Origin of the sequence: Goekera deserti, from assembly GCF_010685995.1 — a bacterium.
GTDB lineage: Bacteria > Actinomycetota > Actinomycetes > Mycobacteriales > Geodermatophilaceae > Goekera > Goekera deserti.
The window spans coordinates 1-115,343 of the sequence record NZ_JAAGWK010000019.1 but is presented as its reverse complement, the minus strand read 5'-3'; the positions used below and the strand labels follow the sequence as shown (position 1 = coordinate 115,343).

Genomic DNA, 115,343 nt, shown 5'->3' with positions numbered 1-115,343 from the left:
CGTCGGGACGCCGCAGAAGCGCGGCGAGTACGCCGCGGACCTCCGCTACGTCGAGGCGGCCACCGAGTCGCTGCTCGCCGTGCTCGAGCCGGGGCAGCTCGTCGTGGGCAAGTCCACCGTGCCGGTCGGCACCGCCGGCCGGCTCGCCGAGCTGGTGGGGGAGAAGGTGCCGGGGGCGATGCTGGCCTGGAACCCGGAGTTCCTGCGCGAGGGCTACGCCGTGCAGGACACGCTGCACCCCGACCGGCTGGTCTACGGGCTGCCCTCCGGCCCGGACGGCGACGTGGCCCGGGCCCGACTGGACGAGGTCTACGCCTCGATCGTCGCCACGGACACGCCGCTGGTGCTCACCGACTACGCCACCGCCGAGATGGTGAAGACCGCGGCCAACTCGTTCCTGGCCACCAAGATCTCCTTCATCAACGCGATGGCCGAGCTGTGCGAGGCCACCGGCGCCGACGTCAAGCAGCTGGCCGACGCGATCGGGCACGACGACCGGATCGGGCGCAAGTTCCTCAACGCCGGCCTCGGTTTCGGTGGCGGCTGCCTGCCCAAGGACATCCGGGCCTTCATGGCCCGCGCGGGCGAGCTCGGCGCCGACCAGGCGCTGACGTTCCTGCGCGAGGTCGACAACATCAACATGCGCCGCCGCATCCGGATGGTGGAACTGGCCCGCGAGGTCTGCGACGGGTCGCTGCTGGGCAAGCGGGTGGCCGTGCTGGGGGCGGCGTTCAAGCCGGACTCCGACGACATCCGCGACTCCCCGGCGCTCAACGTGGCGGCGATGCTGCAGCTGCAGGGCGCCACGGTGCAGGTCACCGACCCCGCCGCCGGGGAGAACATCCGCCGCAGCTGGCCGCAGCTGATGGTGGTCGACACCCCCGAGGAGGCCGCTGACCGCGCGGACGCGGTGCTGCTGCTCACCGAGTGGAGGCAGTACCTCGAGCTCGACCCGGTCGCCTTCGGCGCGCTGGTGAGCTCGCGGAAGGTGCTCGACGGCCGGAACGCCCTCGACCGGGAGCGGTGGGTCGCCGCCGGCTGGAGCTACCGGGCCCTGGGCCGCCGCAGCGACTGACCCCACCGGGACACGCCGGCGATCGACCCGGACGGGCGGTGTTGTCACCCACAGGAGTGGGCCGAATACCCGCGGGGCGCCGGCCCGGCGCATGATCGTCGTGTGCGCCGCCCACTCCACGAGCACCTCCAGCCCCGGGGACTCGTCTCCCGGCGGGCCTTCCTGCAGCTGGGTGGGGCCTCCGGCCTCGCCCTGCTGGGCGGGTGCGCCGTCGGCCGGACCTCCAGCGAGCCGTCCGCACCCGGCCGGGCCACCGCACCGGCGACCTGTACCTCCGCGGTGCTCGGCATCGTCGCGCCGGCGCCCGGCGCAGTGCTCTGCTCCGGTCCGCTGACCGTGCTCGGGACCAGCACATCCGGAGCCGGTGCGGTCAACTGGCGACTGACCGACGCGGGAGGCGCGGACCTCGCCGCCGGCGTCGCCGACCAGGTCGGCACCGCCACGGCCCCCGCCTTCGTGGTCCCGCTGGAGCTGCAGCCGGGGGAGTACTCACTGACCCTCGATGCGGGCGCCGGCTCGCCCGTCGACGCCTGCCGCTCGGTCACCCAGTCCCTGCTCGTCGTAGACGCCGCAGCGGGGCTGCACTGGCGCTCGGGCGCCTCCGGCCGCTCCTCGGCCGACGGCACGTTCGCCGCCTGGCGCGGCGACCCGGTGACCGTGAGCAGCACCTGGTCCGACGACGCCGGGGGCCAGCTGGCGCTGTGGCCGCTGACCGGGGACTACGCGGACTGGACCGGTGACCTGGACATCGCCATCGGTGCGATCGAGACGGGCGAGAACTGGGCAGCCGCGGCCCGCGGGGAGTACGACGACCGCTGGACGGCGTGCCTGCGCCGGCTCACCCGGCTCTGGGGCGACCGTGCCGGCGTGCCGTACATCCGCTTCGCGCACGAGTTCAACGGCTTCTGGTACCCGTGGACGGTGCACCCCGAGGAGGTCGGCGACTTCGTCACCGCCTGGCGACGCTTCCGGGCGCTCCAGCTGCAGCACGCCCCCGCGGCGCGGCTGGTGTTCGCGCCCAACAGCGAGAGCGCCGGCGACCGGCTGTTTGACTGGCGGACGGCCTTCCCCGGCGCCGAGTACGTCGACGTGCTCTCCACCAGCTACTTCAACGGCCGTCCGGTCATCACCAGCGCGCCGGAGTTCTGGCGGCAGGCGCTGCGCTCGGACCCGACCGGCGCCCCGTTCGGCATCCAGCGCCACCTGGAGTTCGCCGCGGGCGTCGGGCTGCCGTTCGCGTTGAGCGAGTGGGGCTGCGACGGCAGCATCACCGACTCCCCGGACTTCTTCCGGCAGGTGTTCGCCTTCTGCAACGTGCACGGCGGACCGGGGCCCGGCCAGCTGGCCTACGAGGTGCTGTTCAACGTCGCCGACGCGGGAGCCCCGTTCACCGTGGAACCGACCACCAGCATGCCGGCGTCCGCGTCGGCCTACCAGGCACTCTGGTGACCGGGTGCCCGGCGTCGCGCCGGGGCACCCACCGCTGACCCGTCCGCACGTCGAGAGGACCGGGGGCTCCCGCCCCGATCACATGCTCCGTCTGCTCGCCGACCACGTCGACTCGGCCCGCTCCGCGCTCCCGCCCGCCGTCTGGGACTACTACTCCGCCGGGTCCGGCGAGGAGACCACCCTGGCCGAGGCAGAGGCCGCCTGGCGCAGCTACCGGCTGCGGCCCCGGGTGCTGCACGACGTCTCGGACGTGGACACCGGGGTGACCCTGCTGGGCACCCGGGTGGCCTCGCCGTTCGTGGTGGCCCCGATGGCCTTCCACGCCCTGGCCCACCCGGACGGCGAGTGCGCCACGGTGGCCGGCGCCGGGGCGGCCGGCAGCCTCACCGTGGTCTCCACCCGCGCCTCCCGCACGCTGGAGGACATCGGCGCCGCCGCGACCGGCCCGTGGTGGTTCCAGGCCTACGTGATGCGGGACCGCGGGCTCACCGAGGCACTCGTCCAGCGTGCCGCCGCCGCCGGCGCCACCGCCGTGGTGCTGACCGTGGACACCCCGTACGTCGGCCGGAAGCACAAGGTGGCCGGCGTGCGCTTCGCCGTGCCCGACGACGAGTACCTGGTCAACCTGGCCCAGCACCTGCTGCCGGGCGCGGTCGGCCGCGAGGCCGCCGAGCAGGACCCGTCGATCACCCCGGACGTCATCGGCCGGCTCGCCGACGTCGGCGGGTTGCCGGTGCTGGTCAAGGGCGTGCTGCGCGGGGACGAAGCGGTGCGCTGCCTGGACGCCGGTGCCGCCGGGGTCGTGGTGTCCAACCACGGGGGCCGTCAGCTGGACCGGGGCGTGCCCAGCGCGCTGGCCCTGCCGGACGTCGTCCAGGCGGTGGCCGGGCACGCCCCGGTCCTGGTCGACGGCGGCATCCGTACCGGCCTGGACGCGCTGGTCGCGCTCGGGTTGGGCGCCGACGCCGTGCTGGTGGGCCGGCCGCTGCTGTGGGCGCTGGCCACCGGCGGGGCCGGCGCGGTGACCGCCGCCCTCGACGAGCTCACCGCCGACCTGCGGCACGTGCTCGCCGTGGCCGGTGCGGCCCGGACCGCGGACCTCGACCCCAGCATGGTCATCCGGCTCTGAGCCCGTCCGCGGCGCCGCGAGGGGGCGGCGCCGCGGGTCAGCGGGTCAGCGGGCGGGCTTGGCCCACTGCAGGACCCGGTCCCCGCGCAGGCAGCGCGCCATGCCGCCGAAGGCCACGGCCTGCAGGTAGAGCACCTGCGCGGCCAGTCGGGCCGGCAGCGGCAGCCGCACGTCCCGCTGCTGGGCCGCGAACGAGGCGGCACCCACGGCGTGCCCGGCCAGGAACAGGCGCGCCAGCAACGAGCCCGGTGCCGACCGCACGGCCATCAGCAGCAGGGCCAGGTGGCTCAGCGGGCCGATCGTGGAGCGCCAGAGCTTGTGCCCCCAGATCTGTGCGCTGACGAAACCCCGGCGAGGGTCGAGCAGCTGTCGCTTCCGCCACATCACCCAGAGCCCACCGCCGAGCACCCGGGTGCGCCGCTCCCAGGACAGGGCGGTGCCGCCGATCGAGTCCTCGCGCACCACCGCCTGCGGCTCGTAGGCCACCCGCAGCCCGCGCTCCATCAGGTCCAGCGCGACCCAGAGGTCGTCGTTGGAGATGTCGGTCGGGATCACCGGCCAGGTCGAGCGGCGGACGGCGCACAGGCCGCCGTCCAGACCGAGCGTCGTGCCCATGAGGTCCTCGTTGCGCTTGAGCCAGGCCTCGAAGCGCCAGTAGGCGAGCTCGCCGCCGGTGCCCTCGAGCTTCTCCCCGGCCACCGCGCCGACGCCGTCCTCGGACAGCCGCCGCACCAGGTGTGCGATCGCGCCCTGCTCGAGCTCGTTGTTGGCGTCGCTGATCACGACCATCTCGTGACTGGCGGCGGCGACGCCGTGGTTCAGCGCCTGCGACTTGCCGCGGCGCTCGGGCAGCAGCTCGACCCGGGCTCCGGCAGCCGCGGCCTTGGCCGCCGTCTCGGGGTCGCCGTCGGCGACGACAAGCACCTCCAGCGGGCCGGGGTAGCCGTTGGCGTGCACGTCGGCGACCTTGGCGCCGATCACGCCGGCCTCCAGGTAGGCAGGGACGAGGACGGTGACCGCGGGCCACGCCGCGGGGTCGACCCGGGGGGCCGGCTGCCGGCGGCGGGCCACGGCGGCCAGGGCGATGGGGTAGCCGACGTGCCCGATCGCCGCAGAGACGACCAGGCCGGCCACGAGAGGGGTGCTGCGCACCGATGTCTCCCAGGGGTCGAGGGCGGCTTCGGGTCCATCACGGAGGGTACTGCCCCCGCCGGGGCGTCCCGTTCATCACAACGAGTGACAGCGGGATCTCGGACACATCGAATTCCTACTCGTTGTGATCGACAAGTGACGTGAGATCACGACCCGCGCATCGTACGTCCGCGCTGGTCCCAGGCTGGGACCGATGCGTTTCGGAAAGTCGACACGTTCGTGGAGCGCTGCACGGATCCCGCTTCCCCATCACGCTGAGTGGCGCTACGTTCGCCCCTCAGGGTGAAGATGTACCCCGGACGACGAGCAGGAAGGTGACATGGTCACGCAGGGTGTGCAGGGAACGGCGGGTGCGCGGGCCCCGGAGGTCGGGACGGCGCCGTCGCCGGCAGCCTCGTGGACCGTCTCGTCGCCGTCCTGGCGGACGCGGTACGTCCGCCGGATCATGGTCGGCGACCTCGTCGCCGGCATCGTGGCCGCCACCGTCGGTTACGTCGCGCGGTTCGGGTCTGCCGCCGAGACGTCCTACGCCCCGGCCTACCGCGCCGCCGTGCTGATCGCCTGCCTCCTCCCGTTCGTGTGGGTCTCAGCCATGCTCGTCGCCCGCACCTACGAGCAGCGCTTCCTGTGGGTCGGTCCCGAGGAGTTCCGCCGGGTGTTCTCCGCCGCGGTGAGCATCCTCGCCGCGGTCGGCACCGTGAGCTGGGCGTTCAAGCTCGAGGTCGCCCGCGGGCTGGTCGTGGTGGCGCTGCCGCTGGCCACGCTGCTGACCCTCCTGCAGCGCTTCCTGCAGCGCCGCTGGCTGCACCGCCGGCGCGGCCAGGGTCTCTACCAGCAGACGCTGCTCATCGTCGGCCACCGCAACGGCGTCCAGGACCTGCACGCCCAGATCGACCGGGAGGCCTACCAGGGCTACCGGGTGGTCGGGTGCTGCCTGCCGTCGGGCCAGCGCGGGGCCGGTGGGGCGGAACTGTTCGACCGGCTGCCGGTGCTCGGTGACCTCGGGGACGTCGTCGACGTCGTCCGGGCCCACCACGTCGACACGGTCGCCGTCCTGCCCTCCCCGGAGCTCGACTCCGCGGCCCTGCGCCGGCTGGGCTGGGGCCTGGAGGCGACCGACGCCGAGCTGCTGCTCGCGCCGGCCGTCACCGACATCGCCGGCCCGCGGGTCAACATCCGGCCGATCTGCGGCCTGCCCCTGCTGCACATGGAGCGTCCCGAGCTGCGCGGTGTGCGCCGGGTGGCCAAGACCTCCACCGACGTCGTGATCAGCTCGGGCCTGCTGCTGGCCCTGCTGCCGGTGCTGTTGGTCATCGCCCTCGCGGTGAAGGCGAGCAGCCGCGGCCCGGTGTTCTTCAAGCAGGAGCGGATCGGCCGCGACGGCCGGCCCTTCCGGATGCTGAAGTTCCGGTCGATGGTCGTCGGCGCCGAGCAGATGACCGAGGACATCGTGGTGGACGACGGCAACGGCGTGCTGTTCAAGCTGCGCGAGGACCCCCGGGTCACCCGGGTCGGCAAGCTGCTGCGCCGCTACTCCCTCGACGAGCTGCCCCAGCTGTTCAACATCCTGGGCGGGAGCATGTCGCTGGTGGGCCCGCGGCCGCCGCTGGCCGCCGAGGTCGAGCGCTACGGCGACGACATGCACCGTCGCTTCCTGGTCAAGCCCGGCCTCACCGGCCTCTGGCAGGTCAGTGGCCGCTCGGACCTCTCCTGGGACGACTCGGTGCGGATCGACGTCCGGTACGTGGAGAACTGGTCGCTCGCCTTCGACTTCATGATCATGTGGAAGACGGTGGGCGCCGTCGTCCGTGGATCGGGCGCCTACTGAGCCGTGCTGACCACCCGGTCGGCACCCGGTCGTGGAGGCGGTTCACCCGTTGGGGGCCGGCTCCGCGGTACGGGTTGGTATCGGTCCAGGGCGCCCGTAGCGTGCCCGGTGACCTGCGTGGCGCAGCGAACGAGGAGGACCAGCAGATGACGTACCCCGATGTCCCCACCGCGGAGATCCCGGTGGTGATCCTGTGCGGCGGCATGGGCACCCGGCTGCGCGAGGCCAGTGAGCACCTGCCCAAGCCGCTCGTCGACATCGGCGGGCGCCCCGTGCTCTGGCACATCATGAAGACCTACAGCCACTACGGCTTCCGGCGCTTCGTGCTCTGCCTGGGCTACAAGGGCGACATGATCAAGGACTACTTCGTCGACCACCGGGCGCGGATGAACGACTTCACCCTCGAGCTGCGCGGCAGCCACGAGCTGGAGTTCCACACCGCGCACGAGGAGGAGGACTGGTCGATCACGTTCGCCGAGACGGGGCTGACCACGGCCACCGGCGCCCGGATCGCCCGCGTCGCGCAGTACCTCGACGCCCCCCGCTTCGCGGTGACCTACGGCGACGGCATCGGTGCCATCGACATCCCGGCCGTGCTGAAGTCGCACCTGGCCGGTGGCAAGCTCGGCACGCTCACCGGCGTGCACCCCAGCGGGCGCTACGGCGAGATGGTCCTGTCGGGCGACGACGTCACCCAGTTCAACGAGAAGCAGAACCAGACCGGGTACGTCAACGGTGGCTTCTTCTTCTTCGAGCGCGAGTTCGTCGACCGCTACCTGGACGCCTCGGCCACCGACGAGATGCTCGAGCACGCGCCGCTGCAGCGCCTGGCCCGCGACGGTCAGCTCGGCGTGCACCGCCACGAGGACTTCTGGATGGGCATGGACACCTTCCGGGACTGGAAGGAGCTCAACGGCATGTGGGACGACGGCCGCGCGGACTGGAAGGTCTGGGAGGACTGACCCTCCTCCGCCCCCACCTGGCTCTCCCGGGCTCAAGTCACCATCGAACTGAGGAATGACGTTGCGAATCCTTGTCACCGGCACCGAGGGCTACCTCGGCTGCCTCACCGCGCAGGAGCTGCTCCGCGCCGGCCACGACGTCGTCGGCGTCGACACCGGGTACTACAAGAACGGCTGGCTGTACCCCGGCCTGGACCGGGTGCCGCAGACCCTGGCGCTGGACATCCGCACCCTGGGCGCCGAGCACCTGGCCGGCGTCGACGCCATCGTGCACATGGCGGAGCTGTCCAACGACCCGATCGGTGACCTGATCGGTGACGTCACCTACGACATCAACCACCACGGGTCGGTGCACCTGGCCGAGACGGCGAAGGCCGCCGGCGTCGAGCGGTTCGTCTACATGTCCTCGTGCAGCGTGTACGGCGTGGCCGAGGGGATCGTCGACGAGAGCAGCCCGGTCGACCCGCAGACCGCCTACGCGACGTGCAAGGCCCTGGTCGAGCGGGACGTGTCGGCGATGGCGAGCGACAGCTTCTCCCCGACCTTCCTCCGCAACGCGACCGCCTTCGGCGCCAGCCCGCGGATGCGCTTCGACATCGTGCTGAACAACCTCTCCGGCCTCGCCTGGACGACGTCGAAGATCGCCATGACCAGCGACGGCTCCCCGTGGCGCCCGCTGGTGCACGCCCTGGACATCGCCAAGGCCATCGTGATGACCGTGCAGAGCCCCCGCGAGAAGGTGCACGGCGAGATCTTCAACGTGGGCAGCGAGTCCAACAACTACCGCGTCCGGGACATCGCCGAGATCGTCGCCGCCGAGTTCCCCGGCTGCGAGCTGACCTTCGGCGACCCGACGGCGGACAACCGCAGCTACCGGGTGGCCTTCGACCGCATCCGCCAGGTGCTGCCGGGCTACGACACCGACTGGGACGCCAAGGCCGGCGCCGCGCAGCTGCACAAGGTGTTCCAGGCCATCGACATGGACGAGGCCACGTTCACCGGCCGCGGCCACACCCGGCTCAAGCAGATCGAGCACCTGCTCCGCACCCAGCAGGTCGACCCGCAGCTGTTCTGGACGGCGCCGTGAAGTACACCCCCCAGGCGGTCGACGGCGTGGTGCTGGTGGAGATGGAGCTGTACCAAGACGAGCGCGGCTTCTTCGCCCGGTCCTTCGACACGGCCGAGTTCGCCCAGCACGGCATGCGCCCGGAGGTGGCGCAGTGCAACGTGTCGCAGAACCACCGGGCCGGCACGGTCCGCGGGCTGCACCTCTCGCTGCCCGGGCACCCGGAGTCGAAGTTCATCCGGTGCACCCGCGGGGCCATCGTCGACGTCGCCGTGGACATCCGGCCCGGCTCGCCGACGTACCTGCAGCAGGTGATGGTCGAGCTGACCGCGGACAACCACGACGCCCTCTACCTGCCCCCGCACCTGGCGCACGCGTACCAGACGCTGACCGACGACACCGAGGTGCTGTACATGGTCAGCGTCCCCTACGCCCCGGGCGCGGAGACGGGCTACCGGCACGACGACCCCGCCTTCGGGCTCCGGTGGCCGCTGCCGGTCTCCACGATCTCGGACAAGGACGCCTCCTGGCCGCTGTTCGACCACGAGACGAACGCGGCGGCCTTCGCCGCCGCGCAGGCCACCGTCGCCGCCGGGGCTGCCTCGTGATGGGCGTGGACACGCTGCTCGCGCAGCGGCAGACCGACGGCCGGCCGGTGGGCCTCGGTCTGGTCGGGGCCGGCTTCATGGCCAAGGGCCTGGTCAACCAGGTGGTCAACTCGACGCCGGGCATGCAGCTGGTCGCCGTCTGCAACCGGACGCCGAGCCGGGCGCACGACGCCGTCACCACGGCCGGGGCCCGCGCCACCGACGCCGGCACCGCCGCCGACGTCGACCGGATCGCCGGTGCCGGGGACGTCGCCGTCACCGACGACATCGCGGTGCTGGTCGGCAGCGACCGGGTGGACGTCGTCGTGGACGCCACCGGCGCCGTCGACTTCGGTGCCGAGCTGGCGCTGGCCTGCTTCGCCGCCGGCAAGCACCTGGTGCTGCTGAACGCCGAGGTGGACGCCACCCTCGGCCCGCTGCTGGCCACCAGGGCCGACGCTGCCGGGGTGGTCTACACCGGCGCCGACGGCGACCAGCCGGGCGTGCAGATGAACCTGATCCGCTTCGTGCGCCAGATCGGGCTGACCCCGATGGTGGCCGGCAACATCAAGGGCCTGCAGGACCCGTACCGCAACCCCACCACCCAGGAGGGCTTCGCCAAGCGCTGGGGCCAGGACCCGTGGATGGTCACCAGCTTCGCCGACGGCACCAAGGTGAGCGTCGAGCAGGCACTGGTGGCCAACGCGGCCGGCCTGAGCGTGCACCGGCGCGGCATGCTGGGGCAGGACCACCGCGGGCACGTCGACGAGCTGACCCAGGTGTACGACGTCGAGCAGCTGCGGGCCATCGGGGGAGCGGTGGACTACGTGGTCGGCGCCCAGCCCGGCCCCGGGGTCTACGTCATGGCCACGCACGACGACCCGAAGCAGCAGCACTACCTGGAGCTCTACAAGCTGGGCACCGGGCCGCTGTACAGCTTCTACACCCCGTACCACCTGTGCCACTTCGAGGTGCCGATCACGGTGGCCCGGGCCGCGCTGCTCGGCGACCCGGCCATCCGGCCGATGGGTGCACCGCAGGTCGACGTGGTCACGCTGGCCAAGACCGACCTCGCGGCCGGGACCGAGCTCGACCGGCCCGGCGGCTACCACTACTACGGCGAGGCAGAGCGGGCCGACGTCACGCACCGCGACGGGCTGCTCCCGGTGGGCCTGGCCGAGGGTGCGGTCCTGCTGCGCGACGTCGCCAGGGACGAGGTGATCGGCTACGCCGACGTGCGGCTGCCCGAGGGGCGGCTGGTCGACCGGCTGCGTGCCGAGCAGGACACGATGTTCTTCGGCAGCGCGGCGGCCACGGCCGTCGCGGCACTGGGGCTCGCCGGGCGGTGAGCCCGGCCCCGGCAGGGGCACCACGGACGGCCGGACCCGGACAGGGCTCCGGCCGTCCGTGCGTCGTGGGCCCGCCCTCCCGGTGAATGTGACCCGGATCACTTGTTGGCTGCCGCCTCGGCGAGATCCTGGTCGTTCGCGGTTCTGCGCCGGGTCGGATGACACACGTGTGATTCGTCTGTGACTCCTGTGGCCGCTGAGCACTCCATGACTGTCCGTGATTTCACGTGAGCGGAGCGCTGTGAAAGAGTCACAAAGTCGTTGATGAACTTCGTTCGTGCTCACCACAGCAGCGGACGGCCGAGGACGGATCCCACCCATGACGCTGCTTCCCCCTGACCTCATGAGGCCCCAGCTCGACCGCGTCGCGCCGGCGACCGCCGACTCCGCGCAGGGTGGTCGCTGACGATGGGCCGTCGCCATGGCGCCGACAACCAGCACGTGCACGCCTACGCACCTGCCACCTCCGACCGTGGCCGCCGCCGGGGCGGGGTGCTCACGGTCCTGATGGTCACGATGGTGGTGGCGCTGGTGATCCTCAGCGTCACCGTCGTGAGCACGCTCGGCCCGACCACCCCGACCGACGACCTGGCCTCCACCTCCGCCGACGGCCTGCTGCAGGGCGCCGACCCGACGACCGCCCCGCAGGAGGATCAGGTCCTCCCGGGTCAGGCCGGCCCCAACCACGGTCCGGTCCCGGTGCCGAACGCGCCGGTCCCGGGCAGCAGCGAGCCCCAGGCCCAGGGCGGCGGCGCCGTCGACCCGTCGACCGGGTCGCCGGTCCCGGCTCCCGGCCCCTTCGCCGTCGACCCCGGCCTCGAGGTGGAGGTGGAGGGCTCCGACGCCGCCGCCCGGGTCCCCGCGGGCGCGACCGTGACCCCGCCGACCACCGCGTCGGGCTCGAGCTCCTCGGCCGGGTCCGCCTCGGCGAGCAGCTCCTCCTCGGGCAGCTCCTCCTCGGAGAGCGTCACCGCCGCGGGCACCGGGTCGTCGTCCAGCGCGGCCTCCCCGGACGCGACGTCGTCGGCCGGCGCCGGCGGTGGGCAGGCGGCCACCGTCCCCACCGGGTCCGGCTCCGCCTCCTCCTCCGCGGGCGCCACCTCGTCCAGCCCGGCCACCAGCTCCAGCTCGTCGGCCCCGCGCACCACCACCCCGCCGGCCAGCAGCTCGTCGTCCAGCGCCCCGAAGGCCACCACCTCGTCGGCCCCGCGCACCAGCACCCCGCCGGCCGGCAGCTCGTCGTCCAGCGCCCCGAAGACGACCTCCTCGTCGGCGAGTGGCCCGTCGTCCAGCTCGTCCGCGAGCTCGTCGGCTCCCCGCACCTCCACCCCGCCGGCCACCAGCGCCACGCCCTCGACGTCCGCGCCGTCGTCGTCGGCCGGGGGTGGCACTCAGCTGGCCGGTGGCACGTGGCTGTCCGGCGCGTCCGGCGACGGGGTCGTGTCCGGCGCCTACGGCAACTGGCGAGGCCGCCCGGTGGAGATCGCCGGCACCTGGAACGACAACAACCAGGCCATGCTCGGCCTGTGGGCCCTGCGGCCCAGCGGTGACCTGGGCAACTGGGACAAGCCGCTGGACATCGCCGTCGGCGCGATCGGCACGGGCGAGACCTGGCAGGCCGCGGCCGGCGGTGCCTACGACGCCCGCTGGCGGGAGTCGCTCACGTCGCTGAAGAAGCTGTGGAGCGGCCGCAGCGGCACCTGGTACCTGCGCTTCGCCCACGAGATGAACGGCAACTGGTACGCCTGGTCGGTCAACAGCGGCAACGCGGCGGCCTTCACGAAGGCCTGGAACCGCTACCGCGCGCTGCAGCAGGAGATCTTCCCGGAGTCGAAGCTGGTCTTCAACGTCAACCGGGAGACCGTCGGCAACAACGCCGACTGGCGCAAGTACTGGCCCGGCAAGGAGAACGTCGACGTGTTCGGCGTCGACTACTACAACGCCTACCCCTACGTCGCGACCAAGCAGGACTGGGCCGCCTCGATGAAGCTGACCGATGGTGTCGGGGCGCCCAAGGGCCTGCAGGGCCACCTGGACTTCGCCCGGAGCCAGGGTCTGCCGATGTCCATCTCGGAGTGGTCGGGGACGGCCGCGAACGGTGACAACGTCGCGTTCATGCAGGGGATGTACGAGTTCCTCCAGGCCAACGGCGGCTCCGGTGCCGGCCAGGTGCTCTACGAGATCCTCTTCAACGTCAACGTGCACAACAACAGCTACCGGGTCTTCAACGGCACCGCCATGCCGAAGGCTGCCGAGGCGTACCGCTCCCTCTGGTGACCTGCACGCACGGGTGAGGGGTCCGGCTCGGGTCGAGCCGGACCCCTCACCCGTGCGTGGGACCCACCCCATCGGGGTACTCGTCGTCATCCCCCCGGGACCCACGCGCCGTGTAGGTTCTCGCGCGGCACCAGGACGTCGAAGAGGACCGGACACCACATGAGCCAGGTACAGGCAGACCCCGTCGGCCCGGTGTCCGGCAGCTCGCCACGCCACCAGGCGCCCGCGGTGTCCCGGTTCTGGCCCCTGGTCGCGGCAGTCACCGTGCTGGCCGCCGTGCTGGGCTGGTGGCAGCTGGGGCAGGACGGCCTCTGGCGCGACGAGATCTTCAGCGCCTTCATCGCCACCCGCTCGCTGGACCACGCCTGGTCGATCTTGTGGACCCGCGAGTTCAACATGGGCCTCTACTACCTGGCGCTGTGGGGCTGGACGTCGGTCTCGGACTCCGAGACCTGGATCCGCTCGCTGTCGGTGCTCGCCGCCGTCGTCACGGTGCCGCTCACCGCCCTGGTCGGCCGCCGGCTCCTCGGTGCGCGGGCCGGCCTGCTGGCCGCGCTGCTGCTCACGCTGGCTCCCGCGTTCCTCTTCTACGGCCGCTTCGCCCGCGCCTACGCGCTCGCCTCCCTGCTGGCCGTGCTGGCCTGCTGGCTGCTGCTGCGCGCCTACGACCGCCCGCGGAGCACCGCGCGCTGGGCCGGCTACGTCGCGGTCTGCGTGCTCATGGTCTGGACGACGCCGCTCACCCTGCTGGTGGCCGGGGCACACGCGCTCGCGTTGCTGATCGCCCCGCCGGAGGGCTGGCGCCTGCCGCGCACGGTGGCCGTCTACGCCCTGGTCGGGCTGTTCTCCGCCCCCGTGCTGCTGCGGCTGCTGCTCGCCCAGGGGGTGATGAGCGGCTGGATCGAGGACCTCAGCCCGGCCCGGGTCGCCGGCGCCGCCTCCGACCTGAGCGGCGCCCCGGTGCTGGTGCCGGTCTACGCGCTGGCGGTGCTGGCCTGGGGCGTCGCGCTGGTGCGCCGGCGCACCGTGGGCGAGCACCCGCTGGCCGCGCCGCTGCTCACCGCCTGGCTGGTGCTGCCGCCGGCGGTGATCATCGCCGTCAGCGTGGTGAAGCCGCTGCTGGTGGGCCGCTACCTGTCCTTCCTGCTGCCGGTGATGGCGCTGCTGCTGGCCTGGGCGGTGCTCCAGATCCGGCTCCGGCCGCTGATGCTGGCCGCGCTCGCCGTCGTGGTGGCCCTGCAGGCGGTGTCGCTGGTGCAGCGGGACTACCTGCGCGAGGTGCCGGAGGACGTCCGTGGCGCGGCCGCGGCGGTCACCGCGCAGGCCCGCCCCGGCGATGTCGTGCTCTACGCGCCGGCCCACCTGCGGATGGCCATCGAGTGGTACCTGGACCAGCCGGCCCCGGGGCAGGTCGTGCCCGAGGACGTCGCCGTCGCCCGCACGACCGAGCAGCTCGGTGACGAGTTCCCGCAGGAGTTCCCGCCCGACGAGCTGACCCCGATCGTCAGCGAACGGGACCGGATCTGGGTCGTCTCCCTGCCCGGGGACACCTGGCGGCCGACCCCGGAGTCGTCGTCCGTCGTGGTGGACGACGTGGTGCGGCCGGGGTACGAGGTCACCTCCCGGCAGGACTTCGGCACGATCCGCGTGGAGCTCTTCGAGGCGCGCTGAGCCCCGCCGGGTCAGCGGCGGGAGACCAGCCGGCCCTCCATGTACGCCCGGCGGGTGAGCAGGCCGCGGGCGTAGACCCGGCTCGCCCGCGCCTCGTCCCCGTCCCGGCGCAGCGTCTGCACGGCCGCCCGGGCCAGCGAACCGAGCGCCAGGACGACGACCGCCACCTCGTTGCCCACGCGGCGGCCGGGGTGGTACCTGTCCAGGTAGCGGGCCATCGACGCGCCACGCAGCCGCCACAGGTCCAGCGCCGGTCCGCCGGACCCGCCCACCGCGCTGGGCACGGCGACGTCGGTGCGCAGCCGCTGCCGCAGCCCGTGCTGCCGGCTGGCCCAGCCGAAGGCCATGTCCTCGTTGAACACGTGGAAGCCCTCGTCGAAGCAGCCGAGCTCGAGGAACGTCTCCCGGCGCACGGCCATCACCCCGCCGTTGACCCAGTCGACCTCCAGCGGGACGCCGATCGGGGGCCGTGCGTAGATCCCGGCGTGCGGCCACAGCTTGTGCAGGCCGACGGCGTGCACCAGGGCCCGGCGCGGGGAGGGCTCCCACCCGCCGACGCCGCGCTGGGAGCGGCCCTCCGGGTCGGTGAGCACCGCTGCGCTCGCCGAGCAGCCAGGGTCGGTGACGACGTCCTCGACCAGGGTGGCCAGGTCCGCCGTGGTGGGGCGGGCGGAGGGCTTGACGAACACGACCACCGACGCCGTCGACGTCCGGGCGCCGAGGTTGGCCGCCCGTGCGAAGCCCACGCCACCGCCGCTGAGGTACCGCCCGTGCGGCCGCGCGGTGACCAGCGCGCCGAGGCCGTCCGCACCGTCGGAGTTGTCCACGACGGCGACGGGGAGGTTCGCCGGCAGGCCGGCGAGCATCGCCTCCACCTGGGCGCGGCTGCGGTAGGCCACCACGACCAGCTCGACATCGTCCCACTGCGGCACTGCTGCTCCTGCCCCACGCATCACGGGTCGCCTGCCCGGCGACCACCGGTCACCGGCAAGGGTGCCATGGCGGGTCGGTCGCCCCCGGGAGGGCGGTGCGGCGGGCTGGGCCCGTCAGGGGGCGGTGGCGACGGAGGCCGGTGCGGTGGCCCGCTCCCGGCGCAGGATCTCGATGAACTCGTCGGCCCGGGCGAGCTGCACCTGCAGCTTCTGCCGCCGCTCGGTGGCGGCCACGATGAACGACTCGAGCGCCTCGGCCAGCCGGGCGTGCTCGTCGGGTGGGACGGCGGGAGAACGGCGCAGCCCCTCCACGACGACCAGCAGCTCGCTCATCTCCTCCACGGTGAAGCCCAGCGGCTTCATCCGGCGGATCACCATGAGCTTCTCGTAGTCGGCCTCGCTGTAGAGCCGGAAGTTGCCGGCGGTACGGGCCGAGGGGCTGAGCAGGCCGGTCTCGTCGTAGTGCCGGAGGGTGGGCAGGGACAACCCCGTGCGCTCAGCCAGCTCGCCGATGCGCATCAGACGCTCGGTCACGGTCACCCTCCTCCCTCGTCACCCGGTCGCGTCCGTCGGACGCCGGGAGCACCGTAGAGGGACGACGGTACCGGTTCGCGACCCGCTGATCGTGTGACGGGCGCGCCCCGCGTGTGCGACCGCCGTGCTCGTGTCCAGATCCTGGGCTACCGTCAAATCTAACCTCGCCTGAGGTTCGATTGGTGACGTGCCCACGCGGTCGCGTCGTGCACGAGAGGGAGCGCCGTCGTTGACCAGGACCACCCCAGCCCGTCCTGCGGTGCCCGGGCCGCGCCGGGCGCCCGGCGGTGCGCAGTCGCTGGAGTCGGCGTTCTCCCCGCGCAGCAACAGCCTGGCCGTCCTGCGCCTGGCCCTGGCCGCCGTGGTCGCGCTGACGCACGCGCTGGCCAACGGGTACGGCTGGCAGCCGCGGCTGGGTGGTGTCGAGGTCGGCGCGCTGGCCGTCGACGCGTTCTTCGTGCTCAGCGGCATGCTGGTGGCGGGCAGCCTGCTGCGGCTGGGCAGCACCGGCCGCTACCTCTGGCACCGCGCGCTGCGCATCCTGCCCGGGTTCTGGGTGTGCCTGGTGGTCACCGCCGCGGTGCTCGCCCCGCTGGCCGCGGCGCTCGGCGGCCGGGCCGAGGGGCTGGACAGTGGCCCGGGCTGGCGCTACGTGCTGGTCAACGCCTTCCTGCCGATCCTCCAGGGCGGCATCGGTGACGTGCACGCCGGTGACACCGGGGCGGTGCTCAACGGATCGCTGTGGACCCTGCAGTACGAGGCGGCCTGCTACGTGCTGCTGGCCCTGCTCGGGCTGTGCTCGGTGCTGCAGCGCCGCCGATGGGTGGTGCCGGCGCTGGCGCTCGTGCTGGCGGTGGGCACCGTGGCCGACGCCGCCGGGCTGTTCGACCGGGTCGACCTGCCGCTGTTCGCGGTGGAGCCGGCCCTGCGCTTCACGCTGGTCTTCCTGCTGGGTGTCACCGCGCACCTGTACGCCCGGTGGGTGCCGGTGCACTGGACCCTGGCCGCCCTCGGCATGGCGGTCGTGGCGGTCGCGAGCGTGCTGGCCCCCGAGCAGCGCTCGCTCGCGGCGCCCGCGCTGGCCTACGTCTGCGTGTACGCGGTGGTGCGCCTGCCGCTGCGCTGGACGCCGCGCTGGGACCTCTCCTACGGGCTGTACATCTACCACTGGCCGGTCCAGGTGGTCCTGGTCGCCGCCGGCCTGCCGGCGCTGGGGGCCTGGCTGTTCGTGCCCCTGGCGCTCGTGCCGGCCCTGGCGCTGGCGGCGCTGTCCTGGGTGCTGGTCGAGGGTCCGGCGCTGGGCTGGAAGGGCGCCGGCTGGGTGGACGGCCGGGTGCGCCGCGCCCCGGCCGGCTCAGCGGGTGGTCGGGCCGGCTGACAGCTGGGCCAGCAGCGGGCGCAGTGCGGCCGCCCAGGAGTGGTCGGCGGCCACCGCAGCCACCCCGGCCCGGCCGAGCTCCTCGCTGCGGGCGGGGTCGGCGAGCAGGCCGACGATCTCCGCCGCCATCCCGGCCGGGTCGTCGGCGATGAGCACGCCGCGACCGGTGAGGTCCTCCAGGCCCTCGGCGCCCACCGCGGTGGCGACCACGGGACGTCCGGCGGCGAGCGCCTCCAGGATCTTCAGCCGTGACCCGCCGCCGACCCGCAACGGGGCGACCGCCACCCGGGTGCGGGCGTACCAGGGGGCCAGGTCGGGCACCGTGCCGCTGACCTGGACGGTGTCCCCGGCGAGTGCCTGCACCTCCGGTGCCGGATTCCGGCCGACCAGTTGCAGCCGCGCCTCGGGCAGCTGGGCGACCACGAGCGGCCACACGGCCGAGCAGAACCAGGTGGCGGCGTCGACGTTGGGGCCCCAGGAGAGCAGGGCGACGAAGCTGACCACCGGGTCGGTGGCCGGTGGCTGCGGCTCCGGCTCGTCCCAGGCGTTGGGCACCACGACGACCCGGGGGTGCTCGACCACGTCGGTCAGGCTCACCCGGTCGACGTCGCTCACCACCGCCACGACGTCGACGTCGCGGACCCGGCGCTCCATGACCTCCAGGGCCCGGGTCTCCGCCGTCCAGGCCAGCCGGCGGATGCCGGACGCCGCGCCGGCCATGCGGCGGGCGAGTGCCGACTCGATGTTGTGCATGTCGACCACGCGCATCCGTGGGTGCAGGCCACGGGCGTAGGGGAGCAGCTGCACGTGCTCCACCACCAGCACGTCGGTGTCCTCGGTGACCGCCTCGGCGACCAGCCGGGCCAGCCGCCGGTCGTAGAAGCGGGCGGCGGTCAGCGACCGTCCCAGCGCCAGCCCGGCGGCCAGGTCGTCGGGACGGCGGCGCAGGGGCACGCTGCGCACCTCGATGCCCTCGGCCTCCAGGGGTGCTGCGTCCTCGTCCTCGCCGGCGAAGGCGCAGAGGGTGACCTCACCCTGGGCGCGCAGACCCCGGACGATGCCGAGGGTGCGCCGCTTGTCACCGGAGTTGGGTGGCCACGGGACGAACTTGGCCACGACGACGCTGCGCACGGGGACCACCTTCCTGACGTCGGGCGTCCACGCTAACCGGCGCGGCGGCGGACGCGCGCAGTCATCCGATCGGGGCGGCCCTGCGCCGAGGCCGCCACCGGGCGGGACGAGGGCCGCTCCAGCTGGGTCGGGCGTGCGCCCCCAGGCCGGTCAGGATCCAGGCGATGAACGCGGTCTGCGGCTGCAGCAGGGCGCCGGACAGGAAGAACAGCATGACCACCACCGTGCCCGGCACCACCCGCCAGGGCACCCCGTCGAGCAGGCAGAACAGCAGGAAGAGGGTGAACAGACCGCCGGCCAGCAGCCCGTACTCGAGCACCAGCTTGGGCACGATGGTGAAGTTGGCGCCGATCTGGCCCGGGGTGGCCGCGACCCCGTCGGACATGCCGGGCCCACCGCCGGCCAGGTAGAGCCCGGGCTCGCTCTCCAGCCGCTCCACCGCACTGGTGTAGGGCGTCACGAACCGGGTGTTGCCGCTGCTGTTGGTCTGCGACACCTCGCCCGTGCGGCCCAGCAGCAGGGGGGCCGTGGGCCCCAGCAGGGTGATCAGGACGACGACCGCGGCAGCCACCACGTGGCTGATCCGGATGCGCTGCGGTGCCCGCAGCAGGAGCAGCAGGACGCCGGCCAGCAGCAGGACGATGCCCGTGCCGGACACCGCGGACGCCAGCCCGCCGCACAGCACCAGGATCTTCCAGGCCCGCACGTGCGTCATCAGGCCGATGACGACGGCCAGCGCGCAGAACTGGGAGAGGAACGACGGCTCGATCATCACGAAGGCGTTGGCCTTGAACGACGACGAGCCGAACAGCAGGGGGATGTTCGTGTTGTAGATCGGGATGAACAGGTCCTCCGGCACCACGTCGGCCAGGTAGTCCCGGTAGGACCACACGCCGACCAGCTGGCTGCCCAGCTGCACGATCCCGACCGCGGCCAGGACCAGCATGGAGTGCAGGAAGACGTTGGCCGCGTGCACCAGGCCGGTCGTGTCGCCGTCGGTCGAGCGCAGCGTCCAGGGCACGTAGACCGCGATGAGCAGCAGCAGCGAGGTCATCGAGTAGCTGACCCCGTCCAGCGACACCCAGGCCACGGCCGCCAGGCACGCGGTGGCGGCCAGCACGAAGAGCTCGAGCCGCAGCCGGCTGACCGTCAGGCGGCGGCGCACCAGCAGGACGACGACGGCCACGTAGGTGATGGGCAGCGACAGCGAGACCGACCCCGCGGTCAGCGGCAGGCCGAGCCGCTGGGTCACCAGCATCGACACGATCCAGACGGTGATCACCCGCAGGTCGAACCGCGTCCACGCGGTGGTGGTCGCGGGCGGGGTGCGCAGCGTCCGGGGCAGGCGCCGGGGCGGTACGGGACCGGTCGTCGCCACCGGGGCAGCGGTCGGGCCGGCGGGGGCCGGGTCGGTCGGGGTGCCCGCGTCCGAGGCGATCAGCGTCACCGGTGACCACCTCGGGTGGTCGACGCGCGGCGGAGCTGCCAGGCTGGGTCGCGGAACACCATCGCACCTCTCCGCGGCGCGCACGCGCCGTCAGGACGAGACCGGGCTCCCGTCCCGACCGGCGGACGGGAGGAGCTGTCCCGGGAACGATACGTGCGGGGAGCCGCGTACCCCGTCCGTGCGCACCCGTGACCCCCGATGGAGGGACACCCGGAGGCGGCGGGCCGGTCAGGATGACGTCTCGTGCCAGACTCGTCGGAGCGGTCATTCGGCCCTGGCGCACGAGTCGGCCGCCGCGCCCCCCGCCCCACAGCCCGAGGAGACAGTTGTGCTGGAACCGACCGCGAGCGCTTCCGAGGCGGAGACCACGTCCGTGGTCGGCCGAGCGCTGTGGCGCGCCCGGTGGGCCATCCTGGCAGCCGCCCTGGTCGCCGCCGTCGGCGGGTACCTGCTCAGCAGCCTGCAGGCCGAGACGTACACGGCCACCGGTCGGGTGGTCCTGACCTCCTCGCAGGACTTCGACCCGCTGGGCAACCAGCCCTTCGGTGACCCGTCCCGCTTCGTCGCCAACCAGGTCGCCATCATCGGCACCCAGCCCGTGCTCGACATCGCCCTGGGCCAGCTGGACGACGACACGACGCTGACCGAGCTCTCCGACTCCCTCGAGGTCACCGGCTCGACCGAGGACGACCTGGTCACCGTCAACGTCTCCGCGGAGACGGGCCAGGAGGCAGCCGACCGGGTGAACGCGGTGATCGACGCCTACCGGCAGTACTCGTTGCAGCGGGTGGCCGACGAGGCCGCCCAGGCCATCGCCGCGACCACGACCCCCTCGGTCGCCGACCAGATCCAGACGCAGGCCGCCGTGTACGGCGACGGCGTCTACGAGGCCGTCCCCGCGCTGGTCCCGATGGAGCCCTCGGCCCCGAACCCGCTGCGGGACGGCGCCATCCTGGCCGCCGTGGCCGCCCTGGCCGTCTGCGGCATCGCCCTGGCCCGCCGCTCGCCGTCGCGGCGCCCGGAGTCCGGGACGGACGTCGGTGGACCCCGGGTGCTGGGCACGGTGCGGGCCGGCTCCGGCGGTGGGCGCGGTGCCGGCACGGCCGACACCGACCGCTCCACCGACGCCGCGATGGCCCTGGTCGCCCTCGACTACGCCCGCCGGGACACCCCCGGTCCGGTGCTGGTCACCGGCGCCACCAAGGACAGCGGACAGGCCGAGGTCGCCTACGGACTCGCTGTCAGCGCCGCCGGCCAGGGCCGCCGCGTCCTGCTCGTGGACGCCGACCCGGAGGCCCGCGCGCTGCTGGCCACCGCCGGTGTGGCCGCTCCGCCCCGGGTGCTCGACGAGCTCGGCAGCGCGGACGGCGGTGAGGTGGACGTGGTCGTCCCGCTGTCGCCGGCGGGGCTCCCGACCGGCGCCGTCCTCGGGCTGGCCACGCTCGGCTGGGCGGAGGGGCCGGTGCGGCTGGACGAGGAGGGCCTGTCCAAGGCGCTGAGCCGTCTCGCCGGGTCCTACGACCTGGTGCTGCTGCAGTCCGCCCCGATCACGGTCAGCCCGCTCGCCTACGCGCTGGTCGGCCAGGCCGGTGGCGTGGTCGCGGCGGTCGGCCCCCGTGAGTCCGACCAGCTCCCCGCCCTGCAGCACCGCGTCGAGTCCGCACAGCGCCCGCTGACCGGTGTCGTCCACACCTGACGGGGTCGCCGGCAGCCCGCGGGCGGCCGGTCGGGCAGTGCCCGGCGGTGCGGGCGGTGGTGGGCAGAAAGACCTCGGGGTCCAGTCGCTGCGCGGGCTCGCCGTCCTGCTCATGGTGGCCGGTCACGTGATCGGCGGCGACGACCAGGGCGGCCTCGCGGTGGCCGACGACTCCGCCTGGCGCTTCTCCTACCTGGCGCTCGAGGACCTGCGGATGCCGCTGTTCACGGTGCTGTCCGGGTACGTCTACGCGCTGCGCCCGGTCCGCACCCGGGCGGAGCTCGGAGGCCTGTTCCGCGGGAAGGTCCGGCGGCTGGTCGTGCCGCTGGTCACCGTCGGCACGCTGCTGTTCCTGGTGAAGCTGGCCGCCCCGGACGTCAACCGTCGTCCGGTGGCCGGTGACCTGCCGCGCGTGTTCGTGTTCAGCTACGAGCACCTGTGGTTCCTGCAGGCGATCTTCCTGATCTTCCTGCTGGTCGGTCTGCTCGACGCGCTCGGCGCGCTGGGTCGGCTGCCGGGGTGGGGCGCCGCCTTCGCCGTGGCGTGCCTGCTGTTCTTCGTCACCAGCGTGGACCTGCTCCCGGTCAGCCCGGACCTGTTCAGCCTGGGCGGCACGCTCCGGCTGCTGCCGTTCTTCCTGATCGGCGTGGCCGCCCACCGCTTCCCGCGGCAGCTCCTGCGTCGACCCCTGGTCGTGGCGGTCGGCGTGGCCTTCGTGCCGCTGCTGACCCTGCGGTTGTGGGGCCTTGCCGGCGGTGCGGCGTGGCCGCCGGTGCCCGACCGGGCGCTGTCCCTGGGCGTCGGGGTGTGCGGGGTGCTGCTCCTGCTGGCCGTGCGCGGGTACCTGCGCTCCCGGGCGCTGGGCTGGCTCGGGGGCTTCTCCTTCGGCATCTACCTGCTGCACGTGTTCGGCACGTCCGGGATGTCGGTGGTCACCGGCCGGCTCGGGGTGGACAGCACCGCGCTGGCCTTCGTGCTCTCCCTGGGTGCGGGGCTGGCGATGCCGGTCCTGTTCGAGCTCCTGCTGGGCCGCTACGCCGTGGTGAGCTGGGGCGTGCTCGGGCAGCGCCCGGTCCGTCGCCGGGGCAGCGCCGTGACCGAGGACCGGCCACCGACGGGCGACGCCGTCCGCTGACGGCCCGCCGCCGGGTGTCGGCACGGCGACCCGGACAGGACGGGACGGGGTGTCTGCCGCGATCGCTGCAGGTCCTGGTGGGCAGACGCGACGAGGCCGGGGACGCGGTGCGTCCCCGGCCTCGTCGATGGTGCAGGTCGTGCGTGCCGCTGCCGGCTGCTGTCCCGGTGGGTCAGCCGCCGTTGATCGACTCGACGAGCTCGTCCCAGCCCGGCTCGGGCTCCGAGGACGAGGGCGGGGCCTGGTCGTCGGAGGAGTCGTCCAGCCAGTCGGTCGCCTCGGCCACCGGCTCGGTCGCCTCGGCGCTGGGCTCCGGCTCCTCGACGGGCTCGGGCGCCGGGGTGGTGACCGGGGCCGGGGTGGTGACCGGCGCCGGGGTCGTGACCGGGGCGGTGTCCGCCGCGGGTGGGGTGGTCGGCGCCGGGGTGGTGACCGGGGGCGTGGTCGGGGCCGTGGTCGCGGCGCCGGGGGTGGTCGTGCTGCTCGACGTGGTCGCCGCCGGGGGCGCGGTGGTGGTGGCCGCCGCGCCCGGCTGGGGCAGCCGCGGCACGGTCGGCGACGTCGTGCTGCCGGCCGCGCCGGGCACGGTCGGCCCGCTGGACGGCCGGGAGGACGACGTGGTGCCGGTCGCGGGGTCGTCGCCGGGCACGACGGCCGGGAGCGGCGTGCTGCGGCCGGGCCGGCCGACCGGCGTGCTGCTGTCGGGCGTGGTGCCGGCGACGTCGGGCCCGGTGGTGCCGGCCGTGGTCCCCGGGGTCGCCCCGCCGTCGACGGTCGCCGGGTCCCCGGTCCGGTCGACCGGGCGCTCCTGGGCGGCGGAGGCGGTCTGCTGCGGGGGAGCTGCCTCGCCGAGGGTGATGGCGGAGGCGGCGCCCACGACGGCGAGCGCGCTGGCGGCGAGCAGGGCGTGTGCCGAGCTGGCCGGCGCCCGCCACGAGCGGGAGGCCAGCATGCTCCGGGCGCCGACGACCAGACCCCACAGGAAGACCAGGGTCGCGGCGGTGACCAGCGCGGCACTGATGCCCGCGCTGAAGGTGACCAGGACCGCGACGGCCACCAGGCAGCCGACGAGCACGTCGGGACTGACCGAGACCGACCAGCGGGGCGGTGCCGCGGGCCTTCGGATGCCAGGTTCGTCCACAGAGTCCTCCAGAGACCACGTCGTCGTGGGCCACTGCCCCACAACCTTCCGGATTGGACGCCGTCGAGCCACGTGGGGCAACGCCGGCAGGGAGCCTGCTGTGCGTCAGCGGAGCGGTCGCTGCGCAGGGTGATCGGACACGCACTGATGGGTGGGAGGATGCCGTCCGGCCTCGGTCGGCTGGTAGTGCCCCGGTCACCCACCGTGTCACTGGCCCGGGGCGTGCGCCGACCGGTGCCACCACGTCGATCCGGACGGGCATCATGGCGGTGACCAGCAGGTACAGTCGCTGTCGACCCACCCTCAGGTGAGGTGAGAGTCGCAGCCCGGACCGGTCCCGGGTCGGTGTGCTCGCCTGCGCCGCAGCTGCACGTACCCGTTCGCGACGAGGAGGACCCCATGTCGGTACCACCCGAGACCGACACGCCCGTCGGCGGGTCGACGGCGCTCGACGAGTCCGGGCCCCGGCACAGCGCCCCGGCCGCCGCGCGCCGCGGGCCGAGCGCCCGACTGTGGGCCCTGCTGGCCGCCCTGCTCGTCGTGGTGGTGGTCGTGGCACTCGTCGTCACCCAGGGGGAGGACGGCGACGGCCCGGCCACCGGCGAGGGCCCCGGCGGCGGGAACGCGACCTGGCTGTCCGGGGTCTCCGGGCCGGGGTCGATCACCGGCGAGATCGGGCAGTGGCGCGGGCGTCCGGTCGAGGTCTCCTCCACGTGGGTGGACAACAACGACGCCATGGTGCGGCTCACCCAGCTGCAGCCCGGGGGTGAGCTGGACGGCTACGACGCCCCGCTCGACGTCGCCGTGGGCGCGATCGGCGACGGCGAGACCTGGGCCGGCGCGGCCGCCGGCGACTACGACGACCGCTGGCGGGAGTCGCTGACCAACCTCAAGGGGATCTGGGGCGACCGCACCGCCACCATGTACATCCGCTTCGCCCACGAGATGAACGGCAACTGGTACGACTGGAAGGTCACCGAGGACGACGCGGAGGACTTCCGTGCGGCGTGGATCCGCTACCGGGCCCTGCAGCAGGAGGTCTTCCCGGAGTCGCAGCTGGTGTTCTCGGTGAACCGCGAGTCGGTCGACACCGGCATCGACTGGCGGGAGACCTTCCCGGGCGCCGAGTACGTCGACGTGCTCGGCGTGGACTACTACAACAACTTCCCCTACGTGGCCGACGCCGACGACTGGGCGTCCAGCCTGGACGACGTGGACGAGTTCGGCGGGCCCAAGGGCCTGGACCAGCACCTCGCGTTCGCGAAGAGCGTCGGCAAGCCGCTGGTCGTGTCGGAGTGGTCCGGCAACGCCGACGCCGGCGACTCGCCGGCCTTCATCCAGGGCATGTACGACTTCTTCAGCAAGCACGGTGGCACCGGGCCGGGGCAGCTGCTGTACGAGGTGCAGTACAACGTCGGCAACGACGACGGCCGGTGGCTGCTCTACGGGGACACCCGGATGCCGGAGTCGGCCGCGCTCTACCGCGAGCTCTTCTGAGCCGTTCCCCCGTCGGGGACGCCGCCCGTCGGGTTCAGCCGCCGGCCCGGGCCCCGGGCCGGACCGGCGGCTCCACGGCCGCCGGGTCGCCGACGGGTCGCGGGGCCGCCCAGCGGCGCACGTCCTCGGCCACGGCCGCCCAGTCGGTGCCGGCGGCCATCAGCCCCGTCTCCATGTGGGTGGCCAGGTTCGGCGAGGCGGCCAGGAACAACCGGCGCCGGGAGGCCCGGCGGTGTGCCCGCAGGTTCGTGGCCAGGTAGAACGGGGCGAGCACCGCCGAGCGGACCCGCTCCCGCCGGTCGCCCGGCGCCAGGCCCACCATCGCCTTCACCAGCGGCGCGTACGGGTAGGGCTCGTAGCCCTGCAGGAGCAGCCCCGTGTCGTGGTCCCGGAGCATGTTCTTGTGCGGCACCATGCAGAACCGGAAGACGCCCATGTCCTCGGTGAGCGCGCCGACCCGCCCGCCGAACGAGCTGGTGGTGTTGTCGATCTGCACCCACCGGTCGCCGTCGACCTCCCACGGCGGCAGCGTGCGCCACCCGGCGGGCACCCGGGCGTTCAGGGCGTTGTCCGTGGTGACCTCGGGGTTCGGCGGACCGCCGTACAGGGCCAGGTAGTCGACGTCCGGGAGGGCCTCGACGGCGCGGGTCAGCTTCACCAGCGCGTCGGGCCGGAACAGGTAGTCGTCCTCGCTGAACAGCACGAAGTCCTCGTCGGGCCAGCGGCCGGACGTCGCGTACCGCAGCGCGGCCAGGTACGAGCCCCGCATCCCGACGCCGGGCAGCTGCACCACGGTGCCCACCGACTCCATCAGCGGCCGGTCCGTGCTCGTCGCCGGGCCGTCGGTGAGGAAGGTGACGTCCACGTCGGCGGACTCCACCGCACGCAGGAACGACTGCAGGCACAGCGTCTTGCTGTAGCCGGCCGGTCGGTCCTTCATGTTCTCACCGGCGTAGTAGCGGTAGACGACGTGCACTCTCACGCGGCCTGCCCTTCTGTGTCGGTCCCGGAGGCCGTGGAACGGGTGCCAGCCCAACTCTCGGGTTGGTGGAGAGATCGTATCGGTCCCCGCCCGGGACGGCGCCGTGGGCGCAGCGGTGCGCACCCGATCAGGTGATGGCCGCCCCCGGGCCGGCGGTTACCGTGACGGGGTGGACCGGGAGGAGATCGCCGACGTCCCGGCCCAGGTGACCCCGCCGGCCGGCGAGCCCGCGGCACCGGTCGAGGAGCCCGCCGCCCGCGGCGGCCGCAGCACCGTGGTGCGACTGGCCCGCCGTGCGGGCTGGAACCTCGTGGACCAGGCGCTGTCCAGCTTCAGCAACCTGGCACTGTCGCTGCTGGTCGCCAAGGCGGTGGACAAGGAGGCGTTCGGGGCCTTCACGGTGTCCTTCACCGTCTACTCCGTCGCCGTCCTGGTGTCCCGGTCGCTGTGCAGCCAACCGATGATGATGCGGTTCACCGCGGTCGGCCCGGCCGAGTTCCGCACCGCCGCGGGCCAGTCGACCGGCACCGCCGCCGTGGTGGGGTTCGGACTCGGCGTCCTCGCCCTGGTGGCCGGGCTCGTCGCCGGTGGCGGCGTCGGCACGGCGCTGCTCGCCATGGCGCTGCTGCTGCCCGGCCTACTGGTGCAGGACGCCTGGCGGATGGCCTTCTTCGCCCAGGGCAAGCCGCACCTGGCGGCGATGCTCGACGGCGTGTGGACCGTGCTGCAGCTGGTCGCCGTCGGCGTGCTGCTCGCCGTGGGGCTGGACTCCGCGGTGCCCTTCGTAATCGCCTGGGGCCTCGCGGCGGCGGCCGCGGCCGTGCTCGGCGCCCAGCAGGGGGCGACCGCCCCCCGGGTGCGGGCCACCCGTACGTGGTTGCGCAACCACTGGGACCTCACCCGGTGGCTGCTCACCGAGGCGCTGCTGCTCCAGGGCGCCTACCAGGGGGCGCTGCTGCTGATCGGCGCGCTGGGCACGCTGTCCGACGTGGGGTCGCTGCGCGGGGCGCAGGTGCTGATCGGGCCGCTGTCGCTGCTCGCGGCCAGCGCCGGCGCCTTCGGTGTCCCGGAGATCTCCCGGCGCCCGCAGCTGCGCACCCGGCCCCGGCTGCTGGCCGCTGGTGGGCTGGGTGGGCTGCTCGCGGTCGGCGGGCTGGTGTGGGGCACCGGGATGCTGCTGCTCCCCGACACCTGGGGCGAGGTGCTGCTGGACGACACGTGGGCCGGTGCCCGCATGGTGCTGCTGGCCTCCGTCGTCGGCCAGGTGGGCAACCTGCTGTCGGTCGGCCCGGCGACCGTCGTGTACGGCATGGGCCGGGGGGACGCGATCTTCGCCGTGCACGCCGCGGTCTCCGGCATGCTCGTCGTCTTTGGCCTGGGCGGGCTGTACCTGGGTGGCGCCGAGGGCGCGGCGTGGGGCTTCGCGCTGGCCTACTGGGTCGCGGTGCCGTTCTGGTTCCGCCAGGTGCACGTGCTCGGCAAGGCCAACGACGCGGCCCGCGACGCCGAGGCGGCAGCGCCGCCGTCCTGAGCCGGGTCAGCCGCTGCGGGTCCAGGCCAGCAGGTCCTCGGCCGTGCGGGTGTTGACCACGTCGTCGGCGCCGAGCCCGCACTCGACGGCCCGGGCGCACCCGGCGTCCTGCCAGTCCAGCTGGCCGGGGGCGTGCGCGTCGGTGTCGATGGCGAACACGCAGCCGATCTCGGCGGCCAGGGCGAGCAGCCGCATCGGGGGGTCCAGCCGCTCGGGCCGGGAGTTCACCTCCACGGCGGTGCCGGTGTCCCGGCAGGCACCGAACACGGCCTCGGCGTCGAACTGGCTCTCCGGCCGTGGCCGCTGGGTGCCGTTGCGCTGCTGGCGACCGATCACCAGGCGGCCGGTGCAGTGCCCGAGCACGTCGCTGAGCGGGTTCTCGACCGCGGCCAGCATCCGGTCGGTCATCGCCGCCCGGTCGGCCCGCAGGTCGGAGTGCACGCTGGCCACGACGACGTCCAGCCGGCCCAGCAGCTCGGCCTCCTGGTCGAGGCTGCCGTCGGCGTTGATGTCGCACTCGATGCCGGTGAGCACCCGGAACGGGGTCAGCTCGGCGTTCAGCTCGGCCACCACGTCCAGCTGCCGCTCCAGGCGCGCCGCGGTCAGCCCGTTGGCGACCGTGAGGCGGGGGGAGTGGTCGGTGAGGGCGAGGTACTCGTGGCCCAGGCCGATCGCGGCCTCCGCCATCTCCCGGATCGGGCTGCCGCCGTCGGACCAGTCCGAGTGGGTGTGCAGGTCACCGCGCAGCGCCGCCCGCAGGGCCGCGGCGGCGCTGGCCTGCGGGGCGATCTCGGCGTACTGCTGCTCCAGGCCGGCGAGGTAGGCGGGCAGCTCGCCGCGGTGCGCCTCGGTGACCACCGTGCCGGTCTTCGCACCGATGCCCTTGAGGTCGGTGAGGGTCCGCGTGCGGATGCGCCGGTCCAGCTCGTCGGCGTCCAGTGAGTCGACGACCGCGGCCGCCGTCCGGAACGCCTGCACGCGGTAGGACGGCTCGCGGGCGCGTTCCAGGAGGAAGGCGATCCTCCGGAGCGCGCCCGCGGGCGTCAGGGGTGGCACGGGCCGGTCAGAGACCGGCGGACTTCTTGGCCTTCTTGGCCTGCTTCGCGGCGTTCTTCTGCGCCTTGGCCGCGTTCTTCTGTGCCTTGGTGAAGCTCGCCTCGGCGGCGGCCGCGGCCCCGGCCGCGCTGCGCTTGGCCCACCAGCCGACCGACGGCCGGCCCTCGGTGTCCACGGCGGCGATCAACAGCCCGCCGAGCAGGCCGAGGTTCTTGAGGAAGTGGGCCTGCTGGCTGAACTTCTTCTCCGGGTCGGACTCCTCCCAGAAACGGTGCCCGGCCAGCGTCGTGGGCACGATCGAGCCGGCCAGCGCGAGCGCGGACAGCCGGGGCAGCTTGCCCAGCGCGAACAGCGAGCCGGCGGTCACCTTGACCCCGGCGTCGATCTTGACCCACTGCTCCACGTCGCGGGGCACCTGCACCGGCAGCGTCTTGTCCGCCTGCCCGGTGATCTGCTCGACGACGGGGGTGGCGCCGGGCACGCGGGACGACGGGTTGCGGAGGGTGTCGACGCCTCCGTACACGAACGACGCAGCGAGCAACGGCCGGGCGATCCGGCGGACCAACATGTGCAGACCTCTTCCCATCGTGGACGTCGGCTGGTCCTGTGCCCTGGTGATCACCGGACCAACCCCACCCGGACCGTAGTGCGGCTGCCCGGCCGGCGCTCGGTCAGCACGGGGCTGCGACCTGCTGACCTGGGAGCCCGGGTGGTCCGGTCCCGGTCCGTCGGGCACACAGGGTCGCGGGGGACCATCGCCGTCGTGACGTGCCACCCGCCTCCGCTGCGCCGGGACGTCCGTGCCGTGCCGGGCGCCCCCGCGCAGCTGGTGCCCCGGTGGGCAGTCGGGGTCGCGGCGCTCGGCGTCCTGCTGTTCGCCACCAGCCTCGCGACCACCCTGGCGTGCACCCGCGCCGGCTGCGACCTGCCCGCCGCCGCGCGGACGGCGCTGGGGACGGACACGATCGGTGGTCTGCCCCGGCTGTTCACGACCGTCCTGCTCGCGCTCACCGCCGGCTCCGCGCTGCGCGGGACGCTCGCTGCGTCCGGGGCGGTCCGCCGGTGGTGGGTCGGGGTGGTCGCGGTCGGTGCCGCCCTCTGCTGGGCGAAGCTGACCAGCGAGCACAGCGTCCTGGAGAACGAGGACGGGCGGTCGGTGGTGCTGCTCGCGGCGACGGCGGGGAGCGTCGCCGTCGCCGTGCTGCTGTGGCGCACCGCGGCGCGCTGGTCGGTGCCGGGCGGGCCGGCCGTCGTGCTGGCACTGCTCGCCGACACCGCGGCCGCGCTGGGGCTCGACCAGCTGACCCAGGAGGTCGCCGGTACCGGGCACCAGGGGCTGACCGTCGTCGCCACGACCCTGGAGGAGGGCGGTGAGGCGTCCACCGCGCTGGTCCTGCTGCTGGTGGTCCGCTGGGCCGCCCACCGGGTGCGGCGCGACCGGTCACCGTCGGTGCCGTGCCGGTAGCCGACCGGTCAGGTGCGCCGACCCGACGCAGCGGTGGTCGTCACCCGGTCGTGTGACGTGCCGGCCCGGGTGCCTGCCGCCGCGCCGCTGTCGGGCAGCATGCGGCCATGCCCTCCGCCGTCCCCCTGGTGAGCATCGGTCTGCCCGTCTACAACGGCGAGCGGTACCTCCAGCAGACCCTGGCCACCCTGCTCGACCAGACGGCCGGGGACTTCGAGCTGGTGGTGTGCGACAACGCGTCGACCGACTCGACACCGGCCATCTGCGCCCGCGCGGCCGCCGCGGACCCGCGGGTCCGCTACGTGCGCAACCCGGTGAACATCGGGCTGGGACGCAACTTCAACCGGGTGTTCGCCCTCTCCCGGGGGCGGTACTTCCGCTGGGCCATGGGCGACGACCTGGTCACCGCCACCAACCTGGCCGACTGCCTGGAGGTGCTGGAGAGCCGCCCGGAGGTGGTGCTGGCCGTGCCGGGCTGGGACCTGGTGGACGCCACCGGCGCGGTGCACCCGGACACCGCGACGCTGGCGGTGCCGCACAGCTGGTCGGCGGACCTGGAGCGCCGGCTGGAGCAGTACGTCGACCTGCTCGGCACGCCGCACGCGATCGCGGTGATGCCCTACCTGTCCGGCCTGGTGCGCAGCGAGGCGCTGTGGCGCACCGGCCTGCTGGGCAGCTACCCGTCCTCCGACGACGTGCTGCTCGCCGAGCTGGCGGTCCAGGGGCAGCTGGCCGAGACCGGCCGGCACTCGCTGAGCATCCGGCTGCACGCCGGCTCGGCGGGGCACGGCATCGGCACCGGCGACCACCGCGCGGTGCACCGGACGTTCTTCCCCGACGCCGCCGCCCGTTCGCTGGCGCTGTGGCGCCGGCGCCGGTTCCCCGCGATGCTCGCCGTGCTGGGCCGGGCGGACCTGCCCGCGGACCGCCGTCGGGCGCTGCAGGCCCGCTACCTGCGGGCCTGCTGGCGCGGGCTGCGCTGACCCGGCCCGTCCCGACGCGGGCCGCTCAGTCGGTGCGGCTGCAGTAGACGGTGAGCCGGGCGCCCTTGGTGAACAGGAAGCGGGTCGCCGTCTCGCCGATCTCGCCGTCGTAGGCCAGCTGCTGCGGACCGGACCGGGTGACCACCCGCAGCTCCGTGGTCTGGAACTGGGCGTAGCTGCGGGCGTGCTCGCCGATCCCCAGCAGGGTGGCCAGCACCGCGCGGGTGCGCCCGAACCGCAGGTCGGCGCGCAGCCACTGCACGTCCAGCAGGCCGTCCTCCAGCCGCGGCCGCCACGCGGGGGAGAGCCCGCGCGGGGTGTAGCAGCCGTTGCCGACGAAGAGGATCCAGGCGTCGATCAGCCGGCCGTTGACCGTCATCCGCACCGGGGTGCCGGTGCGCAGCACCTGGGCCGCGGCCACGGTGAGGGCCAGCCAGCGGCCGAGCCGGCCCTTCAGCTGGTCGCGCCGGGCCACCATCTCGGGGTAGCTGCCCAGGCTGGCGGTGTTGAGGAACGGCGTGCCGTTGACCGCGGCGACGTCGACCTCGACGGCCTTCCCGGCGAGCACCGCGTCGACGGCGTCCCGGGGGGTGAGCAGGCCGACGTCGCGGGCGAAGTGGTTCAGCGTGCCGGCGGGCACGACGGCCAGCGGCAGACCGTGCGCCAGCGCGACGGCGGCGGCCGCGGCGACGCTGCCGTCGCCACCGGCCACGCCCAGGGCGCGCGCCCGGCCCGACGCGGCGGCCTCGGTGAGCAGCTCGGTGACCCCGGCGTCCGGGCCGATGGTGAGCACCTCGGCGCGGGGCAGCAGGCGCTGCACCTCGGCGGCCGGGTCGTGGTGCGCGTCGCCGGAGAGCGGGTTGACCGCGACGACCAGCCCCTCGCCCTCGGGCAGTGCGGGTGCGTCCCGGCCGGGCCGGACCCGGGCCGGTGCGGTCGGGCGCACCTTCCACCAGTGCTGCCCGGCCGCGGCGACGGCGCCGCCGACCACCATGCCGGCGACGACGTCACCCGGGTAGTGCACGCCGACGTGCACCCGTGAGTACCCGACGCCGAGCGCCAGCGGGGCCAGCGCGGCCCCGAGCCGTGGGCTCTCCATGGCGACGCCGGTGACGAAGGCCGCGGCCGAGGCGGAGTGGCCGCTGGGGAAGGACAGCGTGTGCGGTGTGCGGCGCAGCGCGCGGGTGGGGGCGACGCCCACCATGTCCGGGCGGACCCGCCGGAAGACGTGCTTGAGGCCGGCGTTCACCAGCAGGCTGGAGGCTGCCAGCGACCCGGCCCCGCGCAGGGCCGCCCGCCGGGGCACGCCCCGTCGGGTGCCCAGGGCGACGGCGAGCCCGGTCCACAGCACGCCGTGGTCGGCGGCCCTGGACAGCCGGCGCAGCCAGACGTCGGCCGGGGTGTCCGGCAGCCGTCCGACGCGGGCGAGCAGGCGGGCGTCCCAGGTCAGCGGATGCGGCACCGTGGGACCGTACCCGCCCCCCCACCTCGCGCTTTCTGTACAGAAAGCGTGGGTCGTCAGGTGCGCCGGCGGGCGCGGTAGGCGGCCACGGTCGAGCGGCTGGCGCAGGTGTTGGAGCAGTACCGCCGGCTGGCGTTGCGCGAGGTGTCCACGTAGACGTCGTCGCAGGTCTCGGCGGAGCAGATGCCCAGCCGCTGCCAGCCGTGCTGCACCACGAGCTGGGACAGGCCCATCGCGACGGTCGTGGTCACCTGCTCGAGCAGACCGGCGTCCTCCCGGGCGTAGTGCAGGTGCAGCTCGCCGTCGTGGTCGGTGGCGTACGGGCGCGGGCGGGCCAGCCCCAGCAGGTCGTTGAGCCCCCGCATGGCGCTCGCCTGGTCGTCGGCGGCGGCCAGCGAGCGCACCAGGTCGGCCAGCGCGGCCAGCCGGGCGACGTCCCGGCCCTCGGCGTGCAGGGAGGTACCGGGGGTGAACCAGTCCTCGTGGGCAGTGAGGAAGGTCTCGTCCCATCCCGGCACGTCGCGCCCGGTGTTCGCCAGGTCGACGGCAAGCTCGACCGCGTTCGACTCGTAGGTGTCGTAATCCACGTGGCCCCCTACCTCCCGTGCTCTATGGTGAGGGAAGATGTAGGCGGTCAACTGCGTTTGACCGCCTACTGTTCCCGTTTCCTTCGTCCTCGAGCGAGTGCATCCCGTGCGTCAGTACCTCACCGTGTGGCGGCTCCCGTCCGCCCCGGTCCTCCTCGTCTCCGGCTTCGCCGGCCGCCTGCCGTCGGCGATGGTGCCGCTCGCGCTGCTGCTGATGGTGCAGCAGCAGACCGGCTCCTACGCGGTGGCCGGTGCCGCCTCGGCCACCTACGGCGTCGCCATGGCCGTGGTCGCACCCGTGCTCGGGCGGCTCGCCGACCGTCGCGGGCCACGGCCGGTGCTGCTCGTCGAGGCGGTCACGTACCCGCTGTCGCTCGCCGTCCTGGCCGTCACGGTGCTCGCCGCGGCGCCCACCGCCGGGCTGATCGCCGCCTCCGCCCTGGCCGGGGCGAGCACGCCGCTGGTCTCCGGCACCGTGCGCGCGCTGTGGGCCCGCACCGACCCGCGGGTGCAGCCCACCGCCTTCGCCCTGGACGCCACCACCACCGAGCTCGTCTTCGTCACCGGGCCGACCCTGGTCGCGGTCATCACGCTGCTCGCCGACCCCGGCTGGGCGCTGGCCGTGGCGGGCGGGCTGGGCGTGATCGGCACCCTGGGCCTGGCCGGCAGTGCCGCGTTGCGGTCGCTGGTGCCCTCGGTGCCGGTGCAGCAGAGCCTGTTCGCCACCGTGCGCACCCCCGGCATGCCGCGGGTGCTGGTCAGCGGCACCGGCCTGATGCTCGGCTTCGGCGCCATCGAGGTCGCCGTGCCCGCCTTCGCCGACGCCGCCGGCGCGCCCGGGCTCTCCGGTGTCCTGCTGGGCGTCTGGGCGCTCGGGTCGGTGGCCGGTGGGCTGTGGTTCGGTGCCCGCGTCGTCTCGGTGTCGGCGTCGTCCGCCCTGCCCCCGGATCCCACCCTGCCCCGGCTCTACCGGTGGGGCCTGCTCGGCGTCACCCTGGGCATGGCGCCGCTGGCGGCCGTGTCCAGCCCCTGGGTGCTGGCCGGCGTGCTGTTCCTCGGCGGGTCGGCGATCGCCCCGACGCTGACGGTGCAGAGTTCCCTGGTGGGCTCGATCGCACCGGCCCACGCCACCACCGAGGCCTTCACCTGGCTGTCCACCGTGGCCTTCGGCGCCTCCGCCGTCGGTGCCGCGGTCGGCGGAGCGCTGATCGAGTCCCCGGCCGGGGTCGAGGGCGCGCTGGTCATGTCGGCGGTGGCCACCGCGCTCGCCGTCGTCGTCACGCTGCTGCCCGGTCGGCGTCCGGTCCCGGTGGCCGGGGCGGCCCGTCGGGTCGAGGTCGCCGCCGTCTGAGCGGACCGGTGGCCGGGTGCCCGCGGGCATCCGGCCGCCGGGCCCCGGTGGAGGGGGCGTCCGGGCCGCTGGTAGTCTTCCGTCTCGGTGGTTCCGGGGGCACTCGGGCACTGGGAGGCTTCGCCTAGTCCGGTCTATGGCGCCGCACTGCTAATGCGGTTTGGGTTAATCCCCATCCCGGGTTCAAATCCCGGAGCCTCCGCGCAACACCGGGACACACAACAGAACAGCTCCACACGCACCCGTAGCTCAACGGATAGAGCATCTGACTACGGATCAGAAGGTTAGGGGTTCGAATCCCTTCGGGTGCACGTCTGGTTGAGACAGCGCCGGCCCCCGCCTCCCTCGTGGACGCGGGGGCCGACGTCTGTCCGGGCCTCGACTGCTCCCGTCTCGCCCCACAGCCCGCCGAGATGGCCATCTCGGCGGGCTGTTCGTGTCGGTCCTGGCGGACGGCGCCGGCCCGCGACGCGCCGGCGGACCTCACCTTCCCGCGCTACTGCGGCTGCCGCACTACCGTCCCTGCTGCAGCACATGGAGAGGGAGGTGGCGGTGGACGCCAGCCAGCTGATCAAGGGGGTGCTCGACGTCGCCGTGCTCGCCGTCGTGCGCGGCGCCGACGGCTACGGCTACGACGTGGTGCGGCGGCTGCGCACCGCGGGGTTCGACGAGGTGGGGGACGCGTCCGTGTACGGCACGCTGCGCCGCCTGCACCAGGCCGGCGCACTGACGTCCTACGTCGTCCCGAGCGACGAGGGCCCGCACCGCAAGTACTACGCGATCAACGACAGGGGGCGTTCGGTGCTGGAGGACTCGACCAAGACGTGGAGGACGTTCGTCGACACCGTCGACGGCGTCCTGCTCGGGCCGGCTGCGGCATGACCGCGCCGACCACCCCCGCCGTCTCCGCTCAAGGGCGGGAGTACCTCGCCGCCGTCGACCGCCAGCTCGCCGACCTGCCCGAGGACGACCGGACGGCGCTGCTGGAGGACCTCGCCCTGCACCTGGAGGCGATGTCCCACGAGGACGACGACCGGCCGGTGGCCGTGCGCCTCGGCGCGCCCGCCGCCTACGCCGCCGACCTGCGGGCCGCCGCCGGCCTGCCCGCCCGCGCGAGCGCGCCGGACTGGCTCGGCGCCGGGACCAGGGACCGGCTGGACCGGGTGCTGGCCACCCACCCGGCCCGCGAGGCCCGGCGCCTGGTGGCCGACCTGCGCCCGGCCTGGTGGGTGCTGCGCGGCTACCTGCTCGTGGCCGTGCCGTGCCTGCTGCAGATCGACGGTGTCGACGACTTCCCGGTCCCCGCGCCCTTCGGCAGCCAGGGCATCGGCCTGGTGCTGGTCGCGGCCGCGGTCGCCGGCTCGTTCCTGCTGGGCCGGCAGACGCTGCCGCGGGCCCTCGGTGCGCTGGTCGCCGCGGGTGGGCTGCTGCTCGCGGTGCTGGCGCTGCTGATCGCGCAGACCCACGGCGACCGCCTGCGCGAGCCCGTCTACGTGTCGGTGTCCCAGCCGGCCGCGCTGCAGGCCCAGGGCCAGTTCCCGCTGCTGTCCCGGTCCGGGCCGGTCACCGACGTGCTGCCGTACGCCGCCGACGGCACGCCGCTGGAGGGGGTGCTGCTCTACGACCAGGACGGCCGTCCGCTCCAGGTGGGCGTGCAGGAGTGGTGGGCCGACGGCTGCTACCGGGTGCTGGAGCAGCCGCAGGCCACCGACGGGGTGCCGGTGCCGCAGTCGTTCCCGCAGAACTACGTGGTCGCCCGCACCGAGCTGGACCGCTACGGGGTCCCGCTGCAGCTGGACCGGTGCACCGCGGGGCAGCAGCGGCCCGAGGTGCCGCTGCCGGTCTTCCCGACCCCGGCCGCCCCGTCGCCGGACGCGACGGCGGTCGCTGCCGCTCCCACCCCGGGCGGCTGACCGGTCCGGTCCCCGTCCGCACCCAGGGCGGGGACCGGAACATCGTCACCGACAGTGCTGGGTACATCACGCTCGCGCCTCCCCGGTCGGCGGGTCCCGCGCTGTCACGATGGGCGTGACGCCGTCCCCCGGGAGTTCCGCATGCGCTACCTCTTCCGTCCGCCCGCCGATGCGGCCACCGGTCTGCTGACGCTGCCCTGGCACCAGCCGCTGGCGGACTGGGACGACGACCGGCTGGTCGAGGTGCCCCAGCGCGGGCTCTCCCGGCACGTCGTGCGGTTCGTCGCGGTCGAGGGCCGGGTGTACGCGCTGAAGGAGCTGCCCGAGCCGCTGGCCCGGCGCGAGTACACGCTGCTGGGCCGGTTCGAGGCCGACGGGCTGCCCGCGGTGCGGGTGCTCGGCATCTGCGTCGACCGGCCCGGTGGCCAGGAGGCGGTACTGGTGACCCGGTACCTGGAGTACTCCACGAGCTACCGCCACCTGTTCTCCACGCCGCGGACCGAGCGCTCGGCCCACCAGCTGGTGGACACCCTCGTGGTGCTGCTGGTGCGGCTGCACCTGGCGGGGGTCTTCTGGGGCGACTGCTCGCTGTCCAACACCCTCTTCCGGCCCGACGCCGGCTCGGTCGCCGCGCACCTGGTCGACGCCGAGACGACCGAGCGGCACGCCCGGCTGTCCACCGGCCAGCGTGACCTCGACCTCGACATCGCCGCGGACCGGGTCGGCGCCGAGCTGCTGGACCTGCTGGCAGCCGGCGTGCTGCCCGACGACGTGGACCCGGTGGAGACCGCGCGCAGCATCCGCCCCCGCTACGAGGCGCTGTGGGACGAGCTGGGCCGGGAGGAGCTGGTCGGCCGCGGGGAGCAGTTCCGTGGTGTCGCCGACCGGCTCGCCCGGCTGGACGCGCTCGGCTTCGACGCCGGCGAGGTCGAGCTGGTCTCCGACGGCGACGGCTACCGGGTCCGGGTGGAGACGCGGGTGCGCGAGCCCGGGCAGCACCGCCGCGAGCTGTCCCGGCTCACCGGGCTGGACGTGTCGGAGAACCAGGCCCGGCGGCTGCTGGACGACCTGCGCAGCCACCGCGCCCAGCTGGAGGGCGCCGCGGGCGTCCCGGTGGCCGAGACGGTCGCCGCGCACCGCTGGGTGGCCGAGGAGTACCTGCCGGTGGTCGAGGCCGTCCCGGCGCACCTGGCCGGCCGGCTGGCCCCGGCCGAGCTGTTCCACGAGATCCTGGAGCACCGCTGGTTCCTGTCCGAGCAGGCCGGCCGCGACGTGGGCACGGCCGCCGCGGCGACGTCGTACCTGGAGACCGTGCTGCCGCGGACGTCGGCCGCCGTCCCGCAGCTCGCCACAGGCTGACCTCGTCCGGACAGGACCGACACGAACTCCCCGCCGAGATGGCCATCTCGGCGGGGAGGGGATCGGGCGTCAGAGCGGGAAGCTGACGTACCTGGTCTGCAGGTACTCGGCCAGGCCCTCGTGCGCGCCCTCTCGGCCGATGCCGGACTGCTTCACCCCACCGAACGGGGCCGCCGGGTCGCTGACCACCCCGCGGTTGACCCCGACCATGCCGAACTCCAGGGCCTCGGACAGCCGCAGCCCGCGGGCCAGGTCGCCGGTGAACACGTAGGCCACCAGGCCGTACGGGGTGCCGTTGGCCAGCTGGACGGCCTGCTCGTCGGTGTCGAACCGGACGATCGGGGCCACCGGGCCGAAGGTCTCCTCGACGAGTGCGGCCGAGCCCTCGGGCACGTCCATCAGCACCGTGGGCGGGTAGAAGAACCCGGGCCCAGCCGGGCGCTCGCCGCCGAGCACCGCGCGGGCGCCGGCGTCGACGGTGGACCGCACGATCCGCTCCACCTTCGCCACCGTGGCCTCGTTGACCAGCGGGCCGAGGGTGACGCCGTCGTCGTCCCCGCGGCCGACGGTCACCGCGCCCATCCGCTCGGCGAGCCGGCGGGCGAACTCGTCGGCCACCGGTGCCTGGACGTAGAAGCGGTTGGCCGCGGTGCATGCCTCGCCACCGTTGCGCAGCTTGGCCAGCATCGCGCCGTCGACGGCGGCGTCCAGGTCGGCGTCGTCGAAGACGACGAACGGGGCGTTGCCGCCCAGCTCCATCGAGCTCACCAGCACCTGGTCGGCGGCGCTGCGCATCAGCTGCTTGCCCACCGCCGTCGACCCGGTGAAGCTGATCTTCCGCAGCCGGGGGTCGGCCATCACGGTGGCCCCGATGTCCTGCGCGGCGGTGGTGGGCAGCACGTTGACCACGCCGTCGGGCACCCCGGCCTCGGCCAGCAGCTCGGCCAGCAGGAGCGCCGTCAGCGGGGTCTCCTCCGAGGGCTTGAGCACCACCGTGCAGCCGGCCGCCAGCGCGGGCCCGATCTTGCGGGTGGCCATGGCGGCCGGAAAGTTCCACGGCGTGATGAGCAGGCAGACCCCGACCGGCTGGCGGGTGACCAGGGTGCGGGTGCCGCCGGCCGGGGCGACCCGGTAGTCGCCGTCGATGCGCACGGCCTCCTCGGAGAACCAGCGGAAGAACTCGGCGGCGTAGGTCAGCTCGGCGCGCGCGTCGGGCAGCGCCTTGCCGTTCTCCCGGGTCATCAGCAGGGCGATGTCGTCGGCGTGGGAGTGCACCAGCTCGAAGGCGCGCCGCAGCATGATCGAGCGCTGTCGCGGGGGTGTGGCCGCGAACCCGGGCAGCGCGGCGTGCGCGGCGTCCATCGCGGCGGTGGCGTCCTCGGGGGTCGCGTCGGCCACCGCGGCCAGCTGCTGCCCGTCGGCCGGGTCCAGGACGGCGAACGTCGCGCCGCCGGACGCCGCCCGCCAGCGGCCGCCCACGAACAGCCCGGTCGGGACGGGGCGGGAGAGGCCGGGGACCGTCGTCGTCAGCTCGTCGGGCACGGTCCCTCAGTACACGACCGCGTCGGTGGGCGCCACGCCCGGCTGCTCAGCGGTGGAACGCCAGCACGGTGACCTCGCCGCCGGGGAAGCCGGCCGCTCGGCCCTCGATGCCGGCCAGCGCCGCCGCGGCGCGGCTGCACGGGAACCCGTACCGGGCCAGCACCCGGTCGCTGGCCACCTGCAGGGCGGTGCGGCTGCGGTCGAGGAAGTCGCCGAGCTCGTAGGCGCGGCCGACCTCGAACGTCTCCTCCACCACGAGGGACGGCGAGTACACCGCCTGCACCGACCCGTCCGGCCAGCGGACGTCGAACACGACCTCGGGCACCGTGAGCTCCTCCCGCCGGGTACAGGGGCGGGAGGAGTCTGCTCCACGTGCGAGCGACGGATGGCGGGCGGGGGGCCGGTCCTGACGGTCTGGCCGCGTTGGTCGGTCCACCCAGCGATGGGTGGCCATTCTCAGCCGGCTGCCCCCGCCCGCCAATACTGTGACGCAGGGCACATGATCAAGTCAAGGGTTCCCGGATGTGCCACGGGCCGGCGCGGAGCGGGGCAGACTGGGCGCCGCCCTCGTTCGTTCCCCGACCCGGAGGACGCCGTGCACCCGATCAGGACCCTGCGCCGGCTGGCCGAGCGGACCCGCCCCGTGCACCCGCACACCCGCCGGGTGCTGGAGGAACGCTGGGCCGCGCTCCCCGAGCACGTGCGCACCCCCGCCCAGACCCTGGGCCGGCACGCGGTGGGCTGCGAGGGCACCCACGGCGTGTTCCCGAAGTGCAACCTGACCTGCACGCCCTGCTACCACTCCGCGGACGCCAACAAGGTCCGGGTGGACGGCGAGCACACCCGCACCCAGGTCGGGGCGCAGATGGCCTACCTGCGCGAGCGGCGCGGGCCGTTCGCGCACGCCCAGCTCATCGGCGGAGAGGTCAGCCTGCTGCCACCGGACGACCACGCTGCCGCGCTGCAGGCGATGCGCGACGCGGGCCGGGAGCCGATGTCGATGACGCACGGCGACTTCGACGCCGACTACCTGCGGGCGGTCGCGCTGGACGCCGAGGGCCGCCCGCGCTTCCGCCGGCTGTCCTTCGCCGCGCACGTGGACTCCCTCATGCGCGGCCGGCGCGGCGCGGTCCGGCCGCGCAGCGAGACCGAGCTGCACGAGCACCGGCGGGCGTTCGTGCAGATGTTCGCCGACCTGCGGGCCGAGCACGGCGTCCAGTCGTTCCTGGCGCACAACATGACCGTCACCCCGGCCAACCTGGACGAGGTGGCCGAGGTCGCGCGGGCGGTGCTGCCGATGGGCTACGGGATGATGTCCTTCCAGCCCGCGGCCTTCGTCGGGGACCAGCGGCGCTGGCGCGGCGGTGACTACGACGACGTCTCGATCGACGCCGTCTGGGCCCGGATCGAGGAGGGGCTGGGCACCCGGGCGTCCTACGCCGCGGTGGAGTTCGGCGACCCGCGGTGCAACCGCACCGCCTACGGGCTGGTGGTGGACGGCTCCTGGTACGTCTGGTGCGACGACACCTCACCGGTCGACCTGGCCGGCCGGGACGCCTTCCTCGGCCACTTCGGCGGGGTCGCCTTCACCGGCACGCCGCCGGCACTGCTGGCGGTCAAGGTGCTCCGGGTGCTGGCCCGGCACCCCGGCGACGTGCTGGTGGCGGTGCGGTGGCTGCGCGGGTTCGTGGCCCGGGTCGGTGGCCTGCGGCGGCTGGCCGGTGCGGCCCGCCGCGGCCGGGTCCGGCCGTTGAACATCGTGGTGCACGCCTTCATGGACGCCGCCGACGTCGCCCCGGCGTGGGCGGCGATGCAGGCGGGGGAGACGGCGACCGAGCCCCGGGTGCTGGCCGCGCAGGAGCGGCTCGCCGCCTGCACGTACTCGATGGCGCACCCGGAGACCGGGCAGCTGGTGCCGGCCTGCGTGCAGCACTCGGTGCTCGACCCCGTCGCCAACGCCGAGCTACGGCAGCTGCTGCCGCTCACCGTCCTCTGACGGCGGCACGACGGTCCGGACGTCGACCGGCACCCGCAGCCCGACCGGGTCCCCGACGGCGGGCTGGCGGCCCAGCGGCGCCTCGGCGTGCACCCGGGCGGTGCCGCCGGCACCGGCGACCGCCACGGTGACCAGCGCGCGGGCGCCCAGCACGCGCACCTCGGCCACGGTGCCGGCGATCCCCGACCCGGCGGGCACGAGCTCGACCAGCTCCGGGCGCACGACGAGCACCCCGGGGCCGGCCGGCACCGGCACCGGCAGCTGCAGCGCCCCGAGCGGGGACACGTGCCGCCCGGCCCGGACGGTGCCGGGGACCTCCGTCCGCCCGCCCAGCAGCCGCGCCACGGTCAGCGAGGCCGGCCGGGCGTAGAGCTCGCCGACCGGTGCGTGCTGCTGCAGCAGCCCGTCCCGCAGCACCGCCACCCGGTCCCCGGGCCGGTCGGCGAGGGTGGCCGCCTCGACCGGGTCGTGGGTGACCAGCAGCAGCGTCAGGTCGGCGCGCACCCGGCGCAGCAGCTCGTGCACCTCGGCCCGGGCACCGGTGTCCAGGCCTGTGGTCGGCTCGTCGAGCAGCAGCACCCGGGGGCCGGCGGCGAGCGCGCGGGCCAGCGCCACCCGCTGCTGCTGCCCCCCGGAGAGCTCCCCGGGCCGCCGGCGCTCGAACCCGGGCAGGCCGACGGCATCCAGCCGGGCCCGGGCGTCGGCGTGCGCCCGGCGCCGGGGAACCCCGCGCACCGTGTGCGGGAACGCCACGTTGTCCAGCACCGACAGGTGGCCGAACAGCAGCGGCCGCTGCGCCAGCATCGCCATCCGGCGGCGCTCGGGTGGCACGCCGGCCAGGTCGGCGCCGTCCAGCAGCACCCGTCCGGCGTCCAGTGGCTCGAGCCCGGCGACCAGCCGCAGCGCGGTCGACTTGCCCGAGCCCGAGGGGCCCAGCAGCACCAGGCAGGCCCCACCCGGCACCGGGACGGTCAGCCCGTCCAGCGCCGCCGCCCCGCCGACGGCGTACCGCCGGGTCACCCCGTCCAGCACCAGCCCCTCGTCCGATCCGGCCCACCCCCCGGACGCCGCCGGAGTCGTGGCCCTTCCCGCGGAAGTGGCCGCCTCGGTGGCCCTTTCCGCGGAAGTGGCCGCCGGAGACATGGCCGTTTCCGCGGAAGTGGCCGCCGGAGTGGCCCTTTCCGCGGAAGTGGCCGCCGGAGACGTGGCCCTTTCCGCGGACGTGGCCGCTGGGGGAGTGGGCGTCCTCGCTGGGGTGGCCGGATCGGGACTGGTCATCCGGTGCGGCCGCGGGCGAGGCGGGCGACGAGCAGGGCGGCAGCGAGCGGGGGCAGGACGGCGGAGAGCGCGAGGGCGGCGACCGTGGGCTCGTCGCCCACCCCGGACGCCGCGGACCCCAGCAGCAGCGGCAGGGTGACCAGCTGCCCACCGCCGACGGTCAGCGTCACCACGTAGTCGCTCCAGCCGACGAGGAACGCCAGCAGTGCCGCCGTCGCGACCGCGGGCGCCAGCAGCGGCAACCGCACCCGGCGCCACACCACCGCGGGCGTGGCACCCAGCAGCCGGGCCTCCTCGGCGTAGCCGCGGTCCATCCCGGCCAGGGCGACCCGCAGCGCGTACGTCGTGTACGGCAGCGCAGCGACGGTCAGCACCGCGACCACGCCCACCGGCGCGGGCACGCCGAGCCGCAGCAGCAGCACGTCCAGCCCGAGCGCGACAGCCAGCGGCGGCAACGCGACCGGGGCCAGCAGCAGCGCGGTGATCGTGCGCGGTGCCCGCAGCCGGCCGCCGTCGAGGGCCGCGGCAGCCGCCGCCCCGAGCAGCGTGCCGAGCACGGCGACGACGGCGGCCAGCCCCAGCGACCGTCCCGCGGCCGCCCAGCCCCCGGCCGCGGCCGCCGCCGACCAGCCGGAGGACCCCCACTGCTGCGGCAGCGCCGCCGGCGCGCGCCACACGTCGGCGGCCGCCCACAGCACCAACGGCACCAGCGGCAGCAGGAACCAGGCGGCCAGCCCCACGCCGGTGAGCCGGCGCAGCGCCGTCACGTCGTCCGCGCCAGGCTGCGGCGCAGCGCCACAGCCGCCACCGCCACCACGGCCAGGCCCACCACCACCAGGACGACGGCGGCCGCAGCGGCCTGCGGGCGCTCGGTGAGCTGGATCGACCGGGACAGCCGGTAGGCCAGCACCGGCAGCGGCTCCGGGCTGGCGCGGCCCAGCAGCGCCGCCACCTCGTAGGAGCCGAAGGCGTACACGAAGCTGATCGTGCAGGCGGCCAGCAGCGCGGGCGCCGCCAGCGGCAGGGTGACGTGTCGCAGCCGCCGCCACGGCCCGGCCCCGAGCAGGGCCGCCGTCTCCCGCAGCGGGCCCAGCCGCCCGGCCAGGGCGCCGGCGACCAGCAGTGCCACGAACGCCGACTCCTTCCAGGCGTACTCGGCCACCACCGCCACCCACCAGCGGCCGCCGACCAGCTCCGGCCAGCCGGCCATCCCGGTCCAGCGGGCCAGCACGCCCGAGTCGGCGAGCAGCAGGCCCATCGCCGCCGCCCCGACCAGGTGCGGCACCGGCACGGTCAGCGCCGCGGCCGCGCCCAGCCAGCGGCGGCCGGTGAGCAGCAGCGCCGTCGCCAGCCCGACGACGGCGGCCACCGCGGTGGACGCGGCGGCGATCGCCAGCGACAGCGCCGTCCCGGTGCCGAGGTCGCGGCCGACGTCGCCGAACGCCGCCCCGCTCAGCCGGGGCACGCCGATCAGCGGCAGCAGGCCCAGCGCCTGCAGCAGCACGGTGACCAGGCCCGCGCCGACGACGGCGAGCACGAGCACCACCGCCGGCAGGGCCGGCCAACCCGGAGCGGTGCCCGGCCGGGGCAGCGGACGCGCCATCAGCTGCCCAGCACCTCGCGCCGCCAGCCGTCGTCCAGCGGCGGGACCCAGGCGGCCGACAGCTCCGGCCGGGCGTTCGCCGACAGCTCCTCGAACGGCGGGACGACGGGCGAGGCCGGCAGCCGGTCGAAGGCCTCCCGGTCGGCCGCGGGCAGCAGGTCGAGGTCCAGCACGGTGAACTGGCCCCAGGTGGGGGGGTCGGCCTTGGCCACCTGCTGGGCGGGGGACAGCGCCAGGTCGGCCACCACCTGGGCACCGGCCTGCGAACCGGAGGACGCCGGCAGGGCCAGGAAGCTGGCGTTGCCGAAGGTGCCGTCGTCCAGGGTGAGCACGCGGGTGGTCGGTGGGAAGGTGCCGTCGGCGACCAGGTCGGTGAGCGTGGCCGGGCCGTACGTCATGGTCATCGCGACCTCGCCGTCGGCGTAGAGCCGGTCCAGCTCCTGCTGCGAGGTCGGCTGGTCCCGGCCCTCCCGCCACAGGCTGGGCCGCAGCTCGCGCAGGACGTCCCACAGCGGCGGGGTCACCTCGTCGAAGGCGTCCGCGGAGTAGTCGAGCGGGACGTCGTCGGCGGCCACGTTGGTGAGCACCTGGCGGACGAACACCGAGCCGGTGAAGTCCGGCGGCGCCGGGTAGGTGAAGCGGCCGGGGTTGGCCCGCGCCCAGTCGAGCACCCCGGCCAGGTCGGTCGGCGGGTCGGGCACGGCGGCGCTGTCGTAGACCAGGGTGAACTGGGCCTTGTGCCACGGGGACTCGCAGGCGTCGACCGGGGTGCCGAAGTCCTCGGCCAGCAGCGGGTCGTCCGGCGCCAGGTACCGGGCGTTGGGCAGGTCGTCGGCCCAGCCGCAGAGCCACGCGCCGGCCTGCTTGCCGGTGCCGAAGTTCGCCCCGTTGACCCACACCAGGTCGACCTCGCCGTCGGCGACGCCGGCCTGCCGCTCGTCCAGCACCCGGTCCAGTGCCTCGGTGGTCTCGGCCACCGGCACCCGGCGCAGCGTCACGCCCAGGTCGGCGGCGGCCGGGGTGAGCACGTCGTCGACGTAGGCGTTTCCGGCCTCGTCACCGCCGTACATCCACAGCGACACCGTCTGGCCGTCGGCCTCGGCGAGCACCTGGTCCCAGCTCTGCCCCTCGGCCTGCGTCGCGTCGCTGTCGGGTGCCGCGCACCCGGCCAGCACCACCACGGCGGCGGCCAGCGCCGCCCGTCGTCCCCCGTGCACGAGACCTGCCCCTCCGTCGCCCCGCCGCAGCGGGGAGACTGCCGACGTCGGGACCGAGCCTGACACACCGCAGGTCGGGAGGGGTGCCGATGCTGGACAGACCGGTCCGCGCGCTGTTGGCCGGCCCGCTGGACCGGGTCGCGGCCGTGCTCGACCGGCCCGGCCTGACCCCCGACCGGCTCACCGTCGCCGGCCTCGTCCTGGGCCTGGGCAGCGCGGTGACCAGCGCCGCGCAGCTGTGGCCGGTGGCGCTCGTGCTGTGGCTGGTCAGCCGGCTCGCCGACGGGCTGGACGGCCCGCTGGCCCGCCGCCGGGGCCCCCGCGACGCCGGCGCCGGCGGGTTCCTGGACATCACCTGCGACTTCGTCGTCTACGGCTCGACGGTGGTCGGGGTCGCCGTCGGCGCCACCGCCGGGCACGGCGAGCCGTGGTGGCCGTTCCTGGCGGTCCTGCTGGCCTACTACGTCAACGGGACGGCGTTCCTGGCCTTCTCCAGCATCGCCGAGCGCAGCGGCCGGACCATCGACGACGGCCGGTCGCTGTCCTTCCTGGGCGGGCTGGCCGAGGGCACCGAGACGATCGCCGTGCACGCCCTGTGGCTGGTGGTGCCCTGGGTCGCCGCGGACGTCGCGGTGGTCTGGGCCGCCGTGGTGGCGGTGTCCTCGCTGCAGCGGGTGGTGGCCGGCTACCGCGCCCTGAGCTGAGCCAGCCGGCGCAGCACGGTGACCGCCAGCCGGGCCGGGCCGGCCTGCAGCCGGCCGGTCGCGTCGGCGACCGCGGCGTCCCAGGTGGGGTCGGTGTAGGCCGGGTAGGGGTGCACGGTGCCGGCCAGGTCGGTGGTGGTCAGGCCCTGGGTGACCGCGAGGGTCAGCTCGGCCAGCGACTCCCCGGCCCGCGCCCCGACCACGGTGGCACCCACGACCCGGCGCCGGCCGTCGACGACCAGCCTGGTCACCCCGTCGGTGCGCTGGTCGGTGACCGCCCGGTCGCTGTGCTCGTGCGACTGCGACAGCACCCGGTGCCCGGCCGGCCGCTCGGCGTCCTCGGCGGTCGGCGCGCCCACCGCCGCCAGCTCGGGCGAGGTGTAGGTGACCCGCGGGACAGCGTCCAGCCGCACCGACCGGCGCAGCCCCAGGACGGCGTTGCCCGCGGCCAGGCTGCCGTGCACCCCGGCCAGGTGGGTGAACCGCGGGTGCCCGGTGACGTCGCCGGCCGCCCACACCCGGGGGTTGGTGGTGGCCAGCTGCGCGTCGACCCGGACGTTGCCGCGCTCGTCCCGCTGGATGCCGGCGGCCGCCAGGCCCAGCCCGTCGGTGCGCGGGGCGCGGCCGGCGGCCACCAGCAGCCGGTCGAACGTGACCGTCGCGCCGTCGTCCAGGTGCAGCCGGTGGGCCTCGACGCCGGTCGCGTGCCGGCCGGTGCGCACGTCGACGCCGTCCCGCACGAGTGCCGCCTGCACCAGCGCCGCGGCGGCCGGGTCCTCGCCGGCGAGCAGCCGGGGCCCCGGCTCGACCAGCGTCACCTGCACGCCGAGCCGGGCCATCGCCTGGCCCAGCTCGCAGCCGATCGCGCCGCCGCCGAGCACCGCCACCCGCCCCGGCAGCCCGGTCAGGTCCCACAGCGAGTCCGACGTCAGCGGGTCCGCGTCGGCCAGGCCCGGCACGTCCGGCAGCACCGGGTGCGAGCCGGTGGCCACGACGGCCCGGCGGAAGCGCAGCGGCTCACCGTCGACGGTCACCGTGTCCGGGCCGGTGAACGCCACGTCACCGGTCGCCGTCCGAACGCCCTTCGCGTGCTGGGTCTGCGGTGCGTCGTCCGGCTCGATGGCGGTGATCGCCCGGCGGACCGAGGCCATGACCTGCGCGGTGTCGATGCCGGTGACCTCGGCGTGCAGGCCGAAGCGGGCGGCGCCGCGCACCGCCGCTGCTGCCTCCGCCGCGGCGAGCAACGCCTTGGACGGCACGCACCCCGTCCACAGGCAGTCGCCGCCGAAGCGGTCCCGCTCGACCAGCAGCACCCGGGCCCCCAGCGCGGCGGCCGTGCGGGCGGCGACCAGCCCGGCGGTGCCGGCGCCGATCACGAGCAGGTCGGGGCTGCGGCGGCTCATGGCACCGATGATCCATGCTGGGGGCATGCGGCTGTTCGGTCCGCGCTACACGACCGTGGCGCCGTGCTACGACCTGCTCTCGGCCGAGTGGCCGGTCTACCTGCGGGGACGGCGCGCGGCGTTCGAGCTGCTGGACCTGCGCCCGGGCGAGCGCGTGCTCGACGTGGGCTGCGGCACCGGGCTGGACCTGCCGTTCGTCCGCGCCGCCGGGGCGACGTTCCACGGCGTCGATGCCAGCCCGCAGATGCTCGGCACCGCGCGGCGCCGCGCGCGTGGCTGGTCGGGCGCGACGTTCCTGGCCGCGGACGCGACCTCGCCCGCCGTCGACGAGCTGCCCGGCGGGTTCGACGCCGTCGTCTGCACGTACGCGCTGTCGATCATCCCGGCGTGGCCGGTGGCCTTCGCCCGGGCGGTCGGCCGGGCGCGTCCAGGGGCGCGGGTGGTGGTGGTCGACATGCAGCCGGCGTCCGGGCCGCTCCGGCCGCTCGCCGACCTCGCGATGCGCCTGGGCGGCGTCGACCCCGACGCCCACCCGTGGACCGCCGTCGAGCAGCGGTGCACCGACGTCGAGGCCCGCTCGTTCTGGTCCGGCCACGTCCAGCTGCGCCTGGGCACCCTGCGCACCTGATCCCCGCTCGGCCCTCCGCCCGGTCGTGGCCGCCTCCTGTGGCCTTTCCCGCGGAAGTGGCCGCTCTGCATGGCCCTTTCCGCGGAAGTGGCCGCTCTGGATGGCCCTTTCTGCGGAAGTGGCCGTCGTGGGGGGTCGTTCTCGCAGTCGTGGCCGTCGTCGGGGCCTTGTCGCGGGAGCGGACGGAGCCTGTGGACAACCGCGAGCGGCGGTTCGATCGCGTGCAGGCTGGCGCGGTGCCTCGACACCACCTGAACGGCGTCTTCATCGGCAGTCACGCCATCGCCGCCGGGGTGCTCACCCGGCGTCAGCTCCGGGAGAGCAGCTACCGGCGGCTGGTGCACGGGGTCTACGCGGACCCCGGGCTCCCCGTCGACCACCGGCTGTACTGCACCGGCGTCGGGCTGCTGCTCCCGCCGGGCGCCGCGATCGGCGGGCACTCGGCGGCCGCCTGGCACGACGCCCCGTCGGCCGGCCCGCGTGAACCGGTGACCGTGATCTGCCCGCCCGAGGTGCGCTGGTCGGGGCCGCGGCAGGTGCGCGTGCACGCCACCGACCTCCGGCCGTCCGACGTCGAGCTGGTCGACGGCACACCGGTGACGACGGCGGTCCGCACGGCCTGGGACGTCGCCGTCCTGGAGCCGCTGGGCACGGCCGTCGGCGTGCTGGACGCGATGCTGCGGGCGGGCCGGCTGGACCGGGAGCAGCTGGACCGGCTGGTGCGTGAGGGTGCCGGCCGGTTCGGGGTCACCCGGGTGCGGCGTGCCGTCGAGATGGCGGATGCCCGGGCCGAGTCCTTCCCGGAGTCCTGGGTGCGCGTCGCCCTCGTGCTGGCAGGTCTCACGCCCGTGCCCCAGTTGCGGGTGCGCCACCGGGGGCGGTTCGTGGCGCGGGTCGACTTCGGGTGGCCGGAGGAGAAGGTGCTGCTCGAGTACGAGGGTGACCACCACTTCGTGGGGCGCCAGATCGACCGGGACGACGAGCGGTTCGACCGGCTCGAGGCGGCGGGGTGGCTGGTCATCCGGGTCAGCGCCGCCGACCTGCGTGATCTCGACCGCGTCGTCCGGCGTGTCCTGGCTGCGCTCGCCGCCCGCCGCTGACCCCGCCGTCCAGCCGCGGGAACCCGCCTCACGGGCGGCCACTTCCGCGGGAACGGCCCTGTGGGGCGGCCACTTCCGTGGGAACGGCCCCTGTGGGGCGGCCACTTTCGCGGGAACGGCCCTCTGAGGCGGCCACTTCCGCGGGAACGGCCCTGGGGGGCGGCCACTTTCGCGGGAACGGCCCTGTCGGGCGGACCCTTTGGGAGGGCGGGGGTCAGCGGGGGCGGGGGCGGAGGACGTCGGGGGTCAGCTGGCCCACCGAGGTGTGGCCGGTCAGACCGAGGGTCAGGTCGAACTCGCCGAGCACGTCCTCCACCACCTGGCGGACGCCGTCGGTGCCGGCCAGGGCCAGGCCGTAGGCGTACGGCCGGCCGAGCAGCACGGCCCGGGCGCCGAGGGCGACGGCGGTGAACACGTCACCGCCGGTGCGCACCCCGCTGTCCAGCAGCACCGGCACCCGGTCGGCCACGGCGGCGACCACGTCGGGCAGGGCGTCCAGCGCGGCGATCGAGCGGTCCACCTGCCGGCCGCCGTGGGTGCTGACGATCACCCCGTCGACGCCCTCGTCCAGGGCCCGGCGGGCGTCGTCGGGGTGCAGGACGCCCTTGAGCACGATGGGCAGCCGGGTGCGCGAGCGCAGCCAGGCCAGGTCCGCCCAGGTGATCGAGGGCCGGGAGTAGATGGCCAGGAACGTCTCGACGGCGGCCCGGGGGAGGGGGGAGCGCAGCGTGTCCCACAGCGGTCCGGGCCAGGCGCGGGCCATGCCGACCAGCGTCCGGACGGCGCTCGCGGTGGGCCGGGGCTGCGGTCCGCGCGGCTCGGCGGCCGCGACCCGCTCGGCGACGAGCCGGCGGAACACCGGGTCGGAGGTGTACTGCGCGATGCCGGTGCCGGCCGCGAAGGGCAGGTGCCCGAGGTCGAGGTCGCGCGGGCGCCAGCCGAGCATGGTGGTGTCCAGCGTGACGGCGAGCGCGTCGCAGCCGCTGGCCTCGGCGCGGGCGACCAGGCTCTCCACCAGGTCGTCCGACGTCGACCAGTACAGCTGCATCCAGCGCGGGGAGTCGCCCATCGCGGCCGCGCACGTCTCCATCGACACCGAGGCCTGGTTGGAGAAGACCATCGGCACACCGGTGGCCGCGGCGGCCCGGGCCACGGCCAGGTCGGCGTCGGGGTGCACCAGCCCCAGCGCGCCCACCGGTCCGAGCAGCAGGGGCGCGGGCAGCCGCCGTCCGAAGAGCTCGACGGAGGTGTCCCGGGCGCTGACGTCGCGCAGCACCCGCGGCACGACCGCCCACCGGTCGAAGGCCGCCCGGTTGGCCCGCTGCGTGTCCTCGTCCCCGGCGCCGCCGGCGACGTAGGCGTAGGCGCGGGCGGACAGCCGCCGGCGGGCGGCCCGCTGCAGCCGCCGGGCCGACGTCGGGACCGCGGGGAGCCGACCGTAGGCCCCCGCCCGGTAGACCTGGTCCTGCCGCTGCCGCCCGGTGCCCGCTGCTGACATCACGCCGGACACCGTAGTGATCCCGCTCTCCCGACCCCATCGAGGACGGCGTGGCTCCCGGCCGGATGCGACACGCCGGGCGACACGCCACCGCAGCGTGCCCGACCGGCGACACGCCGCTGACGACGGTGTCACCTGCGCGCTCCCGGGAGAGCATCGGCGGGCCATCGCGCAACCGTCAGGGGGACGTCTGTGCCGATCACGACGAGCCTGCCCGTCCCCCTCCCGGGCGCTGCGCGGCTGCGGGCGCTGAGCGGTCTGGTGCTGGTCGCCCTCCTCCCGGCCGGCGCGGTGCTGCTGCCCACCGGTGCCGCGGCCATCGAGGACCCGGCCGCGCCCACGGTCGAGGTGGTCGCCGGCCCGAGCTGCGGGCCCGGTGTGGTGCGCGTGCGGGTGGTCAACGGCGACATCGGCCTGACCGTCACCCTGGTCACCGACCGCACCCCCAGCGGGGAGGACACCGCGGTGCTGGCCGCCTCGGGCTCCGCCGAGCTGGTCAGCCAGGAGGTGCCCTTCGGGTCGGAGCTGTCGGTCGCCCTGCAGCTCGCCCGGGTGGACGGGCAGCCCGTGGAGCCGATCGACCTGGACCACTGGGTGCGCCCCGCCGAGCACGAGTGCGCGGCCATCACCGCCCCCGCCGCGGACCCCGCGCAGGTGCCGGCCCCGGTCGCCGCCGGCAGCACGCCCGGCGCCGGCCCGGTGGCCGTACCGGACCCCGCGACAGCGCCCGACGGGACGGCCCCCGACGGGACGGTGCCCGCCGGGACGGCTGACACCACCGGCTCCCCGGATCCGGTGCCCGCCGAGCAGCCCGCCGCGGTGCCGGCAGACGCGACCGGCGGGCCGGCCGGCGCCGGCCCCGGGGGGAGCGCGGGCACGGCACCGACCGACGTGCCGACCGAGGCGCCCGCCGTCCCGACCGACCCGCCGCCGGCCGCGGTGGTCAGGCCGGGCGGCATGGTCACCATCCACAGCTCCGGCTTCTCCGGTGGCGAGGTGGTGACCGTCACGATCGACGGCGTGGACGAGCCGCTGGCCGCGGTCACCGCCGAGTCCGACGGCGCCGTGCTGGCCCACGTCCAGGTGCCCGCGGACCACCCGGACGGAGCCGCCCGGGTGCGGCTGGTCGGTGCCGACTCGGCGGCCCGTGCGCAGGTGGGGCTGGAGGTGGCGGCCCGGTCGTCGTCCGCGGACGGGGGTGGCGCGCCGTGGCAGCTGGTCGGCAGCGGGGTGCTGCTGCTGGCCGTCGCGGTCGGCCTGGCCGTCGTCGGGAACCGTCGGGCGGCGCCCGGCGGGCCGGTCGGGACGCCGTCGCCGTCCCCCGGGCGACGAGCCGGCCGATGAGGCGTCGGGGACGATGACGGACGTGCACCGACCCGACGACGCCCCGTCCCGGGGGGTGCCCCGGGACGTCGCCGGCATGCCCGGGACCGCTCCCGGCACCGCCGAGACCTGGCTGCGCATCGTGCAGGTGCACGACCGGGTGACCCGCCGGGTCGACTCCGCGCTGCACCAGCTGCACGGCCTGTCGCTGACCGGGTTCGAAGCACTGCGCCGGATCGCCGAGGCGCCCGGTGAGCGGGCCAGCATGAGCGAGGTCGCCGAGGCCGTGGGGCTGTCCCGGCCCGGTGTCACCAGCACGGTGGGCCGGCTGGTGGGCGAGGGGCTGGTCACCCGGGAGCGCTCCGGCGGCGACCGCCGGCTGCTGCACGCCCGGCTGACCCCGGCCGGCCGGGAGCGGTTCGACGCCGCGGCCCGCACCCACGACGAGATGGTCGCCCACCTGCTGACCCTCCTCGGGGACGACGTGGGCGTGGTCACCGACGCCCTGGCCCGGGTCTCCGCCGCCGCCCGCACCCGCCGCTGACCCCGCCCCGCCTGACTTTCTCGGGCTCGAGTCCGGTGGGGCCTCCCGGCTTCGTCGGCCGGAGGACGGTGGGGCCTCGGGAGTCCGTGCGATCGAGCCTCGACCGTGTCGCTGAACTGGGTGAATCGCAACACTTCAAGGCCGTAGTGTTTTCCCGGCGACCGTGCCGGGCACGAGGCACGGGTGCCCACCGGTCTCGAACAGGTCTCCGTCGTCGTGCCGACCATCGGTCGGCCGTCGCTGGACGCCCTGCTGGACGCCCTCGCCGGTGCCGCCGGCCCGCGTCCGGCCGCGCTCGTGCTGGTCGACGACCGCCCCTCCGGGCCGGTGCTGGAGCCCGCGCGGGCGGGGCTGCCGCCGGTGCGGGTGGTCCGCTCCGGGGGCGGCGGCCCGGCCCGGGCCCGCAACCTGGGCTGGCGCACCGCCCGCACCCCCTGGACGGCCTTCCTCGACGACGACGTGGTGCCCGACCCCGACTGGTACGCCCGCCTGGCCGAGGACCTCGCCGACCTGCCGGACGACGTCGCCGGCAGCCAGGGCCGGGTGCGCGTCCCGCTGCCTGCGCACCGGCGCCCCACCGACTGGGAGCGCGGCACCGCCGGCCTGGCGACCAGCCGCTGGATCACCGCCGACCTGGCCTACCGCCGGTCCGCCCTGGCGGAGGTCGGTGGCTTCGACGAGCGGTTCCCGCGGGCGTTCCGGGAGGACTCCGACCTCGCGCTGCGGGTGATGGACACCGGCGCGCGGCTCGTGGTGGGCCGGCGGCGGATCACGCACCCGGTGCGCCCGGTCGACCGCCGGGTCAGCGTGCGGGTGCAGGCCGGCAACGCCGACGACGTCCTCATGCGCCGGCTGCACGGGCCGGGCTGGCGCGAGCGTGCGGCCGCGCCGGTGGGCCGGCGTCCGCAGCACCTGGCGGTCACCGGGGCGGGCGTGGCGGCGGTCGGGCTGGGCCTCGCCGGGAGGCCGCGGGCAGCGGCGCTCGCCGCGCTCGGCTGGGCCGCCGGCACCGCCGAGTTCGCCTGGGCCCGGATCGCCCCGGGCCCGCGGGACCCCGCCGAGGTGGCCACCATGGCGCTGACCAGCGTGGCCATCCCACCGCTGGCCGTCGGGCACCTGGTCCGCGGGGTCGTGCAGCACCGCCGGGTCACGCCGTGGCGCGGCCTGCCCGACCTGGTGCTCTTCGACCGCGACGGCACCCTGGTGCACGACGTGCCCTACAACGGCGACCCCGATCAGGTCCGCCCGGTCGACGGCGCCCGCGCCGCGCTGGACGCCCTGCGTGCCCGCGGCGTGCGCACCGGCCTGGTCACCAACCAGAGCGGGGTGGGCCGCTGCCTGCTCACCCGTGACCAGGTGGACGCCGTCAACGCCCGGGTCGAGCAGCTGCTGGGGCCCTTCGACACCGTGCAGGTCTGCCCGCACGCACCGGACGACGGCTGCCGCTGCCGCAAGCCCGCCCCGGGCATGGTCACCGATGCGTGCGCCGCGCTCGGCGTGCAGCCGGCCCGCTGCGTGCTGATCGGCGACATCGCCGCCGACGTGGGCGCCGCCGAGGCCGCCGGGGCGGTGGGCGTGCTGGTGCCGACGCCGGTCACGCTGCCCGGTGAGGTGCGGGCCGCCGCCCGTCGGGCCGCCACGCTGACCGATGCGGTGGACGACGTCCTGGCCGGCTCCTGGTGAGCGTGTCGCTCACCGGACCCCGCACCGGCACGTCCGCGCTGCACGTGCGGCGACCGCGGACCGTGCTGGTCGCCCGGCTGGACAACGCCGGGGACGTGCTGCTGGCCGGGCCCGCGGTGCGCGCGGTCGCGGCCGGCTGCGACCGCGTGGTGTTCCTGGCCGGCCCGCACGGGGCCGCCGCAGCCGAGCTGCTGCCCGGCGTCGACGAGGTGCTCACCTGGCGCTGCCCGTGGATCGACCCCGCACCCGAGCCGGTGGACGCCGACGACCTCGCCGCGCTGACCGCCCGGCTGGCCGCACTCGACCTCGTCGAGGCGCTGGTGGTCACCTCCTTCCACCAGTCGCCCCTGCCGCTGGCGCTGGTGCTGCGCACCGCAGGCGTGCCCCGGGTGAGCGCGATCAGCGTGGACTACCCCGGGTCGCTGCTGGACGTGCGGCACCGGCTGCCCGACGACCTGCCCGAGCCCGAGCGCGCGCTGTCCCTGGCCCGCGCCGCCGGCTTCGACCTCCCGGACGGCGACGACGGCCGGCTCGCCGTGCGCCGTCCACTGCCCGCCTCGCCGTACGAGCCCGGCAGCCACGTCGTGCTGCACCCCGGTGCCTCGGTGCCCGCCCGGGCCTGGCCGGCGCACCGCTGCGCGGAGGCCGTCGAGGCGCTGGCCGACGACGGCTGGCAGGTGCTGGTCACCGGGGGGCCGGGGGAGCGCGAGCTGACCGCCGCGGTCGCCGGCACCCGCGGCACCGACCTCGGCGGGGCCACCACCCTGGCCGAGATGGCCGGTCTGCTGGACGGCGCCGCCGCCGTGGTGGTCGGCAACACCGGGCCCGCGCACCTCGCCGCCGCGGTGGGCACGCCGGTGGTGTCGCTGTTCGCCCCGGTCGTGCCGGCCGTGCGGTGGGCGCCCTACGGCGTGCCGACCGTGCTGCTCGGCGACCAGTCCGCGGCCTGCCGGGACAGTCGCGCGCGGGACTGCCCGGTGGTCGGGCACCCCTGCCTGACGTCGGTGACCGCCGCCGACGTGGTCACCGCCGTCCGCACGCTGGCCGGCGACCCCCCGAGCTCCGCTTTCTGTACAGAGAGCGCGGCACTTCCTGTACGGAGAGCCGGATCGTGGAGGAGTGCGACGTGAAGATCCTGCTGTGGCACGTGCACGGCTCCTGGACGACGGCGTTCGTCCAGGGCCGGCACGAGTACCTGCTGCCGGTGACCCCCGACCGGGACGCCGACGGCCTGGGCCGCGCCCGCACCTGGGACTGGCCGGCGAGCGTGCGCGAGGTGCCGCACGACCGGCTGCGCACCGAGCACGTCGACGTCGTCGTGCTGCAGCGCACCCGGGACCTGGAGCTGGTGCGGGAGTGGCTGGGCCGCGAGCCCGGCGTCGACCTGCCCGCGGTCTTCCTGGAGCACAACGCACCTGGAACGGGCCCCGAGGACGGCCCGGTGCCCGACGCCCGGCACCCGCTGGCCGACCGGGACGACGTCCCGATCGCGCACGTCACCCACTTCAACCGGCTGTTCTACGACAACGGCCGGGCACCCACCACGGTGATCGAGCACGGCATCGTCGACCCCGGCGAGCGGTGGACCGGCGAGCTGGCCCGTGCCGCCGTCGTGGTCAACGAGCCGGTGCGCCGGGGCCGCACCACCGGTGGCGACCTGCTCCCCGGCCTGGCCGCCGTCGCCCCGGTCGACGTCTTCGGCATGGGCCTGGCCGGCCTGCACGAGCGCTACGGCCTGGACCCCGGCCGGGTCGCGCTGCACGACGACCCGCCGCAGCACGCGATGCACGCCGAACTCGCCCGCCGCCGGGTGTACGTGCACCCGGTCCGCTGGACGTCGCTCGGCCTGTCGCTGCTGGAGGCCATGCACCTGGGCATGCCGGTGGTCGCGCTGGCCACCACCGAGGCGGTGGAGGCGGTGCCGGCCGCGGCCGGCGTGCTGTCCACCCGGCCGGAGGTGCTGTGGGACGCCGTCCGCACCTTCCTGCACGACGAGGAGGCCGCCCGGCTGGCCGGCAAGGCCGCCCGCGCCGCTGCCCTGGACCGCTACGGGCTGGCCCGGTTCCTGCGCGAGTGGGACGAGCTGCTGGCCGAGGTGACCCGGTGACCGCACGGCCCGGCCGCGCCGCGGCCGGCCGCCGCGCCCGGCCGCTGCGGATCGGCCTGGTCAGCGAGCACGCCAGCCCGCTCGCGACACTCGGCGGGGTCGACGCGGGCGGACAGAACGTGCACGTCGCGGAGCTCGCCGCCGGTCTGGCCCGGCGCGGCCACGACGTCACGGTCGCCACCCGGCGGGACGACCCGGCGCTGCCCGACCGGGTGCTGACCCCGGACGGGTACACCGTCGAGCACGTCACCGCCGGGCCCGCGGCCGTGGTGCCCAAGGACGACCTGCTGCCGCACATGGCCGACTTCGCCGCCCGGCTCGCCGAGAGCTGGTCGGCCGACCTGCCCGACGTGGTGCACGCGCACTTCTGGATGAGCGGGCTGGCCACCCTGGACGCCGTCGAGGCCGTGGGCCGTCCCGTCCCGGTGGTGCAGACCTTCCACGCCCTGGGCGCGGTGAAGCGCCGCCACCAGGGGGCCGCCGACCCCAGCCCGGCCGGCCGGCTGGAGATCGAGCGGGACATCTGCCGCCGCGCCGACCAGATCGTGGCCACCTGCAGCGACGAGGTGTTCGAGCTGCGCCGGCTGGGCCGCACCGGTGGGGTGTCCGTGGTCCCGTGCGGGGTGGACACCGACGTGTTCACCCCGCACGGGCCGGTCGCCCCGCGCGGCCCCCGGCAGCGGCTGCTCGTGCTGGGCCGGCTGGTCGAGCGCAAGGGCCAGGACGACGCCGTCCGGGCGCTGGCCGCCGTCCCCGGCGCGGAGCTCGTGGTCGTCGGCGGCCCACCTGCCGACCGGCTGGACGCCGACCCCGAGGTGGGCCGGCTGCGCGACGTCGCCGTCGAGGCGGGGGTGGCCGACCGGCTGGTGTTCACCGGCAGCGTGGCCCGCGCCGACGTGCCGGCCTGGGTGCGCTCGGCCGACGTCGTGCTCGCCGTCCCCTGGTACGAGCCGTTCGGGATCACCCCGCTGGAGGCGATGGCCTGCGGCCGGCCGGTGGTGGCGACCGCCGTCGGCGGGCTGGTCGACAGCGTCGCCGACGGCGTGACCGGGGACCTGGTGCCCCCGCGCGACCCCGCCGCGCTGGGCCGCACGATCGCCGGCCTGCTCGCCGACGACGCCCGCCGGGCTGCCTACAGCCGGGCCGGGGTGGTCCGCGCCCACGCCCGGTACCGCTGGTCGCGGGTGTGCGCGGACACCGAGTCCGTCTACGCCCAGGTGCTCGGCCGGGCCCGCCCGGTCGACGTCGCCCGGTGACCCCCCCCGACCGACCGACAGCACGCACGCCCGACGGAGCAGACCGTCGCGGCGTCCCCAGCTCCCGTGGAGGTAACCCCGTGAACGTCCAGCCCCTGCGCCACGAGATCGTCTCGCCCGACGTCTGCACGCACCTCACCGGTCACGACCACGTGAGCTCCCTGGCCGCCGCGCTGGCCGACGTGTCCCGCCAGGTCGACCTGATCGACCGCTGGGGCCGGCACGTCGCCGACGTGCTGGCCGGCCCCGGGCGCGGGCGGCTGCTGGCCGCCGGCAACGGTGGCAGCGCGGCCCAGGCGCAGCACCTGACCGCCGAGCTGGTCGGCCGGTACCGGGCCGAGCGCCCGCCCTACTCGGCCATCTGCCTGACCGCGGAGACCTCGAGCATCACCTCGATCGCCAACGACTACCCGCCCGAGGAGCTCTTCGCCCGCCAGGTCGAGGCGCACGGCCGCCCCGGGGACGTGCTGGTGCTGCTGTCGACCAGCGGCCGCAGCCCGAACATCGTGGCCGCCGCCGAGCGTGGTCGCGCCGCCGGGCTGACCGTGCTGGCCATGACCGGCCCGGCGCCCAACCCGCTCGCCGCCGCCGCCGACGAGGCCCTGTGCATCGACTCGCCGTGGACGGCCACCGTGCAGGAGTGCCACCTGGTCGGGCTGCACCTGATCTGCGCCGCCTTCGACACCGCCGTCCTCGAGCGGCTGGACGATGCCGCCCCGAACACCACCGCGGTGCAGGCCCGGCCGTCCCTGGGCGCCGGGGTGGGTGCGTGAGGCGCGCACCCGCCGGCCGAGCGCCGGTCGTCGTGGTCGGGGACGCCCTGCTCGACGTCGACCTGGTCGGTACCGCGCACCGGCTGACCCCGGACGCCCCGGTGCCCGTGGTGGAGGACGTCGTGCGCCGCGAGCGCCCCGGCGGCGCCGCGCTGGCCGCGGTGCTCGCGGCCCGCGCGGCCGGCGACCGCGAGGTCGTCCTGGTCACCCCGCTGGACGACGACGAGGGTGCCGCCCGGCTGCGGGCGCTGCTGGCCGGGCGGGTTCGGCTGGTCGCGATCCCGGCTCACGGCGGCACGCCGGTGAAGCAGCGCGTGCGGGTGGGCGACCAGTCCGTCGTCCGGCTGGACAGCGGGAGCCCGCGGGTGACCCTCGGCGCCCTGCCCGAGCAGGCCCGCGAGGTGATCGCCGGGGCCGCCGCGGTGCTGGTGGCCGACTACGGCCGCGGCACCACCGCCGACCCCGGCGTCCGGGCGGCGCTGCAGGACGCCGGTGGACCGCTGGTCTGGGACCCGCACCCGCGCGGTGCCGACCCGGTGCCCACCGCCCGGCTGGTCACCCCGAACGGCGCGGAGGCCGCCCGGGTGGCCGCCGACGCGGGCTGGACCAGCTCCGGTACCGGGCTGCACGAGGTGCGCACCCAGGCCGAGACGCTGATCCGGCACTGGGGCGTGGGTGCGGTCGCGGTCACCCTCGGCGCGCGCGGCGCCCTGCTCAGCTACGGGGAGGGCACGCCCGTCGTGGTGCCGGCCGAGCCGGCCACCGGTGACCCGTGCGGCGCCGGCGACGCCTTCGCCGCCGCGGCCACCGTGCTGCTCGCCGGCGGGGCGGTGACCGGCGAGGCAGTGGCCGGTGCCGTCGCCGCGGCCTCGGCCTTCGTCGCCCGCGGTGGCGCGGCCGCCTGGGACACCACCGCCGCGACCCGGCCCGCTCCCGGCGACGCGGACGCCGTCCTCGCCCGGGTGCGTGCCGCCGGCGGCACCGTCGTGGCCACCGGGGGCTGCTTCGACCTGCTGCACCCCGGGCACGTGGCCACGCTGCGCGCCGCCCGCGGGCTGGGCGACTGCCTGGTGGTGTGCATCAACTCCGACGACTCGGTGCGCCGGCTCAAGGGCCCGACCCGCCCGCTGGTGGCCGCCGGTGACCGGGCCCGCGTGCTCGAGGCGCTGGAGTTCGTCGACGCCGTCGTCGTCTTCGAGGAGGACACCCCGGCCCAGGTGCTGGAGCGGGTCCGGCCGGACATCTGGGCCAAGGGCGGGGACTACGCCGGCGCCCCGCTGCCCGAGGCCGAGGTGCTGGCCCGCTGGGGCGGCCAGCCCGTGGTCCTGCCCTACCTCGACGGCCACTCGACCACCGCACTGGTCGAACGATCGAAGTCGGAGGACCCTGCTCCCCCCCACGCTCCGCGAGCTCAGCGCGGGCCCCTGCAGCAGGGCCGGGACAGACGCTGACCGCGATGCCGGCGCCGGTGGCGGTGGTGCTGCGGCCGCTGGGGCTGGGGGACCTGCTGACCGGCGTGCCGGCTGTCCGGGGCATCCGGGCGGCGGTGCCCGGGCACCGGCTGGTGCTGGCCACCACCCCGGCGCTGGCCCCACTCGCCGGGCTGGTCGAGGCCGTCGACGAGGTGCTCACCGCCGGTGAGCTGCAGCCGCTGGACTGGGACCGGCCCGCACCGGAGCTCGCCGTCGACCTGCACGGCAAGGGCCCGCTGTCGCACGTGGTGGTGGCCGACCTGCACCCGATGCGGCTGCTCACCTTCGACAGTCCCGGCTACCCCGGGCCGCGCTGGTACCCCGACGAGCACGAGGTGCGCCGCTGGTGCCGGCTGGTCGAGGAGGGCCTGGGCGTCACCTGCGACCCCGACGCCCTGGACCTCGCCGTCCCGCCCGGTCCGCCGGTCGCCGCTGGGGTCACCGTCGTGCACCCCGGCGCGGCCTACCCGGGACGGCGGTGGCCGCCGGAGCGGTTCGCCGCGGTCGCCGCGCACCTCGCCGCGACCGGGCACGACGTGCGGGTCACCGGCGGGCCGGCCGAGCGCGCGCTCGCCGAGGACGTCGCCCGGCGGGCCGGCCTGGACGCCGACGCCGTGCTGGCCGGCCGCACCAGCTCCGTGGAGCTGGCCGGGGTCGTGGCGGCGGCCCGGCTGGTGGTGTGCGGGGACACCGGGGTCGCGCACCTGGCCAGCGCCTACCGGCGTCCCTCGGTGGTGCTGTTCGGCCCGGTGTCACCGGCGCTGTGGGGTCCGCCCCGCCGTCCGCAGCACGTGGTGCTGTGGCACGGCGAGGTGCACGGCGGCGCGGGTGACCCGCACGGCAGCACGCTCGACCCGGCCCTGGCGGCGGTCACCGTCGACGAGGTGCTCGCCGCCCTGGACCGGCTGCCCACCGCCTGACCCGCGCGGCCGGCACACCCGGCGGGGTCAGGTGCGCTGGCGCAGCGCGTCGATCAGCACCGACTCGAGGTCGCGCGGGTCCACGGCGGAGTAGGCGCCGCCCCCGGTCGCGGCGGCGATCTGCTGAAGCGCCGGCAGGTCGGCGTCCGGCCCCAGCCCGACGAGGATGAGCTCGATCGGCCGTGCCGGGTCGGCTTCTGCCGTGAGCGTCCCGAGCAGCTGCGGCAGCGTGATGCCCTCCCGGTCCTCGTTGCGGCCGTCGGTGATCACCACGACGCTGTTGACCGCGTCGGGGTCGAAGGCGTCCCGGGACGCGCGCACCGCTGCCAGTGTCGTGTCGTAGAGCGCGGTGCCGCCCGGGGTCAGCCGGTCGGGCAGGGTCTGCAGCTGCTCGCGCAGGAAGTCGCGCTGGGTCTGCCCGCCGACCTCCTCGTCCAGCTCGACGATCGGGGAGATCACCTGGTGGTCCACGTCGCCGTCCAGTCGGTAGGCGAAGATCCATGCGCCGATCGAGGAGCTGCCCGGGAACAGGGCCAGGGCGTTGGTGGCGGCGTCGCGGGCGAGGGTGGCGCGGGTGCCGCCGTCCCCGGCCGGGGCGGCCATCGAGGCGCTGGAGTCGACCACGGCCAGCAGTCGGGTGCGCCGGGCCAGCTTGTCGAGCTCGTCGAGCACGCCGGTCACCACCGGGTCGGCGAGCAGGAAGACGGCGGGCTCGGCGGTGGTCACGTCCCCGGTGCTGCCCGCGCCCGGCGGGGCGGAGCCGGCGACGTCCCGGAAGCCGGCCGTGGTCGCGGCACCCTGGCCGGCGTAGGAGGTCAGCGCGCGGAGCACCCTCTCGACGGCCCGGCCCTCGCCCTCCGACGTCGCCTCGCCCACCCGCACCACCGGGGCCTCCAATCGGGGCGAGCCGTCGGCGGGGTAGACGGCGACGAGCTGGGACCCGCTGCCGGTGGCCAGCACCTGCTGCTCGGTCATCGGGACGACGGGGGCAGCGGGGTCGCCGAGCCGCGCCGCGGCCATCGCGTCCGCGATGGCGGAGTCGCCGGCGCGCAGCCCGGCCAGGACGGCGGCGATGACCGCGTCGTCGGCGTCCACCCCACCGCCCATCGACGTGTAGAGGGCGGCCAGCGAGGCGACGCCCGCGGCGCTGCGGTCGAAGTCGGGGTAGGCCACCGGCTCGGCGCCCTGCAGGGCCTGCGCCCAGGTGGGCGGCTGGGTGCTCCAGCCCAGCCGGTCGGCCGCGGCCCGGCTGGTGCCCAGCACCAGGGGCGTGGTGGCGAAGGTGCCGGTCACCGCCGTCAGGCCGGCCGGTACCCGGGTGGGCCAGATCGCCGAGTCCGGCACCCACACGTCGGGAAGCCGGGCACCGCGGGTGGCCCGCAGGTCGACGACGGTGTCCGCGGGCTCGGCGGCGGTGACGACGGCGCGCACGCACGGGTCGGCGGTGTCCGGCCGGGCGAACACGGCGGTGACGGCGGCGAGCAGGTCGGGTGCCACGGTCACGTCGACGCGCTGGGGGGCACAGGCAGCGGCCTCGTCGCGGGCCGGGCGGGTCTGCCACACGACCACACCGAGGACGACGGCCACCACGAGCACCGCGGCGGTGAGCAGCGCGGCCAGGGGCAGCCCGGCCGGCTCGTCGCTCGGGGCCTGCTGCGCCATCGGTGCTCCGTGGGGTGGTGGGTGGTCCGGGCGCGGGCCGCCCGGTGGCCGGTCCGGATGCTACGCACCGGTAGCGGTGCTGCGCCTCCCCCGTCCGGGGATCAGTCCCGGTTGGCCAGCGCGTCGAAGAGCACCGTCTGCAGGTCCTCGGGGTCGACGGCGGAGTAGGCGCCGCCGCCGGTCGCGCCGGCGACCTGCTCCAGGGCGTCCAGGTCGGCGTCCGGGCCGAGGCCCACGGCGACCACCTCCACCGGGCGCTGCGGGTCGGCCTCGGCGGTGAGGGTCTGCAGCAGCTCGTCCAGCTGGATGCCGGCGGAGTCCTCGTTGGTGCCGTCGGTGACGACCACGACGGTGTTCACCGCGGTCGGGTCGTAGGAGGCCCGGGACGCCCGCACCGCGGCGAGCGTGGTGTCGTACAGCCCGGTGCCGCCGCCGGTCAGCCGGTCCGGCACGGTGTCCAGCGCGGCGGAGAGCACCGCCCGCTGCGGTCGGCCGTCCACGTCGGCGTCCAGCGTCCGCTGCGGCACCAGCTCCAGCCAGTCCACCTCGGCGCCGTCCGCGGGGCCCTGCAGCTCGGCGGCGAAGACCCACAGCCCGATCGCGGCGGAGTCGGGGAACAGGGTCAGCGCGCTCTTGGCGGCGTCGCGGGCGAGCGTGGCCCGGCTGCCGTCGCCCGCGGCGGCGCTCATCGAGGTGGAGACGTCGACCACGGCGAGCAGCCGGGACGGCGTCGCCAGCCCCGACACCCGGGTGAGCAGCTGGCCCACGACGGCCGGGTCGAGCAGCAGGGACGCCGGGGCCGCCACGCTGACCCCGCTGTCCCCGCCGGCGCCGTCCGGGGCCTGGCCGGTGGTGTCCCGGAAGCCGGCCCGCCGCGCGGCGGTGGCGGCGTCCGGTGAGGTCAGCGTGGCGACGACCGCGTCGACGGCGGCGCGCTGGGCCGGCTCGGGGCTGCCCACCCGCAGGACCGGGTTGTCCAGCACCGGCGAGCCGTCCGCGGGGTACACGACGGCCACGTCGGCGTCGTCCCGGGCCAGCACCAGCGCCTCCTGCTCGGTCATCGCCACGACGGGTGCGTCGGCACCGCCGCCGGTGACCGCCGCGACCGCCTCCTCGACCGGCGGCGTGGCGCCCCGCGCGGCGGCCAGCACCGCGGCCACCACGGCGTTGTCGGCCTCGGGGCCACCGCCGAGCGACGTGCGGGCCGCTGCCAGCGCCAGCAGACCCTCGCTGGCCGTGCCGAGACCGGGGGCGGCCAGCGGCCGGCCGCTGGTGAGCGCCTGGCCCCAGCTCGGCGGGGTGACCGACCAGCCCAGCGCGTCGGCGGCGGCGCGGCTGGTGGCCAGCACCAGCGGGGTGCTGCCGAGCTGCCCGGCCGGCTCCGGCAGGGTGCCGGGGACCTCCGCCCCCGCCCTGCCCCCGGAGCCCACCCGGGCCAGCCAGCTGGCGGAGTCGGGCACCCACACGTCCGGCAGCTCCGCGGCGTCCAGCGCGCCCAGGTCGGCGACGGTCTGCACCGGCTCCTGCGCCACCACGTCGGCGGTGATGCAGGCGTCGGCCAGCGCCCGGTCACCGGCGAGCAGCGACTCGGTCAGCTCACCGAGCTCCGGCGTGACCTGCACCTCGACGGTGCGGCCGCCCGGGCACCCCGCGGCCGTGGTCGAGGTGTCGTCCCACCGCTGCCAGACCAGCAGCCCGGCGGCGACGGCGACGGCGAGCAGGGCGGCGGCGAGGGCCAGCGGCCAGCGACGGCGGGGGTGCTGCTGGGCATGACGCCCCACAAACGGCTCCGTGGTTGTCGGTGCGTCAGCGCGGGTGCCCGGTCCGCAGGTGGGCGGCGGCCGGGGAGCAGGGCTCCGCATCGGCTGCGCCCGGCATGCTACCCACGCCGTCCCGGTCCCTGCACGCACGCACCACCCGCCAAGATGGCCATCTCTGCGGGCCGTTCGTGTCAGTCCTGTCGCCGGGGACGACGGGGTGGGTCAGCCGGCGGTGACCGCCGCGGCCTCCAGCCGGGTGGCGAACCAGTCGACGGTGCGGCGCAGGCCCTCCTCGGAGCTGACCGACGGCCGCCAGGACAGCAGCTCCCGTGCCCGGGTGGTGTCCGGGCGGCGCACCTTGGGGTCGTCCACCGGCAGGTCGATGAACTCGATCGGCGAGGAGGAGCCGGTCAGCTCCACGATCCACTCGGCGAGGCGCAGCATCGACAGCTCGTCGGGGTTGCCGATGTTGACCGGGCCCGCGTGGCCGGAGAAGGCCATCTCCAGGATGCCGCGGGCGGTGTCCTCGACGTAGCAGATCGACCGGGTCTGCGACCCGTCCCCGGCCACCGTCAGCGGGCGCCCGGACAGCGCCTGGCCGATGAACGCCGGGATCGCGCGGCCGTCGTCGGCGCGCATCCGCGGGCCGTAGGTGTTGAAGATGCGCACGATGCCGGTGTCGGTGCCCTTGGACGTGCGGTAGGCCGTGGTCAGCGCCTCGCTGAAGCGCTTGGCCTCGTCGTACACCCCGCGCGGGCCGACCGGGTTCACGTTGCCCCAGTAGTCCTCGCGCTGCGGGTGCTCCAGCGGGTCGCCGTACACCTCCGAGGTCGAGGCGAGCAGGTAGCGGGCGCCCTTGTCGTGGGCCAGGCCCAGGGTGTGCAGCGTGCCGAGGCTGCCGACCTTGAGGGTCTCGATCGGCATCCGGAGGTAGTCCAGCGGGCTGGCCGGGGAGGCGAAGTGCAGCACCAGGTCGACCTCGCCGGGCACGTGCACGTAGTCGGTCACGTCGCAGCGCACCAGCCGGAAGCCGGGGCGCTCCAGCAGGTGGGCCACGTTGTCCGGCGAGCCGGTCAGGAAGTTGTCGAGGCAGACCACCTCGACGTCCCGGTCCAGCAGCTGCTCGCAGAGGTGCGACCCGAGGAAGCCCGCGCCCCCGGTCACCACCGCCCGCCGGATCGTGCGCGCCGGCTGCCCCATGTGTCCGCTCCTCCCCGGCACGGCACCCGCCGCGACCGCGTGATCGTCTACCCGGAGATCATCTCCCCACACCCGGGTCCCCGGCCGGGGGCCTACTGCAGGTAGCTCTCCACCTGCGGTTCCGGGCGGGCGGTGGCCTCGTCGGGGTCCTCGCCGTACTGGCGCTTGGCCCGGCGCTGGCGCAGCAGGTCCCAGCACTGGTCGAGGTCCTGCTCCAGCTGGGCCACCCGGGCGCGCTGCTCGTCGCCGTGCTCGGCGCTGGTCTCCCGCAGCTGGTGCTCCTCGTCGACGAGGGCGTGGATGCGGCTGAGGATGTCCTTGTCGTCCATGCCCCCAGCTTGCCCCGACCGGAGCGCCCGCGCGCCCCGATCAACGGTCGGGCACCCAGCCCTCGACGAACGCAGCCAGCCGCCCGGTGACCGCGCCGCCGGCCCGGCCCACGGCCAGCAGGGCCGTCCGGTCCAGCGGCACCCGCACCGGACGGCGCCCGGCCGGCCCGGCCCAGGCGGCGCGGGCGGCGTGCCCGTCGGCGACCAGCTCCGGCCACGGTCGCGCCAGCTGCCGCTGCACCGCGGCCAGGGCCGTGGCCACCGGGCCGGCGTTCTGCTCGAGCAGGGCGGTGACGAACGCCGGGTCGCTGCCGACCACCCGGGTGCCGTCCCGGAAGCTGCCGGCGCCGAGGGACAGCGCCAGCGGGCCGGCGTCGGCCGCCGCGGCGGCGAGCGCGGCGGCCAGCAGGTGCGGCACGGCGCTGATCGCGGCCACCGCGTCGTCGTGCTCGGCGGCGGTGACCGGCACCACCTCGGCGCCGACGGCGAGGGCGACCTCGGCGACCCGCAGCCACCGGGCCGGCGACGTGCCGGGCTCCAGGCACACCGCCCACCGGGCGCCGCGGAACAGGGCGGGGTCGGCGGCGGCGTGCCCGGAACGCTCCGTGCCGCACATGGGGTGCCCGCCGACGAAGCGGTCCCCGAGCCTGGCGCCGAGGGCCTGCTGCACCGGCACCTTCACCGAGCCCAGGTCGGTGACCGTCGCGTCCTCGGCCAGCTCCAGCCCGTCCAGCGCGGTCGCCAGCACCGGCAGCGGCACCGCGAGGACGACGACGCCCTCCAGCCGGTCGCTGACCCGCACCCCGGCGGCCGCGGCGGCGTCCCGGGCGGCCGGGTCGACGTCCCAGCCGGAGACCGGACGCCCGGCGGCGGCCAGGGCGGCGGCCAGCGACCCGCCGAGCTGCCCCAGGCCGAGCACCGACACCGGCGGCGCCGGGAGCGTCGGCACCGGCAGCCGGCTCACGGCGCCGGCTCCACGGGGGCGGCCCAGGGCGTACCGAGGCGGAAGACCCGGGCCAGGGCGGTGGCCACCAGCCGGCCGTCCTGCGCGCGGGCGTCGATCCGGTAGACCGCCGTCCGGCTGGAGCGGTGCACCTCCACGCCCTCGGCGACCAGCCGGTCACCGGGGCGCCCGGCGGCGAGGAACTCGGTGTGCACGTCCTGGGCCACAGCGAGGGTGCCGTGGCTGTTGCTCACCGCCGCGTGCACGACGTCCAGCAGCGCCATGGTCGCCCCGCCGTGCGCGGCTCCGGCCGCGTTGAGCAGCGTCGGGCGCACCGTCATGGCCGCGCGGGCGTAGCCGGGCCGCACCTGCTCCAGCTCGATGCCCAGGTGGGCGGCCAGCGGGTCGGCCGCCAGCGCCGCGAACAGCGCGGAGTCCACGTCCGGCGGTGGATCGGTGGCCCCGGCGTCGGTCATGATCTCAGGCTATGACCCCGCGCTCCTTCCTGATCACCCCGGAACTGGGCGACTACGTGCGCGCCGGTTCCGAGCCGCCGGACGACGTCGTCCGCGACCTGGTGGCGGAGACGCAGGCCATGGCCGAGCGGGGCGAGGGACGGCCCACCTTCCAGGTGCCGCCGGAGCAGGCGGCCTTCCTGCAGCTGCTGACCCGGGCGCTGGGGGTGCGGCGGGCCGTGGAGATCGGCACCTTCACCGGGCTGTCCGCGCTGGCCATCGCGCGCGGGCTGCCCGCGGACGGGTCACTGCTGTGCCTGGACGTCAGCGAGGAGTGGACCGCCGTCGCCCGCCGGTACTGGGAGCGCGCGGGCGTGGGGGACCGGGTGGAGCTGCGGCTGGGCCCGGCGCTGGAGAGCCTGCGGGCGCTGCCGGCGGAGCCCACCTTCGACCTCGCGTTCGTCGACGCGGACAAGGCCGGGTACGCCGGCTACGTCGAGGAGCTGTACCCCCGGCTGACCGGGAACGCCGTGGTGCTGCTGGACAACACCCTGCGCAGCGGCCGGGTGCTCGCCCCGGAGACCGACGAGGACCGGGCGCTGGTCGAGCTGAACGCGGCACTGGCCGCCGACGAGCGGTTCGAGACCGTCCTGCTGCCGGTGTCCGACGGCCTGACCCTGCTGCGGAAGCGATGAGCGGGCCGCTGCTGCCCAGCTTCGCCGTCCGGGTGCGCCGGGACGGCGACCGGTGGGCCGTCGACCTCCTCGCCCGGGACGCCGGGGACGAGCTGCCGGCGCTGGAGCGGGCCCTCGGGGTGCCGGGAGAGCACGGCTGGCCCGGGCCCTGGGTGGTCGTGGTGGACACCCGGCTGTACTTCGTGGTGCTCGCACACGGGCCGGGCGGCATGGTGCGGGCGCTGCTCTCCGACGTGACGTCGCTGGAGTGGGTGCTCGCCGCCGAGGTGGTCGAGCGGTACGGCATGGCCGCCGGCGAGGACGGCGCGGGCGGGCAGGGGGGAGTCGACGCCTTCGACGACGGCGAGGGCGGGCTGCCCGGCGGCGACCTGGCCGTGTTCGCCGACGCCGGGCTGCCGGCCGACGAGCTGGGCCGGCTGCTGGCCGCCGACGACCTGTGGGCCGAGGAGATGGTGCTGCGCATCGCGGCCCGGGTCGGGTTCGCCGACGAGCTGCTCGCGGCGGCACGCGCGTGAGCGGCGTGCCGGCCGTCTCGGCGGTGGTGTTCGACCTGGGCGGGGTGCTGACCGAGAGCCCGCTGCTGGCCTTCGCCGCCTACGAGGCCGAGGCGGGGCTGCCCGCCGGGCTCGTGGTCCGTTTGAACAGCACCGACCCGGACACCAACGCCTGGGCGCGCTTCGAGCGCAACGAGCTGGACGTCGCCGGGTTCTCCGCCGCCTTCGAGGCCGAGGCCGCGGCGGCCGGGTACCGGGTGGACGCCGCCCGGGTGCTCGCCGCGCTGCGCGGGGAGCTCCGACCGGCCGTGGTGGCCGCGGTACGGCTGTTGCGGGCGGCGGGCTTCCCGCTCGCGCTGCTGTCCAACAACGTGGCGCCGATGGAGCGCACCGGGCAGCTGGGTGAGCTGCTGGCCCTGTTCGACGTCGTGGTGGAGAGCTCGACCGAGGGCGTGCGCAAGCCGGAGCCGGAGATCTACCGGCGCACCGTGCAGCGGCTCGGTGCGGCCGTCGGGCGGCCGCTGACCCCCGCCGACTGCGCCTACCTCGACGACCTCGGCATCAACCTCAAGCCGGCGCGGGCGATGGGCATGGCCACGGTCAAGGTCGTCGACCCGGTGGACGCGCTCGCCGAGCTCTCCGCGCTGACCGGCCTGGCGCTGGCCGGCGGGGACGGGTGAGCGTGGACGTCGACACGGCCATGCTGCGGGCCCTCGGGCTGGCCGCGGCCGCGCCCGGCTGGGGCGACACCCCGATCGGTGCGGTCGTGCTGGGCCCCGACGACGCTGTGCTCGCCGAGGCCGCCAACGAGCGGGAGAAGCGCGGCGACCCGACGGCGCACGCGGAGGTGCTGGCGCTGCGGGCGGCGGCCGCGGTATTCGGCGACGGGTGGCGGCTGACCGGCTGCACGCTGGTGGTCACCCTGGAGCCGTGCACGATGTGCGCCGGCGCCAGCGTGCTGGCCCGGGTGGACCAGGTGGTCTACGGCGCCGACGACCCCAAGGCCGGCGCCGCCGGCTCGCTGTGGGACGTCGTCCGGGACCGGCGGCTGAACCACCGGCCGCGGGTCACGGCCGGCGTCCGGGCGGAGGAGTCCGCCACGCTGTTGAGGTCCTTCTTCCGCGCCCGGCGCGGCCTGTAGTCTCCTCGGCGGTGGCGTGTCCGAGCGGCCGAAGGGTCCCGCCTCGAAAGCGGGTGAGGTGAAAGCCTCCGTGGGTTCAAATCCCACCGCCACCGCCAGTTGACCGGCCGGAGTGCCCTGGAGCCGACGCACCTGTGTCGGTGGGCCTCCGGCCGGAGCTCTGTCCGGGCAGCGGAGCGTGGCGTCTCACCCTTGCGTAGTGTGTGACTTGCATCACGCACTGCAAGGTGTACGGGACAACTTCTCATCGCGCACCATGGACCGGCCCTGGTCAACCCCGGGTGCGTGTCCACCCGAGGATCACCTGGGAGCAGAGCCTTGCCAGTCGAAGATGCCCGCCGCTCGCCCCGGACCGTGTCCACCGACGTCTGTGTCATCGGAGCCGGCCCGGCCGGCCTGACCGTCGCGCACGAGTGCCTCGACGCCGGTTTCCGCATCCTCGTGCTCGAGGGCGGCCGGTACGAGGAGGACGCCGACGCGCAGGCGCTGGCCGACGCCACGATGGAGTCGACGTTCTACAAGACCGACGCGATCGCCGGCGGCCGGCGGCGCCAGTTCGGTGGCACCGCCACGTCGTGGGCGCACGTCACCAAGCCCGGCACCGACCGGGTGTACGCACGCACACTGCCCGGCGAGGCCGTCGACTTCGAGCGCAAGTCGTGGCAGCCGACGAGCGGGTGGCCGATCGGCCTGGACGACCTGGCGCCCTGGTACGAGCGCGCGCACGTCACCTGGACCGGCACCTCGATGGACAACGAGGTGGGCAACTGGGTGGGTCCCACCACCCCCGAGCTGCCCCTGCAGGGTGGTCCGCTGATCACCCGGATGGCGCAGTTCGGTGCCGGCGACGTCTTCTCCCACCGCTACCGCGACGACCTGTCGGCCGCCCCGCAGGCCACCGTGATGCTGGACAGCACGGTCGTGTCGCTGGACTCCGACGGCGACGGGCAGCGGATCCGCCGGGCCACGGTCCGCCGCTCGGACGGCAGCACCTTCACCGTCACCGCGGAGGTCTTCGTCCTCGCCGGCGGCGGCATCGAGAACGTGCAGACGCTGCTGCTGTCGGAGTCGACCCGGCCGGGCGCCGTGGGCAACCGGCACGACAACGTCGGCCGCTACGTGACCGACCACCCCGAGTTCCGGATGGGCACGATCGTGCCGTCCGACCGCGGCCTGATCGACCGGATCGGCCTGTACGACATGCACTACGTCGGGGACTCGATGGTCAACGGCCTGCTGACCCTGCGCGAGGACGTCAAGCGCGAGCACGAGCTGCTGAACACCGGCGCCGTGCTCGTCCCGCGGCCGGCCGGCTTCGGCACCCCGGCCGAGCGCTCGCTGCGCTCGCTGCGGCTGCAGGCCCGGCGCAAGCCGGTCGAGGACCCCTACCGGCACACCTGGTCGCTGATCACGGCTCCGGCCGACGCGGCCGCCGTCGTCCGCAGCCAGCTCTCCCAGCGAGCCGCCGCCCGGGACAGCCACCCGCGCGGCTACGCCTGGTACCTGGGTGGCTGGTCCCGCCCGGACGCGGACCGCTCGGGCTTCCGGGTGCTCGAGGTGCACGTGGCCGCCGAGCAGACCCCGCACCGGGACAACCAGGTGACGCTGACCGCCGACCGGGACGCCCTGGGCCGGCAGAAGGTGCGCTGCTCGCTGGAGTGGGCCCCGGACGACCAGGAGAACCTGGTGCGGGGCATGACCCTGTTCCAGGCGGAGATCGCCCGGGCGGGGATCGGCCGGTTCGACCCGTGGATCGACTTCACCACGATCACCCACCCCGTCCAGACCGGTTTCCACCACCCCATGGGCGGCACCCGGATGCACGAGGACCCCGCGCTGGGCGTCGTCGACGCCGACTGCCGGGTGCACGGCCTGGACAACCTCTACCTCGCCGGCAGCTCGGTGTTCACCACCAGCCTGGGCTACTCCAACCCGACGCTGACGGTCATCGCGCTGGCCACCCGGCTCGCCGACCACGTCAAGGAGGTGCTCACCGGTCATCCCGCGGTCGCGGTCGGGATCCCGGCCTCCTGAGCCGGCACGGCCCGGCAGCACCGAGGTGTCGGTCACCCGCTCGGCAACGACGAGGCCAGCAGTGCCTGGACGCGGCCGCCGGCGGCCGGACGGTGGCACCGGTGGCCCCGTCGACGCTCCGACGAGGCCACCGGTGCGCACCCCGAGCGGCCCGGTACTCTGTCCGGGCACGGGAGGATTCGCCTAGTGGCCTATGGCGCTCGCTTGGAAAGCGGGTTGGGTTAACGCCCTCGGGAGTTCGAATCTCCCATCCTCCGCAGGTACAGCGCCGCGACGGCGCCGAGCATGAGCAGGCCCCCGGCCAGTGCGGCCGGGGCCAGCTGCTCGCCGAGGAACACCGTCGCCAGCAGGGTTGCGGTCAACGGTTCGAGCAGCGTCACGATCGACGCCACCGCGGCCGGCACCAGACGCACACCGGTGAAGAACAGCCCGTAGGCCAGTGCCGTGGGCACCACCCCCAGGTAGACCAGCAGCAACAGCGCCACCGGATCGGTGGTGGTGTGCAGCCCGGCCGCCAGCACGATCGGCGTGAGCAGCACCGCACCCAGCGCGAACCCGACCGTGGTCGTCGGCATACCGGCGGGCACACCCGCCGAGGCCAGCACCACGACGGCGTACGCGCCTGCGCACCCCAGCGCGAGCAGCGCCCCCTGCAGCACGGCGTCCCCGGTGTCGTCGCCGGCGGACACCCCGACCAGCAGCACCAGCCCGGCCAGCGCGGCCGCCAGCGACGCCGCGGTCACCCGGTCGGGCCGGTCGTGGCCCAGGACGGCGGCGCCCGTGGTGATCAGCACCGGAGCCGCACCGAGCGCGACCAGCGTCGCGATGCTCACCCCGGCGTCCTGCACCGCGAGGAAGTAGCTGGTCTGGTACGTGGCGAGACCGGCGGCCACCAGCACCAGCCGGACGACGACCGGCCGGGTCACCGGGACCGCCGGTGCGCTCCGGCGGTGGCGGGCCGCCAGGTGCACGGCGACCAGCACCGCGGCGCCGATCGCCATCCGGTGCCAGGCGACGTCCAGCGGGGCGAGGTCGGTGCGGGCGGTGACCACCGACCCGGTCAGGCCGGACGTGCCCCAGCTGAGGGCGGCCAGCACGACGAGCAGGAAGCCGCGGGCGCGCGGCGAGGCACGGGCCGGGCGGGCTGCCGGTGCAGGGCGGGACCGATGCCCGGACGAGCGCCCGGACGAGGGCCCGGACGATGGTGCGGCGGGGGAGTGCTGGGCGGACGGGTTCGGACGGGACGGGACGACATCGGACACGACGGGACGCTCCTGGCTGGTCTCCGGACGGATGGCGGGAGCCGGAGACGGCAGCGGTGCGGACCCCGCGTGCCAGGGCACGGGGGGCGTCAGCCCGGTGGCGCTCCGGTCAGGAGCGCGGCGGGGGCAGTACGAGCGCGCGCCGCGAGGTCATGGGCGCAGCCTAGGGCCCGCGCCGCCGGTCCGGGGCGGTCGGGCGTCCTCTACAGTGGACGCAGACCCCTCGTGTGGCGTCACCCTGTGAACCTCCCCAGGGCCGGAAGGCAGCAAGGATAAGCGGGCTCTGGCGGGTGCACGGGGGGTCCTCTGCTGTCCCGGCCCCTCCTCGGCCGCGCCGCGGCGACACCCCGGGCCAGGCCGACACGCCGCACCCACAGCCAGGTCACAGTCTCGTGCGCCACACTGCATGAACCTTCACGCTCACCTGCCCAGGAGGATCTCGTGCCCACTCGCCGCACCTGGCTCATCAGCGGTGGCGTGGCCGCCGTCCTCGTCGTCGGGGCCGTGGCCGGCCCGCTCGTGTACGCCGCCACGCAGGAGGACGCCGCCCCCGCCCGCACCGTGCAGGCCCAGCCGAGCGTCGCCGCGCCCAGCGGCGCCGCGCCGGCCGACGCGGGGACCGGCGTGGCGCCGGTGGCCGGCGCGTCGGTCGACGGCACCTGGACGATCGGCGCCGGCTCCACCGCGGGCTACCGGGTCGACGAGGTGCTCAACGGCGCGGACGTCACCGTCGCCGGCACCACCGAGCAGGTCAGCGGCCAGGTGGAGATCGTCGGCGGCGACCTCACCACGGGCGAGATCGTGGTCGACATGGCCAGCGTGACCACCGACAGCGACCGCCGGGACGGCTACTTCCGGGACAACGTGATGGACGTCGACGCCAACCCGACCGGCACCTTCCGGTTCACCTCGCCGGTCGACCTGCCGGAGCTGACCGGCCAGCCGGTGACCGTGCCGGTCAGCGGTGAGATGACCCTCGCCGGGGTCACCCAGCCGGTGCAGACCGAGATCTCCGTCGTGCGCACCGCCGACGGCGTGCAGGCCTCGGGCTCGGTGCCGATCACCTTCAGCGACTACGACGTGCAGGCGCCCGACCTCGGGTTCGTGTCGGTGGAGGACGCCGGGTCGGTCGAGTTCTTCCTGACGCTCACGCAGTGACACCGGCGCGCGGGCGGCCGGCCGGGACCGTCGTCCCCCGCACCTAAGCTCTCGGCGTGGCTCTGGCTCTGTACCGCAAGTACCGCCCGGCGAGCTTCGCCGAGGTGGTCGGGCAGGAGCACGTCACCGGTCCGCTGGTCAACGCCGTCGACGGCGGGCGGATCAACCACGCCTACCTGTTCAGTGGTCCCCGCGGGTGCGGGAAGACCTCCAGTGCCCGGATCCTCGCCCGCTCGCTCAACTGCGAGCAGGGGCCGACGTCGACCCCCTGCGGGGTGTGCGGCTCCTGCGTCGCGCTGGCCCCGGACGGGCCGGGCTCGCTCGACGTGATCGAGATCGACGCCGCCAGCCACGGCGGTGTGGACGACGCCCGCGACCTGCGGGAGCGGGCGTTCTTCGCCCCGGTGAGCAGCCGCTACAAGGTCTACATCGTCGACGAGGCGCACATGGTCACCACGCAGGGCTTCAACGCCCTGCTCAAGGTGGTGGAGGAGCCGCCGGAGTTCCTGGTGTTCGTCTTCGCCACGACCGAGCCGGAGAAGGTGCTGCCGACCATCCGGTCGCGCACGCACCACTACCCGTTCCGGCTGGTGCCGCCGGCGACGCTGCGCACCCTGCTGGAGAGCACCTGCGCCCGGGAGGGCGTGACCGTCGAGCCGACGGTGTTCCCGCTGGTGGTGCGGGCCGGCGGCGGCTCGGCCCGCGACTCGCTGTCCATCCTCGACCAGCTGCTGGCCGGTGCCGGGCCCGAGGGCGTCACCTACCGCAGCGCCGTCGGCCTGCTCGGCGTCACCGACGAGGCACTGCTGGACGAGGCGGTCGACGCGCTCGCCGCCCGCGACGCCCCCGGGGTGTTCCGGGCGGTCGACCGGGTGGTCGAGGCCGGGCACGACCCGCGCCGTTTCGCCACCGACCTGCTCGACCGGCTGCGCGACCTGATCGTGCTGGACGCGGTACCCGAGGCGGGTGGCAGTGGCCTGCTCGACTGCCCGCCCGACCGGCTGGACGTGATGAGCCGGCAGGCGCAGGGCATGGGCTCGGCCACCCTGTCCCGGCTGGCCGACACGGTGCACGAGGGCCTCACCGAGATGCGCGGCACCACCGCGCCGCGGCTGCTGCTGGAGCTGGTCTGCGCCCGGATGCTGTTGCCGGCCACCGACGACGGCAGCTCCGCGGTGCTGCAGCGCCTGGAGCGGCTGGAACGCCGCATGTCGATCGCCGGTGAGCACGCCGGGCGGCCGCTGGACGCGCCCACGCCGGACCGCCCGGCGTCCCGACCGGCCGTCGCCCCGGTGGCCGCCGACGCGCCCGTGCGGGTGGCGCCCCGCGCCGCCGAGCCCACGCCGGCGGCGGCGACCGCCCCGCCGGCTGCAGCCGCTCCCGCGGCCGGCGGACCGGGCGCGGCCGACGGGCGGCGGGAGTACGTGCGGCCGTCGCGGGCCCGTGAGGCCGCCGCGGCCCCGCCGTCCCCGGCCGCGACTGCTGCCCCGGCCGCACAGGACGGCGGCTGGCCGGTCACCGCCCCGCCGGGGTCGGCCCGCACCGACGGCTGGCCGGTGACCGCCCGGCCCGGCGCACCCACCGCCACCCCGGCAGCCCAGGCTCCGGCAGCTCCAGCTCCGTCGGCTCGGACCCCGGCGGGTGCGGCCCCCGCCCCGGCGGGTGCCAGCGCGCCGGGTCGTCGGCCGGCCGCTCCGGCGAGCTCCCCGACCGGTGCCGGTGCACCCGCGGCAGCGGGCCCCGACGGGTCCGGCGCCGACGGCCGGCGCCGGCCGGCCGTGACGGCGGGCGAGCCGGACATCCCGCTCCCGCCGGAGCCCACCGACGACGAGGACTGGCCCGAGCACGCCCCGGTCGCACGCGCCGCGGCACCGGCTGCCGTGCCCGCGCCGCCCCCGGCACCGGCCGCGCCCCCGGCACCGGCCGCGCCGCCGGCACCGGCCGCGCCCGCAGCCCCCGCACCCGCGCCCTCAGGAGCCGCGCCCGCAGCCCCCGCACCCGTGCCCTCAGGAGCCGCGCCCGCAGCCCCTGAGCCCGCCCCGGTGCCCGCGCGGGCGGCCGCCGAGTCCTCGCCGGCGCCCCGCGGGGGCGAGCCGACGCCGGTGGTCTCGGCGACCGCCGGCGAGCCGGCGCCCGGGGAGGGCGAGCTGACCACCGCCGACGTCCGGCGCATCTGGCCGGAGCTGCGCCGCGTGGTGAAGCAGCACAAGCGCACCACCGAGGCGCTGCTGCAGAGCGCGCAGGTGCACGGCCTGGCCGCCTCGGTGCTCACCCTGGCCACCACCTCACCGGCACTGGCCCGCCGGCTCGGGGACGACCTCAACCGCACCGTCATCCAGGAGGCGCTGAACGAGCTGCTCGGGGTGCGGTGGCGGGTCGCCGTCGTCTTCGACGACCCGGACGCCCCGGCGGCCGGCTCACCCGGTGGTCCCGGGGGCCCGCCGCCCAGCCCGCAGGTCGTTCGCGAGGCGGCCCAGGCCGCCGAGGTGGCCGAGGCGCGCGAGCTGCTGGCCGAGCGCGCCGCCGACGTCGCGGCGGGCGCCGAGGACGGCGGCCAGCCGCAGGTCGTGGACATGGAGCAGGCGGCGCTGCAGCTGCTGCGCACCCAGCTCGGCGCGCGCCCGATCGAGGGCTGACCTGGCGAGGTGCCGGGCCGTGTCCGCACCGCCACCGCACCGCCGCTGCACTCCCGTGCGTGGGCCGACTGCAGCGCGGCCGGCACGTGCCCTCGTTGCTCATCGTGGACGCCGACCACGTCGAGGCGTCCGACGACGGTGACGGCCACCCCGCCGGTGACGCGTGCCCGCAGCGGTTGGCGGTCGTGCTGGAGCGGTGCACCGGAGAGCTCGAGCCGGCCGCCGGCCCGCCGTGGTCACCGTGAGCACCGGGGTGGCCTCGGTGCGCCCCGCGGTCACCGCCGAGCCCCGGCGGCTGCTGATCGACGCCGACGCGGCGCTCCACCGGGCGAAGACCACCCGCCGGGACCGCGTCTCGGCGTGAGGACCGGTCACCGGCCGGGTCGGTGCGGCACACTGGCCGGACCGACGTCAGCAGCTGGAGCGCCGTTGCCCGAGCCCCGTGCCCCTCGCCCGGTGCTGCCGTGAGCACGCTGGACGACGTCGCCGACGCGCTGTACCTCCTCCCGCCGGAGGACTTCGTCGCCGCGCGCACCGAGCACCAGCGGGCGGCCCGCGCGGCCGGTGACCGGGCGCTCGCCCAGCAGCTGGGCGGCCTCGCCCGACCCTCGCTCGCCGCCTGGGTGGCCAACCTGCTCACCCGCGAGTCGCCCGACGAGGTCGCCCAGCTCGTCGAGCTCGGCGCGCTGATCCGTGATGCCCAGCAGGACCTCCAGGGCGACGCGCTGCGCGAGCTGGGCCAGCAGCGCAGCAGGCTCGTGGCCGCGATGGGCCGGCAGGCCCGCTCGCTGGCCCGGCAGCACGGGCGGGCGGTGAGCACCGGCGTCGTCGACCAGGTGGAGCAGACGCTGCGGGCGGCCATCGCCGACCCGGCAGCCGGCCGAGCCGTGCTGACCGGGCGCCTCGTGGCCGCCCTGTCCCCGTCCGGTGGCGTCGACCCTGCCTCGGCGGTGGCCACGCCGGGCGTGCCCACCGCGCCGGCCCGGGAGCGGCGCGGTGGCCCGGCCGGTGCCGCGGCCGGCCGACGTGCACCGGCACCGCGCGAGGGCGGGGGTGCGGACGGGGGTGCGGCCCGGACGGCGGCGCCCGACGCGGCGGAGCGGCGCCGGGCTCAGGAGCGCGACCGGCAGGAGGAGCAGCGCCGGCAGCAGGAGCAGCGCGAGCAGGAGGAGCAGCGCCGCCGGGAGGAGCAGCGCCGCCGGGAGGCGGAGCTCCAGCGGGAGCTGCTCGCGGCCCGGGAGGCCCTGGAGCGGGCCGAGCGGACCGCGGCCGAGACGGCGGAGGTGGTGCGCGCCGGTGCCGGGCGGGTGGCCGAGCTGGACCGGCACCGGCAGGAGCTCGCCGAGCACCTGGCCGATCTCCGCCGTCAGCTCGCCGACGCGGCCGCAGCGGCCGAGACCGCCGAGGCCGACCTCGACGCCGCGCGCCGCCAGCAGGTCACCGCGCAGCGGCGCGCCGCCGACGCCGAGCAGGACCGGGCCGCGGCCCAGGCGCGGATCGACGGGCTGCGGCCGGCCGTCGCCGGCTGACCGCTGACGGACGGCCGCGGTGGCATCGGTTACCGCCCCGCGGGGTGGGGCAGGACGGCTGCATGCCCCGTGCCCCACGCCTGGACGCCACCCTGCCGATGCTCGCCCAGGGCTACGCCTGGTTCCCCGACCGCCGCCGCGCCACCGGCCGGAACACCCTGCAGACCCGGGTGATGGGGTTGCGCACGCTCGGGCTGGAGGGCCCGGCGGCCGCCGAGTTCTTCTACGACGAGCGCAACGTCCAGCGCCGCACCGCGATGCCGGAACCGGTGCTGAGCACGCTGTTCGGGCACGGCGCCGTGCACACCCTGGACGGCGAGGCCCACCGGGTGCGCAAGGCGCTGTTCCTGACCCTGCTGACCAGGGAGGGCGTCACCGACCTGGTCGGGCGCACCGCCGCCGCCTGGGACGCCGCGGTGCCGCAGTGGGCCGACCGGGAGCGGGTCGTGCTCTTCCAGGAGTCCGCGCAGGTGCTGACCCGCGGCGTGTCCGGGTGGGCCGGCCTGACCCTGGACGACGACGAGGTGCCCGCGTTCGCCGCCGACCTCACCGCCATGGTCGACGGCTTCGCCACCGCCGGACGCCGGCACTGGCGGGCGCGCCGGGCCCGTGCCCGCCGGGAGGCCTGGCTGGCGGGCGTCGTCCAGGACGTGCGCCGCGGGGCGACGGTGGCCCGGCCGGGGTCGGCGCTGGACGTGGTGGCCCGGCACCGGGACCTCGACGGGCAGCTGCTGCACCCCCGGGTGGCGGCGGTGGAGCTGCTGAACACGATCCGGCCCACGGTGGCCGTCGCCTGGTTCATGGCGTTCAGCGCGCACGCCCTGCACCGCTGGCCCGAGGTCGCGGCGTCCCTGCGGGCGGCCGGTCCGGAACAGCTGGGGGAGCGCGGGTACGCCTGGGCGTTCGCCCACGAGGTGCGCCGGTTCTACCCGTTCGCCCCGTTCACCGGCGGCCGGGCGGCCCGCGACCTGGAGTGGGACGGCGAGCGCGTGCCCGCCGGGTCGATGGTGCTGCTGGACATCTGGGGTCAGGACCACGACCCGGAGCTGTGGGAGGAGCCGTTCGCGTTCCGCCCGGAGCGGTTCGTCGGCCGGGAGATCGGCCCCTTCGAGCTGATCCCGCAGGGCGGCGGCTCCCCGGTGACCGGGCACCGCTGCCCCGGCGAGGACCTCACGATCGCGCTGCTGCAGACGCTGGTGCCGCGGCTGGCCGCCCTGCGGTACGAGGTGCCCGAGCAGGACCTGGAGATCTCGCTGCGGCGCATCCCGGCGTTGCCGGCCAGCCGGGTCGTGCTGGCCGGCGTCCGCCCGGCGCCCACCGGGGACGGCGTCGCGCAGCGACCGGCCGCCGCGGGGGTGGACGCTCAGCGGGAGAGGTGAGCCGGCGCCCCGGCGGCCAGCCGGGCGGCGATCGCCTGCTGGCCCTCGGGCGAGCTCATCAGCGCGGCGTCGGCGGCGTGCCGCCGCACCCGGTCAGCACCAGCACCGCCGCGCACAGCAGCACCCGCAGGCGGGTCGGTGTGCCGCCCGCCCGCGGCCGGGAGGTGGCTCGACCACGCCGGGGGGACCGCACCGGGCCAGGGGGCCAGGCCGGGCCTACCCTCGGGGCATGCAACCCGGAGGCCTCGACGTGCAGGCGCTGATGCAGCAGGCGGCGGAGATGCAGCGCGGGCTCGCCGCTGCCCAGGAGCAGCTGGCCGCGGCGGAGGTGACCGGGTCGGCCGGCGGGGGCATGGTCACCGCCACGATGACCGGCGCCGGGGAACTGACCGGCATCACCATCGCCCCGGCGGCCGTCGACCCCGACGACCTGGAGACGTTGCAGGACCTCGTCGTCGCCGCCGTCCGGGACGCCAGCCGCGAGGCCGCCGAGCTGGCGGAGTCCGCCATGGGCCCGCTGGCCGGCGGGCTCGGGGGCGGGCTGGGCCTGCCCGGCCTCTGACCCACCGCGCCCACCCACCGACCGACCGCGTTTCTCGAGGAGCACCGTGTACGAGGGCGCCGTCCAGGACCTGATCGACGAGCTCGGCCGCCTGCCGGGGGTCGGGCCGAAGAGCGCGCAGCGCATCGCCTTCCACCTGCTGGCGGCCGACGCCGCCGACGTCGGCCGGCTCACCGCCGCCCTGCAGCGGGTGCAGGCCGAGGTGCGCTTCTGCGTCACCTGCTACAACGTCGCCGAGGGCGAGCAGTGCCGCATCTGCCGGGACCCGCGCCGCTCGCTGGACGTGCTGTGCGTCGTCGAGGAGCCCAAGGACGTGGTGGCCATCGAGCGCACCCGGGAGTTCAAGGGCCGCTACCACGTGCTGGGCGGCGCGATCAGCCCGATCGAGGGCATCGGTCCGGACGACCTGCGGGTCAAGGAGCTGATGACCCGGCTGATGGACGGCACCGTCACCGAGCTGATCATCGCCACCGACCCGAACCTGGAGGGCGAGGCGACCGCCGCCTACCTGGCCCGGCTGATCGCGCCGATGGGCGTGGCGGTCTCCCGGCTGGCCAGCGGGCTGCCGGTGGGTGGTGACCTGGAGTACGCCGACGAGGTCACCCTCGGCCGGGCCTTCGAGGGACGCCGGCGGATCACCGCCTGACCGACGACCCGTCCCCCCACCACCCGCCGGCGCGCGGCGGGCCCCCGACAGGGGGCCGCCCGGCCGCGGCGGTGCCGCACGGTGCGGTGCCGACGGGGACCCGAAAGGGTGGAAGGGTCCTCGCGGTGCTGCGGTCGCGCGCCCGTCCTGCCGACTCCTCCACGGTGACACTGTCGACGGGCCCGGACGCCCAGGGCGCCCCGGGTGCGCGTCCGGCGGGTGCCGCCGAGCTGGACGGACTGCTCGCCCGGCCCCCGTGGGCGCTGCGGTTCCCGTCCCCGTGGGAGGAGCGCTACCAGGCCGAGAGCGCTCGTGGCCGCGTCCGGCGGTTGTCGGTCGCCACGCTCTTCGGCGGGGGCATCACCTACCTGCTCCTCTCGATCAGCGACCCCGTCCCGTGGACCCTGGCCGACCTGCAGGGTGGCCTGCGTCTGACTGCGATCGGCCTGGCGTTGCTGCTGACCGTGGCCGGTGCGTTCGCCCGGCCGCCCCGGCTGGGGCCGACGGTGACCCTGCTGGAGTGGGGCACCCTGGTGACCACCCTGGTCATCGCGGCGTACTCGCTCTCCCTGCACCGGGACGACGACGTGCTGTCCCGCACCAAGCTCGGTGCGCTGATCCTGGTCTTCTTCTTCAACTGCATCGTGGCCCGCCAGCAGTTCCGCTTCGCCCTGTCGACGGCGGCCACCATCTGGGTCGGCCACCTGGTGCTGGGCCACGATGCCGGGGACGCCGCCCTGACCCACCGCGGTTACGTGCTGCTGTTCAGCACCGCCCTGGTCTTCTCCCTGCTCGTGAACCACCAGCTGGAGCGGCACGAGCGGCGCACCGTGCTGCTGCGCTGGTCCGACGGCGAGCAGCGGGCCGAGCTGCGCCGGGTGGTGGACCAGGTGCGGCACGCCTCCCAGGTGGACGCGCTGACCGGGCTGGCCAACCGCCGCCACCACGACGTGGAGCTGGGCCGGCTCTGGGCGGCGGCGGCCGCGTCCTCGGCCGACCTCGCCGTGCTCGCGGTCGACGTCGACCACTTCAAGCGCTACAACGACCGCTACGGCCACCCCGCGGGCGACGTGTGCCTGCAGCGGGTCGCCACCGTGCTGATGCACGTGGCGGCGCAGCACGGCGGGGTCGCTGCCCGGCTGGGCGGCGAGGAGTTCGGCCTGGTGCTGCCCGGCTGCGGCCCGGACGAGGCGGCCCGGGCCGCCGAGGCCGTCTGCGCGGGCGTCCGCGCCCTCCACGTGCCGCACGAGGACTCCGCGACCGCGGCGCACGTGACGGTCAGCGTCGGCGTGTGCGCGGCCCGGCCGGCCGAGGGGAGCCGCGCGCCGGCACTGCTGCAGGCCGCCGATGCCGCGCTGTACCGGGTGAAGAACGGTGGCCGGGACGGCTGGGCGGCGAGCCCGGTGTCCGCTGCGACCGCCCTCCTGGCGCCCGCGCCGGCCACCCCCGCCGACACCGACGCGCAGCCCTGGGACGCCGGCCCGGAGCCGGGCCACGGTGCCGCGCCGCGGGGCGCCGTCCGGCGCTGGACCCTGCTGGTCAACGGGCTGGCGGGCCTGGCCGTGGTGGCGGTGTACGTGCGCCTCAGCCGGCCGCTGATGCCCGACGTCGCCTCCGAGGTGATCTCCTCGTTCACCGCCGCCGGGGTCGTCGTGGGCCTGCTGATGGTCGGCCTCACCGTCGCGGGCGTCCCGGACAGGTGGCTGCTGCGCGCCTACGGGGTGCTGACGGTGGCGCTCGGCCCGGCCGCGGTGCCGCCGCTGTCGGCCAGCCAGGCCCCGACGACGCCGACGTACGCCCTGTCGCTGTGCCTGATCCCGATGTTCGCCGCGGTCGTGCTGCGGCTGCCGTTCCGGGTCATCCTCGGGGTGAGCACCGGCTGGGTCGTCGTGGCACTGGCCCTGCTGCGCCCCGACGACGACGTCCTGGGGCCGGCCTGGGGCTACGCCGTCCAGGTGGTGGTCATCGGCTCGCTCTACCCCGTGGTCGCCGCCTACCTGTTGCAGCAGGCCGACCGGCGGGAGGCCGAGCTCGCCCGGTCCGAGGCCGCGGAACGGGTGCGGCTGCACCGGCGTACCGATCAGCTGCGCTGGCTGGCCTCCACCGACGCGCTGACCGGCCTGGTCAACCGCCGCCAGTTCGAGGTCGAGTACGCCCGGCTGTGGGAGGCGTGCCGCGCCGCCGGCGAGCCACTGGCCCTGCTCATCCTGGACGTCGACCACTTCAAGGCCTACAACGACGGCTACGGGCACCCCGCCGGTGACGCGTGCCTGCGCCGGGTGGGCGGCGCCCTGGCCGCCGTGGCCGGGTGGACCGACCTCCGTGACGGTCACGGCCCGGCGTCGGCGGGGACGTGGCCGCGGCCGGTCGCCGCCCGGCTGGGAGGCGAGGAGTTCGGCGTCCTGTTGCCCGGCGCGGACGCCCGGCTGGCCCTGCTGGCAGCCGAGCGGCTGCGCCGGGTGGTGCAGGAGCTCGACGTGGAGCACCGCTGGTCGCCGACGGCCCGGCACGTCACCGTGAGCATCGGCGTGGCCGGGGAGCTGCCTTGGCGGGCAGGCTCGGACCGGCGGCTGCTCGCGGCGGCCGACGCCGCGCTGTACCAGGCCAAGGCCAGCGGTCGTGACCGGGTCGTGGCGGCACCGTCCGCCGTGCCGTCCACGGGAGGCGCCGGCTCCTGACCCCGCGGCGGGCCGGGACGTGGGTCAGGTCTCGATCCGGTGACGATGCTCCGAACGCGTCACACACCCGTCACAGGAGGGACCTAGTGTCCGCACTCGACCCCAGGACGAACTGCTGCCTGGGCGAGCCCGGCTCACAGCTCATCCGGCCCAGCGAGGCCGAGAAGGCAGGTCTTCCGCGATGCACCGTCGCCACACCCGCGTGCTGGCCGCTTCGGCGGCCACCCTGACCGCCCTCGCGCTGGCGTCCTGCGCCTCCAGCGACCGGGACGAATCCGGCGACACGAGCGCCGAGTCGGGCGGCGGCACGTTCGTCTTCGGCGCTGCCGGCGACCCGACGATGTTCGACCCCGCGTTCGCCACCGACGGCGAGTCCTTCCGGGTCACCCGGCAGATCTACGAGGGCCTGCTCACCAACGAGGAGGGCTCGGCCGACCTCGCCCCGGCGCTCGCCGAGAGCTACGAGGTCTCCGACGACGGCCTCGCCTACACCTTCTCGCTGCGCGAGGGCGTCACCTTCCACGACGGCACCGAGTTCGACGCCGATGCCGTCTGCTTCAACTTCGACCGGCAGTACAACTTCACCGGCCTGGCCGCGAGCCCCGCCGCGTCGGAGTACTGGCAGAACAACTTCGGCGGGTTCGCCAGCACCCCGGACGTGCCCAGCCTCTACGCCGGCTGCGAGGCCACCGACCCCTCGACCGCGGTCATCACGCTGACCCAGACCACCAGCCGCTTCCCGGCGGTGCTGGCCCTGCCCAGCTTCGCCATCCAGAGCCCGGCAGCCCTGGAGCAGTACGCCGCCGACGAGCTCGGTGGCAACGGCGACGCGCTGACCTACACCGAGTACGCCCTCGAGCACCCCACCGGCACGGGCCCGTTCAAGTTCGAGAGCTGGGACCAGGGCAACAGCGAGGTGCGGATCGTCCGCAACGACGACTACTGGGGTGACCCCAGCGGCGTGCAGGAGATCGTGTTCCGCTCCATCCCCGACGGCAACACCCGCCGCCAGGAGCTGCAGGCCGGCTCGATCGACGGCTACGACCTCGTCGCCCCGGCCGACTACCAGGAGCTGGAGGACGGCGGGTTCCAGGTGCTCCCGCGCGAGCCCTTCAACATCCTGTACCTGGGCATCAACGGCGGGAACGTGCCCGGCACCAGCGCCAACCCGGCCCTGAAGGACATCCGCGTCCGCCAGGCCCTGGCCCACGCCATCGACCGGGACACCGTGGTCAGCTCGCTGCTGCCCGAGGGTGCCGAGGCCGCCATCGAGTTCGTGCCGCCGACCGTCGACGGCTGGACCGAGGACGTCACCCGCTACGACTACGACCCGGCCAAGGCCCGCGACCTGCTCACCCAGGCCGGCGCGCTGAACACCACGCTGCGCTTCTACTACCCGACCGACGTCAGCCGGCCCTACCTGCCGGACCCGGCCGCGATGTTCGAGGTCATCAGCAAGAACCTGACCGACGCCGGCTTCACCATCGAGCCCGTCTCGCTGCCCTGGAACCCGGACTACCTGGACGCCGTCCAGGCCGGCCAGGCCGACGTCCACCTGCTCGGGTGGACCGGTGACTACAACGACGCCTACAACTTCATCGGCACGTTCTTCGCCGACGCCGGTGGCGGCAAGGCGAAGGCCGAGTTCGGCGGGTTCTCCTCCCCGGAGGTCTTCACCGCGCTGGCCGCCGGGGACGCCGAGCCCGACGTCGATGCCCGCGGCCCGCTCTACGAGCAGGCCAACAAGGCGATCATGGACTACCTCCCCGCCATCCCGATCTCGCACAGCCCCAACGCGCTGGTCGTGGCCGAGGACGTCCAGGGCCTGGTGCCCAGCCCGCTCTCGGCCGAGGACTTCTCGCCCGTCACGGTCGGCTGACCCCCGGCACCGCCGGCCGGCTCCCCCCGCGGGAGCCGGCCGGCGGTGCCCGTCCGCTCCTGCCGCGACCCCTCCCGGGAAGGCTGACCCGAACGCGTGCTCCGCTTCATCGTCCGGCGGCTCCTGCAGCTCATCCCGATCCTGCTGGGCCTGTCCCTGCTGCTCTTCGCCTGGCTGCGTGCCCTGCCCGGCGGCCCGGCGCAGGCCGCACTGGGTGAGCGGGCCACCCCCGCCAAGATCGCCGAGTACAACGAGACGTTCGGCCTCAACGAGTCGATCGTCGTCCAGTACCTGAAGTTCCTCGGCCGTGCGGTGCAGCTGGACTTCGGCACCTCCACCCGCACCGGGCGCCCGGTGCTCGACGAGTTCCTGGACCGGTTCCCCGGCACCATCGAGCTGACCGTGGCGGCCCTCGTGTTCGCCATCGTCATCGGCATCCCGCTGGGCTACGTCGCCGCGCGGCGGCACGGCGGCGTGGTCGACAACACCGCGATCATCGCCTCGCTGCTCGGCGTCACCATCCCGGTGTTCTTCCTCGCCTACCTGCTGCGGCTGCTGTTCGCCGTCCAGCTCGGGTGGCTGCCCGGCTCCGGCCGGCAGGACGTGCGCATCGACGCCACCCACATCACCAACTTCTACGTGCTCGACGGCCTGCTGACCCGGGAGTTCGACGCCTCCTGGGACGCCGTGCTGCACCTGGTCCTGCCCGGCATCGCCCTCGGCACGATCCCGCTGGCCATCATCGTGCGGATCACCCGGGCCGCGGTGCTCGACGTGGTCAACGAGGACTACGTGCGCACCGCCAACGCCAAGGGCCTGTCCACGTCGGTGGTGCGCCGCCGGCACGTGGTGCGCAACGCGCTGCTGCCGGTGTCCACCACGATCGGCCTGCAGACCGGCCTGCTGCTCTCCGGCGCGGTGCTCACCGAGACGGTGTTCGCCTTTGGCGGGGTCGGCTCGGCGCTGCGCCAGGCGATCAGCGACCGGGACTACTCCCTGCTGCAGGGGTTCATCCTCATCCTCGCCGTGGTCTACGTGCTGGTGAACCTGCTCGTGGACATCTCCTACGGCCTCCTCGACCCCCGGGTGCGCACGCGATGACCCTGACCACACGATGACCGTGACCACGCCCCGGCCGGGCGCCGGCCGCCGGGACCGGATCGACGAGCTCGCCGCCCGCGCCGGGCAGCTGTCCGACGGCGACGGCGGCGAGTCGCTGCTGCGCAGCGCCGTCCGCCGGCTGCGGCGCAACCCGGTGGCCATCCTGGGCGCGGTCATCGTGGTGGCGTTCCTGCTGGTCGCGCTGTTCGCCCCGCTGCTGGCCCCGCGCGACCCGTACGCCCAGAGCCTGCTGTCCGAGGTGCGCCAGGGCTCCATCCCCGGCTCCCGGGACGGCTACCTGCTCGGCGTCGACCAGCTCGGCCGCGACGTACTGTCCCGGCTGCTCTACGGCTCCCGGCAGTCGCTGCTGATCGGCGTGGTCTCGACCGTGCTGGGCGCGGTGCTCGGCATGGCCCTCGGCATCCTGGCCGGCGGCCTCGGCGGCAAGGTCGACACGGTCGTCATGCGTTTCGTGGACATCCTGCTGTCCATCCCCGGCCTGCTGATGGCGATCAGCATCTCGGTGCTGCTCGGCGCCAGCCAGCTGTCGCTGATGATCGCCATCGCCGTCACCCAGGTCCCGGTCTTCGCCCGGCTGCTGCGCGGCTCGATGCTCGTGCAGCGGGACAGCGACTACGCCCTGGCCGCCCGGGCGCTCGGCGTGCGCCGGCGGAGGATCGTCTTCGGCCACGTGCTGCCCAACTCGCTGTCGCCGGTGATCGTGCAGGCCACGCTGTCGCTGGCCACCGCCATCATCGAGGCGGCGGCGCTGAGCTTCCTCGGCCTGGGCGACCCGGACATCAGCCGGCCCGAGTGGGGCGCGATGCTGGCCAGCGCGCAGAGCGTGCTGTCCATCCGGCCCGAGCTGGCGATCTACCCGGCGCTCTGCATCATCGTCGTGGCACTCGGCTTCACGCTGCTCGGTGAGGCGCTGCGCGAGGCCCTCGACCCCAAGTTCCGGAGGTGAGTCCCGTGACCGGCACGTCCGGCTCGCCCGTGCTCGAGGTCGACGACCTCGCCGTGCAGTTCACCCGGCGCGGTGAGCAGCCCACCCGGGCCGTCGACGGCGTCAGCTTCTCCGTCGCCCCGGGGGAGACCATCGGCCTGGTCGGTGAGTCCGGCTGCGGCAAGTCGGTCACCTCGCTGGCGATCATGGGCCTGCTGCCCCAGCGCGGTGTGCAGGTCACCGGCTCGGTGCGGCTGGACGGCACCGAGCTGCTCGGCGCCGGCCCGCGCACCCTGCGCACGCTGCGCGGCAAGGACATGGCGATGGTCTTCCAGGACCCGCTGTCCTCGCTGAACCCGACGGTCACCGTGGGCACCCAGGTCACCGAGGTGCTCGCCGAGCACCGCGACATGACCGGCAGGGCCGCCCAGGACGAGGCCACCGAACTGCTCGACCGGGTGGGCATCCCCGACCCGCGGCGCCGGCTGGGGGAGTACCCGCACCAGCTCTCCGGCGGCATGCGGCAGCGCGCGCTGATCGCCATGGCGCTGGCCTGCTCGCCCCGGCTGCTGATCGCCGACGAGCCCACCACCGCACTGGACGTCACCATCCAGGCGCAGATCCTGGAGCTGCTGCGCGAGCTGGTGCAGGGCTCGGGCACGGCCCTGGTCATGATCACCCACGACCTCGGCGTCGTCGCCGGGCTCTGCGACCGGGTGCACGTCATGTACGCCGGCCGGGTCATCGAGACCGCCGACCGGCGCCCGCTGTTCGCCACGCCGCGGCACCCCTACACCGGCGGCCTGCTCGGGTCGGTGCCCCGGCTGGACACCGGCCGCGGCACCCCGCTGACGCCGATCCGCGGCTCGGCGCGGGACACCATCCCGTGGTCGCAGGGATGTGCGTTCGCGCCGCGCTGCGACAACGCCGAGGACGACTGCCTGACCGAGGTCTCCGGCAGCACGGTGCCGCTGGAGGCCGACGGCCTGCGCCGCGAGCTGCGCTGCCGGCACCCGCTGCACGCCACGCCGGCCGCGGCCGGCGCACCCGCCGGGGCGACGGCGGCCTCGTCCGCCGGGGCGTCCGCCGGGTCGCCGTCCACCGGTTCGTCGTCCTGGTCGTCGTCGGAAGGGCAGCAGTCGTGAGCACCGTGGACCAGGCGCCGGGCGACCCGCTGCTGCGGGTCGAGGGCCTGCAGGTGCACTTCCCGATCAAGCGCGGGGTGCTCTTCGACCGCACCGTCGGCCACGTCAAGGCCGTCGACGGCGTCGACCTGTCGGTGCAGCGCGGCACCACCTACGGGCTGGTAGGGGAGTCCGGCTGCGGCAAGTCCACGCTGGGCCGGGCGATCCTGCGGCTGAGCGAGCCCACTGCCGGGCGGGTCTGGTTCGACGGGGTGGACGTCGCCTCGCTGAAGGGCGAGCCGCTGCGGCAGATCCGGCGGCGCATGCAGATGGTCTTCCAGGACCCGCTGGGCTCGCTGGACCCCCGGCAGAACGTGGAGTCGCTGCTCGCCGAGCCGCTGCGCGCGCACGGCCTCGGCGGGGACAAGGCGGCGATCTCCACCCGGCTGCGCGAGCTGCTGGACGCCGTGGGCCTGCCGACGGCGGCGCTGCGCCGCTACCCGCACGAGTTCTCCGGCGGCCAGCGCCAGCGCATCGGCATCGCCCGGGCGATCACCGTGGAGCCGGACCTGCTGATCGCCGACGAGCCGGTGTCCGCCCTGGACGTCAGCGTGCAGGCACAGGTGCTCAACCTGCTGGAGGAACTGCAGGGCCGGCTGGGGCTGACCTACCTGGTGATCGCGCACGACCTCGCGGTGGTGCGGCACATCAGCGACGTCGTGGGTGTGATGTACCTCGGGTCGCTGGTCGAGCAGGCGCCCGCCGAGGAGCTGTACTCCTCCCCGCTGCACCCCTACACCCGATCGCTGATGAGCGCGGTGCCCGTGCCGGACCCGGAGGTCGAGGACCACCGCGAGCGGATCCTGCTGGCCGGTGACCTGCCCTCCCCGGCGAACCCGCCCAGCGGCTGCCGGTTCCACACCCGCTGCCCGTGGCGGCAGGAGACCCGCTGCGACGACGAGGTCCCGCTGCTGCGCGAGATCACGCTGACGCCGACCGGCGCCGGCGCGCTCGGTGCCACCCCGGCCGCGGTGCGCCCGGCCGTCGGCGGGCCGCACCTGGTCAGCTGCCACTGGGTCGAGGAGATCCACGACGGCCGGCTGCAGCCGAAGTCACCCGAGGAGGTCGCGGCCAGCCAGGGTGTGTCCATCGCCTCCGGCGACACCGGGCACGGCACCGACCCGCTGATCGCCGGGGTGGACGAGCCGGTCGGCTTCCACTGAGGGAGGACCCACCGATGACCGAACTGCCGCACCTGCTGCTGGTGCACGGGGCCTGGCACAGCTCCGGGGCCTTCCGACTGCTGCGGGCGGAGCTCGGCGACGTCGCCTGCAGCGCCGTCGACCTGCCGAGCTCCGGGCTGGCACCCGACCGGTTGGGCACGCTCACCGACGACGCGACGCTGGTCCGGGCTGCGGTCGCCGGGATCGACGGGCCGGTGGTGGTGCTCGGGCACTCCTACGGCGGCGCGGTGATCAGCGAGGCGCTGGCCGGGGCGCCGAACGTGACCCGGCTGGTCTACCTGGCCGCGTTCCAGCTCGACGTGGGCGAGTCGCTGTTCCAGGCCGCCGGGGGTGCGCCGCTGCCCTGGTTCGACTGGCAGGAGGAGCGCGGCTTCGTCGACGCCCGGGACGCGCGCGAGGTGTTCTACGCCGACGTCGACCCCGACCTGGCCGCCTCGGCAACGGTGCAGCTGCGGCACCAGTCGACGGCGTCGTTCACCCAGCCGCTGAGCCAGGCCGCCTGGCGCTCGATCCCGTCGACCTACATCGCCTGCACGCAGGACCGCGCGATCCCGTACCCGGCGCAGCAGGCGATGGCGCGGCGGGCCACCGACGTGCTGACCATGGAGACCTCGCACTCCCCGTTCCTGTCCCGACCCGGGGAGCTGGCCGGGCTGCTCCGCCACGTCCTCGCCGGCTGACTGCTCCTCCGCTCCCTGTACAGAAAGCGGGTGAGCCGTCCGCCTGTGGTGAGGACGGCGGACGTCCTCGCGCTTTCTGTACAGAAAGCGCGAGGAGGTGGACGGTGGGAGGGCGACCCGTGGAGCAGGGACCTACTCGACGACGACGTCGTCGCCCCGCCGGATGGCACGGCGCACCCGCAGCTTGAGCAGGCTGGCGTACCCGCGCACCAGCTGGGTGTAACCCGGGGTCGGACCGTGGTAGCCGAGCAGGCCCTTCGGGCCGGCGACCATCGACCCGGTGGTGACGTCGTACTTGGCCTGGTGCCACGGGCAGACCAGGCAGCCGTCGGCGTCGATGGTGCCCTTCGACAGGTCGGCCAGCTGGTGGCGGCACCGGCTGGACACCGCGAACGGCTCGCCGCCGCGGTTGCCGACCGTCCATGGGCCGACCCGCCGGACGGCGCCGGGGGGCAGGTCGCGGGCGGGGATGCTGTGGTTCTCGGTCGCGGGGGTCTTGTCGGACACGGGGGTCCCTCCTGCTGGGGGAGCTGCGCCGCCGGATGGGCGCAACACGGTCGGACACCGCCTACCCAGCCGGCCGGTGGGCAGTCCTCCGCGCCCGGTCGGTCCGGGCGCTCAGCCCGATGCCACCTGCCCGTAGACGTGCCCGGCGGTGAGCCGGACGACCAGCCGACGGTCGGTGACCATCGACGCCCGGTAGGCGTCCCAGTCGGGGTGCTCGCCGGACAGCGACCGGTAGAGCGCCACCAGCTGATCCACGGTGTCGTCGTGCGGGTCGGCCGCGACCGGGGTGAGCTCGGCGGTGCTCTCCAGGACCGCCCAGGTCCAGAAGTCCGGCGAGGTCACGTGCAGGCTGGCGCGCGGGTCCCGCTGCAGGTTCCGGGTCTTGGCTCGGTCGGCGGTGACCGAGACGCGCGCGGTGCGGGTGTCCGGGTCCCAGGCGTAGAGCACGTTGGACAGCTGGGGGCGCCCGTCGGCCTTGAGGGTGACGAGCACCCCCTGCCGCTGGGTGGCGACGAAGGAGAGCAGGCGGTGCTCGAGGGTGGCGTCGGTCATGCCCGCTGAACACCGCCGGGCGCCCGGGGATGCCCGCTCAGCGCAGTGCGGCGAGCACCGCTGCCCATGCGGGGACGACGAGCAGGTGCCGACGCGTGACCCGGGGGGTCGGCGTCGGGACCGTCCCGGCCGACGTGGTGCGGGCGGGGGCACCGACCGCACTCTGAGCTGCGCCGATGGGACACCATGCCGCCATGCGCCTCGTGACCCGGCTCGCCGCGGCCCTCGCCGCCGCCGTCCTGCTGCTCCTGCTCGGCGGCACGGCCGCGACGGGCTCGCCGCCGGCCCGCCTCGCCGACCAGGTCACCGACGAGGTGGGTGCCCTCGACGGCGACGAGGACCGGGTGCAGCGGGCCCTCGACGAGCTCCGCGACGCCGACGGCACGCAGCTGTTCGTCGTCTACGTGGCCTCCTTCGACGGGCTGGACGGCCCGGAGTGGGCTGCCCAGACGGCGGCGCTGTCGGGTCTGGCGACCTCGGACGTGCTCTTCGTCGTCGCCACCGAGGACCGGGCCTACGGCATCGACGTGGCCGCGGACTTCCGGGAGTCCTCCGAGGAGATGGACGACATCGGGACGCAGGACATCGAGCCGTACCTCGCCGACGGCGACTGGGCCGGGGCGACGGTGGCCCTCGCCGACGAGCTGCAGCCGGGCAACGGGGGCACGATCGCGGCCGTCGTCGCCGGGGTGGCCGTCGTCGGCGGCGGGGGCGCGCTGCTGCTGGGCCGGCGCCGCACCCGCCGCCGCGCCGAGGAGGCCGCCGAGGCGGCCGAGGCCGCGAAGGACCCCTACAACGGCGTCCCCACCGAGGAGCTGGCCGGCCGGGCGGGCGAGGAGCTGCTCGAGCTGGACGACGCGGTGCGGACCTCCCGAATCGACCTCGACTATGCCGCCTCGCAGTACGGGCCCGGCCCGGTGGCGGGCTTCGCCGACGCGCTGGCGCAGTCGGGTGCCGAGCTCGCGCAGGCGTTCGCCCTGCGGCAGCAGCTCGACGACGAGGTGCCCGAGGACGAGCGCGGGCGACGCCGGCTGCTGGCCGAGGTGCTGGCCCTCACCCACGCCGCCGACGAGCGGCTGGACGCCCAGGCCGCGGCGTACGCGCAGCTGCGGGCGCTGGAGCAGCACGCGCCGCAGGCCCTGGACGGTCTCGCCGCGCGGTCGGCGGAGCTGGCGACCCGGGTGCCCGCGGCCGAGACGGCGCTGCACGGGCTGCGCACCCGGTTCGCCGCGGCCGCCTGGCAGCCGGTCGCCGACAACGTCGACCAGGCCCGGACCCGGCTGGACGCCGCGGACCGCGCCGTGGCCGCCGGGCGCGCGGAGGTCGCCGCCGGCCGGCCCGCGGGAGCCGTCACCCCGGTGCGTGCCGCCGAGGACGCACTCGCCCAGGTGGCCACGCTGCTCGACGCGGTCGGCCACGTCGAGACGCAGGTGGCGGGTGCGCCCGCCCGGCTCGCCGCGCTGCAGACCGAGACCGCCGCCGACCTCGCCGAGGCCCGCCGGCTGCTGGCCTCCGGTGCCGGCGTGCCCGGGCTGCCGGAGGCGGTGCAGCGCGCGGAGGCCGCGACCTCGGCCGCTGCGTCGCTGGGGTCCGGGGCCCTGCCCGACCCACTGGGTGCCGAACGCCTGCTCGCCCAGGCCGACGCGGAGCTGGAGGCCGCGCTCGTGCCCGCCCGGGACCTGCTGCTGCGCCGTGAGCGCGCCGCGGCCACCCGGGACCGGACGCTCGACTCGGCCCGCGGCTCGGTGGCGGCGGCCGCGGACTTCGTCGCCACCCGCCGCGGTGTGGTCGGCAGCTCCGCCCGGACCCGGCTCGCCGAGGCCCAGCGCCACCTGGACGTCGCCCTCACCGCCACCGACCCGCTCCTCGCCGTGGAGGCCGGCACCCGGGCCGACACGCTGGGCCGCCAGGCGATGGAGGCGGCGCAGCAGGACGTGCGCGCCGCGCAGTCGGTCGACGCCGACGCCGGTCTCGGCGGTGGCGGGGGCTTCTTCGGCGGCTGGAGCTCCAGCGGGGGAGGGTGGAGCTCCGGTGGGGGGACCCGGCGGCGCAGCACCCACAGCAGTCGGAGCTCAGGACGCAGCTCGGGCCGCAGCTCCCGGCGGAGCTCCGGTGGCCGGCGGAGCAGCGGTGGCCGGTTCTGAGCCGGCGGCCCGTCCAGCGGGCACCCAGCACCCTGGAGGACGATGGGGGCATGCGCTCCCTGTGGCGGTTGCTCGCCGTGCTGGCCCTCGGCTCCCTGCCCGTCCTCGCCGCCGGCCCCGCCCAGGCCGAGGCCCCGTTCGCCCCGACAGAGCAGCTGGTCGACAACGCAGACGTGCTCGACAGCGCCGAGGAAGGTCGCGTCGAGGCCGCTATCGACTCACTTCAGGAAGCCGACGGAACCCAGCTGTTCGTGGTGTTCGTCGACACCTTCGACGGAGTGGCCGGCACCGACTGGGCCCAACAGGCGTTCGACCTGCGCGGTCTGGGGACGGAGGACGTCCTGCTCGCCGTTGCGACGGACGTCCGGCAAGACGGATTCTGGCGTAGCGACGATCTGGCGAAGTCGAACGCGCAGGTGGGTGACCTGCTGACGAATGATGTCGAGCCCTTGTTCAGCGACGGCAACTGGGCCGACGGTGCGGTGGCCATGGCCGAGGGGCTCGAGCCGGGCAACGGCGGCACGACGGCGCTCGCGGCGGTGGCCGGTGTCGCCGTCGTCGGTGGTGGCGGGTACGCGCTGGTGCGCAGCCGGAACCGCAAGAAGGCCGCGGCGGCGTCGGCGCAGGCCGCGCGGGAGCGGGAGGCCGCCGAGGCCGCGGCCCGCGACCCGCACCACGGCACCTCGAACGAGCAGCTCAACGGCCGGGCCAGCGAGGAGCTGCTCAGCCTGGACGAGGCGGTGAAGACCTCCGCGATCGACCTGGCGTACGCCCAGTCCCAGTACGGCGACGAGCCGGTCGCCGGGTTCCGCGAGGCGCTGGAGCAGTCCAAGGACGAGCTGAGCCGGGCGTTCATGATCCGCCAGGAGCTGGACGACGACGTCCCGGAGGACGAGCCCACCCAGCGGCGCATGCTCACCCAGCTGCTGGCGCTCACCGGCTCTGCCCGGGCCCGGCTGGACAGCCAGGCCGTGGCCTACGCGCACCTGCGCGACCTGGAGAGGTCCGCGCCGCAGCGGCTGGAGGCGCTCGTGCCCGAGGCCGCGGCCGTCGCCGACCGGGTGCCGCGCGCCGAGCGCCAGCTGCAGGAGCTGCAGCAGCGCTACGCCCGCAGTGCCTGGGCGGCGGTGGCCGACAACGTGACCGAGGCGCAGGCGCGGATCGACCTGGCCGCGCAGGCGATCGCGCACGGCCGCGGTGAGATCGAGGCCGGCCGGACGGCCGGCGCGGTGCCGGCGATCCGGGCGGCCGAGGACGCGCTGGTGCAGAGCCGCACGCTGCTGGACGCCGTGGGCAAGCTGACCGACGACCTGGACTCGGTGGGTGCCCGGTTCCAGGCGGTTCGGCTGGAGACCGAGAAGGACATCGCCGAAGCACAGGCCCTGCTGGCTCGCGGCGTCGACACCCCGGGGCTGCGCGAGCAGCTGGTCCGCGCCGAGCGGGCACTGGCCGCCACACCGGATGCCCTGCAGGGCAGCGGCGGTCAGCTGCCTGACCCGCTCGCCGTCGTCCGGCAGCTGGACGAGGCGGACCTCGCGCTGGAGGCCGCGCTGGAGCCCGCGCGGGACACCCAGCAGCAGCAGCAGCGGGCCCGCGCGCACCTGGACCAGGCGATGCAGGCGGCGTACTCCTCGGTCGAGGTGGCCAGCGACTTCATCACCACCCGGCGTGGTGCCGTGGGCAGCGCGGCCCGCACCCGGCTTGCCGAGGCCGAGCGCAACCTCGACAGCGCCAGCCGGACGGCGCCCACCGACCCGGTCGGTGCCCTGCGCCAGGCCCAGCGGGCCGACCAGCTCGCCCAGCAGGCCTACCTCTCCGCCGAGCAGGACGTGCAGCAGTACCAGTACTCCGGCGGCTACGGCGGCGGTTACGGCGGCGGCTACGGGCCCGGCTACGGCGGTGGGTACGGCCGCGGGCGGGGCGGTGGCATGGGCGGCTTCGGTGGCGGACTGGCCGGGGCGGCGATCGGCAGCATCATCTTCGGCGGTCTGGGCGGCGGCTACGGCGGCGGCTTCGGTGGCGGTGGTGACGGGGGCGGCGGGTTCGACGGCGGTGGCGGCGGGGACGGGGGCGGGGGCGGCTTCTGACCCCGCGCGCCCAGCGCCCCGGCCACCCCGAGCACCCAGCGCGCCGGCCCGGCCGCCGACGGGCACGGAGAGCGCGCGAAGTGTGGGGCGCGGAAGCGCGCAGCAGGGCACAGAAGGCGCGCGAAGTGTGAGGTGCGGGACCAGTGGCCCCCGCGCTCAGCGCTCCCGGCCGCGTGGCTTCAGGGTCCCGGCGGGCAGCGGGGGTGCCGGGGTGCGCTCGTCACCCCAGCCGGGCACGGCCGGGAACAGCTCGCCGGCCTGCCAGGCGTCCCGGGAGGCGGCGATCTCCTCGCCGCTGCGGCCGATGAAGTTCCACCACATGACGATCTGCTCCTCGAACGGCTCGCCGCCGAGGAGCAGCAGCCGGGCCGGGGCGTCCGTGCGCAGCCGCAGCGACCGCCGTCCGCTGCCCAGGTAGGCCATCCCGCCGGCCGGCACCGGGCCGCTGTCCAGCTCGGCCGAGCCCACCGACGCCAGCACGGCGTACTCGAACCCCGGCTCCAGCGGCAGCTCGACGTCGGCGCCGGCGACCAGGTCGAGGTCCACGCCGACCAGCGGGGAGTGCGTGCTCCCCGGGGACGTCGCCCCGGCCATCGAGCCCAGGAACACCGTCGCGCGCAGCCCGTCCGCGGCGAACCCGGGCAGGCCGGTGACGTGCTCGAACGCCGGGGCGGTGGCGCGGGCGGCGTCCGGCAGGGCCACCCACAGCTGGGCGCCGTGCAGCATCGCCGGGTGCGGCACCGGCGACTGCTCGGAGTGCGCGATCGCCCGGCCGGCCGTCATCAGGCCCAGCTCGCGCGGGCGGATCAGCACGTCGCTGCCCAGGGAGTCCCGGTGGTGCACCTCGCCCTCCAGCAGCCAGCTCACCGTCTGCAGCCCGGTGTGCGGGTGCGGGGGCACCTGCATGCCCGGGTCGGTGGCGACGTCGTCCGGACCGAAGTGGTCGACGAACGCCCAGGCCCCCACCAGCCGCCGCCCGAGGGTGGGCAGCAGCCGGGTGACCCGGCTGCTGCCCAGCAGCACCTGCTTGCCCGGCAGCAGGTCGTGCACCGGGGAGGCGGAGGCAGCCTCGAGCCCGCCCAGGGTGTGCGCCGCCGGGTGAAGGACCCCACTGCCCCCCACCTCTCGCAGGCTCGCGGCGGGACCCTGCAGCGGGGCCGGGTTGCTCATGCCGGCAGTCCTACCGGGCCGGGGTCGCGTCGTCGAGACCGCTCTCGCCGCGCACCGAACCGTGCGGCACGTACGACGCCGGGATCGAGCCGAGCCGGCCGGCCTGGAAGTCGGTGAACGCGTCCACGACCTCCTGCCGGGTGTTCATCACGAACGGCCCGTACATGGCGATCGGCTCGCGGATCGGCCGCCCGCCCAGCACGACCACGTCCAGGGACGGCGTCCGGCTGTCCTGGTGCTGCGCCCCGTGCACGGTGATCGTGTCGCCGGGGCCGAACACCGCGAGCTGGCCGGTGGTCACCGGGTGCCCGTCGATCCCGACCGAGCCGTTGCCGCTCAGCACGTAGACCAGGGCGTTGAAGTCCGGGCGCCACGGCAGGTCCAGCGTCGCCCCGGGCGCGATGGTCGCGTGCACCATGGCCATCGGGGTGTAGGTGCTGCCCGGGCCGGTGTGCCCGCCGACGTCGCCGGCGATCACCCGCAGGAAGGCACCGGCGTCCGGGCTGGCCAGCAGGACCGACTGGTCGGCGCGCAGGTCCTGGTAGCGCGGCTCGACCCACTTCTGCGCCCTGGGCAGGTTCACCCACAGCTGCAGGCCGTGGAACAGCCCGCCGCTGACCACGAGCGCCTCCGGCGGCCGCTCGATGTGCAGCACGCCGCCACCGGCGGTCATCCACTGCGTGTCGCCGTTGGTGATCGAGCCGCCGCCGCCGTGGCTGTCGGCGTGCTCGAACTCGCCGTCCATGATGTAGGTGACGGTCTCGAAACCCCGGTGCGGGTGCCAGGAGGTGCCCTTCGGCTCGCCCGGGGCGTACTCGACCTCGCCCATCTGGTCCATGTGGATGAACGGGTCCAGCGCGGTCATGTCCACCCCGGCGAAAGCGCGCCGGACGGGGAAGCCCTCACCCTCGAACCCGGACGGGGCGGTGGTCACCGAGCGCACGCGGCGGCGCACCGCGGTGGGCGCGGGCACGGGGATGCGGGCGAGGGTGGTGGTGTCCTCGACGGTCACAGCGGGCATGTCGACCTCCTGTTGACGTATCAACCAGTTCGTGTCGACTGTAAGCTATCCGGGCGCCGTCGTGTTCCCACCGGCCCGCGCCCGGCGCCGGCCGGTCCACCCCGGGCCGAGGGGAGGACCGGCCGGAGGCTCAGCCCGCCTGGGTGTGCCGGGCGATCAGGTCGGCGTACACCCGGGCGCTGGCCTTGGGGGTGCGCTGCTGGGTGGCGTAGTCCACGTGCACCAGGCCGAAGCGCTGGGCGTACCCGCGGGCCCACTCGTAGTTGTCCAGCAGCGACCAGGCGAAGTAGCCGCGCACGTCGGCGCCCAGCGTCATCGCGTCGGTCATCGCGGCCAGGTGCCGCACCAGGTAGTCGGTGCGCTCGCCGTCGTGCACCTGGCCGTCGGCGGCCACCTCGTCCGGCCACGCCGAGCCGTTCTCGGTGATCACCAGCGGCAGCCCGGGCGCCTCGTCGCGCAACCGCAGCAGCAGGTCGGTGAACCCCTGCGGGTGCACGCCCCAGCCCATCGTGGTGGTGGGGCCCTCGGGGGTGAGGTCCTCGATGCACTCGCCGCCGATGAACGCCGTCGCCTTCCCGGTGGGCTCCTCGACCGCGCGCACGGTGGAGCAGAAGTAGTAGTTGACGCCCAGCCAGTCCAGCGGTGCGGCGATCACCTCCAGGTCGCCGTCCTGCACGGGCAGCGGCGCCCCGGCGGCGGCCAGGTCGTGCACCACGTCGGCCGGGTAGGCCCCGCGCACGATCGGCTCCAGGAACATCCGGTTCTGCTGGCCGTCGAGCCGGCGGGCGGCGTCGACGTCGGCGGGGGAGTCGGTGGCCGGGGTCATCGGCGTGAAGTTGAGCGTGATGCCCAGGTGGTCCACGCCGCGGTCGCGCAGCACGCCGGCGGCCAGGCCGTGGCCCAGCAGCAGGTGGTGCACCGCCCGGGAGGCGGCGACGGCGTCCCGCTCGCCCGGTGCGTGCTGGCCGGCCTGGTGGCCGAGCAGGGCGCTGCACATCGGCTCGTTGAGCGTCGACCAGTGCCGCACCCGGTCACCCAGCGCGTCGTGCACGACGGCGGCGTAGTCGGCGAAGCGGGCCGCGGTGTCCCGGTTGGTCCAGCCGCCCTCGTCCTGCAGGGCCTGCGGCAGGTCCCAGTGGTACAGCGTCGGCCAGGGGTCGATCCCCTGGCCCAGCAGCTCGTCGACCAGGCGGCGGTAGAAGTCCAGGCCGCGCTGCTCCACCCGGCCCGCGCCCTGCGGCAGCACCCGGGGCCAGGCGATGGAGAACCGGTAGGCCTGCAGCCCCAGGTCGGCCATCAGGGCGACGTCCTCGCGGTAGCGGGCGTGGTGCTCGACCGCGACGTCGCCGGTGTCGCCCTGGTGGGTCTTCCCGGGGGTGTGGCTGAAGGTGTCCCAGATGGAGGGCCCGCGGCCGTCCACGTCGACGGCCCCCTCGATCTGGTAGGAGGCGGTGGCGGCGCCGAAGAAGAAGCCGGGCGGGAACGTGAGCGCGGCGGCGGCGTCGGGGCGTACGTCGGTCGAGGTCATGACAGCGGTGCTCCAGGGGTGGGGGAGGACGGGGTGGGGGAGGACGGGGGTGGAGCCGGGGAGGGGAGCGGGCGTCAGCCCTTGACCGCGCCCTGCATGATCCCGCCGACGATCTGCTTGCCGAGGACGGCGAAGACGATCAGCACGGGCAGGGTGCCGAGCAGGGTGCCGGCCATGATCACCGAGCGCTGGGGCACGTAGCCCGAGCCGAGCCCGGCCAGCGCGACCTGCACGGTCGGGTTGCTGGTGGTGAGGGCGATGATCGGCCAGAAGAAGTCGTTCCAGGCGGTCAGGAACGTGAGCATGGCCAGCACCGCCATCGCCGGGCGGGCGACGGGCAGCACGATCGAGCGGAAGATCCGGAACGTCGAGGCGCCGTCCATCCGGCCGGCCTCGAGCAGCTCGTCGGGCAGCGAGGACATCAGGTACTGGCGCATGAAGAAGACGCCGAACGCGCTGACCAGCGTGGGCAGCACCACCGCCTGCAGCTGGTTCACCCACTGCAGGTCGGCGATCATCATGAACAGCGGGATCACCGCCAGCTGGGTGGGCACCATCATCGTGCCGATCACCAGCGCCAGCAGCAGGCCCTGGCCGCGGAACCTCAGCTTGGCGAATGCGAAGCCGGCCAGCGTGCAGAACAGGACCGTGCCGATCGTGATGCACCCGGCCACGATCACCGAGTTGAGGATCGCCAGGCCGATCGGGGCCTGCTCCATCGCCGCGCCGATGTTCTCGAAGAGGCTGGCGTTCGGCAGGAAGGGCGGGGGTGTCGCGGCGATCTCGGCGTTGGTGTGCGAGCCGGCCACCACCGTCCAGTACAGCGGGAACGCCGACACCAGCGCGGAGAGCACCAGCAGCGTGTAGGTGACCGGCCCGGCCCGGCCCGCCTGGGGACGGCGCCGCCCGCGGCGGCGGGGCGTGGGTGCGGGCGGCGTCGGGGTCGCCCGGGAGAGGGTGATGGTGGCCATGGCGGGGCTCCTACCGGTCGGCCCGGGCGCGGAGGCGGCCGACGAGGGCGTTCAGCCCCACGACCACCAGGATGATCAGGAACATGGCCCAGGCGGTCGAGGCGGCCTGGCCGATGTTGAAGTTGCTCCAGCCCTGCTGGTACATCAGCAGGCCGAGGGTCTGGTACTGGCCCGAGCCGCCGCCGGACGTCGTCCCGTTGCCGCTGAACAGCAGCGGCTCGCCGAACAGCTGCACCGCGCCGATCGTCGAGACGATGATCGTGAACACGATCGTCGGGCGCAGCGACGGGATCGTGACGTGCAGGAACTGCTTCCACCGGCTGGCGCCGTCGATCTCCGCGGCCTCGTACAGCTCGCCCGGGATCGACTGCATCGCGGCCAGGTAGATCAGCGCGTTGTAGCCGGTCCACCGCCAGGTGACGATCGTGGCGATGGCGATCTGGCTGCTCCAGGTGCCGCCCTCCCAGTCGACCGGGTCGAGCCCCACGGCCTCCAGCGCGGTGTTGATCAGGCCGTAGTCCCGGCCGAACAGCTGGGCGAACACCAGCGTGGCCGCCGCGATGCTGGTGGCGTAGGGCATCAGCATCACCGTGCGGAAGAAGGTCCGGCCGCGCAGCTGGTAGTTGAGCAGGTGGGCCAACCCCAGCGCCATGCACAGCTGGGGCACCGTGGCGAGGATGCCGATCGTCAGGGTGTTGCGGGCGGCGTTCCAGAAGAACTCGCTCTGCAGCAGGTTCCGGTAGTTCTCCAGGCCCACCCAGGTGCCGCCGTCGATGTCGGACAGGCTCGTGCGGTGCAGCGAGACCCAGGCGGTGTAGAGGAACGGGTAGAGGCTGAACGCCCCGAAGACCAGGAAGAACGGGGCGACGTAGGCGTAGCCCCAGCGGTTGTGGGTCAGCCGGTTGTTCTTCCGGCGGCTGGGCTGGACGGCGGGGCGGGTGGCCGGCGGTCCGAGGACGACGGCGTCGGGTGGGCTCGTGCTGGTGATGGTCATGCGTCGTCCTCTGACGGATCGCGGGGCGTGGCTGGCGGTGGGGGTGCCGGCGCGGCGCCCGGGAGGGTGGTCGTCCCGGGCGCCGACCGACCGGACGGCGGGAGCCTGGGGCGGGCCGGGGTGGGTGCCCCGGCCCGCGAGGCGGGTCAGCCGCCGGTGACCTGCTCGGCGCTGGAGAGCGCCGACTCCCAGGCCTCGTCGGGGTCGGTGCCGGCCGTGGCCACCGTGCCCAGGGCCGTGGTGAAGGCCTCCTGGATCTGGGTGTCGTACGGGCCGATCGGGGTGCGCCGGATGTTCTCCGCCGACTCGCCGAAGATCGCCCCGATCGGCGCCCCGCTGAAGTAGTCGCTGGTGGCGCCGGCCACCGCCGGGTCCTCCGCGGCCTGCGGGCTGGAGGGGAAGTGCGCCTCGCGGGTGAACATCTTCACCTGCTGCTCCGGTGCGGTCAGCCACTCCACGAGCTCCATGGCGGCCTCCTTGTCGTCGGCCGCGGTGGGCACGCCGAGCCAGGCGCCACCCCAGTTGCTGGCCTGCTCGGACTGGCCGGGCAGCGGCGCGACGTCCCAGGTGCCGGCGCCGCCGTCCCCGAGCTGGGTGGTGATGTAGCCGAGCATCCAGGCGGGGCAGGCGATGGTGGCGAAGGCGCCGTTGGAGAAGGCGGAGTCCCACTCGTCGCTGAACTGGTCCAGGCCGGCGGTCAGGCCGTCCGCGGCGGCCTCGCTGGCCAGCGACCAGGCCGTCTCCACGCCGTCACTGCTGTCCGGGACCGGGTTGCCGTCCTCGTCGTCGTAGGCGAGGTCGCCCTGGTAGACGGCGGAGGAGAAGATGCTCGCCGGGCTGTCCACGAAGCTGCTGTCGGCCGGCTTGGTCGGCGAGGCCTCGTACTGCCGGGCGACGTCGAGGTAGCCGTCCCAGTCCGACCACATCGTGCCGAGCTCGGCCCGGTCGGTGGGCAGGCCGGCCTGCTCGAAGAGGTCCTTGCGGAAGCACATCGCCTGCGGGCCGGTGTCGGTGCCGAGGCCGACCACCCGGCCGTCCTCGCTGGTGGCCTGGGCGTACTTCCAGTCGTAGAAGTTCTCCTTGACCGCGGCCGCGTCGTCCCGGGCGCCGAAGTCCTCGAACTGGTCGGCGTGGTTGGTGACGATGTCGGCCACGAAGCCGCTCTCGATGCCCTGCACGTCCTCCAGGCCGGAGCCCGCGGCGAGCCGGGTCTGCAGCGCCTTGTAGTACGGGGCGGACTGCGCGATCGACGTCTCCTCGATGGTGACGTTGGGGTTGAGCTGCATGTACTCCTCGTAGAGCCCGGCCTCCTCGTAGCCGAAGGTGCCGAACAGGCCCACGGTGATCGTGACCGGGGCGTCGGGGTCGTAGGGCTCGGCGTTCGCGTCGTCGTCGCCGCAGCCGGTGGTGGTGACCAGGACCGCGGCGAGTGCCGCACCTGCAGCTGCCGTGGCCCGTCTCGTCAGGGACATCAGACCTCCTGTGTGGTCCGCCGACCCGTGCTCCTGTGCACCGTCTGGCGGGGCTGTGAGAACGCTCTCACGGCCGTGGTGAGGAGAGTGGCCGGAGTCACACAGGGCTGTCAAGGGGTGGTGCGACATTCGTGGAAGCGCTTCCACATTCGGCGTCCACCCCCCACACTGGGAGCCGTCCCCGAGGTGAGGAGCAGGCATGACCGTGTCCGGTACGCGCACCGCTGCACCGACGCTGGACGAGGTCGCGCTGCGCGCCGGGGTCTCCCGGGCGACCGTCTCCCGCGTGGTGAACGACTCCCCGCGGGTCAGCGCGGAGGCCCGCGAGGCGGTGCAGGCCGCGGTCGCCGAGCTGCGCTACGTGCCCAACCGGATGGCCCGCAGCCTGGTCACCCGGCGCACCGACACCATCGCGCTGGTGCTGTCCGAGCCGGACACCCAGGTGTTCTCCGACCCGTTCTTCGCCAGCATCGTGCGCGGTCTCTCCCGGGCGCTGGCCGAGACGGACCTCAACCTGGTGCTGCTCACCGCCCGGGACGCCCGGGAGCAGGAGAAGATCGGCCGGTACGCGCGCCGCGGGCACGTCGACGGCGTCATCCTGATGTCGCTGCACCGGGAGGACCAGCTGCCCGAGGTCCTCGCCGCCGCCGGTGTGCCGCTGGTGCTCTGCGGTCGCCCGTTCGACGGCCGGCCCGTCGCCTACGTGGACGCCGACAACGTCGGGGGCGGCCGGGTGGCCACCGAGTTCCTCATCGCCCAGGGCCGCCGCCGGATCGCCACCGTCACGGGCCCACAGGACATGATCGCCGGCGTCGACCGGTTCCAGGGCCACCGGGCCGCGCTGGAGCAGGCCGGCCGCCGGCTCGAGCCCGGGCTGGTCGCCCACGGTGACTTCACCGAGGCCGGCGGCGCCCGGGCGATGGCCGAGCTGCTGGACCGCGAGCCCGGGCTGGACGCGGTCTTCGTCGCCTCGGACCCCATGGCCGTCGGTGCGCTGCGCACGCTGCAGGCCGCCGGCCGCACGGTCCCCGGCGACGTCGCGGTGGTCGGCTTCGACGACGCGGCCGTGGCACAGACCTGCGACCCGCCGCTGACCACGATGGCGCAGCCGCTGGACGAGATGACCCCGCTGATGACCGAGCTGCTGCTGCAGCAGATCGACGGCGGCCCGCAGGCCGACAGCCGGGTCTGTGCCACCCACCTGGTGCGCCGCGCGTCCGCCTGAGCTGCGGGCCCCCCGGCGGGTCCGAAACGCGCGGGACACACGCCGTGTCTAGGTTCGACGCATGGCGGACCTCTTCGACGGATATCCCCTCGGGGGGACGTGGGACGAGATGTTCAGCGCGCCGTCCCAGCCCCGGGGGCCCTACGCGGGACTGTTCGCCTCGCTGCAGCCGATGGCCGGTGAGGAACTCGCGGCGCGTGCGGACGTCCTCTCCCAGACCTACCGGGACGCCGGGGTCACCTTCGCCCACGCCGGGGAGGAGCAGCCCTTCCCGCTGGACATCGTGCCGCGGGTGATCGGCGCCGACGAGTGGTCGCTGATCGAGGAGGGCGTCGCGCAGCGGGTGCACGCGCTGGAGGCCTTCCTGGCCGACGTCTACGGGGCCGGCCTGTGCTTCAGCGACCGGATCGTGCCGCGCTCGGTGATCACCACCAGCGCCCACTTCCACCGCGCCGCGCATGGGCTGGTGCCGCCCAACGGCGTGCGGGTGCACGTCTCCGGCATCGACCTGGTGCGCGACGAGGCCGGTGACTTCCGGGTGCTGGAGGACAACCTGCGCTCGCCGTCCGGGGTCAGCTACGTGATCACCAACCGGGCGGCGATGAGCCAGGTGCTGCCCGAGCTGTTCAGCGACCACCGCATCCAGCCCGTGTCGGAGTACCCCGCCCGGCTGCTCGCCGCGCTCAAGGCCGCCGCGCCCAGCGCGGTGGCGGACCCCACCGTCGTGGTGCTCACCCCGGGCGTCTACAACTCCGCCTACTTCGAGCACGCGCTGCTGGCCCGGCAGATGGGCGTCGAGCTGGTCGAGGGCCGCGACCTGGTCTGCTCCGGCGGGCAGGTGAGCATGCGCACCACCGACGGTCAGCAGCGCGTCGACGTGATCTACCGCCGCATCGACGACGACTTCCTCGACCCGGTGCACTTCCGCTCCGACTCGGTGATCGGCTGCGCCGGCGTGGTCAACGCCGCCCGGGCCGGCCGGGTCACCATCGCCAACGCGGTGGGCAACGGCGTCGCCGACGACAAGCTCATCTACACGTGGGTGCCCGACCTGATCCGCTACTACCTGGGGGAGGAGCCGGTGCTGGACAACGCCGACACCTACCGGCTGGACACCCCGGACACCACCGAGTGGGTGCTCGCCTCGCTCGACCAGCTGGTGCTCAAGCCGGTGGACGGCTCGGGTGGCAAGGGCATCGTGATCGGCCCGCGCGCCGACGAGCGCACGCTGGAGGAGCTGGCGGTCAAGGTGCGCGCCGCACCCCGGGACTGGATCGCCCAGAAGCCGATCGGGCTGTCGACGTCCCCGACCCTGATCAACGGCCGGATCGCGCCCCGGCACGTCGACCTGCGCCCGTTCGCCGTGAACGACGGCGACAAGGTGTGGGTGCTGCCCGGCGGCCTCACCCGGGTCGCGCTGCCGGAGGGTGAGCTGGTGGTCAACTCCAGCCAGGGCGGCGGCTCCAAGGACACCTGGGTGATCTCCCGGCCACGCCCGACGTCCGAGCCGGAACAGGCGCCGGACCTGACCCGGATCGAGTTCACCACCGCCGACCTGCCCGCCGACCCGCCCGCTCAGGACCCCGGCCCGGCCAACGACAACGCCATCGCCCAGGGCCAGCAGCAGCAGCAAGCGGGCCCCGGCGCAGCCACGATGGCCATTGTGGCCTCCGTCATCGATGCCGCTGCCTGCTTGTCAGCCCGCCAAGATGGCCATTGTGGCGGAGGTGAGGTCCCGTGCTGAGCCGGATCGCGGAGTCGCTGTTCTGGATCGGGCGCTACGTGGAGCGCGCCGACGACACCGCGCGCATCCTCGACGTGCACACCCAGCGGCTGGTCGAGGACCCGTGGATCGACGAGCGGCGGGCCTGCCACGTGCTGCTCGCGCTGATGGGCACGCCGTGCGCGCTGGAGGAGGCGGACACCGAGCGGGTGCTGAGCACGCTGGCCTTCGACCGGGTGGCACCGAGCTCGATCGTGGGCGCGCTGTCCGCCGCGCGGGAGAACGCCCGCGGTGCCCGCGAGGTGCTGTCGGCGGAGATCTGGGAGTCGCTGAACGTCACGCACAACGCCCTGCCGCAGCAGCGCACCATGGCCCGCCGCTACGGGCCGCACTCGCTGTTCCGGTTCGTCCGGGAGCGCTCGGCGATGGTGTTCGGGCTGGCCGACGCCACGATGAGCCGGGACGAGAGCTGGCTGTTCCTCATCCTGGGCCGCTCGCTGGAGCGGGTGGACATGACCTCGCGGATGCTGTCCACCCGCGTGATGGCCGGGGACGCCGCGCCGTCCTGGACGCTGGTGCTGCGCTCGACCGGCGCCTACGAGCCCTACCTGCGCACCTACCGGGGGGCGGTGAACTCCAGCCGGGCCGCGGAGTTCCTGCTGCTGGACCGGCTCTTCCCGCGCTCGGTGTTCGCCTCCCTGGAGCAGGCCGAGGGCTGCCTGGCCGAGCTGGAGCGGGCCAACGTGCGGGTCGGCACCCGGGTGGGCGTGGCCGGCGAGGCGCACCGCATCGTCGGCCGGGCCCGCACCATGCTGGAGTTCATGGGCACCGACGAGGTGCTCGCCCAGCTGCCGGCCCGCCTGGACGAGCTGCAGCGCACCTGCTCGCTGGCCAGCGAAGCGGTGACCAGGCGCTTCTTCACCGAGGAGGCCCCGCAGGTGTGGGTGCCGGAGGGAGTGGCGTGAGCAGCCAGGGTCAGAGTCAAGGCCGGGGTCAGAGCCAGGGGCAGGGGCAGGGGCAGGGCCGGGGCGCGACGCGCCCCCGGCCGGCCGCCCCCTCGCAGCGGCAGTCGCAGGGCCCGGCCGGGCAGACCCAGTCCCCGGGCCTGCCGGCGCGGGTGGGCGCCGACCGGTGGCGGCTGCAGGTCGTGCACCGCACCGCGTTCCACTACGGCGGCCCGGTGCGCTCGTCCTACAACGAGGCCCGGATGACCCCGGAGAACACCACCCGGCAGACGACGCTGCGCTCCCGGGTGGAGATCGAGCCGGCCGCCACCGTGCACGCGTACCGCGACTACTGGGGTTCCACGGTCACCGCCTTCGACCTGCACGGCCCGCACACCGAGCTGGTGGTGACGGCCACGTCGGTGGTCGAGGTCGGACCCGAACCGCACGCCGGCGACGTCGCCGGGTGGGACGACCTGCGCGACCCCGACCTGGTCGACCGGTTCGGCGAGATGCTGCGGCCCACGCCGCTGACCGCGATCGACCCGCCCGTGGTGCGGGCCGCGCGCGCGGCCGTCGCCGACGCCGCCCCGGGCGAGGCGGGCCGGCGGGTGTGCGCCTTCGTGCACCAGCACATGGAGTACCTGTCCGGCTCGACCAACGTGAAGACCAACGCGATGCAGGCCTGGACCAAGGGCAAGGGCGTGTGCCAGGACATCTCGCACGTCTCGGTCGGCCTGATGCGCGCCCTCGGCCTGCCGGCCCGCTACGTCTCCGGCTACCTGCACCCCCGCCCCGACGCCGCCATCGGCGAGCCGGTCAAGGGCGAGAGCCACGCCTGGGTGGAGTGGTGGGACGGCGGCTGGTCGGGCTACGACCCCACCAACATGGTGGAGATCGGCACCCGGCACGTGACGCTGGGCCGCGGGCGGGACTACCGCGACGTGCCGCCGCTGAAGGGCATCTTCTCGGGCCCGCGCAGCGAGGGGAACGCCGTCGTCGTCGAGGTGACCCGGCTGTAGCGGGGGAAGGACCCCTGTGCCTGCCACCACTCGCAGGCTCGTGGCGGGACCCTGCACAGGGGCCGTTCCAGCGCCGCACCGCCTGCTGGGATGCTGGGGGTCTATGAGCGCACCCCTGAACCTGGTCAACCTCGAGCGGGTCGGCAAGGCGCACGGCACCACCGTCCTGCTCGAGGACGTCTCCCTGGGCATCGCGGCGGGCGAGCGCATCGGCGTCGTCGGCCGCAACGGCGGCGGCAAGAGCACGCTGCTGTCGGTGCTCACCGGCACCGACGAGCCGGACTCCGGGCGGGTGACCCGCCGCGGCGACCTCGCGATGGGCGTGCTCGACCAGGCCGGCCGGCTGCCCGACGGCGCCACCATCCGGGACGTCGTCCTGCCGCCCAGCCTCTTCGCCAACGAGCACGAGTGGGCCGCCGACCCCGCGGTGCGCAGCGTGCTGGCCGGCCTGGAGCTGGACCGGATGGGCCTGGACGCCCCCGTGGCGCCGATGTCCGGTGGGGAGCGGCGCCGGGTGGCGCTGGCCGCCCAGCTCGTGCGCCCGCTGGACCTGCTGGTGCTCGACGAGCCCACCAACCACCTGGACGTCGAGGGCGTGGCCTGGCTGGCCGGCTACGTCAAGGACCGGGTGGGCGCCCTGGTGGTGGTCACCCACGACCGCTGGTTCCTCGACGAGGTCTGCACCACCACGTGGGAGGTCGCCGAGGGCTCGGTGTTCGCCTACGAGGGCGGCTACTCGGCGTACACGCTGGCCCGGGCCGAGCGCGCGCGGATCGCCAACGTCACCGAGGAGCGCCGGATGAACCTGGTGCGCAAGGAGCTGGCCTGGCTGCGGCGTGGCCCGCCGGCCCGCACCAGCAAGCCCAAGTTCCGGATCGACGCCGCCCAGGCGCTGATCGCCGACGAGCCGCCGGCCCGGGACACCATGGCGCTGGCGAACTTCGCGGCCCGCCGGCTGGGCAAGACCGTCTACGAGCTCGAGCACGTCGACTTCGCGGTGCGCACCCCCGAGGGCCCGCGCACGCTGTTCCGCGACCTGGACTGGAACGTCGGTCCGGGCGACCGGATCGGCATCGTGGGCGTCAACGGGGCCGGCAAGACCTCGCTGCTCAAGCTGCTGGTCGGGGAGAACCAGCCGGACGCCGGCCGGGTCGTGGTCGGTCAGACCGTGGCCCCGGCGTACCTGTCCCAGCACGTCACCGAGCTGCCGCCCAAGGCCCGGGTGCTGGAGGCCGTGCAGGACGTCGCCCGGATCGCCCGGATCGGCAGCCAGGAGGTGTCGGCGTCCACGCTGGCCGAGCGCTTCGGGTTCGCGGCGTCCCGGCAGTGGACGCCGGTCGGTGACCTCTCCGGCGGCGAGCGGCGCCGGCTGCAGCTGCTGCGGTTGCTGATGGCCGAGCCCAACGTGCTGATCCTGGACGAGCCGACCAACGACCTGGACATCGACACCCTGACCTCGCTGGAGGACCTGCTCGACAGCTTCCCCGGCACGGTCCTGGTGGTCAGCCACGACCGGTACTTCGTCGACCGGGTCTGCGACAAGGTCGTCGCGCTGCTCGGCGACGGGTCGCTGGCCGAGCTGCCCGGCGGCGTGGAGGAGTACCTGGCCCGGCGGGCCGCGGGCGGGGCACCGCTGACCACCGCCACCCGCTCGGTCGGCGGGCAGAGCGCCCCCGCCGCACCGGCGGTGGTGCACTCGGTGGCCGACGTGCGGGCGGCCCGCAAGGAGGCCAGCCGGCTGGAGCGCCGCATGCTCAAGCTGGACGGCGACGAGAAGAAGCTGCACGAGCAGCTGGCCGCTGCGGGCGCCGACTACGGGCGGGCTGCCCAGCTGGACGCCGAGCTGAAGGCGGTGCACGCGGAGAAGGCCCAGCTGGAGGACGACTGGCTGGCCGCCAGCGAGCTCGCCGAGGGCTGAGGCACGGACGACCCCGTCCAGGGGCACGCCCCGCTCACCGAGCGGGGGAGCCCCCGGACGGGGGTCCGCGTCTCAGCGCAGGGCGCGGTTGACCGCGGAGACGACGGCGCGCAGCGAGGCGCTGACGATGTTGGGGTCGATGCCCACACCCCAGAGCACCCGCTCGCCGACGGCGCACTCGACGTAGGCCGCGGCCCGTGCGTCGCCGCCGGCGGACAGCGCGTGCTCGGCGTAGTCGAGCACCCGGACGTCGACGTCCAGGCTGCGCAGCGCGTCGACGAACGCGGCGATCGGCCCGTTGCCCCGGCCGGCGACGGTCACCGGCACGCCGTGGTCGGTCAGCTCGACGGTCATCTCGTCGAGCTGGTCGCCGCTGGCTGAGTGCCGGTGCCCGGTGAGCGCGAAGCGGCCCCACGGCGCCGCGGGCTCCGGCAGGTACTCGGAGGTGAACGCCGCCCACATCTGCTGCGCGGTCACCTCGCCGCCCTCGTCCTCGGTGTGTCGCTGGACGACGGCGGAGAACTCGATCTGCAGCCGGCGCGGCAGGTCGAGGTGGTTCTCGGTCTTCATGATGTAGGCGACGCCGCCCTTGCCGGACTGGCTGTTCACCCGGATGACGGCCTCGTAGCTGCGGCCGACGTCCTTGGGGTCGATGGGCAGGTACGGCACGGCCCACGGGATCTCGTCGACGGTGGTGCCGGCGGCCGCGGCGTCGGCCCTCATCACCGCGAAGCCCTTGTTGATGGCGTCCTGGTGCGAGCCGGAGAACGCGGTGTAGACCAGGTCGCCGCCGTAGGGGTGCCGCTCGTGCACGCCGATCTGGTTGCAGTACTCGACGGTGCGGCGGATCTCGTCGATGTCGCTGAAGTCGATCTGCGGGTCGATGCCCTGGCTGAACAGGTTGAGGCCCAGGGTGACCAGGTCGACGTTGCCGGTGCGCTCGCCGTTGCCGAACAGGCAGCCCTCGATGCGGTCGGCGCCGGCGCGGAAGCCGAGCTCGGCGGCGGCGACGGCGGTGCCCCGGTCGTTGTGCGGGTGCAGGCTCAGCACCACGGAGTCGCGGCGGCCGAGGTGGCGGTGCATCCACTCGATCTGGTCGGCGTAGACGGTGGGCTCGGCCATCTCCACGGTCGCCGGCAGGTTGAGGATGGTGGGCCGGTCCGGGGTGGGCTCCCACACGTCGGTGACGGCGTTGCAGACCTCGACGGCGTACTCCAGCTCGGTCCCGGTGAAGGACTCGGGGGAGTACTCGTAGCGGATGTCGGTGCCGGTCATCTGCTCGGCCATCTTGCGCACCAGCCGGGCGCCGTGCACCGCGATGTCGGTGATCCCGTCCCGGTCGGAGCCGAAGACGACGCGGCGCTGCAGGGTGGAGGTCGAGTTGTACAGGTGGACGATCGCCTGCCGGGCGCCCCGCAGCGACTCGAAGGTGCGCTCGATCAGCTCGTCGCGGGCCTGGGTCAGCACCTGGATCGTGACGTCGGCCGGGATGAGGTCGTCCTCGATCAGCTGCCGGACGAAGTCGAAGTCGGTCTGGCTGGCCGCGGGGAAACCGACCTCGATCTCCTTGTAGCCCATCCGGACCAGCAGCTCGAACATGCGCCGCTTGCGGTCGGGGGTCATCGGGTCGATCAGTGCCTGGTTGCCGTCGCGCAGGTCGACCGCGCACCAGCGCGGCGCCCGGGTGGTGACGGTCTCGGGCCAGGTGCGGTCGGGCAGCGCGACCGGGGCGAACGGGGCGTACTTGCCGATCGGCATCGGCGAGGGCTGCTGGGGGTTGCGAATGTGCGGGTGGGTCTCGCTCACGGTGGGGCTCCTCTGCGCGGGGCTGGGCCCTCGGGCGACGGCTCAGCTGCGTGGTGCGGTCAGCTGGCTGTGCGCGTGGGACGCGCGGACTCCGCGGCGAGGGGGCCGACCTAGGAGAGGACCTCGCCGCGGCTCGTAAGGAGGAGGTCGCCGCGCACCCGGACACCGTAGCAGCGGTGCGTCCGCGCCGTTGCCGCCTCGTGCTCCGGCTGGCTCGTGCTCCGGCTGCCTCGTGCCCCGGGCCGGCTCATGCCCTGGGCCGGCTCGTGCCCGGGCCGCCTCGTGCGTGCGCCGGCTCGCGTTCAGCCGACGTCGCAGCCGCACGGGCACTCCCGGACGTGCAGCGGGCGACGCCGCCCGCGCTCGGGGTCGTGGTCGGGCAGGTCCGCCAGCAGCAGGTCGTCACACCCGGGAGGGCACGCGCAGTCGAGTGACCAGGGCTGCTCCTCGCCGGTCGTCAGGGCCAGGAAGCGGTCGACGCGGGCCCACCGGTGGACCACGTCCTGCGCGGCCGCCCGCGCGGCCGCCCTCGCGGCGAGGGAGTCGCCGGGCCCTGGCACGTGGTGGTCGTCCGGCAGGCCCTGGAGCAGCCGCCACCGGTCGCGCAGGTCACGCTGCACGTCATAGGTCCACTCCGGGCGCTGCCGGCTGTACCGCTCCTCGCCGTGCCACCAGTCGACGTCGCCGCTCCGGGTGTCCAGGTGCGCGGGCAACCGCCGCCCGGCCCGGTCCCGCGCCCCGCCCGCCGCCATCGGAGGGACGTGGTGCCCGTCGCCGTCGACCAGGACGAGTCGCAGTCCCACCAGGGCTGCCGCGCGGGCCAGCAGGGTCGCCGGGACACGGGACCGGCCCGCCTCCATGCCGCCCAGGGCCGCCGGGCTGATGCCGAGCCGGTTGGCCAGCTGACGTTGCGACAGATCGCCGGTCCGCCGTATCCGTCGCAGGCTCCCGGCACCGTCGAACTCCTCGTCCACCCGCTGATGCTGCGCCGCCGACCGGGCCCGCGGGTGGGCCTCGACGACATCTGTGGACTCACCGGCCCTCCGCGGACCGGGTCCCGCGCGATGCTCATCGCCAGCGGCAGCCTTCCGCGGAGACTTGTGCTCTGCTCGCGTACGGCGAGCAGAGCACAAGCGTGCTCGGGGTACTGGTCCGGTCGGTCGCGTCGTGCGGGCGTCGAGCTGCGAGTGCAGTGACGCACCTGCGTCGTGGTGGTGGACCTCCGCGGTGCCGGCACTGGTCAGCCCGACATCGGCCGCGGGTCACCAGGCCCGGTCACCAGGCCGCGGGTCACCAGGCCCGGTCACCAGGCCACAGGTCGCCAGGCCCGGTCACCAGGCCACAGGCCGCCAGGCCCGGTCACCAGGCCCCGGGCCCGGTCACCACGTGTGGCGCAGGCGGCGGCTGAGCGGGCGGCCGTCCGGGTCCTGGAGCTGGTGGTAGAGCGGAGCCGCCCACAGACGGGTCCGGAACGGGATGTGCTCGGGCCGGTGCGGCCGCAGCCGACCCGGTGGCCGGGGACCGACGCGGCCGTTGTCGTACCAGCCCTGCAGCGCGTGGGCGGTCCGCCGGACGGTGGCCACGAACTCGGCCGGGTCGAGCAGGCCGTCGTCCTGGCTGCCGTCCGCGGCGCGGTCCAGGTGCTCCCGGGCGAGGGTCAGCCGCAGGTCGCGGGGCAGCGTGCGCGCCCCGTCGCCGGTGCCGGCCGGGTCACGGGGCTCGCGCGGGTCCAGCGTGCCGTCCAGCACGGCGCTGGACAGCTCGCTGTCGTGCGTCCACGACCGGCGGTTGAAGTTGTCGCTGCCGACGCTCATCCACACGTCGTCGACCACGCACACCTTGGCGTGCACGTAGACCGGCGTCCCCTCGTGGTTCTCCACGTCGAACACGTGCACCCGCCCGCGGCCGGCAGCCTGCAGCACGGTCAGCGCCTTCCAGCGGCCGAGGTCCTGCGGCGTCGCCGAGAGCGCACCGGCCTGGTCGGGCACCCGTGGCACCACGACCACCAGCTCCAGGTGCGGCTGCCCGCTCAGCGCGTCGGCGAACAGCCGCGCCACGTCGGCCGACCACATGTACTGGTCCTCCAGGTACACCAGCCTGCGCGCCTCGGTGATCGCCTTCGTGTAGCCCCGGGCCACCGACCGCTCGCCCTTCGGCGCGAAGTCGAACGGCGGGCGGATCGCCGGGTAGGTGCGCAGCGTCTGCACCACGTGCGGTCCGCACTCCGGCGGCGGCGGGTACGCCGGCGGCAGCGGACCGGGGTCCAGGCGGGCGCCGTGCAGCGTGTCGCGCACCCAGGCGATCGGGTGGTCGACGTCGGCGCTCGTCGGGTCCTCCCAGCGCTCCCGGAACACGGTGTCCAGCACCGCGACCGCCGGTCCGCGCAGCATCAGCTGCACGTCGTGCCAGCCCGGGGTGTCCCCGTACGCCGGTGACATCGACTGCGGCTGCGGGTCGCCGCGGTGCTCGGCGTCGTCCCGCCGGGAGTGGCAGAGGTCGATGCCACCGGCGAAGGCGACGTCGCGCGACGGGTCGTCCCGGTGCCGCAGCACGACGAACTTCTGGTGGTGGCTGCCGCCCCGCCGCACGCGCTGGTCCAGCACGATCTCCCCGCCGGCCGCCTCCACCTCCAGGTCCAGCGCCCGGTTGGACTCCTTGCTGAACGACAGCCGGCTGGTGTGCGCCCGCCACACCAGCCCGCGCACGACCACGCCGCGCTCGATCGCCGCGCGCAGCATCTCGACCACGGTCGGGCCCTCGTCGCGCAGCCGCTCGTCCGGGTCGCCCTGCCAGTCGGTGAAGAACAGGTGGTCGCCGTCGCCGAGCGTGTCCACCTCGGTGACCAGCCGGTCGAAGTAGGTGGACCCGTGCACCAGCGGTTCGACCCGGTTGCCGGCCGTCCAGGCCGGGATCGTGGTCGCCGCGTTGCCGCGCTCCTCGGCGCTCAGCAGCCACTTCTCCACGCCGGTCACGCGGTGATCACACCCGCCGCGGCGCTCCGGCGCAAACGAGGGGCCGCCTCGCCGGTAGCCTCATGCTCCGTGGCCCTGATCGTGCAGAAGTACGGCGGTAGCTCCGTCGCGGACGCCGAGCGTGTGAAGCGTGTCGCCGAGCGCATCGTGACGGCCAAGAAGAACGGCGACGACGTCGTCGTGGTGGTCTCGGCGATGGGTGACACCACCGACGAGCTGCTGGACCAGGCCAGTCAGATCACCGCCGACCCGCCCGGGCGCGAGCTCGACATGCTGCTCACCGCCGGCGAGCGCATCTCCATGGCGCTGCTGGCGATCGCGATCTCCACCCACGGCTACGAAGCCCGCTCTTTCACCGGCTCGCAGGCCGGGGTGATCACCACCGGCAGCCACGGCAAGGCACGGATCATCGATGTCACGCCCGGGCGGCTGCGCAGCGCGCTGGACGAGGGCTCGATCGTGATCGTGGCCGGGTTCCAGGGCGTCAGCCAGGACACCAAGGACATCACCACGCTCGGTCGCGGTGGCTCGGACACCACGGCCGTCGCCGTGGCCGCTGCCCTGCACGCCGACGTCTG

The 115,343-nt window shown here is 75.2% G+C and carries 100 protein-coding genes, 4 tRNA genes and 1 other RNA gene (1 of these 105 running past the window's edge); 67 read left to right on the top strand and 38 right to left on the bottom strand.

The window, feature by feature from the left end; genetic code table 11:
• The 3 genes from G1H19_RS13620 to G1H19_RS13610 form a co-directional block, all read left to right on the top strand.
• Window positions 1-1,075, top strand: partial view of a UDP-glucose dehydrogenase family protein gene (locus tag G1H19_RS13620; protein WP_162392909.1) — the 3' portion only. Its footprint begins 245 nt before the window's first position; the window shows 1,075 of its 1,320 coding nt (coding positions 246-1,320); its start codon lies off the left edge, out of view; it ends in the stop codon at window positions 1,073-1,075.
• Between the two features lie 102 nt (window positions 1,076-1,177).
• A complete protein-coding gene (locus tag G1H19_RS13615) occupies window positions 1,178-2,524 on the top strand; it encodes a glycoside hydrolase family 26 protein (protein WP_152729435.1) in 1,347 nt (448 codons plus the stop codon).
• 82 nt (window positions 2,525-2,606) lie between these two features.
• A complete protein-coding gene (locus G1H19_RS13610; protein ID WP_174278046.1) occupies window positions 2,607-3,653 on the top strand; it encodes an alpha-hydroxy acid oxidase in 1,047 nt (348 codons plus the stop codon).
• A gap of 45 nt (window positions 3,654-3,698) precedes the next feature.
• On the opposite strand, the gene G1H19_RS13605 is transcribed toward G1H19_RS13610, so the two are convergent.
• Window positions 3,699-4,805, bottom strand: coding sequence for a glycosyltransferase (locus G1H19_RS13605; RefSeq protein WP_152729436.1), 1,107 nt, complete (start codon window positions 4,803-4,805; stop codon window positions 3,699-3,701).
• A gap of 319 nt (window positions 4,806-5,124) precedes the next feature.
• On the opposite strand from G1H19_RS13605, the gene G1H19_RS13600 reads away from it, so the two are divergent.
• The 5 genes from G1H19_RS13600 to G1H19_RS13580 all read left to right on the top strand — a co-directional run bounded on the left by G1H19_RS13600 (window position 5,125) and on the right by G1H19_RS13580 (window position 10,597).
• Entirely contained in the window at window positions 5,125-6,633 is a 1,509-nt protein-coding gene (locus G1H19_RS13600) for a sugar transferase (RefSeq protein WP_152729437.1), read from the top strand.
• Window positions 6,634-6,779: 146 nt separating this feature from the next.
• Window positions 6,780-7,595 carry a sugar phosphate nucleotidyltransferase gene (locus tag G1H19_RS13595; RefSeq protein WP_152729438.1) on the top strand — a complete coding sequence of 272 codons (816 nt, stop codon included), beginning with the start codon at window positions 6,780-6,782 and terminating at the stop codon, window positions 7,593-7,595.
• Window positions 7,596-7,650: 55 nt separating this feature from the next.
• On the top strand, window positions 7,651-8,682 hold the full coding sequence (locus G1H19_RS13590; protein WP_235909575.1) for an NAD-dependent epimerase/dehydratase family protein: 1,032 nt from the start codon (window positions 7,651-7,653) through the stop codon (window positions 8,680-8,682).
• The gene (locus G1H19_RS13585; RefSeq protein WP_162392910.1) at window positions 8,679-9,269 is read left to right on the top strand and encodes a dTDP-4-dehydrorhamnose 3,5-epimerase family protein; all 591 of its coding nucleotides are present in this window, start codon (window positions 8,679-8,681) and stop codon (window positions 9,267-9,269) included. Before G1H19_RS13590 ends, G1H19_RS13585 begins: the two co-directional genes overlap by 4 nt.
• The gene (locus G1H19_RS13580) at window positions 9,269-10,597 is read left to right on the top strand and encodes an NAD(P)H-dependent oxidoreductase (protein WP_152729439.1); all 1,329 of its coding nucleotides are present in this window, start codon (window positions 9,269-9,271) and stop codon (window positions 10,595-10,597) included. Before G1H19_RS13585 ends, G1H19_RS13580 begins: the two co-directional genes overlap by 1 nt.
• Window positions 10,598-11,265: 668 nt before the next feature.
• Here G1H19_RS13580 and G1H19_RS13575 read toward each other — a convergent pair.
• Entirely contained in the window at window positions 11,266-11,988 is a 723-nt protein-coding gene (locus G1H19_RS13575) for a hypothetical protein (protein ID WP_152729440.1), read from the bottom strand.
• Between the two features lie 49 nt (window positions 11,989-12,037).
• On the opposite strand from G1H19_RS13575, the gene G1H19_RS13570 reads away from it, so the two are divergent.
• Complete coding sequence (locus tag G1H19_RS13570; RefSeq protein WP_152729441.1) at window positions 12,038-12,874, top strand: glycosyl hydrolase; 837 nt, start codon at window positions 12,038-12,040, stop codon at window positions 12,872-12,874.
• Window positions 12,875-13,033: 159 nt separating this feature from the next.
• Window positions 13,034-14,545 (top strand): glycosyltransferase family 39 protein, encoded by a 1,512-nt coding sequence (locus G1H19_RS13565; RefSeq protein WP_152729442.1) that lies wholly within the window; start codon window positions 13,034-13,036, stop codon window positions 14,543-14,545.
• Between the two features lie 11 nt (window positions 14,546-14,556).
• Here G1H19_RS13565 and G1H19_RS13560 read toward each other — a convergent pair whose 3' ends face one another.
• Together G1H19_RS13560 and G1H19_RS13555 are read right to left on the bottom strand one after the other, a co-directional pair.
• Window positions 14,557-15,477 carry a glycosyltransferase family 2 protein gene (locus G1H19_RS13560; RefSeq protein ID WP_235928107.1) on the bottom strand — a complete coding sequence of 307 codons (921 nt, stop codon included), beginning with the start codon at window positions 15,475-15,477 and terminating at the stop codon, window positions 14,557-14,559.
• Window positions 15,478-15,591: 114 nt separating this feature from the next.
• A complete protein-coding gene (locus tag G1H19_RS13555; RefSeq protein WP_162392911.1) occupies window positions 15,592-16,011 on the bottom strand; it encodes a MerR family transcriptional regulator in 420 nt (139 codons plus the stop codon).
• A gap of 229 nt (window positions 16,012-16,240) precedes the next feature.
• Between G1H19_RS13555 and G1H19_RS13550 the strand changes: the two genes are divergently transcribed.
• Window positions 16,241-17,389: an acyltransferase family protein gene (locus G1H19_RS13550; protein WP_152729444.1), complete on the top strand. Its 1,149-nt coding sequence runs from the start codon at window positions 16,241-16,243 to the stop codon at window positions 17,387-17,389.
• Here the strand turns inward: G1H19_RS13550 and G1H19_RS13545 are convergent.
• Both G1H19_RS13545 and G1H19_RS13540 read right to left on the bottom strand, forming a co-directional pair.
• Window positions 17,366-18,520 carry a glycosyltransferase gene (locus G1H19_RS13545; RefSeq protein WP_152729445.1) on the bottom strand — a complete coding sequence of 385 codons (1,155 nt, stop codon included), beginning with the start codon at window positions 18,518-18,520 and terminating at the stop codon, window positions 17,366-17,368. The two genes, G1H19_RS13550 and G1H19_RS13545, sit on opposite strands and share 24 nt — an antisense overlap.
• Before the next feature lie 61 nt (window positions 18,521-18,581).
• Window positions 18,582-19,967 (bottom strand): hypothetical protein, encoded by a 1,386-nt coding sequence (locus G1H19_RS13540; protein WP_152729446.1) that lies wholly within the window; start codon window positions 19,965-19,967, stop codon window positions 18,582-18,584.
• Between the two features lie 328 nt (window positions 19,968-20,295).
• Here G1H19_RS13540 and G1H19_RS13535 point away from each other — a divergent pair, with 328 nt between their 5' ends.
• Window positions 20,296-21,663 carry a Wzz/FepE/Etk N-terminal domain-containing protein gene (locus G1H19_RS13535; protein WP_162392913.1) on the top strand — a complete coding sequence of 456 codons (1,368 nt, stop codon included), beginning with the start codon at window positions 20,296-20,298 and terminating at the stop codon, window positions 21,661-21,663.
• Between the two features lie 37 nt (window positions 21,664-21,700).
• The gene (locus tag G1H19_RS13530) at window positions 21,701-22,798 is read left to right on the top strand and encodes an acyltransferase family protein (protein WP_152729448.1); all 1,098 of its coding nucleotides are present in this window, start codon (window positions 21,701-21,703) and stop codon (window positions 22,796-22,798) included.
• Between the two features lie 172 nt (window positions 22,799-22,970).
• Here the strand turns inward: G1H19_RS13530 and G1H19_RS13525 are convergent, their stop codons facing one another.
• Window positions 22,971-23,939, bottom strand: coding sequence for a hypothetical protein (locus tag G1H19_RS13525; protein WP_152729449.1), 969 nt, complete (start codon window positions 23,937-23,939; stop codon window positions 22,971-22,973).
• Window positions 23,940-24,338: 399 nt separating this feature from the next.
• On the opposite strand from G1H19_RS13525, the gene G1H19_RS13520 reads away from it, so the two are divergent.
• On the top strand, window positions 24,339-25,436 hold the full coding sequence (locus tag G1H19_RS13520) for a glycosyl hydrolase (RefSeq protein ID WP_152729450.1): 1,098 nt from the start codon (window positions 24,339-24,341) through the stop codon (window positions 25,434-25,436).
• Between the two features lie 34 nt (window positions 25,437-25,470).
• Here the strand turns inward: G1H19_RS13520 and G1H19_RS24565 are convergent, their stop codons facing one another.
• Window positions 25,471-26,418: a glycosyltransferase family protein gene (locus G1H19_RS24565; RefSeq protein WP_152729451.1), complete on the bottom strand. Its 948-nt coding sequence runs from the start codon at window positions 26,416-26,418 to the stop codon at window positions 25,471-25,473.
• Between the two features lie 169 nt (window positions 26,419-26,587).
• Here G1H19_RS24565 and G1H19_RS13510 point away from each other — a divergent pair, with 169 nt between their 5' ends.
• Window positions 26,588-27,949 (top strand): MATE family efflux transporter, encoded by a 1,362-nt coding sequence (locus G1H19_RS13510; RefSeq protein ID WP_152729452.1) that lies wholly within the window; start codon window positions 26,588-26,590, stop codon window positions 27,947-27,949.
• Window positions 27,950-27,955: 6 nt separating this feature from the next.
• Here the strand turns inward: G1H19_RS13510 and G1H19_RS13505 are convergent, their stop codons facing one another.
• Together G1H19_RS13505 and G1H19_RS13500 are read right to left on the bottom strand one after the other, a co-directional pair.
• Window positions 27,956-29,005 carry a PHP domain-containing protein gene (locus G1H19_RS13505; RefSeq protein WP_235928108.1) on the bottom strand — a complete coding sequence of 350 codons (1,050 nt, stop codon included), beginning with the start codon at window positions 29,003-29,005 and terminating at the stop codon, window positions 27,956-27,958.
• A 7-nt stretch (window positions 29,006-29,012) separates the two neighbouring features.
• Window positions 29,013-29,573, bottom strand: a complete 561-nt coding sequence (locus tag G1H19_RS13500; protein WP_152729453.1) for a DoxX family protein — start codon at window positions 29,571-29,573, stop codon at window positions 29,013-29,015.
• A 195-nt stretch (window positions 29,574-29,768) separates the two neighbouring features.
• On the opposite strand from G1H19_RS13500, the gene G1H19_RS13495 reads away from it, so the two are divergent.
• Entirely contained in the window at window positions 29,769-30,470 is a 702-nt protein-coding gene (locus tag G1H19_RS13495; protein ID WP_152729454.1) for a hypothetical protein, read from the top strand.
• Between the two features lie 107 nt (window positions 30,471-30,577).
• Window positions 30,578-31,453, top strand: a complete 876-nt coding sequence (locus G1H19_RS13490; protein WP_152729455.1) for a glycosyltransferase family 2 protein — start codon at window positions 30,578-30,580, stop codon at window positions 31,451-31,453.
• Window positions 31,454-31,478: 25 nt separating this feature from the next.
• Here G1H19_RS13490 and G1H19_RS13485 read toward each other — a convergent pair whose 3' ends face one another.
• Complete coding sequence (locus G1H19_RS13485) at window positions 31,479-32,915, bottom strand: bifunctional phosphatase PAP2/diacylglycerol kinase family protein (RefSeq protein ID WP_162392915.1); 1,437 nt, start codon at window positions 32,913-32,915, stop codon at window positions 31,479-31,481.
• Between the two features lie 56 nt (window positions 32,916-32,971).
• Window positions 32,972-33,502 carry a CGNR zinc finger domain-containing protein gene (locus tag G1H19_RS13480; RefSeq protein ID WP_162392916.1) on the bottom strand — a complete coding sequence of 177 codons (531 nt, stop codon included), beginning with the start codon at window positions 33,500-33,502 and terminating at the stop codon, window positions 32,972-32,974.
• A 106-nt stretch (window positions 33,503-33,608) separates the two neighbouring features.
• Here G1H19_RS13480 and G1H19_RS13475 point away from each other — a divergent pair, with 106 nt between their 5' ends.
• The 6 genes from G1H19_RS13475 (at window position 33,609) to G1H19_RS13450 (ending at window position 38,125) form a co-directional block, all read left to right on the top strand.
• Window positions 33,609-34,853, top strand: a complete 1,245-nt coding sequence (locus G1H19_RS13475) for an MFS transporter (RefSeq protein ID WP_162392917.1) — start codon at window positions 33,609-33,611, stop codon at window positions 34,851-34,853.
• Between the two features lie 113 nt (window positions 34,854-34,966).
• Window positions 34,967-35,055: transfer RNA gene (locus tag G1H19_RS13470), tRNA-Ser, on the top strand.
• A gap of 36 nt (window positions 35,056-35,091) precedes the next feature.
• Window positions 35,092-35,164, top strand: a tRNA-Arg gene (locus G1H19_RS13465).
• A gap of 223 nt (window positions 35,165-35,387) precedes the next feature.
• Window positions 35,388-35,735 carry a PadR family transcriptional regulator gene (locus G1H19_RS13460; RefSeq protein ID WP_152729457.1) on the top strand — a complete coding sequence of 116 codons (348 nt, stop codon included), beginning with the start codon at window positions 35,388-35,390 and terminating at the stop codon, window positions 35,733-35,735.
• Window positions 35,732-36,766, top strand: coding sequence for an HAAS signaling domain-containing protein (locus G1H19_RS13455; protein WP_152729458.1), 1,035 nt, complete (start codon window positions 35,732-35,734; stop codon window positions 36,764-36,766). The genes G1H19_RS13460 and G1H19_RS13455 overlap by 4 nt, the downstream gene beginning before the upstream one ends.
• A gap of 141 nt (window positions 36,767-36,907) precedes the next feature.
• Window positions 36,908-38,125 carry a DUF4032 domain-containing protein gene (locus G1H19_RS13450; protein WP_152729459.1) on the top strand — a complete coding sequence of 406 codons (1,218 nt, stop codon included), beginning with the start codon at window positions 36,908-36,910 and terminating at the stop codon, window positions 38,123-38,125.
• 69 nt (window positions 38,126-38,194) lie between these two features.
• Here G1H19_RS13450 and G1H19_RS13445 read toward each other — a convergent pair whose 3' ends face one another.
• Window positions 38,195-39,667 carry an NAD-dependent succinate-semialdehyde dehydrogenase gene (locus G1H19_RS13445; protein ID WP_217269527.1) on the bottom strand — a complete coding sequence of 491 codons (1,473 nt, stop codon included), beginning with the start codon at window positions 39,665-39,667 and terminating at the stop codon, window positions 38,195-38,197.
• A 46-nt stretch (window positions 39,668-39,713) separates the two neighbouring features.
• On the bottom strand, window positions 39,714-39,992 hold the full coding sequence (locus tag G1H19_RS13440; protein ID WP_162392918.1) for an MSMEG_0570 family nitrogen starvation response protein: 279 nt from the start codon (window positions 39,990-39,992) through the stop codon (window positions 39,714-39,716).
• 270 nt (window positions 39,993-40,262) lie between these two features.
• Here G1H19_RS13440 and G1H19_RS13435 point away from each other — a divergent pair, with 270 nt between their 5' ends.
• Entirely contained in the window at window positions 40,263-41,663 is a 1,401-nt protein-coding gene (locus tag G1H19_RS13435) for a radical SAM domain-containing protein (protein WP_162392919.1), read from the top strand.
• On the opposite strand, the gene G1H19_RS13430 is transcribed toward G1H19_RS13435, so the two are convergent.
• The 4 genes from G1H19_RS13430 to G1H19_RS13415 all read right to left on the bottom strand — a co-directional run bounded on the left by G1H19_RS13430 (window position 41,631) and on the right by G1H19_RS13415 (window position 45,761).
• The gene (locus G1H19_RS13430) at window positions 41,631-42,695 is read right to left on the bottom strand and encodes an ABC transporter ATP-binding protein (protein ID WP_162392920.1); all 1,065 of its coding nucleotides are present in this window, start codon (window positions 42,693-42,695) and stop codon (window positions 41,631-41,633) included. The two genes, G1H19_RS13435 and G1H19_RS13430, sit on opposite strands and share 33 nt — an antisense overlap.
• A gap of 242 nt (window positions 42,696-42,937) precedes the next feature.
• Complete coding sequence (locus G1H19_RS13425; RefSeq protein WP_162392921.1) at window positions 42,938-43,708, bottom strand: ABC transporter permease; 771 nt, start codon at window positions 43,706-43,708, stop codon at window positions 42,938-42,940.
• Window positions 43,705-44,544 (bottom strand): ABC transporter permease subunit, encoded by an 840-nt coding sequence (locus tag G1H19_RS13420; RefSeq protein ID WP_152729462.1) that lies wholly within the window; start codon window positions 44,542-44,544, stop codon window positions 43,705-43,707. The genes G1H19_RS13425 and G1H19_RS13420 overlap by 4 nt, the downstream gene beginning before the upstream one ends.
• Entirely contained in the window at window positions 44,544-45,761 is a 1,218-nt protein-coding gene (locus G1H19_RS13415) for an ABC transporter substrate-binding protein (RefSeq protein WP_162392922.1), read from the bottom strand. The genes G1H19_RS13420 and G1H19_RS13415 overlap by 1 nt, the downstream gene beginning before the upstream one ends.
• Before the next feature lie 89 nt (window positions 45,762-45,850).
• Between G1H19_RS13415 and G1H19_RS13410 the strand changes: the two genes are divergently transcribed.
• Window positions 45,851-46,465 carry a CDP-alcohol phosphatidyltransferase family protein gene (locus G1H19_RS13410; RefSeq protein ID WP_152729463.1) on the top strand — a complete coding sequence of 205 codons (615 nt, stop codon included), beginning with the start codon at window positions 45,851-45,853 and terminating at the stop codon, window positions 46,463-46,465.
• Here G1H19_RS13410 and G1H19_RS13405 read toward each other — a convergent pair.
• On the bottom strand, window positions 46,447-47,868 hold the full coding sequence (locus tag G1H19_RS13405) for a dihydrolipoyl dehydrogenase family protein (protein ID WP_152729464.1): 1,422 nt from the start codon (window positions 47,866-47,868) through the stop codon (window positions 46,447-46,449). The two genes, G1H19_RS13410 and G1H19_RS13405, sit on opposite strands and share 19 nt — an antisense overlap.
• A gap of 25 nt (window positions 47,869-47,893) precedes the next feature.
• Here G1H19_RS13405 and G1H19_RS13400 point away from each other — a divergent pair, with 25 nt between their 5' ends.
• Complete coding sequence (locus G1H19_RS13400; protein WP_152729465.1) at window positions 47,894-48,496, top strand: class I SAM-dependent methyltransferase; 603 nt, start codon at window positions 47,894-47,896, stop codon at window positions 48,494-48,496.
• Between the two features lie 236 nt (window positions 48,497-48,732).
• Window positions 48,733-49,596 (top strand): DUF559 domain-containing protein, encoded by an 864-nt coding sequence (locus G1H19_RS24560; RefSeq protein WP_152729466.1) that lies wholly within the window; start codon window positions 48,733-48,735, stop codon window positions 49,594-49,596.
• 214 nt (window positions 49,597-49,810) lie between these two features.
• Here G1H19_RS24560 and G1H19_RS13390 read toward each other — a convergent pair whose 3' ends face one another.
• Complete coding sequence (locus G1H19_RS13390) at window positions 49,811-51,094, bottom strand: alpha-hydroxy-acid oxidizing protein (RefSeq protein WP_152729662.1); 1,284 nt, start codon at window positions 51,092-51,094, stop codon at window positions 49,811-49,813.
• A 192-nt stretch (window positions 51,095-51,286) separates the two neighbouring features.
• Here G1H19_RS13390 and G1H19_RS13385 point away from each other — a divergent pair, with 192 nt between their 5' ends.
• From G1H19_RS13385 to G1H19_RS13345, 9 genes are all read left to right on the top strand, one after another.
• A complete protein-coding gene (locus G1H19_RS13385) occupies window positions 51,287-52,438 on the top strand; it encodes a hypothetical protein (RefSeq protein WP_152729467.1) in 1,152 nt (383 codons plus the stop codon).
• 22 nt (window positions 52,439-52,460) lie between these two features.
• Window positions 52,461-52,961, top strand: a complete 501-nt coding sequence (locus G1H19_RS13380) for a MarR family winged helix-turn-helix transcriptional regulator (protein ID WP_162392923.1) — start codon at window positions 52,461-52,463, stop codon at window positions 52,959-52,961.
• A 183-nt stretch (window positions 52,962-53,144) separates the two neighbouring features.
• Window positions 53,145-54,644, top strand: coding sequence for an HAD-IIIA family hydrolase (locus G1H19_RS24555; protein WP_162392924.1), 1,500 nt, complete (start codon window positions 53,145-53,147; stop codon window positions 54,642-54,644).
• On the top strand, window positions 54,641-55,774 hold the full coding sequence (locus G1H19_RS13370) for a glycosyltransferase family 9 protein (protein ID WP_328593527.1): 1,134 nt from the start codon (window positions 54,641-54,643) through the stop codon (window positions 55,772-55,774). Before G1H19_RS24555 ends, G1H19_RS13370 begins: the two co-directional genes overlap by 4 nt.
• Entirely contained in the window at window positions 55,771-56,751 is a 981-nt protein-coding gene (locus G1H19_RS13365; RefSeq protein WP_162392925.1) for a glycosyltransferase, read from the top strand. The genes G1H19_RS13370 and G1H19_RS13365 overlap by 4 nt, the downstream gene beginning before the upstream one ends.
• Window positions 56,748-58,007: a glycosyltransferase gene (locus G1H19_RS13360; RefSeq protein ID WP_202925895.1), complete on the top strand. Its 1,260-nt coding sequence runs from the start codon at window positions 56,748-56,750 to the stop codon at window positions 58,005-58,007. Before G1H19_RS13365 ends, G1H19_RS13360 begins: the two co-directional genes overlap by 4 nt.
• Before the next feature lie 80 nt (window positions 58,008-58,087).
• Window positions 58,088-58,780 carry a D-sedoheptulose-7-phosphate isomerase gene (locus G1H19_RS13355; protein WP_202925896.1) on the top strand — a complete coding sequence of 231 codons (693 nt, stop codon included), beginning with the start codon at window positions 58,088-58,090 and terminating at the stop codon, window positions 58,778-58,780.
• On the top strand, window positions 58,777-60,231 hold the full coding sequence (locus G1H19_RS13350) for a PfkB family carbohydrate kinase (protein ID WP_162392926.1): 1,455 nt from the start codon (window positions 58,777-58,779) through the stop codon (window positions 60,229-60,231). The genes G1H19_RS13355 and G1H19_RS13350 overlap by 4 nt, the downstream gene beginning before the upstream one ends.
• 5 nt (window positions 60,232-60,236) lie before the next feature.
• Window positions 60,237-61,172, top strand: a complete 936-nt coding sequence (locus G1H19_RS13345; RefSeq protein WP_152729469.1) for a glycosyltransferase family 9 protein — start codon at window positions 60,237-60,239, stop codon at window positions 61,170-61,172.
• Between the two features lie 27 nt (window positions 61,173-61,199).
• Here G1H19_RS13345 and G1H19_RS13340 read toward each other — a convergent pair whose 3' ends face one another.
• The 6 genes from G1H19_RS13340 to G1H19_RS13315 all read right to left on the bottom strand — a co-directional run bounded on the left by G1H19_RS13340 (window position 61,200) and on the right by G1H19_RS13315 (window position 67,542).
• On the bottom strand, window positions 61,200-62,834 hold the full coding sequence (locus G1H19_RS13340) for a VWA domain-containing protein (RefSeq protein WP_152729470.1): 1,635 nt from the start codon (window positions 62,832-62,834) through the stop codon (window positions 61,200-61,202).
• A gap of 101 nt (window positions 62,835-62,935) precedes the next feature.
• Window positions 62,936-64,615 (bottom strand): substrate-binding domain-containing protein, encoded by a 1,680-nt coding sequence (locus G1H19_RS13335; RefSeq protein ID WP_235928110.1) that lies wholly within the window; start codon window positions 64,613-64,615, stop codon window positions 62,936-62,938.
• Between the two features lie 201 nt (window positions 64,616-64,816).
• Window positions 64,817-65,794 carry a UDP-glucuronic acid decarboxylase family protein gene (locus G1H19_RS13330; protein ID WP_152729472.1) on the bottom strand — a complete coding sequence of 326 codons (978 nt, stop codon included), beginning with the start codon at window positions 65,792-65,794 and terminating at the stop codon, window positions 64,817-64,819.
• A gap of 92 nt (window positions 65,795-65,886) precedes the next feature.
• Entirely contained in the window at window positions 65,887-66,123 is a 237-nt protein-coding gene (locus tag G1H19_RS13325) for a DUF2630 family protein (protein WP_152729473.1), read from the bottom strand.
• Window positions 66,124-66,163: 40 nt separating this feature from the next.
• On the bottom strand, window positions 66,164-67,087 hold the full coding sequence (locus G1H19_RS13320) for a prephenate dehydrogenase/arogenate dehydrogenase family protein (RefSeq protein WP_162392927.1): 924 nt from the start codon (window positions 67,085-67,087) through the stop codon (window positions 66,164-66,166).
• Window positions 67,084-67,542: a hotdog fold thioesterase gene (locus G1H19_RS13315; RefSeq protein WP_152729475.1), complete on the bottom strand. Its 459-nt coding sequence runs from the start codon at window positions 67,540-67,542 to the stop codon at window positions 67,084-67,086. Before G1H19_RS13315 ends, G1H19_RS13320 begins: the two co-directional genes overlap by 4 nt.
• Before the next feature lie 11 nt (window positions 67,543-67,553).
• Here G1H19_RS13315 and G1H19_RS13310 point away from each other — a divergent pair, with 11 nt between their 5' ends.
• The 7 genes from G1H19_RS13310 to G1H19_RS13280 all read left to right on the top strand — a co-directional run bounded on the left by G1H19_RS13310 (window position 67,554) and on the right by G1H19_RS13280 (window position 72,142).
• The gene (locus tag G1H19_RS13310) at window positions 67,554-68,216 is read left to right on the top strand and encodes an O-methyltransferase (RefSeq protein WP_152729476.1); all 663 of its coding nucleotides are present in this window, start codon (window positions 67,554-67,556) and stop codon (window positions 68,214-68,216) included.
• Window positions 68,213-68,731, top strand: coding sequence for a tRNA adenosine deaminase-associated protein (locus G1H19_RS13305; protein ID WP_162392928.1), 519 nt, complete (start codon window positions 68,213-68,215; stop codon window positions 68,729-68,731). The genes G1H19_RS13310 and G1H19_RS13305 overlap by 4 nt, the downstream gene beginning before the upstream one ends.
• The gene (locus G1H19_RS13300) at window positions 68,728-69,390 is read left to right on the top strand and encodes an HAD-IA family hydrolase (protein ID WP_235928111.1); all 663 of its coding nucleotides are present in this window, start codon (window positions 68,728-68,730) and stop codon (window positions 69,388-69,390) included. Before G1H19_RS13305 ends, G1H19_RS13300 begins: the two co-directional genes overlap by 4 nt.
• Window positions 69,391-69,392: 2 nt before the next feature.
• Entirely contained in the window at window positions 69,393-69,851 is a 459-nt protein-coding gene (locus tag G1H19_RS13295; protein ID WP_235928112.1) for a nucleoside deaminase, read from the top strand.
• A gap of 10 nt (window positions 69,852-69,861) precedes the next feature.
• Window positions 69,862-69,949, top strand: a tRNA-Ser gene (locus G1H19_RS13290).
• A 256-nt stretch (window positions 69,950-70,205) separates the two neighbouring features.
• Window positions 70,206-71,885: a GMC oxidoreductase gene (locus tag G1H19_RS13285; RefSeq protein WP_152729477.1), complete on the top strand. Its 1,680-nt coding sequence runs from the start codon at window positions 70,206-70,208 to the stop codon at window positions 71,883-71,885.
• Between the two features lie 172 nt (window positions 71,886-72,057).
• A tRNA-Ser gene (locus tag G1H19_RS13280) sits at window positions 72,058-72,142 on the top strand.
• Here the strand turns inward: G1H19_RS13280 and G1H19_RS13275 are convergent.
• A complete protein-coding gene (locus G1H19_RS13275; RefSeq protein ID WP_152729671.1) occupies window positions 72,107-72,991 on the bottom strand; it encodes a DMT family transporter in 885 nt (294 codons plus the stop codon). The genes G1H19_RS13280 and G1H19_RS13275 overlap by 36 nt on opposite strands.
• Window positions 72,992-73,361: 370 nt before the next feature.
• Between G1H19_RS13275 and ffs the strand changes: the two genes are divergently transcribed.
• From ffs to G1H19_RS13200, 16 genes are all read left to right on the top strand, one after another.
• An RNA gene (gene ffs, locus G1H19_RS13270) (signal recognition particle sRNA small type) lies at window positions 73,362-73,457 on the top strand.
• A 131-nt stretch (window positions 73,458-73,588) separates the two neighbouring features.
• Window positions 73,589-74,305, top strand: coding sequence for a YceI family protein (locus tag G1H19_RS13265; RefSeq protein WP_162392929.1), 717 nt, complete (start codon window positions 73,589-73,591; stop codon window positions 74,303-74,305).
• A 56-nt stretch (window positions 74,306-74,361) separates the two neighbouring features.
• Complete coding sequence (locus tag G1H19_RS24015) at window positions 74,362-76,941, top strand: DNA polymerase III subunit gamma and tau (RefSeq protein WP_162392930.1); 2,580 nt, start codon at window positions 74,362-74,364, stop codon at window positions 76,939-76,941.
• A 59-nt stretch (window positions 76,942-77,000) separates the two neighbouring features.
• A complete protein-coding gene (locus G1H19_RS13255; RefSeq protein ID WP_162392931.1) occupies window positions 77,001-77,186 on the top strand; it encodes a nucleotidyl cyclase domain-containing protein in 186 nt (61 codons plus the stop codon).
• The gene (locus G1H19_RS24010) at window positions 77,183-77,305 is read left to right on the top strand and encodes a nucleotidyl cyclase domain-containing protein (RefSeq protein WP_268895329.1); all 123 of its coding nucleotides are present in this window, start codon (window positions 77,183-77,185) and stop codon (window positions 77,303-77,305) included. Before G1H19_RS13255 ends, G1H19_RS24010 begins: the two co-directional genes overlap by 4 nt.
• Before the next feature lie 100 nt (window positions 77,306-77,405).
• Window positions 77,406-78,470 (top strand): hypothetical protein, encoded by a 1,065-nt coding sequence (locus G1H19_RS13250; RefSeq protein WP_193616494.1) that lies wholly within the window; start codon window positions 77,406-77,408, stop codon window positions 78,468-78,470.
• Between the two features lie 62 nt (window positions 78,471-78,532).
• Window positions 78,533-79,849: a cytochrome P450 gene (locus G1H19_RS13245; RefSeq protein ID WP_152729480.1), complete on the top strand. Its 1,317-nt coding sequence runs from the start codon at window positions 78,533-78,535 to the stop codon at window positions 79,847-79,849.
• A gap of 229 nt (window positions 79,850-80,078) precedes the next feature.
• Complete coding sequence (locus G1H19_RS13240) at window positions 80,079-80,411, top strand: YbaB/EbfC family nucleoid-associated protein (RefSeq protein WP_152729481.1); 333 nt, start codon at window positions 80,079-80,081, stop codon at window positions 80,409-80,411.
• Between the two features lie 46 nt (window positions 80,412-80,457).
• The gene (gene recR, locus G1H19_RS13235) at window positions 80,458-81,057 is read left to right on the top strand and encodes a recombination mediator RecR (protein ID WP_162392932.1); all 600 of its coding nucleotides are present in this window, start codon (window positions 80,458-80,460) and stop codon (window positions 81,055-81,057) included.
• 164 nt (window positions 81,058-81,221) lie between these two features.
• Window positions 81,222-83,735: a diguanylate cyclase domain-containing protein gene (locus tag G1H19_RS13230; protein WP_152729482.1), complete on the top strand. Its 2,514-nt coding sequence runs from the start codon at window positions 81,222-81,224 to the stop codon at window positions 83,733-83,735.
• A gap of 181 nt (window positions 83,736-83,916) precedes the next feature.
• On the top strand, window positions 83,917-85,614 hold the full coding sequence (locus G1H19_RS13225) for an ABC transporter substrate-binding protein (protein ID WP_152729483.1): 1,698 nt from the start codon (window positions 83,917-83,919) through the stop codon (window positions 85,612-85,614).
• Window positions 85,615-85,710: 96 nt separating this feature from the next.
• Window positions 85,711-86,715 carry an ABC transporter permease gene (locus tag G1H19_RS13220; protein WP_162392933.1) on the top strand — a complete coding sequence of 335 codons (1,005 nt, stop codon included), beginning with the start codon at window positions 85,711-85,713 and terminating at the stop codon, window positions 86,713-86,715.
• A gap of 13 nt (window positions 86,716-86,728) precedes the next feature.
• Window positions 86,729-87,682: an ABC transporter permease gene (locus G1H19_RS13215; RefSeq protein ID WP_152729484.1), complete on the top strand. Its 954-nt coding sequence runs from the start codon at window positions 86,729-86,731 to the stop codon at window positions 87,680-87,682.
• A 5-nt stretch (window positions 87,683-87,687) separates the two neighbouring features.
• Entirely contained in the window at window positions 87,688-88,806 is a 1,119-nt protein-coding gene (locus G1H19_RS24550) for an ABC transporter ATP-binding protein (protein ID WP_235928114.1), read from the top strand.
• Window positions 88,803-90,008 carry an ABC transporter ATP-binding protein gene (locus G1H19_RS13205; RefSeq protein WP_202925897.1) on the top strand — a complete coding sequence of 402 codons (1,206 nt, stop codon included), beginning with the start codon at window positions 88,803-88,805 and terminating at the stop codon, window positions 90,006-90,008. Before G1H19_RS24550 ends, G1H19_RS13205 begins: the two co-directional genes overlap by 4 nt.
• Before the next feature lie 14 nt (window positions 90,009-90,022).
• Window positions 90,023-90,709, top strand: coding sequence for an alpha/beta hydrolase (locus tag G1H19_RS13200; RefSeq protein WP_152729485.1), 687 nt, complete (start codon window positions 90,023-90,025; stop codon window positions 90,707-90,709).
• Window positions 90,710-90,841: 132 nt separating this feature from the next.
• On the opposite strand, the gene G1H19_RS13195 is transcribed toward G1H19_RS13200, so the two are convergent.
• Both G1H19_RS13195 and G1H19_RS13190 read right to left on the bottom strand, forming a co-directional pair.
• Complete coding sequence (locus G1H19_RS13195) at window positions 90,842-91,216, bottom strand: Rieske (2Fe-2S) protein (RefSeq protein ID WP_235928115.1); 375 nt, start codon at window positions 91,214-91,216, stop codon at window positions 90,842-90,844.
• Window positions 91,217-91,327: 111 nt separating this feature from the next.
• On the bottom strand, window positions 91,328-91,768 hold the full coding sequence (locus G1H19_RS13190) for a PPOX class F420-dependent oxidoreductase (protein ID WP_152729486.1): 441 nt from the start codon (window positions 91,766-91,768) through the stop codon (window positions 91,328-91,330).
• Between the two features lie 194 nt (window positions 91,769-91,962).
• Here G1H19_RS13190 and G1H19_RS13185 point away from each other — a divergent pair, with 194 nt between their 5' ends.
• Entirely contained in the window at window positions 91,963-93,912 is a 1,950-nt protein-coding gene (locus tag G1H19_RS13185) for a TPM domain-containing protein (protein ID WP_162392934.1), read from the top strand.
• Window positions 93,913-93,962: 50 nt separating this feature from the next.
• Window positions 93,963-95,999 (top strand): TPM domain-containing protein, encoded by a 2,037-nt coding sequence (locus tag G1H19_RS23990; RefSeq protein ID WP_152729488.1) that lies wholly within the window; start codon window positions 93,963-93,965, stop codon window positions 95,997-95,999.
• 156 nt (window positions 96,000-96,155) lie between these two features.
• Here the strand turns inward: G1H19_RS23990 and G1H19_RS13175 are convergent, their stop codons facing one another.
• From G1H19_RS13175 to G1H19_RS13150, 6 genes are all read right to left on the bottom strand, one after another.
• Window positions 96,156-97,169 (bottom strand): pirin family protein, encoded by a 1,014-nt coding sequence (locus G1H19_RS13175; RefSeq protein ID WP_152729489.1) that lies wholly within the window; start codon window positions 97,167-97,169, stop codon window positions 96,156-96,158.
• Window positions 97,170-97,179: 10 nt separating this feature from the next.
• The gene (locus tag G1H19_RS13170) at window positions 97,180-98,190 is read right to left on the bottom strand and encodes a pirin family protein (protein ID WP_152729490.1); all 1,011 of its coding nucleotides are present in this window, start codon (window positions 98,188-98,190) and stop codon (window positions 97,180-97,182) included.
• Between the two features lie 130 nt (window positions 98,191-98,320).
• Complete coding sequence (locus G1H19_RS13165) at window positions 98,321-99,718, bottom strand: GH1 family beta-glucosidase (protein ID WP_152729491.1); 1,398 nt, start codon at window positions 99,716-99,718, stop codon at window positions 98,321-98,323.
• 74 nt (window positions 99,719-99,792) lie between these two features.
• Complete coding sequence (locus G1H19_RS13160; RefSeq protein ID WP_152729492.1) at window positions 99,793-100,689, bottom strand: carbohydrate ABC transporter permease; 897 nt, start codon at window positions 100,687-100,689, stop codon at window positions 99,793-99,795.
• 10 nt (window positions 100,690-100,699) lie between these two features.
• A complete protein-coding gene (locus G1H19_RS13155) occupies window positions 100,700-101,683 on the bottom strand; it encodes a carbohydrate ABC transporter permease (RefSeq protein WP_152729493.1) in 984 nt (327 codons plus the stop codon).
• 146 nt (window positions 101,684-101,829) lie between these two features.
• On the bottom strand, window positions 101,830-103,155 hold the full coding sequence (locus G1H19_RS13150) for an extracellular solute-binding protein (protein WP_152729494.1): 1,326 nt from the start codon (window positions 103,153-103,155) through the stop codon (window positions 101,830-101,832).
• A 199-nt stretch (window positions 103,156-103,354) separates the two neighbouring features.
• Between G1H19_RS13150 and G1H19_RS13145 the strand changes: the two genes are divergently transcribed.
• The 5 genes from G1H19_RS13145 (at window position 103,355) to G1H19_RS13125 (ending at window position 109,987) form a co-directional block, all read left to right on the top strand.
• Window positions 103,355-104,380 (top strand): LacI family DNA-binding transcriptional regulator, encoded by a 1,026-nt coding sequence (locus G1H19_RS13145; protein ID WP_152729495.1) that lies wholly within the window; start codon window positions 103,355-103,357, stop codon window positions 104,378-104,380.
• A 61-nt stretch (window positions 104,381-104,441) separates the two neighbouring features.
• On the top strand, window positions 104,442-106,124 hold the full coding sequence (locus tag G1H19_RS13140; RefSeq protein ID WP_235909576.1) for a circularly permuted type 2 ATP-grasp protein: 1,683 nt from the start codon (window positions 104,442-104,444) through the stop codon (window positions 106,122-106,124).
• Entirely contained in the window at window positions 106,118-107,068 is a 951-nt protein-coding gene (locus tag G1H19_RS13135; RefSeq protein ID WP_162392935.1) for an alpha-E domain-containing protein, read from the top strand. The genes G1H19_RS13140 and G1H19_RS13135 overlap by 7 nt, the downstream gene beginning before the upstream one ends.
• A complete protein-coding gene (locus tag G1H19_RS13130; protein WP_235928116.1) occupies window positions 107,065-108,069 on the top strand; it encodes a transglutaminase family protein in 1,005 nt (334 codons plus the stop codon). The genes G1H19_RS13135 and G1H19_RS13130 overlap by 4 nt, the downstream gene beginning before the upstream one ends.
• A 103-nt stretch (window positions 108,070-108,172) precedes the next feature.
• Entirely contained in the window at window positions 108,173-109,987 is a 1,815-nt protein-coding gene (locus tag G1H19_RS13125) for an ABC-F family ATP-binding cassette domain-containing protein (RefSeq protein ID WP_152729496.1), read from the top strand.
• A gap of 72 nt (window positions 109,988-110,059) precedes the next feature.
• Here G1H19_RS13125 and leuA read toward each other — a convergent pair whose 3' ends face one another.
• The 3 genes from leuA to G1H19_RS13110 all read right to left on the bottom strand — a co-directional run bounded on the left by leuA (window position 110,060) and on the right by G1H19_RS13110 (window position 114,765).
• Window positions 110,060-111,793, bottom strand: coding sequence for a 2-isopropylmalate synthase (leuA, locus tag G1H19_RS13120; protein WP_202925898.1), 1,734 nt, complete (start codon window positions 111,791-111,793; stop codon window positions 110,060-110,062).
• Between the two features lie 302 nt (window positions 111,794-112,095).
• Window positions 112,096-112,767, bottom strand: coding sequence for a helix-turn-helix domain-containing protein (locus G1H19_RS13115; RefSeq protein WP_162392936.1), 672 nt, complete (start codon window positions 112,765-112,767; stop codon window positions 112,096-112,098).
• 405 nt (window positions 112,768-113,172) lie between these two features.
• Window positions 113,173-114,765, bottom strand: coding sequence for a phospholipase D family protein (locus G1H19_RS13110; RefSeq protein WP_162392937.1), 1,593 nt, complete (start codon window positions 114,763-114,765; stop codon window positions 113,173-113,175).
• A gap of 69 nt (window positions 114,766-114,834) precedes the next feature.
• Between G1H19_RS13110 and G1H19_RS13105 the strand changes: the two genes are divergently transcribed.
• On the top strand, window positions 114,835-115,343 hold a 509-nt coding region (locus G1H19_RS13105), incomplete at its 3' end, for an amino acid kinase family protein (RefSeq protein ID WP_459562361.1).

What these genes read in the sequence shown, in the direction of transcription:
- G1H19_RS13500 (WP_152729453.1), bottom strand. Translation starts at nt 29,573, where the DNA reads ATGTTGGTCCGCCGGATCGCCCGGCCGTTGCTCGCTGCGTCGTTCGTG.
- G1H19_RS13450 (WP_152729459.1), top strand. Translation starts at nt 36,908, where the DNA reads ATGCGCTACCTCTTCCGTCCGCCCGCCGATGCGGCCACCGGTCTGCTG.
- G1H19_RS13420 (WP_152729462.1), bottom strand. Translation starts at nt 44,544, where the DNA reads ATGGCGCGTCCGCTGCCCCGGCCGGGCACCGCTCCGGGTTGGCCGGCC.
- G1H19_RS13325 (WP_152729473.1), bottom strand. Translation starts at nt 66,123, where the DNA reads ATGGACGACAAGGACATCCTCAGCCGCATCCACGCCCTCGTCGACGAG.
- G1H19_RS13565 (WP_152729442.1), top strand. Translation starts at nt 13,034, where the DNA reads ATGAGCCAGGTACAGGCAGACCCCGTCGGCCCGGTGTCCGGCAGCTCG.
- G1H19_RS13160 (WP_152729492.1), bottom strand. Translation starts at nt 100,689, where the DNA reads ATGGCCACCATCACCCTCTCCCGGGCGACCCCGACGCCGCCCGCACCC.
- G1H19_RS13225 (WP_152729483.1), top strand. Translation starts at nt 83,917, where the DNA reads ATGCACCGTCGCCACACCCGCGTGCTGGCCGCTTCGGCGGCCACCCTG.
- G1H19_RS13590 (WP_235909575.1), top strand. Translation starts at nt 7,651, where the DNA reads ATGACGTTGCGAATCCTTGTCACCGGCACCGAGGGCTACCTCGGCTGC.
- G1H19_RS13580 (WP_152729439.1), top strand. Translation starts at nt 9,269, where the DNA reads ATGGGCGTGGACACGCTGCTCGCGCAGCGGCAGACCGACGGCCGGCCG.
- G1H19_RS13595 (WP_152729438.1), top strand. Translation starts at nt 6,780, where the DNA reads ATGACGTACCCCGATGTCCCCACCGCGGAGATCCCGGTGGTGATCCTG.
- G1H19_RS13340 (WP_152729470.1), bottom strand. Translation starts at nt 62,834, where the DNA reads ATGGCGCAGCAGGCCCCGAGCGACGAGCCGGCCGGGCTGCCCCTGGCC.
- G1H19_RS13330 (WP_152729472.1), bottom strand. Translation starts at nt 65,794, where the DNA reads ATGGGGCAGCCGGCGCGCACGATCCGGCGGGCGGTGGTGACCGGGGGC.
- G1H19_RS13175 (WP_152729489.1), bottom strand. Translation starts at nt 97,169, where the DNA reads ATGAGCAACCCGGCCCCGCTGCAGGGTCCCGCCGCGAGCCTGCGAGAG.
- G1H19_RS13490 (WP_152729455.1), top strand. Translation starts at nt 30,578, where the DNA reads ATGCCCTCCGCCGTCCCCCTGGTGAGCATCGGTCTGCCCGTCTACAAC.
- G1H19_RS13185 (WP_162392934.1), top strand. Translation starts at nt 91,963, where the DNA reads ATGCGCCTCGTGACCCGGCTCGCCGCGGCCCTCGCCGCCGCCGTCCTG.
- G1H19_RS13345 (WP_152729469.1), top strand. Translation starts at nt 60,237, where the DNA reads ATGCCGGCGCCGGTGGCGGTGGTGCTGCGGCCGCTGGGGCTGGGGGAC.
- G1H19_RS13125 (WP_152729496.1), top strand. Translation starts at nt 108,173, where the DNA reads ATGAGCGCACCCCTGAACCTGGTCAACCTCGAGCGGGTCGGCAAGGCG.
- G1H19_RS13240 (WP_152729481.1), top strand. Translation starts at nt 80,079, where the DNA reads ATGCAACCCGGAGGCCTCGACGTGCAGGCGCTGATGCAGCAGGCGGCG.
- G1H19_RS13200 (WP_152729485.1), top strand. Translation starts at nt 90,023, where the DNA reads ATGACCGAACTGCCGCACCTGCTGCTGGTGCACGGGGCCTGGCACAGC.
- G1H19_RS23990 (WP_152729488.1), top strand. Translation starts at nt 93,963, where the DNA reads ATGCGCTCCCTGTGGCGGTTGCTCGCCGTGCTGGCCCTCGGCTCCCTG.
- G1H19_RS13140 (WP_235909576.1), top strand. Translation starts at nt 104,442, where the DNA reads ATGGCGGACCTCTTCGACGGATATCCCCTCGGGGGGACGTGGGACGAG.
- G1H19_RS13155 (WP_152729493.1), bottom strand. Translation starts at nt 101,683, where the DNA reads ATGACCATCACCAGCACGAGCCCACCCGACGCCGTCGTCCTCGGACCG.
- G1H19_RS13190 (WP_152729486.1), bottom strand. Translation starts at nt 91,768, where the DNA reads ATGACCGACGCCACCCTCGAGCACCGCCTGCTCTCCTTCGTCGCCACC.
- G1H19_RS13520 (WP_152729450.1), top strand. Translation starts at nt 24,339, where the DNA reads ATGTCGGTACCACCCGAGACCGACACGCCCGTCGGCGGGTCGACGGCG.
- G1H19_RS13170 (WP_152729490.1), bottom strand. Translation starts at nt 98,190, where the DNA reads ATGCCCGCTGTGACCGTCGAGGACACCACCACCCTCGCCCGCATCCCC.
- G1H19_RS13310 (WP_152729476.1), top strand. Translation starts at nt 67,554, where the DNA reads ATGACCCCGCGCTCCTTCCTGATCACCCCGGAACTGGGCGACTACGTG.
- G1H19_RS13245 (WP_152729480.1), top strand. Translation starts at nt 78,533, where the DNA reads ATGCCCCGTGCCCCACGCCTGGACGCCACCCTGCCGATGCTCGCCCAG.
- G1H19_RS13405 (WP_152729464.1), bottom strand. Translation starts at nt 47,868, where the DNA reads ATGAGCCGCCGCAGCCCCGACCTGCTCGTGATCGGCGCCGGCACCGCC.
- G1H19_RS13390 (WP_152729662.1), bottom strand. Translation starts at nt 51,094, where the DNA reads ATGTCAGCAGCGGGCACCGGGCGGCAGCGGCAGGACCAGGTCTACCGG.
- G1H19_RS13410 (WP_152729463.1), top strand. Translation starts at nt 45,851, where the DNA reads ATGCTGGACAGACCGGTCCGCGCGCTGTTGGCCGGCCCGCTGGACCGG.
- G1H19_RS13400 (WP_152729465.1), top strand. Translation starts at nt 47,894, where the DNA reads ATGCGGCTGTTCGGTCCGCGCTACACGACCGTGGCGCCGTGCTACGAC.
- G1H19_RS13145 (WP_152729495.1), top strand. Translation starts at nt 103,355, where the DNA reads ATGACCGTGTCCGGTACGCGCACCGCTGCACCGACGCTGGACGAGGTC.
- G1H19_RS13305 (WP_162392928.1), top strand. Translation starts at nt 68,213, where the DNA reads ATGAGCGGGCCGCTGCTGCCCAGCTTCGCCGTCCGGGTGCGCCGGGAC.
- G1H19_RS13460 (WP_152729457.1), top strand. Translation starts at nt 35,388, where the DNA reads ATGGAGAGGGAGGTGGCGGTGGACGCCAGCCAGCTGATCAAGGGGGTG.
- G1H19_RS13600 (WP_152729437.1), top strand. Translation starts at nt 5,125, where the DNA reads ATGGTCACGCAGGGTGTGCAGGGAACGGCGGGTGCGCGGGCCCCGGAG.
- G1H19_RS13455 (WP_152729458.1), top strand. Translation starts at nt 35,732, where the DNA reads ATGACCGCGCCGACCACCCCCGCCGTCTCCGCTCAAGGGCGGGAGTAC.
- G1H19_RS13315 (WP_152729475.1), bottom strand. Translation starts at nt 67,542, where the DNA reads ATGACCGACGCCGGGGCCACCGATCCACCGCCGGACGTGGACTCCGCG.
- G1H19_RS13215 (WP_152729484.1), top strand. Translation starts at nt 86,729, where the DNA reads ATGACCGTGACCACGCCCCGGCCGGGCGCCGGCCGCCGGGACCGGATC.
- G1H19_RS13150 (WP_152729494.1), bottom strand. Translation starts at nt 103,155, where the DNA reads ATGTCCCTGACGAGACGGGCCACGGCAGCTGCAGGTGCGGCACTCGCC.
- G1H19_RS13610 (WP_174278046.1), top strand. Translation starts at nt 2,607, where the DNA reads ATGCTCCGTCTGCTCGCCGACCACGTCGACTCGGCCCGCTCCGCGCTC.
- G1H19_RS13165 (WP_152729491.1), bottom strand. Translation starts at nt 99,718, where the DNA reads ATGACCTCGACCGACGTACGCCCCGACGCCGCCGCCGCGCTCACGTTC.